Below are 115,343 nucleotides of genomic sequence, written 5' to 3' on the forward strand. Positions count from 1 at the left end.
GTCCGCAGCGAAGGCACCAGGCGTCTCTATGCCGTCGAGCCCGCGCCATTGCAAGAAGTGGACCAATGGCTCGACGGATTCCGGCAGTTCTGGAGCGGTCCTCTCGACGCATTGGCCACAGAACTCGCACGCGGGAAACGACGCGGCTCGAAGCGGAGCAGATCTTCACAACCGAATTCTTCCGACGAAGGAGACTCACAATGACCGAGATCGCGAACCAGGACACCAGCCTCACCGCGGTAGAGCGGAGCATGGGCAACCGCGAGATCGCCGAAGGTTCGGCTCGAACAGCCGTACTCAAGCGCCGCTACAACGCGTCGGTCGACGACGTCTGGGACGCCATCACGACCCCTGACCGCATCAACCGTTTCTTCCTTCCGGTGAGCGGAGACTTCCAGGTGGGCGGCTCGTACGCCTTCGAAGGCCAGGCAAGTGGCGAGATCCTGGCCTGCGACGCCCCACACCTGCTGCGACTGCAGTGGACACCGCCCGGCGATCGCGGATACAGCGATCAGGTCGAGATCCGGCTGACTGCAGACGGTCCCGACGCCACCTGGCTCGAGTTGGAGCACGCCTCCGTCGCCGATGTCTTCCGCAACGACCCTGACACCGGCTGCTACGGCGTCGGAACCGGCTGGGAAGGCCCACTTCACTACCTGGGCGAATACTTGCGCGGCACTCTCCCTGATGCGCCGAGCACCGAGTGGTACACCTTCGACGAAGCAGAGGAGCTTCGTCTGGCCAACTTCCGAGGGTGGGAGTGGGCAAAGATCGAGGCAGAGCACGGCGACCGATAACGCCCAATTCTTCGAAAACGGTCACAGGATGGCCGTTTGCTTTGTATCGTGACCGAGCTGGACGTATGTCCAGCAGTTTTGGTGGCTTCCTTTCGTGCCACACCTGCTTCGGTCCACGAGAAGAGAGCTCCACATGGCGCCACAACCCGTAGTCGACAACGCGGCCACGACGCGACGCACGCACATCATCCGGACAGTTCTCGCTGTCCTCGTCATCGCACCGCTGTCGATTGCGGCGTTCTACATGTGGGCACTGTGGGATCCGGGCGACACGGTCAACCGCTTGCCCGTCGCCATCGTCAACGCCGATGCGGGCACAGAACTCGACGGAACACGTCTGCAAGCCGGCGATGAAGTTGTTGCCGCACTCGTCGAGAGCGGAGACGTTGCATGGAAGGTCGTCTCGGAACAGGAAGCCGCCGACGGCGTCAACGACGGCACCTATTACTTCTCTGTCGTCATTCCGAAGACTTTCAGCGCGGATGTGGCCAGTGCCGCATCGGGTTCGGGCCGCAAGGCCGAACTCGACGTCTTGTACAACGATTACAACAGTCTGGTCGCCGGCCCGGTCGGTGAAAGCATCATCGCTCAGGTGCGCTCGGCGGTCTCCGAGTCGATCGGCGAGCAGTCCATCGACCAGGTGCTGGTCGGGTTGGGTGAACTCGGAACAGGATTCGGTGAAGCAGCAGCAGGAGCGCAACAGCTGTCCGACGGATCCTCCGAAGCGCTTGCCGGAACCAACGAGCTCTACGCTGGAAGCAAGGAACTCGCCACCGGCATGGGCGAAGCAAATCAGGGCGGCAAGGAGCTGGCCGCCGGAGCCGGCGAGCTGGCTGCCGGAGCTGGCGAAGCTGCTGCAGGCTCGGGCGAGCTGAGCAGCGGACTCAACCAGTTGGTCGGGGGCACCGACGAACTCGGCGCAGGCGCCCGACAGATCAGCGAAGTGGTCGACATGGTCACCACCCCGGTACTCGACCTCGCGGGGTCCTCGGACGCCGTCGTCGGTCAGATCGACGCCCTCACGTCGATGCTTCGAAACTCGGCCGATCCGGTCTCCGCCGGACTCGTCGAAGCCCTGGCTGGACTGCGGGCTTCCCTGACTGCACAACCGTCGGACGACGACGTGATCGGTCAGCTCGGCCAGCTTCGCGACGGCGCGCGGGAGATCTCGCGCCAACTCACCGATCCGAGCAGCGACTACCGTGGTGGGCTCCTTGCCGCCGCGGTCGGTGCAGGTGAACTCAACACCGGCCTGGGCCAACTGTCCGACGGTGCAGGCCAACTCGCTACCGGTGCACAGGAACTCTCCACCGGGCTGGGGCAGTTGGACACTGGAAGTATTGCGCTCCGTGACGGTCTCGGGCAGCTATCGGCCGGCGTCGGCGAGCTCGACGCGGGTAGCGCGGAACTCGCCACCGGTTTGTCCGACGGTGCCGCCCAGGTACCGCAGTTCACGGACGACGAGCGCGCCACCACGGCCAATCTCCTCTCTTCCCCGGTTGCCGTCGACGCGCGGAACAACTATCCCGCAGCCGGTTTCGGGCCGGGAGCCGTACCTGCCGTGATCTCGGTGGCACTGTTCCTGTGCGGAATTCTCACGTGGTTCGTCGTCCGCCCACGACGCGGACGTTCACTGAACTCGCACACCAGCGTGGTACGTGAGGGGCTGCGCCGCTACCGCATTCCCGCCCTGGTCACCTTGGTCGCGGCGCTCGTGTTGTCGGTGGTGTCACTGACCGTGGCAAACGTCGAACCACCTAGTGTTCTGGCGATGATCGCAGTGATGATCCTGGTGGGTGCCGCCGCGGTCAGCTCGGGCAGGCTCTTCACCGTTGTGTTCGGTGCCGTCAACGGAACCTTCATCGCTTTGGGCGCCTTGATGATTCAGATCTTCGCCTTCGGCGCGGTATACCCCATCGAACAGATGCCGACGGTTCTGCAGTGGCTGCACGCTCTGATGCCACTCACGTGGGCGCGCAACGCCATGCGCATGGTCCTTGTCGGATACTACGGCCCGAAATTCTGGGTGGCGGTAATCGCTCTGGCTGCCTTGGTGATCGGAGCCGTCCTGTTCACCATCTGGTGGCGCCGCCGACAAGAACCGCCGACCGACGCCGATGACGACGCGCCGATCACCGAGGAGATCGTGTACCTCCAGCAAACGCAAGCGTGAGCCGGATCAGCGAACGAGCGTCGTACGCATCAACATGACGTTGTAGTCGGCCCACGTGGTGGCAAGGAAGTACATATCCGAACCACTGGACCACGGGTGGATGTATGCGGCGTAGATACCGGGAACCTCGACCAGATTGACCAGTGTCTCCGGTGCCGTCCACGGACCGACCGGACTGGGAGCGGTTCGCATCACGATCGAACTGAACGCGTCGGCGTACATCGCCACGAACTTGCCGAGGAACTCGTTGTATTGAACGGAGACCTCACCGATGCGGCCGTCCATGACGGGTACGGCCGCAGCGGGATCGGCAAGGATCCAGCCGTTTCCGTTCCAGTACTCGTAGGCGGAAAGATCGAGGATCGCCCCCTCGGGCACGCGAGAAAGTCGAACCTCGCCGGATCGTCCCGCGGGGGTTCCGTAGTTGTAGACGAACCCGCCGTCCTTCACCATCGAGCTCATCTGGAAGTTCTCGCTACCGGCGACGGGGGCGACACCCGCGGGAAGAACCCCACCGATGTTGGGGCGCAGAGTTTCCGGACGAGTGGTCCACGTTTCGCCGTTGTCCGAGGAGGTGGCAATCTGCGAGTAGTTCGTGCTCCACTGCCCGGCCTCGCCCCAGTTACGCACCGACATGTAGCTCAGATACTGCACACCGTTCACTGCGATGCCGCTCGTGGGGATGCTGGAGGCCTCGACACCCGGAATCTTCAGACCGGAAATGATCTCACGCGCCTGAGCTGTGCCGTCCATCGGCGCACTGTCGATGCGCATACCGTCGGCCAGTACCCGATCCGAGCTGCGGAAGAGTACATTGCTTCGCCACTCGCCCACCAAACCGTCGCAGCCGGGGTTACGACTGAGCCCGGTGGTATCGCCGAAAGCGGTCAGAATCTGCCCCGCACCGTTGTCCCACATGATGCCCAGGTCGGTACCCAGGACATTGAAGCGATCAACGGTCTTGTTTGGACTGTATGTCCCGGTGACCTTTTCGATCGCGGCAGTACGACCGGACAGACCTGGCAACCCTCCGGTGTTGCCGTTGAGCCACGGCGCCGCATTGGCCGGACCACCGCTACTACCGACGCCACTGACTCCGACGCAGCCCGGCGCAGCCATCGCCGGCGAAGCCACCGCCGTGACGGCAGCAGCTGCCAGAGCAGCAACTACCCCGAACACCCCCAACGATCTCCCCGCGCGAAACATGACTCCCCCATGGCCGGGATTGTTGGTGTTGTCGTCGTCGTTCCCCCCGAACCTCGGACAATCTAGCAACTGCAGTCACAGATAACCCAATCCGACAAAGACGCGAAAAGGCCTGAAAGTCATAGTAGTTCAGACTTTCAGGCCTTTTCGGACAGAGAAGATCAGTCAGTAGGTCAGCGCGCTCCGCTCGCACCGCCGTCGAGTGGAATCACCGCGCCGGTCAGATAAGCCCCGGCACGTGAAGCCAGGAAGATGGCAAGACCTGCAGCATCCTGGGGAGTTCCGACCCTGCCCAACGGGACCGAGTCCGCCACAGCCTTTGCACTCTGCTCGTCCGCGAGGAGGAATGCCATCATCTTCGACGGGAACGGGCCCGGCGCAATGGCATTGACCGTGATCTGTTCCCCCGCAAGCGTTGCCGCGAGCTTGCGCGTCAACATGTGTACCGCAGCCTTACTGGCTCCGTACGAGAAGTTCTCCGAACCCGACACCACGAGTCCGTCGATCGATCCGATATTGATCACGCGCGCGGGATCTTCCGCCGTGGCTGCAGACCGCAACTGCGGCAACAGCTTCTGCGTCAGGAGGAAGATTGCCTTGACATTGATGTCGAAAATCTTGTCGAAGCCTGCGGCCGGAAAATCGTCGACGGGAGCTCCCCACGTGGCACCGGCGTTGTTGACCAGTACGTCGAGCGTCGGCGAAATCTCGGCGACCTTCGCAGCGAGGCTCTCGATCCCCTCGTCCGTGGACAGATCGGCCGGATGCGAGATGCAGGTGCCGAACTCCGAAAGCTCTCGCGCGGCTTCGTCACAGGCTTCGGCTTTTCGGGCCGAAATGACGACCGTCGCTCCGCCTTCGACAAACCCGCGAGCGATCATGTATCCGATGCCGCGTGATCCACCGGTGACCACAACGGTCTTGCCACTGACGTCGAACAGTCCCTCGATCAAGCTCATGCGACCTCGAAAAGCCCGGCAGCGCCCATACCGCCGCCGATGCACATGGTCACCACCACGAGCTTGGCTCCGCGCCGTTTTCCTTCAAGAAGAGCATGGCCGACCAGACGAGCGCCCGTCATTCCGTACGGATGGCCGACGGAGATACCGCCGCCGTCGACGTTGTACTTCTCGGGATCGATCCCGAGCTTGTCGCGGCAGTACAGGGCCTGAGAGGCGAAGGCCTCGTTGAGTTCCCAGAGATCGATGTCGTCGACCTTCAGGCCGTGAAGATCCAGCAGACGCGGAATCGCGAACACCGGTCCGATGCCCATCTCGTCGGGAGCGCAACCCGCGACAGCCATGCCACGGTAGATACCGAGAGGAGCCAACCCGCGGCGTTGCGCCTCGCCTGCCTCCATCAGCACCGACGCCGAAGCGCCGTCGGAGAGCTGAGACGAGTTGCCCGCAGTGATGGACGAATGAGCACTGACAGTCCCGTCGGCCAGAACCGGTCGCAGACTCGACAGCCCTTCCAACGTGGTGGAAGCGCGGTTGCCTTCGTCGCGGGTCAGCGTCACGGACTCGCTGCGGATCTCACCCGTCTCCTTGTCCTGCACCTGCTTGATCGAGGGCAGCGGGACGATCTCGAGATCGAACCGACCTGCGTCCTGGGCCGTTGCGGTCCGCTGCTGGGAAACGAGCGCGAACTCGTCCTGCTGCTCGCGGGTGACTCCGTAGCGCTCGGCGACGATCTCGGCCGTATGCAGCATCGGCATGTAGATCGACGGCTTGTTTTCCTTCAGCCACGGATCAGCCGCGCGGAAGTTGTTCATGTGATCGTTCTGGACCAACGAGATCGATTCGACTCCGCCGCCGACCGCGATCTGCATTCCGTCGTCCACGATCTGCTTGGCTGCGGTTGCGATGGCCATGAGACCGGACGAGCACTGACGGTCGATCGTCATTCCGGAAACCGAATCCGGAAGCCCGGCCCGCAGCACCGCTTGCCGTGCGACGTTGCCGCCGGAAGAGCCCTGCTGCAGCGCGGCGCCGAGGATGACGTCCTCGACCTCGCCGCCCTCGAGGCCCGCGCGCTGAACTGCATTCCAAATGGCATGTGCAGCAAGCTCTTGAGCCTGAGTGTTGTTGAACGCGCCGCGGTACGCCTTACCGATCGGGGTACGGGCGGTGGAAACGATGACAGCTTGCCTCATCGGGGAATCCTTTCGTCGAACACGAAGTGCTGTGCGCCTTTATTAACCGCCGGGGGTTAATAAAGGCGCACAGCAAGAATCAGGGCTGGAACACGACGCGACCGACCGTGGTGCCGTCGCCGAGGCGACCGATACCGTCGGCAACGTCCGTCAACGACAACCGCTCACTGATCAGTGGTTTGACCAAGCCGGCATCGGCGAGCCTGGTGAGCTCGACGTGGCAGTCGTCGATGGCCTGCTGGTTGTAGGCCTTGTACAGCCCCCAGTGCAGTCCGATGATCGAATAGTTCTTGATGAGAGCGTGATTGAGTGCCGGCTGCGGGATCGTGCCACCGGCGAAGCCGATGATGACGATCCGTCCCTCGAAGGCGATGCACTTGGTGGACTTCGCGTATGCGTCGCCGCCGACCGGATCGAAGACCACGTCGGCGCCCTTGCCGCCGGTGAACTCCTTGACCGCTGCCACGAAGTCCTCACTGTGACGGTCTACGACGAGGTCTGCGCCGAGCTTGCGCGCGTACTCGGCCTTGTCCGGGCCGCCGACGACACCGATCACCTTGGCGCCTGCCGCCTTGCCGAGTTGCACTGCCGCACTACCGACACCACCCGCAGCAGCGTGGACCAACAACGTCTCACCCTCAAGCAGTTGGGTGCGGCGATGCAGAGCGAACCACGCTGTCTGATAGCCGATGCTCAGAGCGGATGCTTCCGCGTCGTCGAGAGCCGACGGCGCCGGGAACGTGTTGTTCTGATCCAGTACCGAGTACTCGGCGAATCCGCCGGACGGCAGACTCGGATTACCGATCACCCGGTCCCCCACTGCGAATTTGGTCACCGATTCACCGACCGAGACCACTTCACCACACAGTTCGACACCGGGTGTGAAGGGCAGCGGCGGCTTGATCTGGTACTCACCCCGGCACATGAGGACGTCGGGGAAGTTGGCCGGAGCCGCCAGCACCTTGACCAACATCTCCGTCGCATTCGGGGTGGGATCCGCGGTCTCCTCCAACGCGAGCACATCGCGGGGTTGACCGAGTTCGTTGACGCGCCAAGCCTTCACAGCAATTCTCCAGACAGATAGTGGGTGAGTTTCAGGACGAGATCGGGAGGTCGACCAACTCGGCGAGGCGTGCCCGATGCTGATACGCGGTTCCCAGCGACAGCTGATCGCTCTTCGCCCGTTTGAGGTACAAGTGCGCCGGATACTCCCACGTCATTCCGATACCACCATGAAGTTGGACGCACTCCTCGGCAGCATGAACCGCGACGCCGCTGCAGAATGCCTGGGCCACCGTCGCTGCGATCGCCGCATCGGCGTCGCCGCGTGCATAGGTGTCCGCCGCATATCGTGCTGCCGCTCCCGAAGAGCTGACTTCGAGCCAGAGATCGGCGAGGCGGTGCTTGATCGCCTGGTACGAACCGATCGCCCGGCCGAACTGCTTGCGCTCCTTCACATACGCGAGAGTCGTTTCGAGGCACCACTGAGCTACAGCGAACTGTTCGGACGCCAGAAGTGCGCTTCCACAGAGCAACGCTTCCTCAACCGCTTGCGCCGCATTGCCGCTGTCGACACGGACCGACGACGACCCCGAGAACTCGACGTCCGCCAATCGGCGCGTCATGTCCAGGGACAGAACCGGCGTGACGGTAGCGTCGGCGATCCGAACGGTATGCAGCTCCAGACCGCTTTCACCCGCAACCGGAACAACAAGAACATCGGACTCGGCGACGCCGGCAACCGTCGTGACGCTGCCGACGAGTCCACTCGCCGTTGCCTTGACAGTAGGTGTGAAAGTTCCTGGTGCAGTGGACAACGGGACGACCAGAGCAGCCGTCGAATCCCCCGCTGCCAATTGACCGAGCACCTCGGTCTCGCCGGCCTTCAGCAACGCCGTCGTCGCCAGCACCGCGCTGGTGAAGAACGGAACGGGAGCGACCGCACGTCCGATCTCCTCCATCACGACCGCCGCCTCACGCGTCGACGCACCTGCCCCGCCCAGTTCCTCGGGTACCAGCAGTCCCGCCAAACCGAGTTCCGACGCCAGCGACTTCCACAGCCCGGTGAAGTCGGCGGACACGTCGTCGTACGCCGTGACCACGGTGTCGGCGCCGGCGCGCTCGCTCAGCAGTCGTCTGACGCTGGCTCGCAGATCTTGTTCGGTCTCGGAGTACAACAGATCGGCGCTCATCGGGGTAAGTCCTTCCAGGCGATGTCCTTGTCGACGCGATGCTCGGGCGGCAACCCGAGTACACGTTCTGCGATGACGTTGCGCAGGATCTCCGACGTTCCACCCTCGATCGAATTGCCCTTGGCTCGCAGGTACCGGTATCCGGGTTCACGCCCGGTGAAGTCGACGGAATCCGGTCGACGCAGCGTCCAGTCGTCGTAGCGCAGACCGGCTTCGCCGTGCAGCTCGAGGTCGAAACCCGAAATCTGCTGAGCCAAACCGGCAAACGCGAGCTTCATTCCCGAGCCTTCGGGGCCGGGCTGGCCGGCGGCGAGCTGCTGGCGCAGTCGCTCACCGGTCAGACGCGCAACTTCGGATTCGGTCCAGAGCCGCATCAACTCGTCGTGCATCGCCGGATTACGCAGCTCGGGCTCCTCACGCCAGGCCTGAGCGACCTTTCCGATCATGCCTCCCTCACGCGGTGCGCCCGAACCGATGGCAACACGCTCGTTGTTCAGGGTGGTGGTCGCAACCTTCCACCCCTGGCCTTCGGCTCCGAGGCGATTGGCGTCCGGAATCCTGACGTCCGTGAGGAATACCTCGTTGAATTCGGCCTCGCCGGTGATCTGACGCAGCGGCCGGACATCGACGCCCGGATCGGTCATGTCGCAGATGAAGTAGCTCAGACCCGCATGCTTGGAACGTGACGGATCGGTCCTGGCCACGAGAATCGCCAGCTGCGCATTCTGCGCGCCCGACGTCCATACCTTCTGCCCGTTGACTATCCAGTCGTCGCCGTCGCGGACGGCGCGGGTAGCGACGGCCGCGAGGTCCGAACCTGCGCCCGGTTCACTGAACAGCTGGCAGTAGACCGTCTCCGCAGTCCACAACGGGCGCAGGAACTTCTGCTTCTGCTCCTCGGTGCCGAAGGCAGCGATGGTCGGTGCCGCCATGCCCAGTCCGATCCCGTTCTTGCCGGTGGCCGGGCCCGGTGCACCGGCGGCCTCCAGCTGAGCGTTCACCTGACGCTGAAAGCTCTGCGGTACACCGAGCCCCCCATGACCTTCGGGGAAATGAACCCACGCCAGTCCGGCGTCGAATCGTGCGCCGAGGAAGTCCGATACCGACACGCTGTTCGGATCGTTCTCCGCGAGAAGCGTGTTCACCTTCTCGGTGAGATCACGCGATACTGCCTCTTCGTCGAAAGCCATGCCCATTCCTTCGGTTCGAGCGGTGAGCGGACGGTCAGTCCTTCGGTCCACCGGCGACGTAGACGACCTGACCGGAAACGAAGCCTGCGCCTTCGCTGACGAAGAACGACGCGGTGTGCGCGATGTCCTCGGGCTGTCCGACGCGATTGACCGGAATCTGCGAAGCGGCAGCGGTCTTGAAGTCCTCGAAGCCGACGCCCATGCGCTCGGCCGTTGCGGCGGTCATCTCGGTTTCGATGAATCCGGGGGCAATAGCGTTCGCGGTCACGCCGAACTTGCCCAGCTCGAAGGCCAATGTCTTGGTGAAGCCCTGCATTCCGGCCTTCGCCGCGGAGTAGTTGACCTGTCCGCGGTTGCCGAGAGCCGACGTGCTCGAGAGGTTCACGATGCGGCCGAACTTCGCTTCCACCATGTACTTCTGCACCGCACGCGACATGAGGAACGCTCCGCGCAGGTGGACGTTCATCACCGAATCCCACTCGGCAACGCTCATCTTGAACAGAAGGTTGTCGCGAGTGATGCCGGCATTGTTGATCAGCACGGTAGGTGCACCCAGTTCTGCGGCCACACGATCAACTGCTGCAGCGACCGAAGCCTCGTCGGAGACGTCAGCGCCGACGGCCAGTGCCTGTCCGCCTGCGGCCTTGATCGCGTCGACGGTTCCGGCACACGCCGCTTCGTCGAGGTCGAGCACGGCGACGGCAAAACCGTCTTCCGACAGTCGCTTCGCTACTGCCGCACCGATTCCGCGTGCTGCACCCGTGACAATTGCGGTTCTACGTTCCTGGCTCACTGGCCCTCCATACTTTCGTGATTCGACGGACACCGGACGATCTCGTCAGATCCCGGCCTGATCTGCAATTTCCCTGGCTTTGGCGACCAAGGCGTCAATACGTTCCACGGTGGGAGTTCCGCTCTCGGCGGCATTCTGCGGTTCGTCGCGGGCGCGACGCATCACGCCCTCGGCGATCACGGCAATCTTCCACAGTCCCAACGTGTGCCAGAACTTCAGCGCAGCAGGGTCCCGTCCGGTGGCCTCGAGATAGATCCGGGAGATCTCCTCTCGCGAGGGGAATCCCGGGAGTGCCGACGCCGGGAAATCGCCGCCGGTATTCTCACCAGCCGCCGGCCAGTACGCCAACAAGCTTCCGACGTCCGCCAACGGATCACCGAGAGTGCAGAGTTCCCAGTCGAGGGCCGCGACAACTTCGCCGTTCTGAGCGGAGGTGATCACATTGCGCAAGTGAAAGTCGCCGTGCACCAACGTGGTTTCGGTATGAGCCGGCTGAGCTGCAATCAAGCGTCGCGTGAGATCGTCGAGATCGGGGCATTCCCGCGTCTTCGACTGTTCCCACTGCCCACCCCAACGCTTCAGCTGCCGTGCAGCGTAGGGCTTGTGGCTTGCCAGGTCGTCGAGGCCGGCCTGCTCGAGGTCGACGGCGTGTATCTTCGCCAGCGTCTGAGCGAGCGAGATTCCGATTGCCCGGCGACGATCTTCCGACAACGCCTCCGCAAGAGGCATTCGGTCCACCACTTCGCCGTCCACGAATTCCATGAGGAGCAGCGGAACTTCGGTGACGGCAGGATCCTCGGTCAACCCGAATACTCGCGGCGAAGGCACGTCGGTGGATTCGAGAGCGCTCAGGATTCGAGCCTCACGCGCCACGTCGTGAGCCGAGGCCAGCAGATGCCCCAGCGGTGGGCGTCGTAGCACCCAGCGATTGCCGTCCTGATCGCGAACCAGGTACGTGAGATTCGACTGCCCCAAGCCGATTCGATCGAAGGACAACGGCCCGGAAAAGTCGATCCCCAGGCCTGCGATCCACCCGGTGACCGCTTCGGTATCGAGTCCCACTACTCCGACGCTAGCCACCGACGGACGCTCCCTGCCGGAACGGGAGTGCGTCACCCAACAACTGGCCACCGTCGATGGTCATGATCTCGCCGGTGATCCACTGGGCTGCATCCGAAACCAGGAAGGCAATGGCAGCGGCCACGTCCTCGGGTTCACCGATGCGTCCGAGAGCAGTCGACGCGGACACCGCTTCTTCGTGTTCTTTCCACAGAGCTTCGGCGAGTTTGGTTCTCACCACTCCCGGCGCAACGGCGTTGACACGAATCTTCGGTGACAACTCGAGCGCCAACTGCTTGGTGATGTGGATCAGAGCAGCCTTCGACGCGTTGTACGTACCGATTCCCGCCTCGAACGCCATGCCGCCGATCGAAGCGGTGTTGACCACGGAACCACCGTGCTCGCCCATCCAGGCCCGCGCTGCGAGGCCGGTCCACAGGACTGGAGCCCACACGTTGACGTCGAAAGTCTTGGCGAAGCGCGAGTGATCCTGGTTGATGATCGGCCCGAACGACGGGTTGGTGCCCGCGTTGTTCACCAAGATGTCGAGACTGCCGAAACGCTCGATCGTCTGCTCGACGCACTTGCGTGCAGCATCCTCGTCCGTCGCGTGAGCGCCGACGCCGATCGCGTTGCCGTTCACCTGCGCGGCAGCCGCATCTGCGGATTCCTGTGAGCGCGAAGTCAGTACGACGTTTCCGCCCGCCGCCGCAATCGCCTGCGCGGTCGCGAGGCCGATGCCCCGCGATGCGCCTGTGACGATTGCCGTCTTACCAGTGAGATCCAGTCCTGCCATGTCAGTTCGCCTTGACTTCGCGGTACTTGCGCAGTTCCTGCTTGGCGATGGCGCGCTTGTGCACCTCGTCCGGGCCGTCGGCCAGGCGAAGGGTGCGCATGTGGGCGTAAGCCATCGCGAGCGGGAAGTCGTCGGTGACGCCGCCACCGCCGTGAACCTGGATGGCGCGGTCGATGATCTTGAGCGCGATGTTCGGTGCCGCAACCTTGATGGCTGCGATCTCGGTGCGCGCTTCCTTGTTGCCCACCGTGTCCATCATGTGTGCGGCCTTGAGTGTGAGGAGTCGAACCATCTCGATGTCGATACGAGCCTCGGCGATCCAGTCCTGGATATTCGCGTTGTCACTGACGGGCTTTCCGAAGGTGATGCGGGTGGATGCGCGCTTGCACATCAGTTCCAGTGCGCGCTCGGCCATTCCGATTGCACGCATGCAGTGGTGGATGCGGCCGGGGCCGAGGCGGGCCTGGCTGATCGCGAATCCTTCACCCTCACCGGCGAGAATGTCCTTGGCCGGGACGCGCACGTCCTCGAAAGTGATCTCGCCGTGTCCTTCGCGGTCCTGGTAGCCGAAAACCGGCAGGTTGCGCAGGATCGTGACGCCGGGAGCATCGATCGGCACGACCATCATCGACTGCTGACGGTGGGTGGCGGCATTGAAGTCGGTCTTACCCATGACGATCAGAACCTTGCAGTTCTGGTGCAAGGCGTTGGAAGCGAACCACTTACGGCCGTTCAGCACGTACTCGTCGCCGTCACGGTCCATACGGAGCTGGATGTTGGTGGCGTCGGAGCTGGCAACCTCGGGCTCGGTCATCGCGAAAGCGGAACGAATTTCGCCTTCGAGAAGCGGCTTGAGGTACTTCTCCTTGTGCTCGTCGGTGCCGAAGAGCGTGAGCACCTCCATGTTTCCCGTGTCCGGAGCGGCGCAGTTGGTGGCCTCGGAGGCCAGGTGGCTGCGGCCCATGATCTCCGCGAGCGGTGCGTATTCCAGGTTGGTCAGGCCGGGGCCCCATTCGGGATGGGGATGGAAGAGGTTCCACAGCCCGCGGGCCTTGGCTTCCTTCTTCAAGTCGTCGATGATCGGCGGCTGAAAGTGCGGGTTACCGGACTCACGCATCTGCTCTTCGTAGACCGCTTCGGCCGGGTAAACGTGCTTGTCCATGAAATCGAGCAGTTCGGCCTGGTACTTCTTGGTGCGATCCGAGAACTCAAACACTGACATGTGAACTCCTGACAGAGAGGGAAGGAAAATTGGGGGCTCGATGTTCGAGATGGCTGTTGACACCCTCGACGACATCCGGGCCGTGAAATGCGTTCAGCATCAGCGATTCCGCACGCCTGGCGGAATCGGTGAAGGTCGAGTGCGCGTCGGCACTCATCTGAGATTTGATGACGGAGAGGGACGTCGGCGAGCAGTTCGCCGCGATGTCCTCGGCGTAAGCAATCGCCGCATCCAGAACGTCACCGCCGCTGACCAGGTGGTCGATCAAACCGATACGGTACGCCTCGTCGGCATCCACCATCCGGCTGGAAAGCAGAAGATCGACTGCTCGACTGTGCCCGACCAAGCGGGGCAACATCCAGGAGATGCCGTACTCCGCAATCAGGCCGCGACGCGCGAACGCGGTAGTGAATCGTGTTGCGCTCGAACCGAAACGAACGTCGCAGTACAGAGCCTCGACCATTCCGAGCCCGGCAGCGACGCCGTTGACGGCGGCGATCAGCGGCTTGCGGATGGTGGTCGGGAAATGACGGTCTCGCGGCCGGACAAGATCACTTTCGGAGACTTCGCCGACGTTCTTCAAATTGCCGAGGTCAGCCCCCGAGCAGAATCCTCGGCCGGAGCCGGTGACAACAATTGCTCGGACACTGGGATCTTCGTCTGCCATGGCCAGAAAGTCGTAGTACTGATCTTCGAGCTCGTTGGTCCACGCGTTGAGAACGCGGGGCCGATTGAATGTCAGAACCAGCACCGCTCCTCTCTGCTCGGAGAGGACGAGTTCCTCGGTCATCGTGTTCCCGCGAGGAGCGACGCCTGGTACCGGCGCATCCCGCGCAGCCAACGGTCGTAGTCGGCGCCCTTCTGCCGGTACATGTCCAGCACGTTCTTGTGCGGAAGGATGAGAAATTCTTCGGCATCCACTGCCGCAAGAACGATTTCGGCGCATTCGGCAGGCTCGAGAACATTGCCTGCCGCAAGCACGGCTCCGGTTGCGGCCTTGCCGACCGGATCGCCGGAGTTCTCACCTTCGTAGAGAAGCTTGGTGTTGACGCCCATCGGGCACAGGCAACTGACGCGAACACCCTGATCTCCGTAGGTGATCGAGAGCCACTCGGCAAACGCGACCGCGGCATGTTTGGTCACCGAGTACGCGGCGGACCCGACCTGACTGAGCAAGCCGGCCGCAGAGGCCGTGCTGATGAAGTAGCCCTCCCCGCGCTCCGTCCAGCCGGGGACGAGGAGCCTGGCAGCGCGAATGTGGGCGCGAACGTTGACGTCGATCGTCGTGTCCCAGACGTCTTCACTGATGTCGAGGCCCATGCCACCGGTGACGCCGGCATTGGCGAAGTAGAGGTCGACCGGGCCGAATTCCTTTTCCGCCTGCGCGATCAGGCCCGCAATGACCGTCTCGTCGGAGACGTCGCCACCGGCAGACACGGCCGCTCCGGGACGCTCCGCGTTGATCGCCTCTGCTACTGCCGAAGCTGCTGCCCCGTCCAGGTCAGCCACTACGACGCGAGCACCCTCGGCAGCCAGTCGCTCGGCCAGTGCACCGCCGATTCCCCCGCCGCCACCGGTGACAATTGCTACCTTCTGGGCAACCTTCATGAGCGATTCCTCTCGCTTGCGTCATACCTACGCGCTGACAGTGATCCACGTCTCCCCTCATGTATAGTTGAATCCGGCGTCAGTTTCAACCGTCGAATCGCGACGGTCACCCGAACGGCCCGTTCCGTCCTCCTGAACTGCGAGTAAAGGGATAACGATGACTGAAAACCAATTGCCCGTCCGCCCGTCCACCTTCGCCGAGCTCGAGAAGCTCATCGGCCAGGAACTTGGCCCGACGGAGTGGTACGACATCACCCAGGAGCGCATCAACGCGTTCGCCGAAGCCACAAACGATCATCAGTGGATTCATGTCGACCCGGAACGAGCCGCATCGAGCCCGCTCGGCAGCACGATCGCGCACGGACTCTTCAGCCTCTCGCTGGGACCCCAGTTCTCCTACCAACTCATCCACTTCGACGGCTTCGCCCACAGCCTCAATTACGGCTACGACAAGGTTCGCTTCCCCGCTCCCGTTCCCGTGGGATCCCGGGTCCGGATGCGCGCAACCGTCGTGTCCGCGGAGCAGTTGCCCGGCGGAATCCAAGTGAAGATGAGCCAGGTGGTCGAGCGCGAGGGTTCCGACAAGCCCGTCGTGGTCGCCGAATCCGTCGCTCGCGTCGTCGAAAAGAGCTGAACCGAAAAGAGCTGAACCGAGACTGGGACGCCCGGCCGCTCGAACATCGATGCAGCCGGGGCGGCCCACCTCGTCAGAGACGGTCGGGGAACTTCAGAGCGTTCGCCCACAGATCGGTCACAGTGGCGACAATCTGATCGAACTCCGGTGAACGCCCGTCCACCTCACCCTCACGAAGGGTGAACAGACTGTAGGCGAGTCGACTCACCATGCCGGACAGAGCAATCGACGCCGTCATCGGATCCAGCGCCGTGTCCGCGATGCCGCGGGACTGCAGATCTGCGATCCCGCGGGCATTACGGCGTATGAACGCATTGGCACGCTCGCTGCGGAACTTCCGGAACTCCGGGTCGATGTGAGCAACCTGCTCCATGAGCCCCATCAACTTCGCATTGCGTTGATACGCGGCCAGATACGCTCGATTACTTGCCTCGAGCACGGCGTACGGATCGTCCGCGCTCGCAACGCGTCCCATGCCCGGGTGCATCATGTCGTCTCGCGCGACCTCGAGGACGGCGGCGAACACCTCTTCCTTGTTCGCGAAGTACGTGTAGAACGATCCCGTCGCGCAACCGGCTTCTTTTGCGATGTCGATCAAACGTGCATCGAGATAGCCACTGCGCTCGAAAACCTTACGGGCAGCAGCAACCAATGCCGCACGCGTGCGTGTCCCCCGCTCGGTGGTCGGTCGATCCCGGAGCAGCGCGGGCGGAGCCACCGGTAAGGCGGCAATTCGCGATTCGTCGTCGAGCACGGTGCGCTCCTCATCCTTCCGATCAACATCATTTTCGGGACAATCCCAGCAGACTCGATGTTGACGCCGGATTCAAGTGTACGCTCTGGTGAGACCCAGGACACACAATCGGTCGATTCCTCCCGAAAGGCAGAACCATGGTTAGCGTTCTCGACCCGGTGACCCGTCACGCGGAAGCCACTCCGGAAAATATTGCAATTCGCGGCACGGATAGTCATTGGACATACCGACAGCTTCACGACGCGTCTCTGGCGTTCGCCGGCCGCATTCGCGACGAAGGGTTGAGCATCGGCGACCGGGTTCTGCTCGCGGCGCCGTCGGTGCCTGAATTCATCGTGGCATACATGGGGATTCAGGCTGCAGGTTGTGTCGTGGTGCCCATCAACACGATGTCGGCGCAACCCGAAGTCGAGTACGTACTGGACGACGCCGAGATTTCGCTGGCGATCGCCTGGCACCAGCTCGGTCCCGCAGTTCAGGATGCAGGGAGTGCGCGCGGCGTCCCGGTGTGGACGCTCACCGAAGAATCGGCGAAGGCCGACCATCCACCGGCAACGGTGGTCGACCGCGACACAGCGGACACCACGGCGATTCTCTACACCTCCGGTACCACCGGACGTCCGAAGGGAGCTCAGCTGACAGTCGGGAATCTGTTGTCTGCCGGTGAGATCGGCGCCGAGAGCAGCCGCGGAAATCCCTCGGACCGCACCGGTACCGGACTGCCGCTCTTTCACATCTTCGGCCAGGGTTCGGTCATGATGGCAACCTTCACCGGCGGCGGATCACTGTCCCTGCTCGCCCGGTTCGACCCGGCCGCCATGCTCGACCTGGTGCGTCGGGACAAGCTCACCATCATGGCGGGCGTCCCCACCATGTGGAATGCCATGCTGCACGCCGCAGCCGACGTGGACAGCTCCGACTTCGAACAACTGCGGATCGCAATCTCCGGTGGCGCATCACTTCCCGGTGAAGTCGCTCGCGCCTTCGAAGCACGGTTCAACTGCACAATCCTCGAGGGCTACGGCCTGACCGAGACGAGCGCATTCGGAACTTTCAACAGCATCGACCGCGTCGCAAAGATCGGATACACCGGCCGCGCCGTACCGCGCACCGAGGTCGAGGTCCGTGATCACGACGGAAATGTCTGCCAGGCAGGCACAGTGGGCGAGGTATTCATCAAAGGACCGACGGTCATGAAGGGCTACTGGAAGCGCCCGGCCGACACGGCCGCCGTCCTGTCCGACGACGGATGGTTCCGCACCGGAGACCTCGGCGAGACCGACGCCGACGGTGACCTTCGCATCGTCGACCGCGTCAAGGACCTCATCATCCGCGGTGGATACAACGTCTATCCAGGCGAGGTCGAAGAGGTGCTCTACCAGCACCCCGACATCATCGAGGCCGCGGTGATCGGTATACCCGACGACTACTACGGCGAGGAGGTTGCGGCGGTGGTGGCCGTGCGCCCAGGCTCCGACCTCGAAGCAGATGACGTCACCTCGTGGGCTCGGGAACGTCTGTCCGCCTACAAGATTCCGCGGGTCGTCCAGTTCATCGACGCGCTCCCGAAGGGTTCGACGGGAAAGATCCTCAAGCGATCGATCGACCGCACCGAACTCCTCGCCCAGAAGCAGAACTGAAAACACAGGTGAACCCCGGCGAGATTTCGCCGGGGTTCACCTGTCCATGCGCTCAGAGTGCCCTGTCCATGCGCTCAGAGTGCGTCGAAGTACTCGATCTGCGGGGCGCCTGCGAGGAAGGGCGCCATCGCCTTTCCCGCGGCCTGGAAATGCTCGGACGATCCATGGGCCTTGATCGCAGCACTGTCTTGATACAGCTCCATGAACTTGTACGAATTCGTATCCGTCTTCGAGCGGATCAGTTGATACAGAACCGTTCCGGGCTCTTCCGTGCGCACCTTCTCGGCAAGTTCGGCGACTACGGCTTCGAACTGTTCGCCGCTTCCGTCTTTGACGGTGATATCCGCGATGACAGCAATCATTCATTCCTCCAAAAGTGTTCCAGCAGTATTCGAGTGTTACCGAGAACCTACAGTTTCACTGCATGGGCAGTAGTCCGAACGTCGATTCCAACTGACTGCGAGTGCTTTCCGCATCGGTGTGGAGAATGCCGGCGATCCCCAATCGTGCCGCGCCGTCGAGGTTCTGTTGCAGGTCGTCGATCATCACGGCGCCTTCGGGCGCAACACCCAGCCGCTCGCACGCGATGGTGTAGATCTGACGAGAGGGCTTACGAATCCCGACTTCCGAGGAGATCACCACTTCGTCGGCGAGGTCCTCGAGCACAAAACCCGCGTAGCAATCACGCCCGAAAGCATTGGACACGAGCGCAACAGGGTGACCCGCCGCTCGGACGTCCGCAATCAGTCGCACCATCTCTTCGTCTCGGACAAGCCCGGCCTGCATACGGTCGACCAATCCTTCGCTGTCCACGACGGCGCCGTGCGCTCGTAGCCGTTCCCCGAATCCTGCTTCGAAGGCCTCCTGGTCGATCTTTCCGGATTCGTGATCGGAGAGCAGTCGCTTCGAGACGTCGTCGCGGGAGAGCAGGGTCAACGGAAGTCGTGGGTCGCCCCCAAGCGAGGCTCCGAAATCTTCGAAGGCTCGCAGCACACTGGAGGTGAGAACTCCACCGAAATCGACGAGCACTGCCGTACGCGTGGGTGTCATTGCTCCATCAGACACCAAACATGAACCCGGCGTCAACATCAATTTCGGCGTAGCGAGAATTGCAAAGTGTTGATCCACAACCGGTTGACGGTATCGAGCAGACCGTCGAAGGTCACTCCGGCGGCGCCGTCCTCGCCGCCGCGGGATACGAAGTACCCGAACGCAAGTCGACTGATCATCCCGGAGAGTGCCCGAGACGTCAGTAGCGGATCCAGATTCGCGTCCGCCAGTCCGGCCTTCTGCAGCTTCTCGATACTGCGCGCGTTGCGTCGAACAAACGCGTCAGCACGCTCGAGGCGGAGAACCCGGAACTCCGGATCGATGCTTGCTACCTGCTCGAGCAGTCCCATCAGCTTCGCGTTCCGTCGGTACGCCTCGAGGTACGCGCGGTTACTCGCCGCGATGACCTCAGCAGGATCCGCGCCTTTCGGAGTGTGCGGCATACCCGGATGCATCATGTCTTCGCGTGCCAACTCCATCACTGCCGCGAAGATCTCTTCTTTGCTCGCGAAGTAGGTGTAGAAGGTACCGGCCGAGCACTGCGCCTCCACAGTGATGTCGATCAGCCGCGAGTCCAGATAGCCGGACCGTTCGAAAACGGTGCGGGCCGCATCGATCAACGCTCGCCGCGTACGCAAACCACGCTGAGTGGAGGGGAGTTCCCGTGACACTGTCGACGAAGCATCTTCGGAGCCTGTGCGTGCTGCAGCCATGCTCCAGTTATACGTCAGACGCCCGCTACCGGTGACCGATAGCGGGCGTCTGCTCGAAACCGAAAGAGTTACTTGGCGTACAGGTGCGCGCCCGGAATTGCGTTCGGATCGTCCCGAACTTCCTTCGGGTTGGTCTCTTTCAGCACCCAGGCACTGAAGAAGGTCACCAAGCCCATGAGTGCCACGAACACGGCAACCCATGTCGTGGTTCCGGTCTTCGCGATAAGTGCTGTCATGATGAACGGAGTGCCACCGCTGACCGTGATCGCAGCCAACTGGTAGGCCAACGATGCTGCCGAGTAGCGCACGTTGGGTGCGAACAGCTCACCCATGTATGCCGCGATCGGCCCGTAGGTCATCGACTGGAACACGCTGCCAACCGTCACCGCGATGAAGAACAGCGGCAGGGACTTGGTGTTGATCAACCAGAAGTACGGGAATGCCCAGACCACGATCGCCGCGGCGCCGATCAGGATCATCGGACGACGACCGATCTTGTCGGACATCTTCCCGGACCACAGCACCACGCCGACTGTCAGCAACGCGCTCAGGAGCGAGATGATGAGCAGTGAGTTCCGCTTCAACCCCAGTTCGGTTGTGCCGTAGCTGAGCACGCCGGCGATGCTGATGTAGAACAGTGCATTGGTGGCGGCCAGAAGTCCGCAACCGAGCAGAATCTTGCGCCAGTGATCCTTGAGCGCCTGCGCCAGTGGAGCCTGAACGACGACGTCCTTTTGGTTCTTCTTGGCGTCTTCCTGCAACTCGAGGAATTCCGGTGTGTCCTCGACCTTCGTCTGGATGTACAGAACCACAGGGAAGAGCAGCGCGCTGGCGAAGAACGGAACTCGCCAACCCCAGCTCAGGAATGCATCATTGGAAATGGTCGCGGTCGCGACGAGGAAGACCAGGTTGCCCAGCACTACACCGAACGAGACACCCATCTGACCGAAAGTGCCTGAGAATCCGCGCTTCTTGGGACTCGCGGATTCGGTGAGGAGAAGGACGATTCCGCCCCACTGGCCACCGCAGGCGAGACCTTGGATGAATCGCAGTGTCACCAGAAGAATCGGAGCGACGACGCCGATTGCCGAAGCACTCGGGATCGCGCCGATCAGGAACGTCGCGACAGCCATCAGCAACAGGCAGGTGACGACGGCGGGCTTACGCCCATACTTGTCGCCGAAGTGTCCGGCGACCAAACCGCCGATGGGGCGGGCAACGAAGCCGGCCCAGAACGTACTGAACGAGAGCAATGTGCCCATCAGTGCGGATGAATCGGGGAAGAACACATGCGGAAAGACCAGTGCCGCAGCCGTTCCGTACAAGAAGAAGTCGTACCACTCGATGGAACTGCCGAGCAGTCCCGCGCCTAGAAGTTTGCGGTGCGCCTTCTTCTTCTTCCGTTCCTGATCGGACAGGCCCCCTGCCTGCGTGCTCGAATCCACTGCCGATCTCGTCATGGGTTACTCCTCGATGGGTCGGACGCTCGTCGCGCCGGGAGTTGAGAAGCGGAACCGGGCCAGAAGTAGAAACTGACACCAACTTCAACTCTGTGGCGTTGCGATCAGTCTGCGATACAAAAAGAGTGATGTCAATCACTGAAATGCATTGCCGCATAGGGGACTAAATCCCCTACCGATGCTCGTCAGCCACCACGACGAATGGCCGGCTCACCTTGTCGGCGGCCGGCAATTCGTTTGTCAGGCAGATCTAGTTCGGTACCCGCAGTTCACGACGAAGAATCTTGCCGCTCACTGTTTTCGGGAGGTCATTCATGACCTCGACGATGCGTGGATACTTGTATGCTGCAAGCCTTTCCTTGCAGAACTCGACCAGATCCTCGGTGGTCGCCTCGGCACCGTCCTTGAAGGACACGAAGGCCTTCACGGTTTCGCCGCGATACGGATCCATGACACCGACGACAGCAGCCTCTCGTACGGCGGGGTGTTCGTAGAGAACATCTTCCACTTCGCGTGGCCACACTTTGAAGCCCGACGCATTTATCTGATCCTTCATCCGGTCGACGATGTAAAACCAACCGTCGCCGTCCATGAATCCGATGTCGCCGGTGTGAAAACGCCCGTCCGGCATGGCATGTGCGGTCTCGTCCGGCTTGTTCCAGTATCCGAGTGCAACCTGGGGACCGGAGACCACGATCTCGCCGTACTCCCCGACCTGTACCGGCTTGTCGTTCTCGTCCACCACCTCGGCGTACGTATTCGATACCGGTACGCCGACAGCAACGGCCCCCGACGCCGGATCTACCGGCGCTTCACGCGAATTCGGCACCACGATTGCCGGGCTGTTCGTCTCGGTCAGCCCGTAGCCGTTGTGAATGTAGTGACCGAACTTCGCCCGGAACGCTTCCAACGCCGCGTGCGGGATCGGCGCGCCACCTGAATACACCGACTCGAGAGAGCTCAAAGATTCCTTCGAGACTGCGGCGCTGTCCGTCCACGCGATGAATACCGTGATCGCTCCGATGATCGCGGTAGCCCGATGCTCCGAAATTGACTCCGCTGCAACGATGGGATGGAATCGGCAGGTCAGAATCGTGGGCGCGCCGGCTAGGAGTGGAGCCGCGACGTGCCCGATCAACCCGGTGATATGGAACAGTGGCGCCACCGCGAACATCGCGCCGCCGGTTCGCAACCCCAGCCAGTCCCGATAGATCTGCGCTGCGAACACGACATTTGAGTGCGTGTTCATCGACCCCTTCGGCGGGCCGGTTGTCCCTGACGTATAGGGAAGGTAGGCAAGGTCTTCCGGGGACAGATCGACCTTCTCGGGCTTCTGCCCTCGATGAGCCTCGATCAATTCCAGTAGATCCGGAAATCCATCGTGCCGAATCCTGGACGCCGAACCGAAGATCCGTTCATCGTCGCGCGACTGAAAATCCAGTTCCGACGTGGTTATCACCCGTCGCACTGCGGTGCCCTCGGACGCAGTCGCCACGGTCTCGGCCGAGGACTCGAGACAGATGACTGCCGCCGCTCCGCTGTCGGCCAGTACGGTGGACAGCTCACGGTCGCGGTACATCGGATTGACCGGAACGACGACGGCACCGAGCTTCCAGACCGCGACTGTCGCGATCACGAACTGCGGAACATTCTGCAGGACAAAGGAAACTCTGTCTGCGAACCCGATTCCATCCTTGGCGAGGGCTACGGCAAGCGCATCCGACATCTCGTCGAGCTCGGCAAAGCTGACGGTCCTGTCGAAGTACCTGATGATCGGGGCAGTGCGATCGCGCTCCAGCGAAGCACGGAACATCGCGAGGGCGTCGACGTGCTCGATGTCTACGTTCGGCGGAGTGTCGGCGTCGTAATTGGCGAGCCAGGGCTTGCTCTCGTACACGTTGGTCATATCTCAGCTCTCGAAGTACCGACGTGGGTTGTCCACCAGCATCGCCTTGACCTGGTCTTCGGTGACACCACGTTCGAGCAGCGCCGGAATGACATCATCGCTGATGTGGGTGTAGTTCCAGTTCGGAAGTGCCGCTTCTCTTGCAGCACTGGGGAAGTAGTCGATGAAACACGACGCGTCATGCGCCAGAACCATCTTCTCCGCGTAACCGCGACGGGCCATCTCCACCACGGTGTTGACACGATCCTCGAACGACAGGAACGGTTCGAGACCGAAACGGTCCATCCCCAGTAGCGAACCGGCATCGGCCAGCGCACACAAGTAGTCGAGATCGGTGGTGTCGCCGGAGTGACCGATGACCACCTTGGTCAGATCCGCACCCTCTTCGGCCAGAACCTTCTGCGCGACCAGCCCGGATTCAGTGTGCGGATTGGTGTGCACGGTGATCGGCACTCCCGTTTCCACCTGCGACTGTCCGACCGCGCGCATGACCCGCTCGACGCCGGGGGTAAGGCCCGGCTCCTCGATGGCGCACTTCAGGAAGGAGGCTCGGACACCGGTTCCGGCGATTCCTTCCCTGATGTCCTTGACGAACAGTTCGACCATCGGCTCGGGGCCGTCGAACAGCAATCCCGGTCCGGTGTAATGGAATTGGAAGGGAATGTCGTTGTAGGTGTAAATGCCGGTAGCAACGATGATGTTGAGATCGACCTGCTCGTTGATCCGGACGATGCGCGGAATGTACCGGCCGAGGCCGATCACCGTGGGATCGACGATCGTGCTGATTCCGCGGGACTTCACCTCGGTCAGCTTTGCCACCGCGTCCGCTACCCGTACTTCCTCGTCCCAGGGTTCGGGGTAGTCGGGGTAGTTCTGGCGCAACTCCTCACCCAGAACGAAGACATGCTCGTGCATCAACACCTTTCCCAGATCGGCTGTATCCACCGGCCCACGAACGGTTTGTACTGAACTCATCGATCGAACCCCTGACTGTGATCGCCATCACTAACATGAGACAATGAGCTAGTGTGTCTCACGTGGCCAGGTTCGTCAATAGGCTCGATCCCCCGAGGCTCACCATTTTTCAACGGCCGAAATTGTGCAGTACCGGACAACCGGAGAGAATGTCCCGATGCCTACCGACCTCGAACGCCGACGCGCGATCGACACCGCCGCGAGCATGTACCTCGCGGAGGAACCACTCGACATGTCACTGCTCGCCGAACGTCTCGGCGTAGGCCGCGCGACGCTGTACCGCTGGGTCGGCAACCGCGACGAACTGCTCGGAACAGTGCTGGCCGAGGCCACCGAACGGACATACCGAAAGGCGATGTCACAGGCGTCGGGGCAAGGTCCGGAGTACATTCTCGACGTCTTCGGCCGCGTTATGCGATCGGTGGAATCGTCGACAGAACTGCGCGCGCTGACCAAACGCGAACCGATGGTGTTCATCAAACTCGCGATGATGCCCGGCTCCATCGAATCGATCTCCGCCTCCATCACCGCCGAAATCTTGCAGTCCCAGGTCGACGCCGGCCAACTGACGATCACGCTCTCGCCGCAAGTGCTGGGCGAAGCCCTCGTTCGCATCTGCGACGTACACCTCTACGCCCCCCTGCTCGGCCGAGAAAAGGCCGAGATCGAGACGGCCCTCGACCTGATCGCACTGCTCCTCGGCGTCACCCGCAACTGACACGCTTCGACCGCGTGAACACTACGGCGACACACCGGCCACCCGAGTCCTCAGACGTCTGATGAGTTGTTACTCTTTCGGTACCCACCCGAGAGGCGAGCCGTGTCCGACGACCACACAGGATTCACACTTCGCAGTGGTCCGCTGGTACCGCAACTCGAACAGTTGCTGCGCGGGCGAATCATGCATGGAACGTGGGCGCCGTCCGAGCGCATACCGAGCGAGGCGGCCCTCGCCGTCGAACTCGGCGTCGGGCGTTCCTCGATTCGCGAGGCAATCCGCCTCCTCGCTCGCGACGGACTACTCGAAGTCCGACACGGCGTCGGAACCTTCGTGGCTGCCGCGTCCGAACTCGAACACGTCGACGAATTCACCAAACTTCTTCGACGCTCGAGGATCCTCGAGGTCTTCGAAGTCCGTCGCGCACTCGAGATCGAGGCCGCCAGACTGGCCGCGGAGCGGGTACAACCCGAGGACCTCGACGGCCTGCTGCGTCGACTGACCATGCGACACAGTCATTTCGAGGGTGATGTCGAGAAGTTCGTCGACGTCGACCTCGACTTCCACACCGAAGTCGTTCGACTGTCAGGAAACGCAGTTCTGCTCTCGCTTTTCACGTCGGTGCGTCCACTCCTTCGTGAATCCCTCGTCGAGATGATGGCCCACGAGGCCGGCGTCCCCGACACCTCACATGCCCATGATCAGTTGGTCGAGGCCCTTCAAGACGCCGACCCAGAAGCCGCGGTAGCGGCAACTCGAGCAAACATCGACACCGTCCTACGACGACTGCGTGTGCTCGACGCCTAAGAGAGGTTAGTTCTCGTGCAACACCCCACCGGCACAGTTCTGTCGACCGAACACGTGGATCTCGTCCGCGACGGCCGATACTTGTTGAAAGACATCAACATTTCGATCGAACCCGGACAACACTGGGTCCTCCTCGGCGCGAACGGCGCGGGCAAGAGCACGCTTCTGAGCCTGCTCGGAGCAACCGCCCACCCGACTCGCGGTTCCGTTTACGTCCTCGGCCACAAGTTGGGCCGCGTCGACATGAGGGAACTGCGGATGGACATCGGGCACGTGAACCCTCGTCACACGATCGGAATTCCGATCACCGTCCGCAACGTCGTGATCACCGGCCTCACCAACACCACCGAGGTGATGCCGCGCTGGTCACCGACGCCGGAGCAAGAGGCTCACGCCGACGCACTGATCGATCTACTCGGAATGAGTCCGCGTTCAGACGCGCTGTGGCCCAACTTGTCCCAAGGCGAACGGGGACGAGCCCTGATCGCCCGCGCACTCATGGTCGAACCGCGCCTGCTTCTGCTCGACGAACCGGCGACCGGGCTCGATCTTGCTGCACGCGAACAACTCTTGACGGCACTGGACGACCTCCGCAATCAGAACCCGTCACTTGCCAGCATCCTCGTGACGCACCACATCGAGGAGATCCCCAGCACCACCACACATGCTCTTCTGATCAAGGACGGCGTCGTGACCGCCAGCGGCCTCGCCGAGGATGTGATCACCACCCAGAACATCAGCGAGTGCTTCTCGCATCCCATCGAGATCGAGCGTCGTGGTGGTCGGTGGAATGCTCAGTCGCGGCCACGCGAAAGAGTGTGACCGACAGTAGTTTCAGAGACGTCTGGCGCCGGGTCCCTCCCGGCCCAGTTCGTCTCCAGGGTTGAGCAGGTTGCATGTTTTCAGTGACAGACACCCGCAGCCGATACAGCCCGTCAGTTCGTCCTGCATCCGGTTGATGGCCTGCTTGCGATCCTCGAGGCGTTGATTCCACTCCGTGGAAATCTTGCGCCAGTCCTTCTTCGTCGGAGTTCGCCCCTGCGGCAACGATCCGAATACTTCGGCAACTTCGGCCAGGGGTATCCCGAATCTGACTGCCAACTGGATCAGCGACACCCGCCGGATCGAATGCCGCGGGAACTTCCTCATATTTCCTGCCGTCCGCTCCGCAGGAACCAGACCGAGTGTTTCGTAGTAGCGCACAGCCGACACGGCGACGCCAGTGCGCTCCGATACCTCGCCGATCGAGAGAAGTTCGTCACTCTTACGGATCATTCTGCCTCCCAATGGCTGCGCGACATTGACCTGAAGCGCACTCGAGATTCTACCTTCGACAACATGCACTCCCCCACCGATGCTCCCACCGGAACCTGGCGGCAGCTCCTGAGCGGTCGATACCTCGGCACCGCTACCGTCCTCGCAGGCGGCGTTGCGCTGTACGCGACCAACGTCTACCTGACGACCAGCCTGCTTCCGACTGCCATCGACGACATCGGCGGTCAGCAGTACTACGCCTGGACCGCGACGGTCTTCCTCATTGCTTCCGTCATCTCTTCGATGTTGGTCACCAACGTCCTCGCTGCCAGGGGACCGCGCGGGGCCTACCTGATCGGCCTCGCGATCTTCGCGCTCGGCACCGTTGTCTGTGCGGTCAGCCCGACGATGGAATTGCTGTTGGTCGGCCGCACGATCCAGGGTTCGGGCGGTGGCCTGCTGGCCGGTCTCGGTTACGCCGTCATCAATGCCGCGCTCCCCAGACATCTGTGGACTCGCGGGGCCGCGCTGGTTTCGGCGATGTGGGGAGTCGGCACCTTCGCCGGCCCTGCAATCGGCGGTGTCTTTGCTCAGTTCGGAGCCTGGCGATGGGCTTTCGGCGTCCTGGTCATCGCGACGATCGCAGTCGCCGCTCTCGTCCCCAGCGCGCTACCGGCACATGAACCGGGCAGCACCACCAGTAGCCCGGTGCCGGTCCTCTCGCTGGCATTGCTGACTGCGGCAGCTTTGCTGGTCAGCGTTGCCGGAATTCTGTCCAACCTCGCCGTGACCGCCGCAATGGTTCTCGCCGCTGTGCTGCTACTGATCGCCTTTGTCGCCGCTGACCGTCGCTCGCGCCACGGCGTACTACCGCCGTCGACGTTCAACGCGTCGTCCCTCAAATGGGTGTACCTGACCATCGTCGTCCTCGCTGTCGCGTCGACCGTCGAGACGTTCATTCCACTCTTCGGGCAACGACTTGCCGGCCTGGCGCCTCTCGCGGCCGGATTCCTCGGGGCCGCACTCGCTCTCGGCTGGACTCTCGGCGAAATCCCGAGCGCCTCGGCCACGACCCCTCGTATCGTGCGACGAATCGTTGTCAGCGGTCCGATCCTCGTCGCGATCGGGTTGGGCATCATGGCAGCATTTCTCACCGAACACGCCGGCGCCGGTGCGATGGTCGCGTGGGTGATCGGACTGCTGTTCGCCGGCGTCGGAATCGGCATCGCCTGGCCTCATCTTGCAGTCGGGGCGATGACCTCGGTCACCGATCCCGGAGAAGGTGCGCGTGCCTCGGCTGCCATCAACACCGTTCAGCTGATCGCCAATGCCTTCGGTGCAGCCCTGGCCGGAGTGCTGGTCAACATCGGCGAACCGTCGACGCTTCGTTCTGCGCAATTGCTTCTCTTCACCTTCGCCGCTGTCTCGATCATCGGCATTGCCGTGGCAGCTCGCGCACTTCCGCGAACGCCCGACAAAATCGGCAGCCCCGAAATCGTTCACGACGCTCGCTAAACTGTGAGAAACCCACACGGAGGAGTTGGCCAGTGACAGAACCGGATCCGGGCACAGTGGAAACCGACTTCCCGAAGACGGGAGCTCCCGCACAGCGCGCGCTGATCGCAGCGGGTTACACCCATCTCGCGCAGCTGACGTCCGTGTCCGAGAAGGAACTCGGCGCTTTGCACGGGATGGGACCGAAGGCCTTGAGGATTCTGCGCGAAGCACTCGCCGAACGTGGTCTGAGCTTCGCCGACTGAGCTCTCACATCAGACCAAGCTCGCCCGCACCTGGTTGCCACCTTCGCGCTTCGCTTCGTACATCACCGAGTCCGCGACGCGGAAGAGTTCGGCAAAAGCAGCGTCGACGGACTCACCCGGATTCCGGGGCGCGGTGCGGACCGCCATTCCGATGCTCGCGCTCGTCGGAGGGTCATCGTTCGCTCCGTCCATCGCGGAGCGGATCTGTCCTTCCAGCCTGGAGATCACGCTGACCGGTACCCGTTCGACCACGACGAACTCGTCACCGCCCATACGAGCAGTCAAGGCGGACTGGGTTGTCCACAAACGGATGCGCAGTGCAGTTCGCATGATCGTGCTGTCTCCTACGTCATGGCCGTGAACGTCGTTGATCGTCTTGAAGCGATCGAGGTCGATCACCACTACGAGCAGTGCATCCGCTTCGGTGACCGGAGCGCCCATCAAGTCATTCACCCGACGCGCCAATCCGCGACGGTTGAGCAGTCCGGTCAACGGGTCGATGTCGGAGGTAGTGGCATCCGAACCCAGGACCGCCAGAACAATCTGTGACACAACAGGAATCACGATGATCGTAGCCAGCACAACCGAGATCTTCGCCAGTCCCAAGCCGACGTCCGCTGCTGGCCCGAACAACAAAGTCCACCCCGAAAGCACCGTGACGGTCGAGGCGAAGACCAAGTGACCGACTTGGAGTTTCGGATTGTGGAAGAACGCGATGTAGCCGCCGATCGACGCGAAAACGACGCACGCGATGAGTCGTCCCAGCGGTTCCGAGTCGGTTGCGGCTGCCGCCGCAATCGCGACGTCGGAACCCACGACAAAGGTGTACGACCACAGCGGCGTAGGCGGAAACAGCCACCAGATCAGGGCCGCGCCGAGGCACAGCGCGATGACCGCCAGATTGACCGCTCGCCAGAACGTACCTTGCGGACCGACGTCACTGAATCGCGCCGACAGCAACACCAGCCCCATCCAGAATGCTGTTCCGCCGACCAGCGCCCGGCAGGAAGTCAAGAACCCGCGGTCCTCGAGGTACCTGCTGAAACTGTGGAACTGGTCCGGCAACTGCCACCAGCGCATGACGACGTCGACCAAACCGTTCATCGCCGATCAGCCGATGCAGCTCCGCAACTTTTGGGCGTACTTCGACGAAACGGACTCGCTGATTTCCCCCCGGAACACACTGGCATATCCGGCAGCATAGTCAGCGGCGACAGACAAAACCGTTCTGCCGGATTTGAATCGGTCGATCAACTCAAAGCGTCGTAGGCCGCCGATACGTACTGCGCCGATCTCTCGGAACCGAGCAGACCCGGCCCCATCTTGTTCATCACGTACGAGAACGTCATGCGCTTCTCGGTGTCGATGATGATCTGCGAGCCACCCCAACCTCCCCAGAAGCAGATTCGCCCCTCCGGAATGAACGGGACGGACTCGGGCGTCGGCAATCCGAATCCGACGCCGAAGCGGACCGGCACGCCGAGGACGAGGTCGACCCCGTACGACTGCTCCTCGAAGATCTTGTCGATCGTTTCCTCCGACAGCAAGCGAACGTCACCGACCTTGCCACCGCACGCGATCACCGATTGGATCCTTGCGAGTGCCCTCGCATTCGAATGACCGTTGGCCGCACCGATCTCGGCGGCGCGCCACCCGTCGGTCCACGAACCTGTAGCGTCAGCCGGCGGCGCGGTGAATGTCTTCACCATGATGTTGTCCATCCCGAGTGCCGCGATGTCGATCGGCAAAGGCGGTGGCGCAATCACATTCGAGACTCGCCCGTATTCCGACTTCGGCAAGCCCAGGCGGAAATCAGCATCGAGCGGGCCGGCGATTTCCTCGTCGATGAAGCTACCGAGGGTTCGTCCGTCGATGCGCCTGACGACCTCGCCGATCAGGTGGCCGTAGTTGAGGGCGTGGTATCCGGATGCCGTACCCGGTTCCCACCACGGAGCCTGCGTCGCCAACCGGGCGGTGGCATATTCGTCGTCGCAAATGTTCTCGAGGGTGAACGGTTGATCCCACCCCGACACACCCGAGGTGTGCGACAACAGTTGCCGGACCTGAATTCGGTCCTTGCCCGCTGCTGCGAATTCCGGCCAGTACTGCGCGACCGGGGCGTCGAGATCAAGCAACCCGCGGTCGACGAGCATGAGCGCGGCCAGTGCGGTCACAGTCTTGCTGCAGGACCAGACATTGGTAACGGTGTCGCGAGACCAAGGAGCAGTGTGCTCGACGTCGACCCAACCGCCCCACATGTCGACGACGGATTCGCCGTCGATCGTCAGTGCGATCGCTGCCCCGACGTCCTCGCCACAATCGAGATTGCGTGCCAGCGCCTCCTTCAAGCCAGAGAATCGCTGGTCACATACGCCTTCGATGTTCGCCACTGACAGCCTCCACAGGAATGATGAAACTTGACGTCAACTTCAACTACGTTGAGTATGTGTCCGATTCACCTGTGGTGTCAATCACTTCAAGTGCCAGAGTCGGCTCAGACCAACGGGATTCCCTTGGCGATGCGCCGACGCAGATCCCAGAGATAGAAGTTGTAGGGAAACATCCGCAGAATCTTCGGACTGAACCGATTGACCAGCGCGGCGACGCGCATGGATCGATCGAAGTTACGCTGCTGACGCACTGACCACGGGAGCCGCATTTCGTCACGAAAGGCTTGGGGCAGGAACCCGGTGGTGACAAATCGATTGAGCGGACCGACCACGGGATGCAACAACTTCGGCGTGAAGGTCGCCGACGCGATCCCGTAGAGATGCTCACGAATCGTCTCGTCGATCGCCACCTTGTCGAGGTTCTCGTTCCAGTAGACCTCGAACGCATCCCGGTCCGCCGGCCACATGTCGCGTCGCATCTGAAGGGTTGTACCGAACGTGGCGCTGCGCTGATAAAACGCATCCCGGGTTACCGGATCGAGATCCCCGTACAAGATTTTGTAGACGTCCTCGAAGCCTCGGTACAGACAGGCGGCCACCCACAACTGCAGTTCCGGATCGAACGCGTTGTACTCGACTGCACTGTTCTCATCGGAACGAACATGCTTGTGCGAGCCGTTGACTGCGCGTCGGTACAGCTTCTTTTCTTCGTCCGTCGCCAGGCTTGCGACGGCGAGATACGTCAGCGTCGTCCGGGTTCGCTTCACCGGATGCCGATCCAACCGACCCGTCTCGACCTTGCTCTCATACACGCCGTACCCCACCGCCGGGCGCGCCAACTGCATGATGACGTTGGCGCCTGCGGCCAACAGTCCGAGCCCGGACATCGCCTTTTCAACCTCGGCGTCGATGTCGACCGCCTGGACGCCGACCGCTCCGATGCCGCCTGCCACCGCTTCCTCGCGCCCGCCCGTCGAATCCCTACTCACCGTCATGGCAGAACCCCTTCGAAGTCATATCTGCGAACGCATGTTCTCAGATGAGTGAAACGCTGAAATGCCGAGATGTCAAGCAATCTCGGGATGCAAAGATGGTCTTCATGAATGACCAACCGCGTTCGTACGGTGGCGTCGACGGCGCGCTCCGCGTAGCCCAACGACGGGAGGCACTGATCGAGGCCGGTCTGGAACTCATGGGCTCCGCCGAGCCCGAACTGACGGTCCGCGGAGTGTGCAAGAAGGCCGGTGTCGCGGCGCGGTACTTCTACGAGAGCTTCACCGATCGTGATGCTCTGATGTCGGCCGTCTACGACACCGTCATCACGGACATCGCCGTTTCAACCCAGGCTGCAGTGGACGCCGCCGAGACCGAACGCGGCAAGGCGCTCGCTGGAATCGCGAACATCGTCCGCACTATCGCGAACGATCCCCGTCGCGGACGTCTACTGTTCTCCAGCGCCCTGACGAGCCCTGTCCTGGCCGAGAAACGCCAAGCGTCGACGACGATATTCATCGGTCTCCTGGCCGCCAACGCGAAGACCTTCTACCGATTGAACGACAGCGGTCATCTGACCCTGACGGCCACGTTCCTGGTCGGCGGCCTGGCGCAGACCCTCAGTGCATGGCTCGACGGGTACATCGACGTGACGGAAGAAGAACTGGTCGCCGAATGTGCGGCGATCCTGCTCGCACCCGCCCTGCCGCCGTCTTGAGCTCCTGCATTCAGTCCCAGATCCCGATGTTGTCGAGGTGAGCGAGAAGTCGAGCAGCGCCGTCGGAGAACTGCAGACTCATCTGCGCGTCCACCTGTTCTCGATCGTGCTTCTCGAACGCCGCGATCAAAGCATCGTGGCTCGATACCGCAAGCTCACCCCAGCCTGGATCCGTCGCGTAGAGACGAGCAGGGGTGTACCGAATCGCGCCGAACAGGAACCATGCCAACTTCGCACCACCCGCAGCGCGATTGATCAGGCGATGGAACTCGAATTCGCACTGCTCGATCGCAGCTGCATCCGAAGCGCCGACCGCCGCTCGCAAATCGGCATTGAGTTCCGTGAGTTCCGCGAGTTGATCAGCGGTGATGCTGTCCATCGCCCGCAACGCCAGCTTGACCGCGATCTGCCCCTGCAACCAGAAGATGTCTTCGATGTCCTGGCGACTGAGGGGCGAGACGAGATAGCCGCGATGCGGAACCAACTCGACCATCCCCTCGCCGCGTAATGCGACGAGGGCTTCTCGCACCGGCGTGACGCTGACCCCGAGGTCGGCCGCGGTTTCGTCCAGCCTGACGAACTCGCCCGGACGGACCGAGCCGGACATGATCAGGTTGCGAACGTGGTTGGCCACGTCCTCCGACAACTGTGGCCGTCTCCTCAGCTCAGATGTCGCTCTCCGAGTGCGTGCAGACGTTGCCACAACCGATCCTCACAGTCCGTACGTTTTGCCGATGATGTCTCGCTGAATCTCGTTGGTACCACCATAAATGGAGGACACAAGAGTCTTTCGCACATGGTGCTCCATGTCGAACTCAGTCGCGTAACCGTACCCACCCATCATCTGCATCCCCTCGAGCGCGACCTTCTTGGCGGTCTCGGTCAGCTTGAGCTTGGCCATCGACGCTTCCCGCGGGAACATCTTGGTCGGGTTGGCGTCGACCATTCGGGCCACGCTGTAGACCAGCAGACGGCCGCATTCGATCTCCGTGGCGAGATCCGCGATCCGGTGGCGAAGCGCCTGAAACGATCCGACCGGACGGCCGAACTGCTTACGCGTGGTGACGAATTCGAGGGTGTCGTCGAAAGCGCGCTGCGCGGTCCCGAGCATCATCGCCGCGAGGATGAGGCGTTCGATGTTGAGTCCGGCCATGAGTTGACGCCAGCCGTTGCCGACTTCCCCAACCACCGCGTCCTCGGGCAGGAATGTGTCGGTGAAGTAGAGATCGTTGACCTCCTTGCCGCCCATGGTGTCGATTCCACTGATCTTCAATCCGGAGATGTCGGCCGGGACATGGAACATCGTCAGGCCCTCATGCTTGCCTTCACCTCGGGATGTGCGAGCCACCAGAAGGATGTTCTCGGCGAAGTGCGCGTTGGAACACCACGTCTTCTGGCCGTTGATCAGCCACCCACCGTCGACCTTCTCGGCGCGGCAACTCAGATTTCCCACGTCGGAGCCCGCTTCGGGTTCGGACATCGAGATCGACTGAGACGCGCCACGGACGATCCCGCCGAGCACTGCCTCCTTCTGGGCCGGACTGCCGAACTTCTCGTATGCAGCCCCGGTGATGACGGTCGGGCCGAGTCCACCGATCGGCGCCATGCCCTTGGCGGCTTCCTCCAGAAAGATGCACAGGTCGACCGTGCTTCCGGCGGATCCGCCGTATTCCTCCGGGACAGTCAGCCCGAGCCATCCCAATTCCGCCATCTTCTCGTAGAACGCCTGGTTGTGGTTATGGGCGCCATGATCGGTCAGCAGGTCTCGCTGCTCACGGGTACCACTTTCCTTCTTGCAGAACGACGCTACCGACTTGGCGAAATCAGACTGCTCCTGCGTGAAATCCATGTACATCGAAAACTCCCGAGTGAGATGAGGCTGGAGGCTTGTCGGAGCTCGGTCCGACGCATACTGTGACTACCAGCACAGTAAATCACATCACATATATGTGATGCACCGACATGTGGAGGATCTGAAGAACATGACAGAACAGCTCGGCCGCCAGAGCACGTCCACGTCGACAGATCCGAGATCGGACGATCACACTTTCGCGAGCCTCGACCCTCGCAACGATTCCGTGGTCGCGCAGCACCCCATTGCTGACCAGCGAGAGATCGAGAAAGCGGTCGCCGCAGCACGCACGGCGTCGAAGTGGTGGGATCAACTCGGATTCCAAGGCCGCCGGAAGGTGCTCGGCAATTTCCGCGCCGCGATCGCCACTCACGCCGAATCGATGGCGGCGATCATTTCCGCCGAGACCGGAAAACCCAGCGACGACGCACTACTCGAAGTCATGCTGGCCGTCGAACATCTCGACTGGGCGGCACGCAACGCACAGAAAGTGTTGCGCCGCAGACGCGTCGGTGCAGGACTGATCAGCGCCAACCAGTCTGCATCCGTCGGCTACCGGCCGATGGGCGTCGTCGGCGTGATCGGCCCCTGGAACTATCCGCTGTACACACCGATGGGGTCGATCGGCTACGCACTGGCCGCCGGTAACGCCGTCGTGTTCAAACCGAGCGAACTCTCACCAGGCGTCGGCGTCGAATTGGCCCGGCTGTGGGACATCGCGGCACCCGGACACCCTGTCCTGCAGACCATTACCGGCGACGGCAAAACCGGAGCACTTCTGTGTTCGTCCGGCGTCGACAAGATCGCATTCACCGGTTCGACCGCTACCGCAAAGCGCGTAATGGCCGCCTGCGCGGACACCCTCACTCCCCTGGTCGCCGAATGCGGTGGCAAGGACGCCATGCTGGTGGACTCCGATGCCAACCTCGATGCGGCCGTGAGCTTCGCGGCATTCGGGGCAGTGGGCAACGGCGGACAAACCTGTGCCGGCGTCGAACGAATCTACGTCGCAGCGCCCGTGTACGACGCCTTCTTGTCCAAGCTCACCGCCGCGCTTCGGGACGCCCACGCCGGCGCCACCGACAGCTCGACCTACGGGCCGATGACGCTGGGAAAGCAGACTGCGATAGTCCGGGGCCAGATCGAAGACGCTCTCAGTCGCGGCGCGAAAGCTGTACTCGGCGGACTTGATTCGTTCAACGGTCCGTTCATCGATCCGATCATCCTGACGGATGTTCCGGAGGATTCCACGGCGATCACCGAGGAGACGTTCGGCCCGAGCGTCGTGGTGAACAAGGTCGCCGACATGAACGAGGGGATCGAACGCGCCAATGCGTCGAAGTACGGCTTGGGCGCCTCGGTGTTCACCAAGAGTTCGTCGAAGGGCCGAGCAATTGCCGAGAAGCTCGACTGCGGTGTCGTCACGGTCAATTCGGTTCTCGGTTTCGCCGGAATCGCCGCCCTGCCGTTCGGCGGGGTCGGCGATTCCGGATTCGGCCGTATCCACGGAGCCGATGGGCTGCGTGAGTTCAGCAGTGTGAAATCACTGGCCGTTCAGAAGTTCAGCGCTCCACTGGACCTGCTGACCATCGAGCGAAAAGCCAGGGACATGAAGATCTCACGTTGGATGCTGGCAAAACGCCACGCGAAGTCCTGAGAGATCAGGCGATCAGCCGGCGGTGACGAGCACCTGCTCGTCGCTGTCGGCTGCTTCGAGTTCACGAACCAGCGGAAGCACCTTGGCCCCGAAGTATTCGATCTCCTCCTGGAAATGCAGGAATCCGCCGAGAATCAGATCGACACCGCGACGGCGATATTCGACGATCCGATGCGCGATTTGTTCCGGCGTGCCGATCAGTTGTGAGCGGAAACCGTCGTTGTACTGAACCAAGTCCTCGAACGTCGAATCCGCCCACATCCCGTCCTTGGACGCGGTCGATGCGCCGGCCTGTTGGACTGCATTCTTGAATCCCTCGACCGCAGGGCGGTTGGCCTTGGCGATGATCTCGCGCAGTGTGTCCTTTGCTTCCGCCTCGGTGTCGCGGGCGATGATGAATCCGTTGAGCCCGAACTTGACCTCCCGATCGTTCTCACGAGCAACACGGCGAACGTCGACCAACTGTTCGGTGACGCCGTCGTAGTCCTTGCCGTTACTGAAGTACCAATCCGAATACCGGCCTGCGTTCTCACGGGCTGCCGCCGAGTTACCACCTTGGAACAGTTCGGGATTGGGGCGCTCCGGAGTGTTGAGAGGCTTCGGCTTCAACGTGAAGTCGTGGATGCGGTAGAAGTCGCCGCGGAAATCGACGTCGTCCTCCGTCCAGATCTTCCGAAGAACCTGAAGGAACTCGGCGCTACGCCGATAACGCTCGTCGTGCTCGAGCCACGGCTCGCCTAGATGTGTGAACTCGTCCTTGAACCAACCACTGACGACGTTGACGGCAAAACGACCGTTCGACAAGTGATCGGCGGTAGCGCCCAGTTTCGCCAACACGGCCGGCTGCCAGAGTCCCGGATGCACCGCGGCGATCACCTTGAGCTTCTCGGTGGCCAGGAGAAGCGCAAGGCTGAAGCTCGTGGATTCGTGCTGGAATTCGGCCCCGTAGCTCGCCTCGTAACGTACCTGGCTCAGGGCGTACTCGAAGCCGTTGTTCTCGGCGGTCTGTGCCAGCTTCTTGTTGTACTCGTAGTCCCAGCTGGTCCGCTGCTCGATGTCGGAGGTGACCAGACCACCACTGACATTGGGCACCCAGTAGGCGAACTTGATCTCGTCGGCGATACGTTCAGTAGACATGAAACCCAGCAAACATGCAGTTCCCAGTGGTTTCCAGGGTAGCGATCACACAGGTTGTAAGTGTTGGGTGGGTGCTGCGACTGTGAAACGGTGGCAGCATGACTGCTGTGGACATTCAGGAGATCGCGCACCGCATCACCAGCGAGGACGAGGCGCTCTCGGTGGCGTCACAGCTGTCCGACGAGTTCGCGGCAGGTGCCGGAGTCCGCGATGCGCAGCGCCTCCTTCCCCACGACGAGGTTCGCACCCTGGCGCGGTCCGGCTTGCTCGGACTCTCGGTGCCGAAGGAGTTCGGTGGCATCGACGCAAGCACCGAGACGTTGGCCGAGGTCTTCCGCCTACTCGCCGAGGGCGATCCCAGCATCGCGCAGATTCCGCACAGCCACTTCACTTTCCTGGAAGCGCTCCGGTACCAGGGGTCTAACGAGCAGAAGCAGTTCTTCTACGCCGAAGCATTGTCGGGTAAGCAGTTCGCCAACGCCCAGAGCGAGCGCGGCAACAAGACCATCGACATCGACGGCACCACTCTCACCCCCGACGGGAAAGACTTTGTGCTCGAAGGTCGAAAATTCTATTGCACCGGAGCGCTTTTCGCAGATTGGATCGTGGTGCGTGCCGCCAATGCGGATCAATTCACCGAGACCGGCGCACAGGTGAAATCCGCGGTCTACCTACCCCGGAATACCCCCGGACTGTCGATCGTCGACGACTGGGACGGCATGGGACAGAAGACAACTGCAAGCGGAACTGTGACCCTGGAATCCGTTTCGGTGCCGCGGTTCAATGTCGTACCATTCACGTCGCTCTTCACTCACCCGACCACCTACGGAGCACAGGCCCAGATCCTGCACGCCGCGATCGACACCGGCATCGCGTCGGCTGCACTGCGTGAATCCGTGAAACTCGCGGCAAAGGCGCGTCCCTTCTTCGAGGCGAAAGTCGATACAGCGGTGGAGGATCCACTGCTCGTTCAACTCGCCGGCGAAGCGGCAATCGAGGTTCGCGCTGCCAGATCCCTCTTGGCGGAAGCAGCGCGATCGATCGACGTGGCGCGTCGTGATCCCACCGAGGACTCCACGGCCCGAGCATCCATCGACGCTGCAACCGCCAAAGTGGTCGGCGCCAGGGCGTCATTGGCGGCCACGAGCACTTTGTTCGAGATCGGTGGCACCAGAAGCGCGGGCGAATCGGCGAACCTCTCCCGATTCTGGCGTGACGCGCGCACGCACACCCTGCACGATCCGACGAGGTGGAAGGTCCAGCACATCGGCCGGTGGACACTGTCCGGGACAATCCCACCGCGGCACGGACTGCTGTGAACACACTCAGTCGGAGTTCATATATCCGCTGATCAAGACTTCCAGTCCTTCCAAGTAGCTCTCAGTCGTCGTCCCTCCCGGCCAGTCCTCGAGCACCTCACTGAGCACCGGCAGTTTCTCGGGCCCGATTTCTCGGATCTTGACCGCGAGAGGTGACACGCTGCCTTCCGGTCGCGTAGTGGTGTCGTAGATGTTGAGCAATGCGCCGAGTGTGTAGTTCCACAGCGCTCGATAGATCAACAGTGCGCGACGAGGTGACATACCGAGTTCGACACACGCGGCCATCGCCCGATCGACCAAGACCACAGCGCCGCTCCCACCACGGCCACCGCGCTGAAGCAACTCGATGATCCAGCGCTCCGACGCCAGCTTTTCGAAGATCGCGGTGAAGATCGTGCGAAGCCGTTCGACCTGATCCTGCGGCAGGACCAGCGCGCCGAGATCTTGTGAGTACACATCGAGCACCGCGCTGATCAGCTGTTCCTTGTCGCCCACGTGCCGGTACAGCGCCATCGGCGTGGTGCCGAGCGACTTCGCCAACGCGCGCATGCTCAACGCGTCGGCGCCGCCGGTCTGAAGCTGCCGTTTCGCCTCGTCGACTATCTGCTCCGACGTGATCGTCGGGGGACGTCCGAGCCGCGGTGATCTCGGTTCCATCTTTTCGGCCATCCGTCGATTGTGCGCGCCCCTGCTACGACGCTCTCGCCCGGGGAACCCCTTGCATCTCAGTCGCCAGCAAGGTAAACCTAACTACTTATGAGAACGCGTATACAAATTAGGTACCTGCAATGACAACAACAACTCGAGCGGTAGCCGCACCGGCTCTGGTCCTCACAGCCGCCGCGGCAGCGCAGTTCCTGGTGGCCTTCGACATGTCGGTCATCAACGTCGCGCTGCCAGACATCCAGGAATCGCTGAACTTTTCCGACGCCGGGTTGTCCTGGGTCGTCAACGCGTACGCCCTCGCCTTCGGCGGACTGCTGCTTCTCGGCGGTCGTCTGTGCGACGTGATGGGCACTCGTCGAGTTCTGGTTTCCGGGCTTCTGCTGTTCGCCCTCGTCAGCATCGTCGGCACCTTCTCCGTGTCCGCCGAAATGCTTGTCGGAGCTCGGGCGCTTCAAGGCGTCGGCGCTGCACTGATCGCGCCGGCCGGGCTCGCCGCACTCAGTCAGGCCTTTCCCACCGGACGCGCCAGGGCAAAGGCATTCGGCATCGGCGCAATGTCGTCAGCACTCGGCGGCGCACTCGGTGTCGTCCTGAGCGGCATTTTGACCGAAGGGCTCAGTTGGCGATGGGTGATGTTCGCCGGCGCACCAGTGGCCCTGATCGCCGCAGTTGCCGGTGCCCGTGGCCTGCCGGCCGGCCAAGCCGCCAGAGGCGGCTCCCTCGATCTCCCCGGAGCCATCTTGGCGACGGCCGGAATCACCGCCCTTGTCGGCACAGTGATCGCCACGGAATCACATTCCTGGACTTCGGGTTACGTGCTGGGTGGATTCGCGCTCACGATCGCGCTGCTCACTGCTTTCGTTGTGGCCGAAAGCCGCTGCGCCACACCACTGGTACGACTGTCCACCCTGCTTCGACCCCGAATCGGACTGGCCAACGCCATCATGTGCCTGGTGTGCGCGGCACAGTTCAGCGCGTTCTTCTTCGTCTCACTCTTCCTGCAACGCGGGCTGGGCTATTCACCGACCACCACCGGTCTGGCTTTCCTGCCCTTCTGCTTCGGCCTGGTGGTCGGCATCCTCGCGTCCACCAAACTCCTTCCGCGCTACGGAGTTCGACCGCTGCTCGTAGTCGGAACAGCAGTCGCCGCAATCGGAACTTTCATGTTTTCGACCATGAACCTCGACAGTCCCTTCTGGGCCGTCATCCTGGTGCCTTCGCTTCTGGCGAGCATCGGCATCGGTCTGTCGTTCATGCCGCTCAGTAACGTCGCCACCGCCGACGCTCCCCCCGAAGAAGTCGGCATGGCATCCGGGCTACTGAGTACATCGCGTCAGATCGGCGGTTCACTCGGACTAGCCGTTCTCGTGAGCGTCGCCGCTTCCTCGACGGCACGTTCGGACAGCGCGCCGACCGAAGCACTGGTTTCCGGATACTCCCAAGCCCTCTTCGTCTGCTCCGGCCTACTGCTGGCCGGTACCCTCCTGTCCTTCTTCTTCCCACGAATGGATCGTTGACCTCAGATGTTCACCACCCGAACCGCATTCGGCATCGTCTCGGCGCTTCTCCTGACCGTCGCCGGCGCAAGCGCGTGAAGCAGCTCCGCCGAGTCCGACACCGCCTCTGCAACTCGCTCCGTCACCCACGAACTCGGCACCGTCGAAGTTCCGGCCTCACCGCAGCGCATTCTCGCGCTCGACGAGTACGCGGGGTTGAGTGCACTCGCACTCGGCGTGAAGCCCACCGTCGTCTACAGCACCCTGCGATCGGACGTCGCCAAGTCGATTCTGCGCGAGCAGGGCGTCGAAGTTCTCGACAAGCCGACTTTCTTCGCCAACCCCGCCGTCGAGGAGATCGCGTCCGTCGAACCCGACGAGATCTTGATGAGCAATGCCGGTCCACTACCGAGCCTGTTCGCGCAGATCAATTCCGTGGCGCCAACCTTGGTCCTCCCGTACTCGGCGCCGTGGCGTGATGTGCTCGAACAAGCTGGGGCACAGCTCGATCGAGGCAGCGAAGCTATCGCCATGATCGGAAAGCTGGAATCCGGCCTCGAAGGCGTCAAGTCCGCGGCTGCCGGCCAGAGCCTTGCGATCCTTCTCGGCTACAGCGGAAACCTGTTCACCGTGCCACCGACCACTCCCATCTCCACACTGGTCACCGAGGCCGGATTCACCAGGCCGGCATCGGAAGTCAACGCGACCAACAATCAAGACACCGGCACGATTTCCCCCGTCTCGCCGGAACTCCTACCCGAGCATGCGGCGCAGACCGTCGCCGTACTTTCCGGGCAGCAGTACGACGCATCCATCGTGCGAAACACTCCACTGTTCGACAACCTGACACCCGATCCGGCGCACGCTCTGGACGTCAGCGGTGATCTCTGGTTCGGCAGCCATCCTTTTGCCATCTACTGGATCATCCAGGATCTGGACGGCATCGCACATGGCAAGGGGCAGAACAGTATCGGAACCCTCGACAGCGCCGACGCGCGATGGGCGGCATTCAGCGCGCTCTGACGTCCTGACGGAAGGTCAGCGGAGAAACACCCACCCGGGTGGCGAAGAACTTCGTGAAGTTCGCAGAATCGTCGAACCCCAACTTCGACGCCACCTGGGTGACCGTGTCCGTGCCGAAAGACAGCAGACGTTTCGCTTCGAGAACCACACGCTGATCGATGTACTGCTTTGCCGTCATCCCGGCAGCGGCTCGGGTGGCCCGCAGCACAGTCTTCTCGGAGTACCCGATCTTGTTGGCGTACTCCGAAACCGAACGGACCGTGGCGAAGTCACGTTCGACAACGGCATGAAACCTTTCGAACACGTCATTGTGCGCCAGCACGGAACTCTGTTCCTGTCCACCGAGATGGGTCAGTTTCAACAGAATTGCTGTCAGCGTGTGCCGCAGAATGGCCGCGCGAACGACCGGCGCGGAAGTATCCGGGCAGCCGTAGTTCAGGTTCAGGTGTTTCATACCCGTGCTGATGGTCTCGAGGTTCTCGCCGGACAACTGCCACGCTGCCTGCCGACTGCGAGCGTTCCCGTCCAACAACTGCTGACTGACGGCATCGAGCGACGAGGGCGTGAACAGAACAACCGTCGCCTCGAAATCCTGGATTCGCCCCCACTGTTGCACCTGCCCCGGTCTGACCCAGAACACGGTCCCCGGGCTCACCGCGTAGTTCACGAAGTCGATGGTGTGTAGCGCCGAGCCCTCGGTCACCAGAGCGAGCAAGTGAAATTGCGGACGTTGGGGGCCGACGAACTCTGCGCTTCCCCCGTTGATGCGAATGGTGTCCAGGCTGAGTACTTCGATCTCGGTCGCATCTGCCACCGACGATGCGTACCCGACGTCCCGGACGGGTACTTGTCTGTTTTTCACTAGTTCGGGACTCATCTTCACCGTGACCGAATACCCGAATGCGACATACCGTCAGGGTATCAATCAGTTCACGCTCGGATAGGAATCTTCCAGTGCAGACATCACGCTCGGAAACAGCAGGCAAGACGCAACTCACCTACGTCTTCGACGCCTATTGCGGGTGGTGTTTCGGCTTCGGCCCTGCGTTGACGGAGTTCGTCCGTCAAAATGCCGATTCCGTCGACTTGTCCGTGGTCAGCGGCGGACTGTTCACCGGTGAGCGCGTCGCGCCCATGTCTTCGGCTCCGTACCTGAAATCAGCCAACGCCACCATCGCCGCCCAGACCGGCGCTGTCTTCGGTGACGGATATTCACAACTGGTGACTGATGGGCGGTTCGTCATGGATTCGACGGATGCAGCGATCGGACTCGCCGCACTGCGCGCGCAAGATCCGACACGCGCCCTCGACATCGCGGAGGCCATGCAGATCGCGTTCTACCGAGACGGTCGCAGCCTTTCCGATCCCGAGACGTACCGATCCATCGCGGAATCCCTCCAACTCGACCCATCTGCCGCGGTGTCTTCCCTGTTCACCGCCGCCTCGAAGGATGCCGCCCGCGCTGATTTCGTCCGAGCACGCAGGCTCGGCGCCACTTCGTTTCCGACGCTGTTGTTCCACGGGAGCGACGGGTCCGTCGTGAAATTCGGTTCTCCGACCAGTACCGCGGCCGATCTCACCCGCGACCTGAACACGTGTGTGCGGGCGTATGCGGTGGCTTGACCCACCCACCTTGCGAGCGAAAGGTACGCCCGGCGCCTTCAGTACGCCGAACGTAACCTTTCGCTCAGCGTGACTTGACCCAAATCACTTCGGCCCCCCTTCTGGTTTGATGAACACCGAACGAATCGCACCAAAGGGGAAACGACAGTGGTTTCAGATCCGATCACGGGCCTGGAGATGGAACTTGCCGACATGTGGCAACGAGGACGCGCCCAGGCGCGCACCTATGCGCGCGCAATTCATCCCAAACTCGATCCGGCGCTCTACCCGGTTCTGGTCATCCTGAACCGTTCGGATGCGGTGCGGATGTCCGACCTGATCTGCACCCTCGATATCGAGAAGTCCACCTTGACCAGGCAAATCGACGCCGCAGCTCGACTCGGCCTGGTGGAACGAATCCCCGATCCCGACGACGCTCGCGCCAAGTTGGTAGCTCTGACCCCTGAGGCGCGAACGAAGCTCACGACCATCCGCAATCACCAGATAGATCGCTGGCGCGCCCGACTCGCGAAATGGGATACGGACGACATCACCACGCTGACAGCGCTGCTTCACCGACTGGGCAGTTCCGAGGACTGACGACAAAGTAATCGTGATGGGCAGCCCACTCGAACAGCCGGACGATTTACGCCGTCACGACAATTCTGCAGCAGCACGCAGAATCAACTGGGTGACCTCGTGCGGGTGGGACGCCAAGGATGCATGGCCTGCGTCGAGTTCCTCGATCTCGCGGGCACCGATACGCTCTGCCATCCATCGCTCGGTTTCCGGCGGAATCATTCGGTCCTGCCCTGAAACCTGATACCAACTGGGCTTCCCACGCCATGCCGGCGGCCCTGACGGGTCCGAGAAGCACTGACCCGCAATGGGTTTCTGCGTCAGCGCCATGACCAATGCTTCGGTGTCGTCGAGATCCTGACTGAAACTCTCCTGAAACTTGTCCGGGGCGATCCACAAGAAGCCCTCGGCGTCCGGCGCGATGTTCGCCGCGCCCGCCGGCTGATCCGTGCGGGCGAAGATACTTCCCAGGCTGTCACCCTCGTCCGGCGCAAAGGCAGCGATATATACCAGTCCCACAACGTTTTCCGCATGACCCGCGCCTGTGATCACCGCGCCGCCGTACGAGTGTCCGACCAGCAAGGTCGGGCCGTCCATCGATTCGGCCAACTTCCTGGTCCGGTCCACGTCGTCGGCGAGCGAAGTAAGTGGATTCTGGACCGCAACCACTCGATGCCCGGCGTTGTGCAGGGTGGGTATGACGTGACGCCAATGAGAACCGTCTCCCCAGGCTCCATGCACCAGAACGATGTTTACCTTCTCTGCCATGACCAACTCCTCCAGATACGCAGTGCGACGAATAATCCGACGATCGGCAAGCCTTCGAAACCCAGACCTTGCCTGTTACCCACGTTAAGGGGATCCTGGATCAATAACCATGACCAGATTGCCAAGTTTTTGTGCAGAAACGCCGAATGCTCGAGACCATCGGAGTGATCGATCCATGAGGACAACATCATCACAGCGGTACGTACCCACCACCGACGAGACTCGAACCCGGGACACCCTCTCGCACGTTCTCGAAGTCGTCCACCTTCGCGGTGATCAGATTCATCGCTGCGTCCACGGCGAGAACTTCACCGTGGAGGTACCCACTGGGGTGCGAGCACTTCACATTGCCGAGCACGGTGACATCGTGATCAGAACGCAGGGCAAAGCCCCGATCGAACTCGGCCCCGGGGAACTCGTACTGTTACCCCATGGGCATGCTCATACGATCGAGAATGCGATGCCGATGCACCCGAAAAACGAAACATGTTGGCTTTTCGGCACTTTCACACTCGACGACGTCGCAGCGCAGCGACTGCTGTCCGTTCTGCCGGACTTCGTCGAACTGCGCGCGACACAAGGAACCCCGGTCGAGTGGCTCGAGGTGAGCAGCCGACTGTTGGGCGCCGAGGTGGACGATCCGAAACCTGGTTCCTCCGTGATGGTTTCCCGGATTCTCGACCTTCTCTTCGTCCAGATCCTCAGAGCGTGGGCTCGAGCGGACGGATCGAACGGCGGATGGTTGACCGCAGCAATGGATCCACGAATCGGGCAGGCCCTCGAGGCCGTCCACAACGACCCGTCACGCAACTGGACCATCGACGAACTGGCGACGCTGTCCACCCTGTCGAGATCGTCTTTTGCGGAGCGCTTCTCGCGACTGGTCGGCCAGACGCCCGGCGCTTACATCACCGAGCGCCGACTCGACCGTGCCGCCGAACTACTCGTGCAAACCACCGAGCCGGTCGGAACCATTGCGATAACTGTCGGCTACGAATCCGATGCCGCGTTCAGCCGCGCCTTCCGTCGACGATTCGACGCCTCGCCGTTGAACTGGCGAAAGTCCAACTCCCACAATCACTGACGTCAGGTTGCAGCGATTACGCCTGCGACCGGGATCCGGCCGAGAACTGCAACGCGGAAGTCCACCATCGCGCGCTCCACGTGATTGGCGCTCGAGACCACAACCACGCCGGTCGCGCCTCGATCGGCGAGAATCCGCGCAGAGTTGATCGCATTCTCGACTGTCGACCACGAAGTTCCCTCTTCGGTGATCCGGCCCGGGTTGACGCCGTTGGCAACGAGCCATTCGCGCATCGCCCTGGCTTCCGTTACTCCGGCCTTCGGAGCCCCACCGCTTGTGATGATCGGAGACTGCGGGTACTGACGGGCCAGCTGGAGCGCCGCCTGAAGCCGGTCGACCAACATCGGACGCATCGTGCCGTCGTCGAAGAGGCCGGCACCCAAGACGACGATGTTCGTGCCCACGGGGTTGAGGTCGAGCAGCACGGGCGACTGGCGTGTCAGCGTCTCAGCACTCGTGCACGCGAGAATGAGAGACCGCACCGGTGTTTGGCAGCCGCCCACCGTCGACAGGATGCCGTTGACGACCGTCGTCGGAGTGATGTCGGCACTCGCTGTCGCCGGCGACAATCCCACTCCGGCTGCAGCGATTACCGAAGCAGCAATCAATCCCTTCGTCAGAGACCTACGAACATTTGCCATGTAGCCGAACCCCCAGATTGTCGATTGTCCAGCCCACGGTAACGAACATTTCGTCGCGATTGCATCATTTGACTCAAATTTACTGTTCACTGACCGTCACACAGATTAAACATAAATATTGGGCAACAATTCGGGTTCGAAACCGTCATCTACCAGCATCTCGAATCGACGCGCCTGCCGCGTTACCGATCTGAGCTGCAGCATCCCCGAGCAGGTCGGCGACACTGAACGGCAACAATTCGTTGTTGCAGATCACGATGTTGCATCCGGGTGTTCCTGCTCGCCCCGTCCCGACCATCGTGTCGAAGATCAATTCGGGGTTCGCGAAGCCGACGAGCTGTGACGGATCGTCGATGAGCGGACCACCCGACCCATGCACGGGAGGCCCGACGTACGGCGGCGGTGGAACGTCCACGATCGAAGCGACGACAAGCCGCAAGAACTCCTGGAGATAGAGATCCCGAGGCGCGTTCTGCCACACCGGATGCGAAACATACTTGCTCACCGGCGCATTCACGGAGTAGAAGTCCTCGCCCGCGTTCACCCAGGTCAAGAAGCCGTACCCCCATTGGACGGAGAGGGCGCGGACAACTCGTCGAGGTAGGCGGAGTCGATCAACGTCTGATCACGCCACGCGCCTCGTTGCACCATCAGCTGACCCAGTCTGGCCATGTCTCCCGGCCGGATTGCCAATCCGAGAATCAGACACGTTCACAGAGAACCACAGACGCATCACGTTTGGGAAGAGTCCGCCTCCATGCCGAGCGCGCGACGCGCTCCCAGCGCCATGGTGACCTGTACAAGATCTTTCGGTGACGACAGGTCAAGTCCCGTCAGGGAACTCGCTTTACGCAGGCGGTACACGACCGTGTTCGGGTGTACGTGCAACTGCCGAGCGGTGGTAGCTCGATCGAATCCGGAGTCGATGAAAGATTCGAGCGTCTCGAGCACGGCAGGATCGGACTCCAACGGCGACAACACATCTGCGAGGATCGGCAGCGCAGCGCTCGGGCGGGTCAGTTGATACTCGACTGCAAGATCCTCGAGACGCACGACCCCACTTGTACGGCCGTACTTTCGGGCAACGTTCAGCACCTCGCGCGCCTGCGACACCGCTGCGGGAATTGCCGGCGGTGCCGCGACATGTACGGCGGCAACCGTCGATGCACCGATGACCTTCTCGAGATCACCCAATCGTCGACACAATGAAAGATACTGCGGACTCGACGCCCAGTTCCCCTCAGCGGGTTCCGATTCCACAATAGGAATCAGTACGGCTCCGCCACTGCTCCCGAGCACCCCGAGCGCTTTGTCACGCCCCACCTGATCAAGCTCTCGTTGCAGGTGGCGCACCTTTCTCCGCTCGGCGACGGCAGTGTCCACCTCGGTCGAGGACTCGTCGTCATTCCGTTCGACGTGCAGCGCCACCACCCAGTACAGGCGCGCCAACCTGATGCCCACATCGTCGGAGACCCGATCAACATCGACACCCGTCGAAAGTGCTACGAACAATGACCTTCGCGCAGAATCCTCGTCCGTCTGGGTGGCGTGGTCGGAACCGTAGCCGGCAAGAACCGCCGACGCGGAGGCCGCGGTGTATGCATTCAAGAGTCGTCCGGTGCGGGCAAGTGCGACACCGTCTTCCGGGACCGCCCATTCGCTGATGGTCTCCCACCACAGCCCGGCAGCCAGGTGATATGCCCGCAGCACCTCACCGAGCGGAACCAATTCCTGAGCCCGTTGGCGAGCCGATTCGCTGATGTCGGCGAGCAACTCGGGCGCCAGATCGGCGCCGGTCCGCAGCATCGAAATGAACAGTTCCAGATTGCGCCTCACGATGGTGGTGACGTCGTTACGTAATGCCTCGTCAGGGAGCAACCGGTAGAAGGTGACGTCGCGGTGGACCAGATCGACTGTCTCAATGACCAGTGGATGGGTGCGTTGCGCCAGTCGGTCGGCCAGAGATCTGCCACCAACCAGGATCGGCTCGAACGGCAGATCTTTGTTTCCTGACACAAAACCCTCCACAGAATTGAATTGCCACCACAAGGCCGACCTGCCTTTTTCCTATCACTATGTAACCCACGCCACTCACGAATTCACAATCAGCGGCGTAACTGGAAGTCCCACCTTCGACCAAGAGGAGCCTCGAGTGACGTGGAAAACGCGCAGCGCAGCCATTCTGGCAGGCGTCGTGGCTGCCGGTTCGATCGCGGCTCTCGGGACCGGTGTGTCGAGTGCCGAGACACCGGTCAGCACTATCCAGTACGTCGCACTCGGCGATTCCGCGGCGGCCGGCCCACTGGTCACCGCGCAGGACTCGTCGTCACCGGGCTGTCTACGATCACTCGACAACTACCCGTCCGTGGTGGCGCGAGAACTCGGCGCTGAACTCACGGATATGACCTGCTCGTCGGCGCGATCCGCCAACGTCACGGACACCGCACAATCGACGTTCTCCGGTCAAGTATCACCGCAGGCAACAGCATTGGGGCCTGATACCGACCTCGTCACCATCACCATCGGTGCCAACGACATCTCGTTGTTCCCGACAGTTCTGAGCTGCGTCAATCCACTCCCCGAACCCGCCGGAACGTCCTGCCGTGACAAGTTCACCTCCGGTGGCGTCGATCAACAGCGACAGATGATCGAAAATGCGTCCACAGGTTGGAGTTCCATGATCGAAGTCGCGCAGGATCGAGCACGGTCGGCGCGCATCGTCGTGGTCGGATACGGCACATACATCCGTGGTGGCGGCTGCCCCGACACTCAGCCGTTCTGGCCGCGCGACGCCGACTATCTCCAGAGTGTGATCGACTACGGCAACACGGTCATGGCAGCAACTGCGGCCCGTCACGGCGTCGAGTACATCGACATCACCGAAACCACTGCCGGGCATGACATCTGCACGGACCCTGCCACTGCTTACTACACGGGAATCGTCCCTACCCAGCCGGCGGTTCCACTGCATCCCACTGCGGCCGGGATGCAGGCGATCGGGAAAACGGTCGCCGACGCTCTGTCCTGAGCTTCTCCCCCAGCACAATTCATTCAGCACTCGCGAAAAGGGTGGAACAATCATGTCAATTCAACGAGACGCTCCGCCGCTGCCGTCCGTCGACGGCGCCCCTGTCGGAACACGCGACAAACTTCTCGGCGGCACACTCGTCGCACTGTTTCTCGCAAACATGCTCAACTTCTTCGACCGGGCGATCCCCTCGGTCGTTGCCGAGCCGATCAAGAACGAGTTTTCGCTCAGTGACTTGCAATTGGGATTGATCACCTCTGCATTCACCCTCGTCTACGCAGTCGCAGGACTGCCTCTGGGCCGGTTGGCCGACACGAAGAACCGTCCCAAGATCATCGGGATCGGACTCCTGGTGTGGAGCGGACTGACGGCAGCAACCGGTGCCGCCGGCAGCTACGTGCTGTTCATTCTCGCGCGTCTCGGCGTCGGTGTGGGCGAAGCGACCTTCACACCCGCAGCAAACTCGATGATCGGCGATATCTACCCGGCGGAACGACGCTCACGCGCACTTGGTGTCTTCATGCTCGGTTTGCCGATTGGCCTCATGCTCGCCTACTTCACCGTCGGCAAGATCGCCGAGGCATTCGACAGCTGGCGTGCACCGTTCTTCCTCGCGGCGATTCCCGGTGTCCTGCTTGCAGTCGTGCTCTACCGCATGGCAGATCCGGTTCGTGGTGGTTCCGAAAGTCCGGAGGCCCGCGCAGCCGCTGTTTCACAGGCACCGATCACCCGCCCGATCCGTCGCCTGCTCGCAATTCCCACGCTTCGTTGGCTCATCCTTGCCGGGCTGACGTTCAACTTCGCCGCCTACGCAGTGAATTCGTTTGTCGTCCCACTGCTCATGCGCCAGTACCACCTGAAGCTGACTGCGGCGGCATCGGTCACGGGCATCATCGTCGGAATCACGGGCCTGATCGGATTGCTTCTCGGCGCTCGCTACGCGGACAAGGCCAGCGCACGCTCACCGCGCGCACGGTTGATGATCGGTGTCGGAACCTCGGCATTGGCGGCACCTTTGACGGCGCTGGCACTGTTGCAACACGGCGGAAACGTCGTGATGTTCACGCTCTTGTTCTCGGCCGGGTGGCTTCTGGCCTACGGCTTCTACATCAGCGTCTACCCTGCCATTCACGACGTCGTGGTTCCCAGGCTCCGCGGCACTGCGACGGCGCTGTTCTTCGCTGCCATGTACCTTCTCGGCGGATTCTCCGGACCGGTTGCCGTTGGAGCGATCTCGGACTGGTTCGCCAAGCGTGCGCTTGCAGATGCCGGTACCGGGAAGTTGGCTCAGTACGCCGGCGACGGGTTGAACTCGGCCATGTATCTCGTGCCGATCATGTTGGCACTCACCGCGGTATTCATCTACCTGGCTACCCGCACTGTAGGCAAGGACTCCGCGCGCATGCAAGCGGAGCTGAGCCAGGCCTGACCGACAAGTTCACGGGCGGTGGCGGGACCCTGAGGCCCCGCCACCGCCGAGTTCAGTTGACCGTAATCGCCAGAGTCGACAACATGGACCGCAACATGTCCGGCAAGCGAGCGATCATTCGCTGCTCGGTTATCCGAACGGAGACGGGCGCGGCCAGCGTCGCTCGCCACAGTTCCGGTTGATTCTTCATCAGGTTGTTGTAGACCGGGAGCAACTGATCGTTGATGTAGGTCCAACGACCATCCCGGTCCGCCCAGTTGAAGTCCGGAAGCGGCGTTTGCACAACAGCATTGCCCACCGCGAACGCGAGCGGGTTCGACTCGCGTGGCGGCACGACGCCAGGCATCGACGGTGATGCGGCGAAGGTGGTCAGGTAGGTCAACGAGCGACCAACGCTGCCGCGGTAGGCCTTCGCCTCGTCCCACTGATCACCCACCGACTGGTACTGCTCCCTTCGCAGCAGACGCACATTGCCGTCGAAGACCGATTCCGGTGTCCCCGAAGCAATGTTGTTCCACGCGATACGGGCGTTCTCGTCGAGCAGCCCTGCGCGATCGAGTTCGGCGATGCCGTCGACACCGTCGTGAACCCACGCCATGTGCATGGGAATCAGGTCCGAGAAGATGTGTTTGCTCATCGCAATCACTTTCCCCTGGAACCACATCACGTCCTCGGGGCGAATCTCGTGGCCGACCTCGAGAAGTGCCGCAATGTCCTCGGGTGCTCCCATCGACGATGCAACCGGCGACCCGATGCGGTCGATCTCTCGCCAGACCAGTGCCATCGCCTCGCTGATCGCTTGGACTTCCAGCACAACCCGCCCGTAGTCCAAGTCGAGGAGTCCACCGGCGAAAGCGGGCCCGACCATTCCTCCCATACCTGCCCACTGCAGCTCTCGATGCTCGAGCTGGAGTCGCTCGTAGAACTGGAAAGTGTTGGTGAGGTTTCCGAGATTCGCGTGCACACCGTCGAACGGAGTCCACGAAGCGAGATCGATACCTGCCGACTCCGTCCCGACCGCGAGCCAGTACTGCTTGAGCAGTGTCTGATAGCGATGCGGATCCACTCCCGAGGCTCGGGCGGTATCCACCAAAGACCGCAGCGTCGCGGAATCCGATGGCAGAGAAGGATGCAGGCCGCCCGTGGCTTCGGCGTTTGCGTTCACTGCTTCCAGGTCGAGGTACCTGTCGAGCTCACCAGTACCCGCGGACGCCCTGCCTCCCAGTACGACGGCACCGCCGATACCTGCCGAAGCAACGAGAACCGTGCGCGCAAAATCCCTGCGCGTCAGAGACTTCCGCAAGCTCATCGTCCCTCGGCTTCGTCGAACGTCTTTGCCAGCCAGGCGATGTCCTGCATACCCAGCTGATCGGTCACCGTCTTGTACAGGTTGGTCACGTAATCGAGCGGCCCGCACTGCGACGGGAGCAGGTCCACGTTGCCGCCGTCTGCTCGATATGTCTGCGCCAATTGCTCTGCCTCACTGAAGGGAACGAGAAAGTCGTCCTCACAGGAAGAAATCAGAAGCTTGGAAGCCGGCGCCTGCTTTCCCAACGTGTTGTCCGCATACGCCGCGGCCAGCGCAGGGATCGTTCGGGGCGAAGGGTTGGCGAGTAGGACGTCGAACGGAACGAATGGGAGTCCGAGGTAGAGCGCCTGGCAGGACGCGCGGAAGGCTGCGGCGACGTTGTGACCGATCGGAGTCAGATGGTCGTCGAGCCGAACGTCGGGGTAGCCCGCGTCGAATCCGAGAATGCTCGAGAAGACGAATCCGGAACCGATCCCACCGGCCGCTGTTTCCTCGAACGTTGCGGGGTCGATCATCATCGCCTGAATGGCACTGGCCTGGACGTTCAGTTCCGGCGCATAATCATGGGCTTGTTCCGCGGCAAAGCCCGCTGCGACACCGCCTCCGGCGACACCGTAGATGCCGACAGGGGTGTCTGATTCGAGGCCGCCTTCCGGAAGCGCGAGTGCTGCCCGAACGCCGTCGAGCGTTGCCTTCCCTGAGAACTGTCCGATCGAGAACGGATGGGGAGCAGTGTCGCCGTCGTTGCCGACGTCGCTCATCATCACTGCCCAGCCGTGGCCGAACATCTGAGCCACCGGGCCGAGCGCCGAGAACATCGCCGGGTCGCTCTGATTGCCGCCGGTCCACTGGTGACTTGGTGCGCAGTTCGCGCCGAGGCTGTCGTTCGCCTCGGCGTATCCGATGATCTTGCGATCACCTGGCGCAGTTCCGTCCTCGGGAATCATCAGAATTCCGGTGCTGATCACCTGCCGACCGAAGTGATCAGTGGTGGTGTACATGAGTTGGTGAGCCGAGACCACGTCGGGACGGACCTGGTAGACCTGCACGCTGACCGGACGCGCTTTGAGAAGTGTGCCGGGGGCGGTACCCGGCTCGATTTCAGGTTCGTCGAACCACGGATCATCGGACGAGAGCCCGAGTGGAGTCAATTCGGTGGAAATGTCAGCGCCTTGGAGTGCCTTCACGACCAACGGGTTGAACACGTCGGCCAGGTCGACGGTCTCCTGCGCACCAGCCGGCGACCCCACCGCAAACAAGGCCACTGCCAGGGCCGATGCCGTTCCGGCGCGCCATGACCACCGTCGCCACGTCGAGTCAAACATCGTTCACGAGTTCCTTACTTTCGGGTAATGAGCACCCCTACACTCCCATTCACCTGCATTAACAGACAAGTCGGGCACCCATCCGTTGGCCGAAAACCTCGATCGGGCTTAGGCTGACGGCACCTGTCCGGCAAGTCTGGCGTGGGAGGTTTGTCTGTGAGTGCTCCGACCCGTGTATCGCGAGCTACCGGCGATTCACTCCAAGCTCGACCGCGGCCGTCCAACATCACGTGCAAGATTCTGATGGCCGTGACAGGACTGATCTTCGCCGCTTTCGTTCTCGTCCACATGATCGGAAACCTGAAGGTCTACACCGGTGCCGATCACTTCGACGACTACGCACACTGGCTACGAACGGTGTTCGAACCCTTCCTGCCCTACGAGGGACTTCTGTGGATTCTTCGCATCGTCTTGCTCGCGTCATTGGTCGCACACGTCTGGTGTGCCTGGCTGCTCACCGTCCGCGGACGCCGAGCTCGAGGAAAATTTCGACGTAAAGGTCTGGGAATCAAGTCCTTTACAGCGCGCACGATGCCCGTCACCGGAGCTGTGCTGCTGCTGTTCGTCATTTTCCACATACTCGACCTCACGACCGGAACCCGACCCATCGGCAGCAGCGAGTACGAAGCGGCCACGCGCACACAGAGTTACGCATACGACAATCTGATTGCCAGCTTCGAGCGTCCGCTGGTGGCAGCGTTCTACATCGTCGCGATGGCTCTGCTGGCAATGCACCTCGCGCACGGACTCTGGAGCGCGGTCAACGATCTCGGCGTGACCGGCCAACGACTGCGCCAGATTGGCGTTGCACTCTCCGGAATCTTTGCGCTCGTCGTGATGGTCGGAAACATGTCGATCCCCATCGCGGTCATGACCGGCGCCATCTCGAAGACAGGAGCGTCATAAGTGAACAGCTTCGAACTCGACGATCTGCGCAGCATCGGGACACCGGTGGACGGTAAGGTCCCGGCCGGCGATCCGGCGACGGCCTGGCCCACTCGCAAACTCGACTACAAGCTCGTCAGCCCACTCAACCGGCGCAAGTTCACGGTCATCGTCGTCGGTACCGGCCTCGCCGGCGCGGCCTGCGCCGCCTCCCTCGGTGAACTGGGCTACCACGTCGAGTCCTTCACCTTCCACGATGCACCCCGCCGTGCACACAGTGTCGCCGCGCAAGGAGGCATCAACGCTGCTCGCGCTCGAAAAGTGGACAACGACAGTCTCGCCCGCTTCGTGAAGGACACCGTCAAGGGCGGTGATTTCCGGGGCCGTGAGGCCGACTGTTTCCGTCTCGCCGAAGAATCCGTACGCGTCATCGATCACATGAATGCCATCGGGGCACCGTTTGCTCGCGAGTACGGCGGCACTCTGGCCACCCGATCCTTCGGCGGCGTTCAGGTGTCGCGCACGTACTATACGCGCGGGCAGACAGGCCAGCAGTTGCAGATAGCGTCGTCGCAGGCACTGCAACGTCAGATCGCAGCCGGAACGGTCAACCTACACACCCGAACCGAGATGCTCGATCTCATCGTTTCGGACGGGCGAGCACAAGGGATAGTCACACGCGATCTCGTGACCGGTGAGATCGGCGCCACCACAGGCCATGCCGTCGTACTGGCATCCGGCGGCTACGGAACCGTATTCCACAAGTCCACACTTGCGAAGAATTCCAACGCCACGGCCGCGTGGCGAGCGCACCGACGCGGTGCGTTGATGGCTTCACCCTCGTTCATCCAATTCCATCCGACGGCACTTCCCGTCAACTCCGAGTGGCAGTCGAAAACCATTCTGATGAGCGAATCCCTGCGCAACGACGGCCGGATCTGGGTACCGGCCAAGCCCGGAGACGATCGTGAGCCCGGCGACATTCCCGAAAACGAACGCGACTACTACCTCGAGCGCAAATATCCGGCGTTCGGGAACCTCTCTCCCCGCGACGTCTCTTCACGGGCCGCCCGCGAGCAAATCGACTCCGGTCACGGCGTCGGTCCTCTGAAAAACAGTGTGTACCTGGATTTCCGCGATGCGTTGGCACGGCTCGGCCGCAAGACCATCGAGGAGCGATACGGAAATCTGTTCTCGATGTATCGCGACGCCACCAGCGAAGACCCCTATACGGTGCCGATGCGCATCGCCCCCGGAGCCCACTTCACCATGGGAGGACTGTGGAACGACTACGACCAGATGACCTCCATCCCCGGCTTGTTCGTCGGTGGTGAGGCAGGCTGGGGATACCACGGAGCCAACCGCCTCGGCGCCAATTCGTTGCTCTCGGCATGCGTCGACGGCTGGTTCACCCTCCCGTACGCGATTCCGAATTATCTTGCGCCGCTACTCGGATCCACTCCACTCGAACTGTCCGATCCCGCTGTGACGTCGACGCTCACTGACGTGAGGGGTCGGGTGGACCTGCTGCTCTCGGTCGGCGGAACACACGGCCCCGACAGGTTCCATCGACAACTGGGCGAGATCCTCTATGCGGGTTGCGGTGTCACCCGAACGGCCGAGGGCTTGACCAAGGCGATCGCCGAAATCCGCGCACTGCGAACCGATTTCTGGTCGAACCTGCGAGTTGCCGGCAGCGGAAACCAGTTCAACCAGGAGTTGGAAAGGGCCGGCAGGGTAGCCGATTTCCTCGAGCTCGCCGAACTGATGTGCGTCGATGCTCTCGATCGTGACGAGTCCTGTGGAGCGCACTTTCGTGCCGAACATCAGACTCCCGAAGGCGAAGCGCAGCGAAACGATCAGGACTGGTGCTTCGTCTCCGCGTGGGAAACCGCCCAGGACGGCAGACACGTTCGACACGACGAGCCGTTGTCCTTCACCGCTGTTCCACTGCAGACGAGGAACTACGTATGAAAATCACCGTGGACGTGTGGCGCCAATCCGGACCTGAGTCGTCCGGCGCATTCGACACCTACCAAATAGACGACGCGACGGTGGAGATGTCGCTGCTGGAGCTCCTCGACCGACTCAACGACCAACTCGTGGAGAGCGGCAACGAACCCATCGCCTTCGATTCCGACTGCCGAGAAGGGATCTGCGGGTCCTGCGGCATCACGGTCGACAATGTTCCCCATGGACCGGTTGCGAACACTCCCACGTGCCGTCAGCACCTGCGCAGCTTCTCCGACGGGGACCGAATCAAACTGGAGCCGTTCCGCTCCGCAGCCTTTCCCGTGGTCCGAGACCTCGTCGTCGATCGCTCTGCGCTCGACCGGGTGCTCGAAGCCGGTGGATACGTTTCGGTCAATGCAGGAACCGCGCCGGACGCAGACAGTCAGCCGCTCTCGCATCAAAGTGCCGAAGCTGCACTGGACTTCGCCGCGTGCATCGGCTGCGGCGCTTGCGTGGCAGCCTGCCCGAACGGTGCCGCGCACCTCTTCACCGGGTCCAAACTGACCCACCTGTCTCTCGTCACGCAGGGCCGCAACGAACGTGGCAAGCGGGCCCGAGCGATGTCGCACCAGATGGAGGCCGATTTCGGGCCGTGCTCGACCTACGGTGAATGTGCGCAGGTGTGTCCCGCGGAGATACCGCTGACCGCGATTGCCGCTGTCAACAAGGAATCGATGCGATTCGGATTGCGGCGCAAGGACAACTGATCGTCACCAGGCGCCGATCAGCTTCATCCACGCGCCGCCGATGATCGTCCAGATCAGGATGATCACGACGCTCATCACGAAACCGATTCGGAACCATTCCGAGGTCTTGATGTATCCGGAACCGTAGATCACTCCGGCCGGACCGGACGCGTAGTGCGAGATACCGCCGAACAGGCTGCCGATGAAGCCGAACACCAGGGCCGAGAACAGCGACGGTGCACCGGTTGCCACCGCCGCGCCGAGAAACACCGCGTACATCGCGACGATCTGCGCGGTGTTCGACGCAAACAGATAGTGCGCGTAGAAGTACACCAAGGTCAGGATCGCAAAAGCCCAGATCCACGGCAAACCGTCGACGCTCGAGGAGACCTGGGTTCCGATCCACGAGATCACGCCGAGTTCTTCGAGATGGCTTGCCATACCGACCAGAACGGCAAAGAACACGAGCGTCTGCCACGCCCCGGTGTCGTGGACCAGGTTGTTCCACGTCAGCACCTTGGTCACCAACAGGATGCCGATTCCGACGAATGCTGTTGTAGTGGCATTGACGTTGAGCTGCGAGCCCAGGCACCAGAGCACCAGCAGCAGAACGAAGGTGGCGGCCATGATCTTCTCGTTGCGGCTGATCGGACCTGCCTTGCGCAGTTCCTCCCTGGCTTGCTCGGGTGCTTTCGGAGTCTTCAACATCGTGGGCGGGAAGATCTTCGACATCACCCACGGGATCGCGATGAGACTCGCAATTCCCGGAACCGATGCTGCCAGCGCCCATTTGCCCCACGAGATGTCGATGCCGATCTTGGCAGCCGCATCGACGGCCACAGGGTTACCCGCCATGGCGGTGATGAACATCGCGGAGGTCACGACGTTGACTTGCAGCGACGTGAGCAGCAGATATGCTCCGAGCTTCTTGCGAGAGTCCTCGGGCTCGGGATTGGAGTCCTCCAACTTGCTCAGCGAGACGATGATCGGATAGACGACGCCACCAGCGCGGGCGGTGTTCGACGGCGTCGCCGGAGCAAGTATCAAGTCCGTCAACGCCATTCCGTAGGACAAACCGAGGCTCGACTTGCCGAGCTTGGTCACGAACATGAGTGCAACCCGTTTGCCGAGTCCGGTGACCAGGAAGCCCTCGGCAATGAAGAACGATGCGACGATCAGCCAGATCGTGGTGTTACTGAAGCCGGACAACGCTTCCGTCGGCGTCTCGGTCTGGGTGATCATGGCGATCGACAGGCCTACCAGCGCCACAGAACCCGTCGGCAGAGGCTGCAAGATCAACGCCACGATGGTGCCGACGAAGATTCCGAGCATGTGCATGCCCTTGGGATCCACACCGTCCGGAACAGGCATGAAATAGATGATCAGGCCGAGGATGACGGGCACCGCAGCCGGGTAGTACCGCCTGAGCACCGATTGTTTCGACGGCTCCGCCGGCGGTGTCGTCTCAGAAAAAGACTCAGTGCTTTCGGATTTGGCCTCGGACATTTGCATCTCCTCGACTTGTCGCCCCAGGTGATCGCCCCAGATGATTGTCCCCCAAACATCAGGTTTTCGTGCGGTCAATCCAAGTTCGAGAGAAAATGCCCGGAAGTACAGTCGTCCTTACGAGGCGCTGTCTCGCACCGACGCTTCAGTGGGAGGATGCCCATCTCTCGCAAAAGATTGTGCCAATCGATCAACAAGGCTCCGGCGTGCTGCACGCTTGAATCTCGGAGAGTTGTTCAACCTGCTTCTGCGAAAGGTATTCGTCGGCACGATGTTTGGGTCAGGACTGCGCGGATTGCCGACCTCGACCGGATCTTCGCGCGTGATGTGATCCAATTCCGAAGCATGTCAGCCGACAGACAGACCCACGAACCGAGAAGATTCGTATCGGGCCGACGACTGGTTGCGCCATCTATTGTCGGGAGTGTGACGGAATCCGACGCCCACGAGGACTCGACCGCCTCCACTGAATCGGCAGTGGCCGATCACCCGAGAAAACGTCCACTGTGGCGTGAGATTCTGATCCTCGTTGTCGTCGCACTTGTCCTGAGTGTTGTCATTCAGAACTTCGTCGGACGCATCTTTCTGATCCCGTCGGAGTCCATGGAACCGACACTTCACGGATGCACCGGCTGCACGGGAGACAAGATCCTCGTCGACAGAATCAGCTATCGATTCGGGGATCCGCAACCTGGGGATGTGGTCGTGTTCAAGGGACCCGAGTCCTGGAACGACGAGTACAAATCCATTCGATCCGACAATTCGATTGTTCGCGCATTTCAGGGACTCGGGTCCATCGTCGGCTTGGTCCCGCCGGACGAAAACGACCTCGTGAAGCGGGTAGTCGCGGTCGGTGGCCAAACCGTACAGTGCCTGTCCGAGGAAGAGGGGCTTCGAGTGAACGGCAAGCCGCTGACCGAGCCGTACATCGACAAGCGCATTCCGGGCAACGGTACCTCTTGCCAAGGAAGGTATTTCGGGCCGGTCACGGTTCCCGACGGGAACCTGTGGGTGATGGGCGACAACCGCGCCCATTCGAAGGATTCACGTTTCCATCTCGATGACGAACACAGTGGAACGGTGCCGATCGACAATGTCATCGGCAAGGTTCAATTGATCGTCCTTCCCTTCTCACGGTGGGGAACTGTGAGCTCGTTCGATCCGCAGTGACAGATCGAATCAACCAGGCGGCCTGCATCTTCGGACGGCACAGTCGACATGGATCCGCTTTCGGACGATCATCGAGCGCATCTGTTGCCGAAGGTAGGAGAACCACATGCGCGCTCGACGCATCACCGCCAATCTCAAAGTCGCCGATATCGGAACCGCCAAGAGCTTCTACTCCGACTTTCTCGGCCTGAGCACCGAAGAGTTCAACATGGGGTGGGTCGCTCGCTACACCTCTCCCGACACCGGCGCGAACGTACAGCTCGTCACGCACGACGCCACTGCGGCCGAGGACTCCGTCATCTCAGTCCACACGGACGACATCGACGGCGCCTACGAAGAGGCCCGCAGGCTCGGCTACGAAATCGTGCACCCCATAACGACCGAAGAGTGGGGTGTTCGCCGATTCCTCGTCCGGGCACCCGATGGCAACGTCGTCAACATCGTGCGACACCGGGACTGAGCAGCGGAAAGAACCCCATTCGACGTTTTAGGTCATTTGACCTAGAGTTACGTGCATGACCGATTCATTGCAGTATTCAGCCGACGGCCCGATCCTCGTGGCCGGCGGATACGGAACCGTGGGCAGCGCCCTGACAGCGTTGCTCGCCCCCGACTTCCCACTACTCCTCACCGGACGCACCCCCGAGCGAGGCAACGAACTGGCCGGCCGTCACGGCGCTTCCGTCCGCCGCTGGGACCTCCTCGACCCGACACCCTTCGACGCGTCCGTACGCGCGGTCGTGTCGACGGTCAACGATCCCCACGATCGTGTCCTGTCCGCCGCCGTCGAGGCCGGCATTCCGTACGTGGACATCACCCGCTGGACAACCCGCGTCGCTCGCGCCGCCACTCTGGCGGGTCAGAAGTCGCCGAGCGCACCGGTGTACCTGTCGTCCGGATGGATGGGCGGAGTCACCAATATCGTCGCCGCAGCGCTGGCCGAGGAACTGGGTGGCGCGAGCACGATCGACGTCTCGATTCGCTACGACGTCAACGACATTGCCGGGCTGGACTCCGTCGACTTCATCGATCGGCTCGGGCAGGATTTCGAGGTGATGCAGCAAGGAAACCCGATCACCGTCAGCCCGTTGACGGATACACGCTGGGTCGACTTCCCCGGATCGCGCACCAAGGTCGGAAGAATCGACACTCCGGAACAATTCACGTTCCCCATGACCTTGGGCGCCGAAACTGCCAGCACTCGAATAGGTTTCAGTTCGAATGCATCCACAACTGCGCTGCTCGCCGCCAAGAAGGTGGGTCTGTTCCGTTGGGGTCGCGGCGACCGCTTCACACCGCTACGACGCGGACTCCTGTACTCGCCGGGCAAGGGCGGGAGCGCGCAAGTACGCATCGATGTCACCGGCCCGAGCGGCACGACAAGCGCGACAATCGTCGACCGGCAGGGCCAGGCTCACCTCACCGCGGTGGGCGGCGCGCTGGCCGTCAGACGAGCCTTGGCCGACGATGCCCGGCCTGGAGTCACTTTCCCCGAATCGCTTCCGAACCCTCGCCGCACCGTCTCCGAGTTGGAGAGCTTCGGGGTGGCAGTATTGCGACCATGACCCTCTCCAAGGGCGCCGCCCGTGCGGCAGCACTTCTCGACGCAGCAGAACAGGTCCTCACTACTCAGGGCAATGCCAACTCGGCAATGCGCGATTTCGCAGCCGCGGCCGGAGTGCGGGTAGGACATCTGCAGCACTACTACCCCACCCGTGCAGATCTGATACGCGCAGTGATGTCACGTGCATTGACCCGCTCACTGGATCGCCTTGCCGTCGTCCCCGATACGGATCAGAGCCTCTCCCGCGAGGAATCCGAACACTTCATCGGAGTCCTGCTCGGAGAACAGGACGACCAGGCCACGGTGCGTCTGTACGTCGAAGTATGGGCCATTGCAGCGGCGGACCAAGAAGTCGCGGTCGTGCTTCGAGACTTCTACGCCCAGTACATCGCACACGTAGAGCGCGCAGTCGCGTGTGCACAACCGGAGCTGGATGCGGCGGAACTTGGCGCGACAGCGCAGACCATCGTGAGCCTGCTCGAGGGTTCCGCAATTCTCCGATCGGGAATCACCGGCCGAAAGTCCGAGGCTTCGGACCGAAAGCTCGTGGACACACTGCAGTACATGATTCACGGGTCCTGACTCGGACGTATCGTAAAGCCCATGAGCGTTGCAAACGAATGGAGCCGAATCGAAGCGTGGTGCCGTACAAACGCACCGGTGACGGCTGCAGCGTTTCAACCAGGACTCGGTGACGCCGTTATCGAGGAATTCGAAGCCTCGACCGGCGTCACGTGGCCACAGGAACTTCGCGACCTGTATCGGGTCCACAACGGCAGCCTGACCCACGACGACCGGACCGGCCTCTTTCTCGGCAGCGTGCTCCCGGACAAATTCTTCTACCCCATCGACGTCGCAACAGAAGTTCGTCTCACGCTGCTCGAAACGTGGGACGAGACGATCTACGAGAATCCAGACCTCTACGCCGAGGACGAGATGGATCGACACGATCAACGCGACGCAGGCACTGCCGCAACCATGTTCATCCCCTCGTTCGTTCCCTTCGCCGGACTGGACGAGTACCACTACTTCGTGGACACCCGCAGCGGCGCACTCCACCATTGTGTGACCGAGTATGCCTCGGACGCCACTGACAACGGCGGTCCGATCTGGGCGTCCATCTCGGTAATGCTGGCCGCCCATGCCGTAACGCTGGAAACAGGATCAACGATCGGAGTGTGGAAACCCGTTGTCAGCAAGGGTGTTCTGGAATGGGAAGTCGACGCATGACACCCAAGCAGGATCCGACCCGTCGCACCCTCGCCGACGGGCGTCAGATCTTCTACTTCGACGATGCCGGCAGTGCCCGCGCCCACTCTGCGCGAGATTCCCGCGAATTGCCGGCTCTCGACCACTCGTCTCGGATGAGATTCGACGTTCTCACCGGGGAGTGGATCACCATGGCTTCGCATCGCATGACACGGACACATCTCCCCTCCGCCGCCGAATGTCCATTGTGCCCGACCGACGAAACACGCACGCCCACAGAGATACCCGACGGAGACTACGACGTCGCGGTGTTCGAGAATCGGTTTCCGAGCTTTGCCGCGGCGCCTGAGGAAGCCATTGACAGTCCCGGAGACGGTGCGGGCGATCGCCCAGCGGCCGGTCACTGCGAAGTGATGTGCTTCTCGAGCGATCACACGGCGTCCGTCGCCGAGCTTCCACTCGAACGCATGCGCACGATTGTGGGCGCCTGGATTTCTCGGACCGAAGAGTTGTCGGCGGATCCGCTTGTGGAACAAGTGTTCTGCTTCGAGAACCGCGGCGAAGAAATCGGGGTGACACTCACCCATCCACACGGACAGATCTACGCATACCCGTATGTCACGCCACGCACCCGATCGATGCTGACGCAGGCGCACAAACACTTCGAGCGCACCGGTCGCTCACTACTCGCCGATGTTCTGGCGTTCGAGCGCGAGGACAAGGCCCGGTTGATCTACGACGGCGATCACTGGAGCGCCTACGTCCCGACCGCCGCACGATGGCCCATCGAGATTCACCTGGCACCGCACCGAGACGTCCCGGACCTTCCCTCGCTGAACGACCAAGAGCGCGACGAGCTTGCGGTCGTCTACCAAGATCTCCTACGCCGTATCGATCGCTTCTATACGGGCGTCGACCGGGCACCGTACATCGCGGCTTGGCACCAAGCTCCCGTCCGCATCAACCGACCTCTGGGCCGACTGCATCTTCAGCTGTTCTCGATCTTGCGCGCACCGGGCAAACTCAAATACCTCGCCGGGTCCGAGTCCGCCATGGGCGCCTGGGTGAACGACACCGTTCCCGAGGCAGTCGCGGCCCGTCTACGGGAGTTGAAATAGTGGATACGGTCTCGAACAATTCTGTGCTCCAACAGTTTCACGCCACCTACGGCTATCCGGCAACCGGAGTGTGGGCGGCACCCGGTCGAGTCAACCTGATCGGTGAACACACGGACTACAACGGTGGATTGTGCCTACCGGTCGCTCTCGAGCAGCGAACACTGGTTGCCGTCGCACTGCGCAGCGACGGGGTCGTCCGCGTGCACAGTCGGCAATCCGCCGAGACGTACACCGGGCCCGTCGGCGACATCGCCACAGGGTGGGCCGCCTACCCCACAGCCGTTCTGTGGTCTCTTGCGCGCAGAGGCCTCCCGATCGAAGGAATCGATCTTGCCGTCGACTCGTCGGTACCGGTCGGGGCCGGACTGTCGAGTTCCGCTGCCCTCACCTGTTCGGTTGCGTTGGCCGTCAACGAACTTCATGATTCACCTTTCGCCCGCGATGAGCTGGTACAGGTGTGCATCCAGGCCGAGAACGACGGCGTCGGCGCACCGACCGGAGGGATGGATCAAACCATTGCCCTCTTTGCTCAGCCCTCGACCGCGCTCCTGCTGGACTGCCAGGACGGATCCACCGAACCCATACCTTTCGAACTCCACGGTGCAGGTTACGAACTGATCGTCATCGACACCCGGGTCAAACACTCACTCGCAGACGGACAGTACGGAATGCGGCGCTCTCAATGCGTCGCTGCAGCAGCAGCTCTCGGCGTCGGCAGCTTGCGAGAGGCTACAGCAGCCCAGGCCGAGACAGTGCGAGACCCGATCCTCCGGGCGCGGGTACGGCACGTCGTGACCGAGATCGAGAGGACGCGGAAGACCGCAGAACTTCTGCGCAGCAACAGATTCAGTGACGTCGGCGAGCTGTTCGACAACTCGCACGCCTCGTTGCGCGACGACTTCGAGGTCTCGTGTGAAGAACTCGACGTCGCCGTTGCCGCAGCACGACGCGGCGGCGCGATCGGTGCGCGGATGACCGGCGGCGGATTCGGAGGCTCGGCCATCGCGCTGGTTCCGGAAGGAAGCGGAGCGGAGGTCATCGCATCGGTGAGCCGCGACTTTGCGGCGCGAGGTTGGCGAGCACCACACTTTCTCGGCGTCGTTGCCGGGGGTTCGGCCGCCCGTCTCTGAGCGAACGGCACGTTCAGCGCACTGGAGGCGCCGAACGTACCGTTCGCCCTGGTTGGGGTACCTCGAGATCCCCCTCACATAAATAGTCATCTCATATGCGAATTATGTAGGTTCAGATCATGCAACTGACGCAGTTCACCGATCTGGGATTGCGCGTCGTCATGCGGTTGGCCGTACTCGACGCGGATGCCTCCCCCAGCACTCGGGATGTTGCGCAGCAGCTCAACGTGTCGTATTCCCATGCCACCAAGGTGGTTACACGGCTCGGTGAGCTCGGCATCGTGACAACCAGGCGCGGCCGCGGCGGTGGGCTTTCCATCACCGAACTCGGCCGCACCGCCACCATCGGCTGGCTGGCCAGACGCCTCGAAGGCCCGGGTGAAGTCGTCGACTGCGAAGGCGACAAACCGTGCCCACTGCGCGGAGGTTGCCTCCTTCGGAGCGCTTTGCGCGAAGCACAGGAAGCGTTCTTCGTTTCACTCGACGCGGTCACGATCGAAGACGTCATCCGTCAGCCGTCCAAAACTGTTCTGCTTCGCCTCACCACTCGGAGCGACGAAGCAGGCTGATCAATCGAATTTCGACCGAACGGAGCAGCTCATGCTTTCCCCACAGTCAACCGAGGTCATTCGCGCCACCCTTCCCGTGGTCGGCGCTGCCATCGGCGATATCACAACCCTGTTCTACCGCAGGATGTTCGACGCGCATCCTGAACTCGAACGCGATTTGTTCAATCGCGGCAATCAGAAGCAGGGCGAACAGCAGAAAGCTCTCGCCGGCGCCATCGCGGCATTCGCGACGCTTCAGCTCGAGCCGGACAGCGCCAAGGTCGATCTCATACTTTCACGTATCGCCCACAAGCATGCGTCGCTGGGAATCACTCCCGACCAGTACGCAATCGTGCACGAATACCTCTTTGCCGCGATCGTCGAAATACTCGGCGATGCAGTCACTCCCGACGTCGCGGCAGCCTGGGACGAGGTCTACTGGCTGATGGCGGAAACCCTCATCACGATGGAGCGTGGCCTCTACCAACTCGCCGGCGTCGACGCCGGTGACGTCTGGCGCACAGTCAGGATCAGTGAACGAGTTCTTCAGTCCGCCGACACCGTCTCACTGACACTCACGTCGCTCGACGGTAGCGCACTCCCCACCTTCGCTCCCGGACAGTACCTTTCGGTCGGGGTTACACTGCCCGACGGCGCCCGCCAGATCCGCCAATACAGCCTGTGTTCGATACCGAGCAGCGCAGACTGGCGGATCAGCGTCAAGCGAATCTCCGGAACTCCCGATGGCGAAGTGTCGAACTTCCTCTACAACAACGTATTCGAAGGTCAAGAACTCTCCGTCACCACACCTTTCGGCGATCTCACCATGCCGGACGACAACTCACCGCTCCTGCTCGCGTCGGCCGGAATCGGTTGCACACCGATGATCGGGATGCTCAATCATCTCGTGGACACCGGCGCTGACCGTTCGGTATCTGTCATCCATGCGGATCGATCCATTGCGGATCACGCGCACCGCGCAGAACTCAGCACACTCGTCGACCAGATTCCCGCCGCAACCCTGCACCGTTGGTACGAGGATCTCGGCACGCACGTTGCGTTCGGATCGGTTCACGAAGGACGGGCGGATTTGCAAGGTATTGCAGTGGAGCCCGATACCCAAGCCTTCCTTTGCGGGCCGATGCCGTTCATGTTGGCGATGCGCGCATCGTTGCTCGAAAGGGACGTCCCGGCACAGAATATCCACTACGAGGTCTTCGGGCCCGACAGCTGGGCCAACACCTGAGCGGACCACTGCCTGCGAACTGGACCTTGGCGCGCGACTGCAAACCCTTGTGTACTCGACGAAACATACGCATCGAGTAGTGGGAGACCGACATGATCACGTCAGCGTCGATGACGGGAGTCGCGCTGATCGCCCTGGCGATGGTTCTGACACCGGGCCCCAACATGATCTATCTGGTGTCCCGCAGCATCAGCCAGGGCCGCCGGGCGGGTTTGATCTCGCTCGGCGGAGTCGCAACCGGTTTCCTGGTCTACCTCACCGCCACGTGTGCAGGGCTGACAGCGGTTCTCTTCGCCGTACCAACGGTGTTCACCGCGGTGAAAATCGGTGGTGCCCTGTACCTGGCCTATCTCGCCTGGTCGACACTCCGACCAGGTGGGAAGTCCGCCTTCGAGGTGGGCGAGGTCGACCGCCACGGTAGCGGCCGTCTGTTCGGGATGGGGTTGACCACCAATCTGCTCAATCCCAAGATTGCGCTGATGTACGCGGCCCTGATCCCCCAGTTCGTCGATCCCACTGCGGGTCCGGTCTGGCAACAGGCACTCGTACTCGGCGGCGTGCAGATCCTGGTCGCAGTCACCGTCAACGCGTTGATCGTGTGCTGTGCGGCAGCCGTGTCGACCTTCCTCATGGCGCGTCCGGTGTGGATGCGGGCTCAGAAATGGCTAGCTGGTGGCATTCTCGGAATCTTCGCCACCCGCATGGCCCTGGAGTAGTTTCAGTCCTTCGGACGTTGGTCGATCAGACGACGCGCTTTGCCGATCGAGCGTTCGAGTCCGCCGGGTTCGAGAACGCTCACCTCGACCGTGACACCGATCTTGTTCTTCACCAGCTTCTGCAACGCCGAAGACGCTGCCGCATGATCGGAAATTGCCGCGTCAGGGCGAGCCTCGACGCGCACTGTCAGAGTATCCATCCGGTCCGGACGCTCCAGCACACACTGGAATTGGGGTGCCAGGGCGGGGACGGTCAAGATCAGCTCTTCGATCTGTGTGGGGAACAGATTGACCCCACGCAGGATGATCATGTCGTCGGTCCGGCCGGTGACCTTCTGCATCCGACGCATCGAGCGCGCCGTACCCGGCAACAGTCGGGTCAGGTCCCTGGTTCGGTAGCGAATGATGGGCAGCGCTTCCTTGGTGAGAGAGGTGAAAACCAGCTCACCTTCTTCACCGTCCGGCAGCACTTCGCCCGTGACCGGATCGATGATCTCCGGGTAGAAGTGGTCTTCCCAGATATGCAGCCCGTCTTTGGTTTCCACACATTCCATTGCCACACCCGGGCCCATGATCTCGGAGAGTCCGTAGATGTCGACCGCATGCATGTCGAGTTGCTGTTCCAGCTCGGTACGCATCTGTTCGGTCCACGGCTCCGCTCCGAAAACTCCCACCCTCAGTGAGGTCTTCGCGGGATCGATGCCTTTCTTGATCATCGCATCCACGATGGTCAACATGTACGACGGAGTCACCATGATGGCGTCGGGCTCGAAGTCCTCGATCAGTTGAATCTGCCGCTCGGTCATGCCACCGGACATGGGAATGACCGTGCAGCCCAAGCGCTCCGCACCGTAGTGTGCTCCCAATCCACCGGTGAACAGACCGTACCCGTAAGCCACGTGAACCTTGTCCGAAGACCGCACGCCGCCGGCCGAGAGACTGCGCGCGATGAGATCGGCCCAGTTGTTCAGGTCGTTGCTCGTGTACCCCACCACCGTCGGGCGACCGGTGGTCCCCGAAGACGCGTGAATTCGCGAGACCCGGTCCTGGGGCACTGCAAACATCTTGAACGGATAGTTCTCACGTAGATCCGCTTTGGTGGTGAAGGGGAACTTCGCGAGATCGCTCAGATCCTTCAAGTCGCTCGGGTGGACGCCGGCGTCGTCGAAAGCTTTGCGGTAGTGCGGAACATTGGTGTACGCGTGCATCAGGGACCATTGCATCCGCTCGAGTTGGAGCGTCGAAATGCGTTCCCGACTGGCAAATTCGATGTCTTGCGATGTAGCAGTGGCGAGTTCGGTCATGATTGTCTCCGGTGGGCTCAGTGAGGGCGCTGTGCGGGCGGTCAGGCGTCGAAATCGACTGTTATCTGTTCAGCGACAGGGAAGGTCTGGCAGGTCAGTACGAAACCCGCGTCGACTTCGTAGTCTTCGAGTGCGTAGTTCCTGCGCATCTCGACGTCACCGCAGGTGACCTTGGCGCGACACGTTCCACAGACCCCGCCCTTGCACGCGAAGGGCAGATCCGATCGGTACTGTTCCGCTGCATCGAGAATCGACTGGTCTCGCGGAAGTGTCGCGGTGGTCGATCGACCGTCGAGAGTAATAGTCACCTCGCTGCTCGGTCCGACAATTCCGCGCTCACGATGCACTGCAACCGGCGGCGCGACGTCGTCGACGTAGAACAGCTCGTGATGGATGCGATCCTTGGCAATTCCCAAGCCGGCCAGTACTTCCTGGGCGTCGTTGACCATCCCGAACGGACCACACAACCAGAAGCCGTCGACCTGGTCGCACGGAACGAGAGAGGTGAAGATCTCGCGCAACCGGTCGGCGTCGAGACGGCCCGAGAACAACTCGACCTCGCGCGGCTCGCGAGAGAGAACATGAATAACGTCCAGGCGCGCACCGTACCGGTCCTTCAGGTCGGCGATTTCTTCGGCGAACATGACCGAACGGGCGCGCCTGTTCCCGTACAGCAGGGTGACATCGGCCTCGGGGTTCACCAGCAGTGTTGCAGCGATGGACAACATGGGCGTGATTCCGGAGCCCGCCGCGATCAGAACGTGCCGTCCACCCAATGCCGGATCGGCGACAAAATTGCCAGATGGGCCCTGGACGTCGATTCGATCCCCGGCCTTGACGTCTCGCACCAACCAGGAGGAGAAGAGTCCGTCTGCCACTTCGCGAACCCCCACCCGTGGAGACGCCCCTACCGGTGCACAGATCGAGTAGGAGCGACGGTGTTCGACGCCGTCGATCATCCGCCGCAGTGTCAGTGACTGCCCGGCGCCGAAGTCGAATTGATCGGCGATATCGGCAGGCACGTCGAAGGTGACGGCAACTGCGTCGTCGCACAGTGATTCGACACCGGCGACCGTCAACGGGTGAAATGGTTTGTTCCGGTTCGTCGTTGCGGTACTCATCTGTTCAGATCTCCTTCACGTGATCGAACGGCTCGAGGCAGTCGAGGCAGCGATAGAGCGCTTTGCACAGGGTCGCACCGAATTCCGAACTCAGTCTGGTGTTTGCCGAACCGCACTGGGGGCACAGGATGTCGCGCGGCTTGGCCGTCAAGGTCAAGGCGATCGGGCCGGAGGTGCGACGCGGCGCGGCCCCCGGCACCGAGTACCCGGCCGTCCGAAGTTTCGCGAGCCCCTCTTCGCTGATCCAATCCGAACTCCAAGGCGGCGACAGTTGAGTCTTGATCTGGACGCTGCCGTACCCCGCGTCGGTCAGCTTGTGCTCGATGTCGTCTCGCATCGTCGCCATCGCCGGACACCCGGAATAGGTGGGAGTGATTGTCACACAGACCAAGTTCGCTTCGACGTCGACCGATCGGATGACGCCGAGATCGGCCAAGGTCAACAGTGGCATCTCCGGATCCATCACCGAGGCGACGATCTCCTGCGCCGAAGAGACAGTAGCGGAAGAGACGGTAGCGGCAGTCACGGTCACCACGCCCCTTCCGGATGCTCCCGAGCGACGCTCTGCATTTCGGCGAGAAGTAGCCCCAGTGCCCCGGTGTGCAGTCCGGCACGCCCGCCGCGGCCGCCGACGAAACCGGAGAAACGCGAAGGGGGCTCTTCCATTTCGGCTGCATGGAGGACCTGGGCAAGAACAGCGTCGAACTCCGGCCGAACAGTACGCGGATCCACTCCGACGCCAACTTCTGCCAAAACGAGTTCGTCCTGGGTGGGAACAAAGAGTTCGTCCACGAACGGGAAGATCTCGAGCAGGGCCGCGGCAGTCCGACGCTTGGATTCTGCCGTGCCGGCGCCCAACGTGACGACCCATCTTGCCGCGTAGTCGCGGTGGTAGGTCAGTTCTTTGACGCCCTTGTTCGCCACGGCCGCGAGGACCGGGTCCCGCGATGTGCGGAGCCGATCGAACAGCGCCAGCCGCCAGGTCGAGAACACGAGTAGCCGAACGACCGTGTGCGCGAAGTCGCCGTTGGCGAGCTCCACCAGTCTCACGTTGCGGAAACCGAACTGATCACGAAAGAAGGCAAGCGCATCTTCAGCCGGCACCGGCGACGTGTCCGAGATGAACGGAACGACAGTGGAATCGGCTGCTGCCGCGCGAGCCAGCAGCAGCCTGGCCTGTCCGATCAGATCCAGACCGACATTCGCGAGAGCTACCTCTTCTTCGAGTTCCGGTGCCCGCGTAGACCATTCGGCGAGGCGCTGCGAACTGACGAGCGCGTCGTCGCCGAGCATGAGGCAGTAGTGCGCCAGCGCACCGAGATCGACGTCATCCGGCACCGTGGTGTCGACTCCGGCGAGGGGGTCGTCGAAGCTGGTTCCGAACGCCCACTGACCGTGGCCGTCGCCGTCGACCAGGCCGTCGTAGGCACTGTCGTGATCGTTCATCTGTTGGTCCTCGAAGTCGAAGTGATTCTCACATGTGCGGAACGGAGTCCGGGATGTCGTAGAAAGTCGGGTGCCGGTAGACCTTGTCGCCGCTCGGCGCGAAGAACGGATCCTTTTCTGCCGGACTCGAAGCCACGATGTTCGCTGACGGCACGACCCAGATGCTCACGCCTTCGTTACGTCTGGTGTAGACGTCGCGCGCGTGGCGTAGGGCCATCTGATCGTCTGCCGCGCGCAGGGATCCGACGTGCACGTGGTTCAGTCCGCGCTTTCCCCTCAGAAACACCTCGTACAAAGGCCATTCGCCCCGCACCTGATCGCGCTGTACCTGATCGTTCTCGCTCATGATGTTTCCCCAGTCGTGCGATCGTGCGCGAGTCTCTCGCGCTGTGCAAAGGCGTACGCGGCGTCGCGAACCCAGGCCCCGTTGTCGTGTGCGGCTTTCCGATTGGTGATCCGCTCGACGCTCGCCGCTCCGTTGCCGCGGACCACGTCCATGAATTCGCTCCAGTCCGGCTCGCCGAAATCGTGTGCGCCACGCTCGGGGTTCCAGCGCAGGTCGGGATCTGGGAAGGTCACACCGAGTATCTCGGCCTGCGGTATCGACATGTCCACGAATCGTTGCCGCAGTTCGTCGTTCGTGTGCCGCTTGATGCGCCACTTCATCGACTGCTCGGTGTTCGGCGATTCGTCGTCCGGCGGTCCGAACATCATCAGAGCGGGCCACCACCATCGGTCGACGGCTTCCTGCACCATTGCCCGTTGAGCTTCCGTGCCGCACATCATCGTCGCCAACAGTTCGAAGCCTTGCCGCTGATGGAACGATTCCTCTTTGCACACACGGATCATCGCGCGCGCATACGGCCCGAAGGAGCTGCGGCACAGCGGAACCTGATTGCAGATAGCAGCTCCGTCGACCAGCCAGCCGATCACACCCACGTCGGCGTATGTCAGCGTCGGATAGTTGAAGATCGAGGAGTACTTCTGCTTTCCCTCGATCAGTTTGGTGGTCAGATCGCCACGATCGGCACCGAGCGTCTCGGCCGCGGAGTAGAGATACAGACCGTGCCCGGCTTCGTCCTGGACCTTCGCCATCAAGATCGCCTTGCGTCGCAACGAAGGCGCACGGGTGAGCCAGTTTCCCTCGGGCTGCATTCCGATGATTTCGGAGTGCGCATGCTGGGCAACCTGACGGATCAGAGTCTTGCGGTAGCCGTCCGGCATCCAGTCGCGAGGCTCGATGCGCTGGTCTGCCGCGATCGTCTCGTCGAACAGGTTCTGCAGGTCTTGTGGAGCTTCCACGTTGGTCATCGTACCTACCTTTTATTACCGAATGATCGGTTGGTAACTAGTATGCACCGAGGTGTCCCAGCACACAAGAGAATCTTTCGCCGCACCAGAAATCAGCGGCCCTCGAAAACCGGCTTCTGCTTCGACAGGAAAGCCGTGACTGCGCCTCGATGATCTGCCGTGGAACCCAGCTCCACCTGTGCGTTCGCCTCGGCCGCCAGCGTCTGGGAAAGCCCAGGAGCAACGGCACGGATCAGCGATTTCACGTGGGCGAAGGCCGCGGTGGGTCCGTCGGCAAGCCGACGCGCGAGTACCCGAGCCTCAGCTGCGACGTCCTCGTCGGCCACCACGCGATGAACCAAGCCCCACTCCAGCGCGCTCTGCGCGTCGAACTTGTCGCCGAGCAACATCAGGCCACCGGCGCGGCTAGGTCCGAGCGCGTGCACGAGCGCATGACTGAGCCCGGAGTCACTGGCCAGACCGATGCCGGTGAATGCCGTCGCAAAGCTCGCGCGAGCCCCCACGACACGGATGTCTCCGGCCAACGCGATTCCCAACCCGGCCCCGACGCAGGCTCCGCCGATACCCACCACCACCGGGACAGAGAGCGTCGACAGCGCCGTGACGATGGGGTTGTAGTGCGCCTCGACGGTATCCATCGCGTGCGCAGGATCAGCATCCAACGCTGCGGCGTGCTCGCCCAGATCCTGACCGACGCAGAAGTTCTTGCCTTCGGCGAGAATCAACACCGCTCGAACCTCTGCATCCGCGTGGACCTGCAGCAGCGCTTCGAGCAGCTGAGACTTCATTTCGCCGTTGACGGCATTGGCGGCCTCAGGTCGGTCGAGAGTGATTGTCACCAAACCTCGCTCGATCTCCAAGCGAATCACGTCAGTCATCGGTGTTCCTTTCGCAGGCAGTTCGGTTCAGCTCCATGTGTGAAAACCCTGTCCCGTCTTGCGCCCCAACTCGCCGCGAGCCACCTTCTCTCGCAGCAGTGCTGGAGGTGCAAATCGATCACCGAGCGTGCTCGCGAGGTGTTCGGCGATCGCCAGGCGCACATCCAACCCGACCAGATCTGTCGAACGCAGCGGGCCCATCGGATGCCGATACCCCAATTCCATTGCTCGGTCGATCGATTCCGCGTCCGCCACACCCTCTTCGAGCATGCGGATGGCTTCGAGCCCGAGACCGACACCAAGCCGGCTGGTTGCAAAACCAGGTGAGTCGTTGACGAGCACCTCGGCTTTGCCGAGCATCGACACCCATGCTCGTACCGAGTCGACAACCTCGGGGCGGGTCTGAGGCGCCCGGACGATCTCGACCAACAGCGACGCCGGGACTGGATTGAAGAAGTGCATACCGATGAACCGGCCCGGATCCGTCAGCGCTGCGCCGAGTTCGGCGATCGACATGGAACTGGTGTTGCTGGCGATCACGGTGCTTTCTCCGGCAACGGTTTCCGCAGCGGCGAGCACCTCGACCTTGAGGGCCGCAATTTCCGGGACCGCCTCGACGATCAGGTCGAGCGACGGTGGCAACGAGGTCACTGCGTCCACGGTGCTCACGCGCGCCAGCACCGTCGCGGGGTCCTGGTCGTCGAGTTTCCCTCGCTCGTGAGCTCTGTCGAGGCCGGCGGAAACACGCTGCAACGCGGCCGCGGTGTCGCCACTCTCCGCGATGGTGACCGCCCCGCCGAGACTGGCGAACACCTGGGCGATACCCGCACCCATGCGTCCACCGCCGATGACTCCGACGGTCTTCGGTGCAACTGCTTCAGTCATGATTTCTTCTCCAGGAAGGCCGTCATGCGATCGCGCTTGTCCGAACTCTCGAACAGGACGGCCTGGGCGATGTCGTCGGCAAACGGATGCGATCCCGGCGCATCGACGATGATCTTGGTCAATCGCAGTGCCAGCGGGGACAGTCGGAAAATGCGGTCGAGCAGCCGATGCGCTGCGTCGACGTGGCAGTTCGGTTCGGTTACCTCGACAACCAGGCCCGCTCGTAGCGCCTGCTCGGCGTCGAGGTTCCTGGCACCGAGGAGCACCTGCTTCGCGATCGAGACGCCGACGAGCTTCGGCAATCGATAGCTGGCGCCGGCGGCTGCCATTATGCCGAGATTGGGCTCCGGATTCCCGAAGACCGCCGTCGTTGTCGCGATGCGAATGTCGCAGGCGTAGGTCAACTCTGCCCCACCGCCGAGCGCGTAGCCGCTCACGGCGGCCACGGTGGGAAGCGGGAGCTTTCCGATTCGGTCGAACAGCGTGCGGTTGATACCCGCGAACGCTTCCTCTCGTCCGCGCTCTCGGAGCTCCGCGATGTCAGCGCCGCCTGCGAAGTGGTCGCCGCGCCCCGCAAGCAGGAGCAGCTTCGGATCCCGTTCGAGGCGTCCACAAACCTGATGCAGTTCGTCGATCATTTCCGCGTTGATCGCATTGCGTTGCGCGGGCCTGTCGAGGGTGACCACGACGCGATCCTCGCGCTCGTCCACGTGCAGGGTGTTCACATTCGCTCCTTCTCGCTCTTCTCCATTAGTAACCGAACATTCGGTCGTTTGGCAAGGGTGAGAACGAGGATGGTGCACAGCTTTGCCCGAACTGAGAAGATGGGGACATGACTACGGCACGCCCCACTCGACGCACCGGCCTCCCCGGACGTCCCGGCTACGACCTCGATTCGCTCCTGGCCGTGGCCGTGAAGGTGTTCAACGACAAGGGCTACGACGGCGCCAGCATGGAGGTGCTCGCCAAGAAACTCGGCATCACGAAGTCCTCGATCTACCACCATGTGTCCGGAAAGTCAGAACTTCTCGAACTCGCCCTTTCGCGTGCACTCAACGCCCTGTTTGCGGTCACGACCGAAGAGGGCGCCACCACCGGTCCGTACATCGACCGGCTCGAATACCTGGTCCGGCGCAGCGTAGAGGTGCTGGTCGCAGAGCTTCCATACGTCACCCTGCTCCTGCGCGTCCGCGGCAACACGACGGTCGAGCGCGCCGCGCTGGCTCGTCGACGCGAATTCGACAACTTCGTCGGAGGTCTCGTCGCGTCCGCCGCAGCGGAGGGAGACTTGCGCCCGGACATCGAACCAGCCCTCGCCAGCAAGCTGATGTTCGGCACCGTCAACTCACTGATCGAGTGGTACAAACCCCGAGCGGGTGAGTCCGTCTCCGACATCGCCGACGCGGTCGTCGCCGTCACTTTCGACGGACTTCGCAAGGCCTGACTCCAGGCAGTTCTGCCGAATCCTTGACAACGCGGCGTTACCGGGCGATCGTAATTACCGACCGAACGTACGGTGAGATGGAGTTGTCGTGAGCAGACTGTTGGAAAGCTATGTGGCCGGTCAGTGGTACGCCGCACCGGACGCAGGTACCCCGTTGCCGAGCGCAGTGGACGGATCGGAGGTGGCCCGGATCTCCGCAACCGGCATCGACCTCGCCGAGATGGTTACGTACGCCCGCGAGGTCGGCGGGCCTGCACTGTCCGCGATGACCTTCCACGAACGTGCCGGCGCGCTCAAGGCTCTCGCCCTCACGTTGATGGCAGGAAAAGCCGAGTTCTACACACTCTCCACTGCCACCGGTGCGACGATGCGAGATTCCGGGGTGGACATCGACGGCGGATTCGGGACCCTGCTGAGCTACGCGAGCAAGGCTCGGCGCGAATTGCCTGACAGCACAGTCTTTCTGGACGGAAACGTCGAGCCTCTCGGCAAGGGCGGAACCTTCCTCGGGCAACACATCTATACATCACGTCGCGGCGTCGCCGTGCAGATCAACGCCTTCAATTTCCCGGTGTGGGGGTTCCTGGAGAAGCTGGCACCGGCATTCATCGCGGGGGTGCCGTCCATCGTCAAACCTGCCAGTTCCACGGCATATCTCACCGAACTCGTCTTCCGGCGCATCATCGAGTCAGGCTTGCTCCCAGAGGGTTCCGTCCAACTGCTCTCCGGTAGTGCACGCGGCCTCCTCGATCACCTCGGCGGGCAGGACTCAGTGGCATTCACCGGATCCGCCGACACCGCGGCAACGCTGCGTGCTCACCCGAACGTCGTCGGCAAGGGCGTCCATTTCAATGCCGAAGCCGATTCACTCAACGCGTCGATCCTCGGCGAGGACGCCGTACCAGGAACGCCCGAATTCGATTTGTACGTCAAACAACTCGTCACCGAGATGACGGTCAAGGCGGGCCAGAAGTGCACGGCGATCCGGCGCGCCCTGGTCCCGCTCTCGCTGGTCGACGCCGTTGTCGATGCCGCATCCGAGCGACTGAACAAAGTGGTCGTGGGACACCCCGATGCTGATGGCGTCACTATGGGAGCTCTCGCCAGCATCGAACAGCGTGACGAGGTCTTGAAATCCATTCGCGGTCTGACGAAGTCGGCAACTATCGTATTCGGAGACCCGGACAACGTCGACGTGGTCGGTGCCGACGGCCAGTCAGGAGCCTTCCTTTCCCCAGTCCTTCTCCGGGCGGAAGAGAATGCGCACGAGGTACACGAACTGGAGGCCTTCGGACCCGTCAGCACCGTCATCGGATACGACGGCATCGATCATGCGATCGAACTCGCGGCCCGTGGCGAGGGAAGCCTCGTCGCCTCGGTGGTCACTGCCGACAGCGACATCGCACGTCGACTGGTGCTGGGTCTCGCAGCTTTTCACGGCAGAGTGCTCGTGCTGAACCGCGACGACGCCAAGGAATCCACCGGCCACGGCTCTCCCCTTCCAGTCCTCGTACACGGCGGTCCCGGCCGTGCCGGCGGCGGTGAGGAGCTGGGTGGCATCCGCGGAGTTCTGCACCACATGCAGCGGACCGCCGTACAGGGCACACCCGACGTCCTCACCGCAGTCGGCGAGCGCTGGTTCACCGGATCGCAGCGCACGACCGGATCCGAACATCCATTCCGAAAGAGTCTCGCCGAGTTGAAGATCGGTGACACTGTTGTCGGCGGTCCGCGCCAGGTCACACTCGCAGACATCGATCATTTTGCAGAGTTCACCGGTGACACCTTCTACGCTCACACCGATCCGGTGGCCGCTGCGGCGAATCCACTCTTCGGCGGCATCGTCGCGCACGGCTATCTTGTTGTCTCACTCGCTGCGGGCCTGTTCGTCGACCCGGCTCCCGGCCCGGTTCTCGCGAACTTCGGCGTGGACAGCCTCAGGTTCCTGACTCCGGTCAAAGCCGAAGACAGCCTGACGGTCACCCTCACAGCCAAGACCATCACACCTCGCAGCAGCGCCGACTACGGTGAGGTTCGTTGGGACGCCGTGGTGACGAACCAGGACAACGATCCGGTCGCGACATACGACGTCCTGACTCTGGTAGCCAAGACTCGCCCCGAAGGGAATTGAAAGCACATGACCTATCGAGTAGCAGTGTGTTACGGACGCCCCACCGATCCGGAGGCTTTCGACAAGTACTACAACGAGATCCACGTCCCGCTCGCCAGCGCAGTGCCAGGGCTCTCGGACTTCACGTTCAGCAAGTGCTCGACGCTGGACGGCTCCGATCCAGTCTTCTATGCCGTCGCCAACCTCGAGTTTCCCGATCTCGAGACTATGCAGAGCGGCCTGAAGTCCCCGGAGATGGGCGCCGCTGGAAAAGATGTCGCAAACTTTGCCACCGGCACGGTCGACATGTATGTCCAGGAAGTTGTCTCGGTCCTCTAGACCCCTGCAATTTCCCGATCACACAGGAGTTGTCTCGTGAGTACAGGAAGCATCACCGCCAGAGAGATGTTCGACGCGGACCAGGCATCGCAGGCACTCGGTATCGAGATTTCCGAGCTGGCGCCCGGTAGCGCAACCGTGACCGTCACCGTGGGCGAAACCATGGTGAACGGTCACGGAATCACACACGGCGGTTATGTTTTCCTGCTCGCGGACACCGCGTTTGCGCTCGCCTGCAACGGCTACGAGGATTCAGCCGTTGCAGCGCGCGCGGACATCAGATTTCTGCGTCCGACCCGTCTGGGCGACACCTTGACCGCGATCGCCACCGAGAAGGCTCGAGGCGGCCGAAGTGGGATCTACGACGTGACCGTTCGCAATGGCGACGCCGTCGTGGCCGAGTTCCGCGGCGACAGTCGAACCATCACCCGCTGAAATTCAGCCCACGGTGTATCAGCCCACGGTGTATCAGCCCACGACGGGAAGTTCGAGGGGGCCGGACCCGTCGGCGAAGATCGTCACCGGCATGCCCTGCAATCCCCCACGGAAACTGATGTCGCCACCGGTGATCGCGAGACGCACGGAATGCCCTGGCTCGAATCGGTGCACTATCGCCGGCATCGTCACCGGCACCGGCTGCGACGGATCACTGATGCGTATGGGCGCGATGAGTCCGTTGATCAGCGAGGAAGTTCCGTCCGGAGCCACGTCGTAGAGTTTCGCGAACACCACCGGCTGTCCGGGCGCCGCAACACGCAGCGTCACAGTGGGGGCTCCCACCACGTCCATCGCCTCGGTCATCGGCGCAGCGGTCCAGAGCGCCTCGGTTCCCGGAATCTGTGCATTCGGAATGTTTCCGGCCGGATTGATATTGAGTGGCTCTACGCCCGTCGGCAGCCCAGCCGGTGCGGTGACGATCGTCTTCGAACCCGGTATCACCGGCGTGCCGTCCGGTAGCAGTCCCCCGTCGGCGGACAGATGGAAGGCGCGAGCGGTCCCGACATCGACGGTGTCGGACGTCGCGTAGGCCGGTGCCGCGTTTCCCTCGTAGTCGATCCAGTTGCGGAAATACGCGAATTCCGGGCCGGTCTCCGTGTTCTCGTCCTTGAGGTAGTGATCGAACCAGTCCATGAAGCGACCGGTCTCGTACTGGGTATCCTCGTCGGGTGCGGAGAAGCTGAACTCGCCCGGCGCAGCGGCCAAGTGGCTGTGCCCCCACGAATGCCAAATCATCTTGGCATCGACGCCACGATCCTTCAGCGCGTCGTAAGTCGCGGTTGCCTCGTTCAGATCGAACAGGGTGTCCTGTTGCCCCTGAGCAAGCAGTACCGGAATGTTGATCCGGTCGACGAACGACGAGACCGACGACGCTCGGAGCTCACTCACTACTTGCGGTCCGATGTCGCCGGTCACCACCGCCTCGGCGATCGCGTTGCACATGTAAGGGACGTAGTTCGGGCAGCCGGGTAGCCGTGCGGGATCTGCGATGTAACCGTCCACACCGGGATTCGCGATGCCCGCGCCGAAGAGCAGCGATGCAAAGAGCACCTTCGCGGCTCCCGGCTCCGCAGTCGACACTCCGGAGATGATCCCGGTGCTGTTGGGCGCCAGAGAATACGAGAGATCGTTCCAGGTGATCATGGGGATGATCGTGTCGATACGGGGATCGACACTCGCGGCGGCGAATTGAATCCCGCCGCCGTAAGAGCCACCCGTCATTCCGACCCGCGGGTCGTTCGTCGACGGTGCACCGGTGTGATCGACGGAGTCCTGAACCACCGCGGTGAGCGCCGGATAGGGCTGCGTCAGAGCCTGATCCGTGAAGGCAATCCCTTCTTGGCCGCCGAGGAAGCTGACCAACTGGGAAGCGGCGACACCGTCGTATGCGGGAGAGTCGAGGGTGATCTTGCAACTCGTGCCGCCGAAACCCAATCCCGAATACGTCAGTCCGACATACCCGTTCTCGGCGAAGTTCTGCAGGGCAGGAATCTGGTCCTTGTACGAACCGCCGAACCCGTTGGTGGTCAGGATCGCGGGAGCTGGGTTGTCAGCGTCGACACCATCGGGAACAAAGAGTTCACCGACGACGGTGCACGGCGTCGAGAGTTCAGGCCCGACATCGACCGAGAAGTACAGCAGCTGTGACGAATACGAGCCGTTCGGTGAATCCGCGAGCGCCGGCGGCGAAAAGCCGAGGGCGCAAACCACGAGCGTGACGACACTGATCGCAATTCTCCGGCGCACCTGAAAACCGTACACCCGGATCTGTTCTCCACCAGCTCAATCCGGCGCGTGCCGCCAACGTTTTCTCGCGAAAGTCACGCCAGACCGAGCCGACCTCTACTTGACCGTCAAGGTGCCGCGCATGCTCGGATGATAGGTGCAGTGGAACGTGTACGTTCCCGGCTCGTTCGGCACCGTGATGGTTTCCGTCTCGCCGGCCTCGATGTCCTCACTGAACAGTCCTGCCGTATCGGACGTGACCGAGTGTTCGACGGTGTCGTTGTTCTGAATGGTCAGTACCTGACCAGGCATCACCGACTCCGGTGTCGAATACTCGAAGCCGCTGATCACGATTCCCATCGACGACGCTCCCGGCGTCGACATACCCAGAGGCATGCTCGGCATCGACATACTGGTCGGCATGCTGGTCATCGGCATACTGGTCATCGCCATGCCGTCGTGATCGGCCGAATCGTTGTCCGACGAATCGTTGTTGTCACTGCACGCGGTCAGTGCGAACACCGCCAGGATCAGCGCTGCGAGCACTGCGAGAATCCGCTTCATTGCTTCGCCTCCTGCTCGTTCCCCCGCAGTCTGCTGATTACCCGCCGCCTAGGGGGCCAAACAGCTCCGATGTGGTGCCTGCGGCGCTGATAGTGCACGATTTCTGCACCAGCTCCACTCGCGGACCGACACTGAAGGAAACAGCACAGATGGCCAAGAGCAAAACGTCGAAGGCAGCCAAGACGAAGGCGCCGGTAGCGTCAAAAGCACCCGCGGCGAAGGCGCCCGCAGTCCTCTGGAAGGACCTGCCGGACGAGCACGACTACCCGGCAGCCCGCGATTACCTCCAGTTGGGCGCGACGCCGGTTCAGGTCCAAGCTCTCGTGTACGCCCTCAAGACGGCGACGCTGGTCTCGAAGAAGGCCAAGGACATCCTGCGGGCTGCTGGGCTCCCTCTGCTTCCGGTCGACAACCCACACGTGGCTGCCGACCTGTTGAAGATCCGCAAGGGGATCGCGCTGTCGCCGATCCTGCTGGTGCAGGGAGACTTCCGCGCCGGAGTACCGGCGCAGATCGCCGACGGCTACCACCGTGTGTGTGCGAGCTACCACGTGGACGAGAACACCGGCATCCCTGCAAAGATCGCTCCCTCGACAGTGACGTCGTAGGTCGTCGATGACCTTCGGCATCCTTGCCCTCGTCGCGCTGGCCGGCATTCTCGGCCCGCTGCTCGGCGCTCGCGTCAGCTGGCATGTCCCCGTGGTGGTCGGCGAACTTGCCGCGGGCGTCGTCTTCGGTGTCACCGGTTTCGGGCTGCTCGACTCTTCGGACCAGACTTTCACGTTCCTGGCCGATATCGGATTCGCGCTCACGATGATGGTGGCCGGCTCACACGTCCCGGTTCGCGATCCGGCAGTCCGTGCGGCAATCGGCAAGGGTGCCGTTCGCTCGGTTGTCGTCGGACTTCTGTCGGTTGTTGCCGGCTACGGTGCGGCGACGGCATTCGGCACCGGTCACGCCGCGCTGTACGCGGTCCTGATCGCGTCGTCGTCCGCGGCGTTGATTCTCCCCATCGTCGATTCGCTGGGGCTCGGTGGAACCTCGGTTCTGCAGATGACTGCCCAGGTCGCGATCGCGGACACCGTCTGCATTGTTGCGCTGCCTTTGGTGATCGATCCGGACAATGCCCCTCGTGCCGGTGTCGGCGCACTGGCTGTGGCGGCGTGTGCGGTTGCCTTGTTCTTCGTACTGCGAGCCTTCCACCGGTCCGGCCATTGGCGAAGGCTCCACAAATTCTCGGAGAAACGAAAGTTTGCACTCGAACTCCGGATCAATCTGGTGATCCTCTTTTCTCTGGCAGCGCTGGCGTCGAGCACTCACGTGTCGATCATGCTCGCGGGCTTCGCCTTCGGGCTCGTTCTTGCCGCGATCGGTGAACCCCGCCGCCTCGCCAAACAGCTCTTCGCCATCACCGACGGCTTCTTCGCTCCCCTCTTCTTCGTCTGGTTGGGAGCGGCGATCAATCTGCGCGACCTCGTCACCCATCCGTCCGCCATCTGGCTCGGATTGGTCTTGGGCGGAGCAACTCTCGTGGTTCACGCCGCGATACGCGCCCTCGGTCTCCCGCTCCCTCTCGGCGTGCTGTCCGCCGCACAACTGGGAGTACCGGTTGCCGCAGTTACGGTGGGCACTCAATTGGGGGTGATGGGCGACGGTGAACCCGCAGCCATCCTCCTCGCCGCCATGATCACGATCGGTGCAGCAACGCTGGCGGGTGCTGCCGCGTCGAAAGCTGGTCTCACGAAGCCTGCTTGACCGCGGCCCTCTCCACCGTCAGCAAGCTCTCCTCCGAATGTTCGGCGTGATACGCCGCGCCGCCGCCGCGGACACCGAAGAGTCGCTTGCTCCAGATCAGCCACACGACGGCAGCGATGTTCACCAGCAGCAACCCGGCCCTCAACCACGTGATCTTCTCGGTCAATTCGTAGATTTCGAGGGGCAGGAACAAGCTGGTCGCCACCACCGCGAAGTACTCGCCCCAGCGTTCGACCATCCACAGGCCGACTGCCTCGATCACTTGAAGGCCGGCGTAGACCAACAGCCCGACTGCGATCCAGGTGAGCGTCGTAGCGGACAACGAAAACGCCTGCTCGATGTGATGGACCAGTTTGGAATCGTCGATGTTCCAGCCCAATTGACGGGCAAGTGGCCTGATCAACGGCAATTCGTTCTCGAAGGCGTCCTCAGCGCGACCCTTCGACGATCTCAGTTCGAACACACCGATCGCCAGAAGAACCAAACCCAGAGCGCGGAACATTCTCTCGGTGGCGAGAAGTCGCATGATCAACCGGTCGCGAAGCAGCCTCCCCCGCGGAACCTCGGGGGCGGCGTCCGCCGGTCCCGATGCTCGGGGCGCTCCCGGGACGAAGTTGCCGCAACGTAGGCACCGCCATGCCTGACCCACCGCAGTATCCACATGTAGTCGATCCCGCAGTTCCGGTTCGTCCGGAGCGTAGGTCTCGTGACCGTGCCAACTGCACGAGCGCAATGCGAAGTCCACGGGTGAACTCTATGCCGCATATGCCCGGTAGCGTGGATACCCGCTGACCGTGCACTTCGAACGATGAGGATTCCGATGACAACCACCAAGATCGAAACCCGGCATGGCGTCATGGCAGTCGACGACAGTGCCACCGACGGTTTTCCGGTTGTCTTCATCCACGGGAACTCGGCCAGCCGCTCCATCTTCCGTCATCAGGTCGACGCCGACTGGGCCGGCGACTACCGCATGATCACTCTGGACCTACTCGGCCACGGCGACTCCGAGGACGCGAGCGATCCCGAAGCCGCATACACGCAGAACGGTTACGCCGACGCCATCGTCGATGTTCTGACCGAACTCGGCGTCGAAAGAGCCGTTGTCGTCGGCTGGTCGCTCGGCGGACACATCGCTCTCGAGTTGATCGCGAAATTCCCCGGGCTCACCGGAATCGTCATCACCGGTACGCCGCCGGCAAATCCCGAGACGCTCGGCGACGCCTTCAATGCCGGCGACGGATTGTCCATCGGCGGCACCGAGGTCATCACCGCGCAAGAAGCCGAACTCTACGCACGAATGACCGCCGTTCCCTTCGAGCAGGCTGCCCTCGACGCCGCGATACGCACGGACGGACGCGCTCGCAAGATCATGTTCGACGCATTCGGCGCCGGCCGCGAATCGGATCAGAAGGCTCTGGTTGCAACGGCGTCTGTGCCTCTCGCGGTGATCGACGGCGCCGAGGACCCGTTCGTGAACACGTCGTATGTCGCGTCGTTGACCTTCGCGAATCTCTGGGAGGGCACGTATCACGTGATTCCCGGTGTGGGGCATGCAGCGTTCTGGGAAGCCCCTGAGGTGTACAACCGACTGTTGCAACGATTCCTCGGCAGTTTCGCACAGTAACCTGCTGGACAACCTGCTGGACGCGGCGTCCTATGAGATAGAAGCCACTCGACAATCCGGCCATGTCCGGATCATTCATCGCCGTCCTACAGTTCGGAAAACGACTGGAGGCACTGCGATGACCATTCTCGAGCACGGCACGGAAACGTGCATCGGTGGACCGACCCTTCCCCAGATACGACGCCTCGTCACCGAAGTGCCCGGCCCCAACTCGCGCGCTTTGGCAAAGCGCCGGAGCGCCGCACTGCCGGCCGGGCTGACCAGCGGATCCAGCATTTACGTTGCCGCAGCGGGCGGAGGAGTTGTCGTCGACGTCGACGACAACTCGTTCATCGACTTCGGCAGCGGCATCGCCGTGACCACCGTCGGAAACAGTGCGCCGCGCGTGGTCGAACGCACCACGCGCCAGCTCGGTCAGTTCACCCATACGTGTTTCCTCGCAAACCCCTACGAGGGGTACCTCGAGGTCTGCGAAGCGCTCAACCGCCTGACCCCGGGAGATCACGAGAAGCGAACAGCGCTGTTCAACACCGGCAGCGAAGCGCTCGAGAACGCCGTGAAATACGCACGTGCCGCCACCGGTCGCCCGGCAGTTGTCGTCTTCGACCACGCATTCCACGGTCGCACGTTGATGACCATGACGATGACAGCCAAGAACCAGCCGTACAAGGCCACATTCGGCCCGTTCGCACCAGAGGTCTACCGGGTTCCGATGGCATACCCCTACCGTTGGCCGAGCGGCCCCGAAAACGCGGCCGACGAAGCATTCGCCCAGTTCCGTCTTGCGATCGACACTCAGATCGGCGCCGAATCGGTAGCCGCTGTGGTCGTGGAACCGATTCAGGGTGAGGGCGGTTTCATCGTTCCCGCTCCGGGATTCCTGAAGCGAATCTCGGAATTCTGCTGTGAGCGCGGCATTCTCGTCGTCGCGGACGAGGTCCAGACCGGTATCGCACGAACCGGATCCTGGTTCGCCAGCGAGAGTGAGGACTTCGTCCCCGACATCATCACAACCGCAAAAGGTCTCGCCGGCGGAATGCCACTCGCCGCCGTGACCGGCCGTGCCGACGTCATGGACGCCGCGCATCCCGGTGGTATCGGCGGTACGTACAGCGGCAATCCCGTTGCCTGCGAGGCCGCCCTGGCAGTTTTCGAGACGATCGAGATGGAAGGGCTCCTCGACCGCGCCAAGGACATCGGCGACATCCTGACCACAGGTTTGTCCGAAATCGCTTCGGACACAGACATAATCGGCGACATTCGCGGACGCGGCGCCATGATTGCAATCGAACTCGTCCACGACGAGGACAAGGCTCCGAATCGCGAGGCCGTCGCCCAGATCGTCAGCTACGCCCACACACACGGTCTCCTTCTGCTCACCGCCGGCGCCTATGGAAACGTCGTCCGTTTCCTCCCGCCGCTGAGCATCTCCGACGAGTTGCTGACCGAAGGACTCGGTATTCTTCGCGACGCTGTGGCCGCAGTCCGATGAGCGTCGCAGTGCGCAGCTTGATCGGCGGAGCTTGGGTCACGGGCAGCGACGGCACACTGACGGACACCAACCCGGCCCGTCCCGACGAGGTTGTCGCCACCGGAGGCCGCGCCGGTGCCTCCGAAATGGCGACCGGTGTTCGCGTCGCCCGCATCGCCGCGAACGACTGGGCCCGCCTGCCGATGTCCGCACGCGGCGCATACCTCACTCGCGCAGCGGAAATCATCGAATCCAACGCTGAGGCCTGGGGCGAAGAACTCACCCGCGAAGAAGGGAAAACGCTGGCCGAGGGTATCGGAGAGGTGCGCCGCGCAGCGCAGATTCTGCGTTACTACGGCAACGCCGCCGACCGCGAGACCGGAACGATGTATTCCTCCCCACGTAGCAGCGAGCAGATTCTCGTCACTCGCAAACCTCTCGGAGTGGTAGGCGTCGTCACGCCGTTCAACTTCCCGATCGCGATCCCGGCATGGAAGATTGCGCCTGCCTTGGTGTACGGAAACACCGTCGTCTGGAAACCGGCTGCCGCGGTGCCCCTTCTGGCCTTCCGTCTCGCGCAGGCACTGACCGAAGCGGGCCTACCCGACGGAGTCCTGAACATGATCCTCGCCGACAGCGCGGCCGGTGAAGCGCTGGTCGATCACCCGGACCTCGACGCCGTCACCTTCACCGGTTCCACCGGCGTCGGCCGAAAGATCGCGGGATCTGCTGCGGCGCGCGGAGTTCCGGTACAGGCGGAAATGGGTGGAAAGAACGCAGCCGTCGTACTTGCCGACGCAGATCTCAAGCTTGCGGTCGAGCAGGTCATGCTGGGTGCATTCCGGTCAACCGGCCAGAAATGCACGGCCACTTCACGTCTGGTACTCCATGAATCCATCGCCGAGGAATTCCTGGCCAGGCTGACCGTTGAAGTCAAGCAACTGAGAGTCGGAGATCCACTCGATCCCGACGTCACGACAGGTCCCGTGGTCAGCGCATACGCGCAGCAGTCGATCATCGGGGGGATCAATCGAGCCGTCGGCGGCGGCGCCAGGGTTGTGGCCACCGCCGAAGCGCCGCAGTCGGGCTACTACGTCCAACCGACAGTGCTGGAACTACCGTCGAGCACCGAACTGTGGTTCGAGGAACTCTTCGGCCCGGTACTGGCGGTGCAGCGGGTAGCAACAACCGCAGACGCATTCCGCTTGGCGAACGAGGGCGAATTCGGTTTGTCCGCAGCATTGTTCACGCAAGACCTGACCAGTGCACTGGCCGGTATCGACGATCTGGACGTGGGGATCCTGCACGTGAATTCGGAATCGGCGGGCGCTGATCCCCACGTACCTTTCGGCGGCGCGAAGAGGAGTGGATACGGCCCCAAGGAACAAGGCGACGCGGCGCGAGAGTTCTTCACTCACACCACCACCGTCTATCTCAGGGGCGGCCGAGCGTGATCTGAATTCGATTCCGCCTGCAGCAGTTCACGAGCTTTGAGTGCGATCCACAACTCGGACCGGGTGTGGGCGGAATCGAGATCTCTCCCGATCAACTCGGCAGCCTTGTCCATGCGATTACGCAGCGTGTGCCGGTGAACACCCAATTGCGCTGCAGCGGATTCCCATTGACCATTGTGGTGCAGGAACGCTTCGATCGAGTCCACCAGACGGGAACCGTTCTCGGCGTCGTAGCCTTCCAGCACACCGAGACCGCCGGCCGCGATCGACTGCAGAACATCGCTCGACTGCACACTCAACAAGAGACTGAAAGTCCCGAGTTCCGAGAACGGAACGAGCGTGTGCCCTTCGACCTGCCCCACTTTGGCAGCAGAGACGGCCTCGCGCAGACTGGCTGCTACACCGCTCATCGGCCGGACGCCACCGATTCCACCGTTGATACTCCGGCGTGAATTCTCCCGCACTCTCGCATACACACTGCGCGTGACCTTCTCCGCAACTTCACTTTTCACGACGAACCACACACCGGTTCCGTCATTCAGCGGGGCCAACAGGTACGGCACCGACTCTTCTTCCAGGGCCGCTGAAGTGATGTCGGTGGCCGCAAGCAAAGGTCCGACATCGGTCAAGGCAGTTGCCACCACCGTGGTTTCGGATTCGAATCCGAAGTACCGCAACAGACTTTCGTCGACGTCACCGCCGGCCTGGCGCACCATCGTCGTAACGGCCAACCTCAGCCGCTGTTCGGCATCGACAACCCGCAACGGCTTGGCAAGCTCGATGGTCAACAGCGACACCGTGTGGCCCACCAACAATCGCTCGGACTGATCCAAGGCGGCGTCGGACGCCACGGCCAGCGTGCCGCTCACAGCAAGGCGGTGAATGGCCAGGTGACCGTCGTCGTCCACCACGATCCGGCTGCGCTCCTTACCTGATCGCTCCCTGATACGTTCGGGCAGAGACGAACTCGCACCTTCCGTCAGAGCCAGCACCGCGCCGTCCCGATCGAGAACACAGACTGCTGCGTGAACGGCTCGACCCAGGGCAGTGATCAGAGCCGGCACCCCGTCGAGCAGAGCACGCGCCAACTTCTCCTGCGCGTCGACCACCGCCTGCACCGTTCGTATCTGGTCGGCGGTCAGTTCGTCGATCACGGCCCGCGAAATGGCGATGAACGGCGTCTCCTTGGCGACGGAAAGCACGGCAAAACCCAGTTCGTCGCCGGCCCTGATGATCGCGTCCGGCACCCTTTCGTGCACGGTGCCGGTGTCGAACGCCAGTGCCACCGCACCGGTCTGCGCGATGCGCTCGACGTACTCGTATTGCTTTGTCGCCGAACGTGGTAGGTGCAGCCCCGTCGTCATGACAAGCTCTCCACCGGCGAGCCAACGAGTCGGATCCTGCAATTCGATTGCGTGCGCCCAGCTGATCGACAGATCCACGTCGTCGTGACCGGCAACGATCGCGAGGCCGAGCGAAGTGGTGGCCGCCAGGCGCCGGACAGTCATCGGCATTACCGGAACCTCCGAAGGCAGTGAATGGAAAGGCAGTGGATAAATGGGCAGTGGACAGAACTGACAGTTTCCAGTTCAGATTTGTACATCAAGTCCATGTTCTGGATCACACGATGAGCTTAGCGTCTCTCCGAAAGAACTGATCGCGTCATGCAATAGGAGCTGAGCCCAGATGCCCGACAGCAGCACCGAAACAGCCGAAGCCGCCAGCGTTCATTCGACACTCAAAACAGGCTTGAAGAAGCGTCACCTGACCATGCTTTCCATGGGCGGCGTCATCGGCGCCGGTTTCTTCGTCGGGCTGAGCGGAATCATCAACCAGGCGGGCCCCGGCGCAGTCATCACGTGCGCGATCTGCGGCATCATCGTGTTCCTGGTGATGCGCATGCTCGGCGAAATGGCCGTGGCCAAGCCGTGTACGGGATCGTTCACCGAATACGCCCGCATGGCGTTGGGCGACTGGGCGGGTTTCACCACTGGCTGGCTCTACTGGTATTTCTGGGTGATCGTCGTCGGCATCGAATCCGTCGTCGGAGCAACCTTGCTCTCCCGGTGGATCCATGGTGTCCCGCTCTGGCTCATGTCAGCGGTACTCCTGTTGGTGATGACCGGGGTCAATCTTCTCTCCGTCAGCAACTTCGGCGAGGCTGAATACTGGTTTGCGGGTATCAAGGTCGCCGTCATCATCGGCTTCATCGTGCTCGGCAGTCTGTTCGTCTTCGGCATCTGGCCCGGCAGTGAAGTCGATTTCAGCAATCTGACCGGCCACGGAGGATTTCTGCCGAACGGCTTCACCCCCGTACTGGTGGGCGTTGTCGCCGTGATCTTCTCCATGACCGGAGCCGAGCTTGTCACGATCGCCGCAGCGGAATCCGCCGAACCTGCCGGAGCGATCAGGCGGGCCACGAACACGGTCGTCTTCCGCATTCTCGCCTTCTTCGTTGTCGCCACCTTCCTCCTCGTGACGATGCTGCCGTGGGATTCGTTCGTCGTCGGCGATTCTCCGTTCATCTCCGCACTCGACCTGCTCGGAATTCCCGGCGCCGCCGACATTCTCAATCTCGTGGTTCTGGTCGCGGTGCTGTCCTGCCTCAATTCCGGCCTGTACACGGCGTCGCGGATGCTCTTCGCACTCTCCGTCTACAACGACGCGCCGGCCTGGATGACACGGACCAACAGCCGCGGCGTGCCGGTGAAGGGCGTACTCGCCTGCACCGTGGCCGGGTACTTCTGTATCGCGGCCGGCTACATCTGGCCGGATACGATTTTCTTGTTCCTCGTGAATTCGTCGGGCGCGATCTGCTTGTTCGTTTACATCCTGATCTGTGTATCCGAACTACGCCTCCGACGCCGATGGGAACGCGAAAGCCCCGAGATTCTGAAATTCCGTGTCTGGTTGTATCCCGGCCTGCCGATAGTGGTCACTGGTCTGATTCTCGTGATCCTGGTGGGAATGGGGCTCAACGAACCCACGCGCGCGGAATTCGTCCAAAGCCTGGTCGCGCTGGGGGTCATCCTCGCCGCTTACGGCGTGAGAAAGTCTCGTACGCGAAAAGTCGTATCGTTCGCGACCGGCTCGAACAACGCACACAGCAGTTCGAAGAAGGCTTGAAACAAGCATCGAGTAAGCACTCGACTCGATAATTGAACCTCTTCCCCGAAAAGAGCCGATCCGATGGAAGCGGTCGAACATAGATTTTCTCTTTACCTAAATTCAAGGCAAAATGGACAGCATGCCGAGCCCTGTCATCGCCTCCGAGGGGCACAGTTCTTGGCGAACACTTCACGAATGGTTCAACGAACCACACGACTACGAGTGGATAAAGCACCAGAGGTCCGGCCGGGCAATCATTCCGATCTTCCGAACCTTGCTCGGAATGATGACGATCATCTTCGGACTGTCCGCTTTCTACAAATTGATCGGTCCGGATACGCCGCCGACCACCCCCGGCAAAGCTCTTTCGATTTTCATGATCTGTACGTGTGTGGGAATCGCCGCATGCTGGTTCACACAACCGTTTCCCGGACGCCGGGGGTTGCTTGCATTCGGAATATTCGCAGATCTCGGGATCGCGGCTGCCGTCCTCCTGGTGCCGGATCGCTCGTCCGGGACGTTCGGTTGCATCGTCTTCGCGGTCACCGGAACCTTTGCGACGCTTTTTGTCAGCGCAAAGTGGCTTGTCGCTCATGTCGTTTGGTCGACGACCGTCACGACTACCGTTTTCGTTCTTGCATATATGGAAGGCGACGTCGATATCACGACGCTTCTGGCCCGCGGCACCGTTCTTTTCGGAGCTGTCACACTCGTTCCCATTTTTGCGCACCTGACTTGGCGCACTCTCTACCGCGATGCCCAGTATTCGGACCGGGATCCCCTCACCGGACTGTTCAACCGTCGGGGGCTGGAAGGGGCAGTCGGCGATCTCTTCGAGAGCGCCCGAGACGATTCTTCATCTCTCGCCTTCATCGTCGTCGATATCGACAAATTCAAAACGGTGAATGATCTTCACGGTCATGCCGAAGGCGATCATGTCATCAGGAGAACCGCGAACCGATTGAGCACACATCTCGGCGAACGCGGAGTCATCGCTCGAACCGGCGGGGAAGAATACCTGGCCGTCATCGCCGGCGATCCCGAATCGACAACCCTGTTGATCGAAGGGATAAACGCGGCGCTGTCGGATTGTTCCGACGCGATCCCCACAACGGTGAGCGTCGGAGCGGTGATGATGACCGCCGAATCGAAGGCGTGGAGCGGCGGTGCTTCCGCAATCCTGGCGGCGACAAATGTCGCGGATTCGATGATGTATCAAGCGAAGGCGGCGGGCGGTAATACGATCCGCTCGGCTCAGATCTGATTCACAGCCACGTAAGTGGGTGGACGCTGCGCCCAGTTTCCGTGTCCGTCGCGGCAAGATACACATCGACGCGCTCAGCGGTCAGAGCCTTGCTGATGTGGTAACCCTGGACCAGGTCACACCCGACCCACTGGACGCGGCGGAACTGCTCGATGGTCTCCACGCCCTCGGCCAACGATTTCATACCGAGGGCCGCGGCCAATTCGACAATGGACTTCACCACGGACATCTTCGGATCGTCCGAGTCGGTGACCAGCATGCGATCGATCTTGAGAACGTCGATTGGAAGTCTCTGGAGCGTGGCGAAGGACGAATAGCCGGTGCCGAAATCGTCGAGTGCGACGGTGACCCCGAGCTCACGCAGCTTGTAGAGATCCCGGATCGCGCGATCGTCCACAACACCTGTCTCGGTGATTTCGAGCTGCAGCAGTTGCGGAGGCAAGCCCGAATCCGTCAGCGCTTTCTTCACCATCGCACCGAACTCTCGCGACACCAACTGCACTGGTGAAACGTTGACCGAGACGCCAATTCCGGTCGGCCACCCCGCAGCAGCGGCGGTCGCCATCGCCATTGCCTGCGCGCCGAGGGGAATGATCATTCCGGTTTCCTCCGCCACCGAGATGAACTGGCTGGGCCCGATGAGGCCGCGGCTGGGATGGTTCCACCGAAGAAGAGCCTCGAAGGCCACCACTTCACCGGTCTGAGTGTCGACCTGAGGCTGGTAATGGAGATCGAACTGCCCTTCCTCGATCCCTCTGTCCAGCTCGTGCAACGCCGTCGCCCGCGCCGATGCCCTCGCCCGCAGCAGCGGTGAGAACTTACCCACTCGATTGCGTCCCGTCGACTTCGCCTCGTACAGAGCGAGATCCGCCAGCATCACCAATCCGTCGGCGTCCGTCGAATCCTCGGGCGCGCTCGAGTAACCGATCGTGGCCCGCACTTCGATCCGATTGCCTTCGACAAAGAATGGTTCGTGCAGCACTTCCAGGTACCGATCGAAGATCACACCGGGATCGTCGCGCGAAGAGGTGCAGACGATCAGCCCGAATTCGTCACCGCCCATCCGCGAGCACATGTCCGAACCGATCACGTCGCGAAGGCGTTTCGTGACTTCGAGAAGTAATTGGTCCCCGATCGGATGGCCAAGGGTGTCGTTCACCGATTTGAAGTTGTCGAGGTCGAGAATCCCGACGAGAACCTGCTTCTCCGGCGCGCGGGAATCGATCGCTTCCTCGAGCGCCACTCCGAACGCACGACGGTTCGGTAACCCGGTCAACGAGTCGGTGGCCGCAAGGCGAAGGATCTCCTGCTCGTGGACATACCTCTCCGTGATGTCGGAACCGACACCGCGCCAACCCAGAATCACGCCGGATTCGAGGACCCGTGGATTGCCGGAAAGAGACCACCAGCGTCGCCTACCGTCGACATGCACCGGCACGACAGTGTCCCGGAAGGGAGCACTCGATTCGAGTTTGTCGATCATCTGGGCCGCGGCCGCACGCCCCTCCGGACTCGATGCGATCTGGAGTCTGGTGAGGAGTTGTCCGAAGGTGAGTTGCTGCAACTCGTCCACCGTCATACCTGCGACCTCGGCGAGACGTGCCGAGGTGTGGGAGAACCGGCCGTTGGTGTCGCACTCCCACAGCCAGTCGCGGGAACCGCCCTCGAAACCGTCGAGCAACAACGCCACAGTCTGACGCTCGGATTCCGCCTGAAACTCTGCGAGACAACGTCTCTGGAAAGAGGCCGACAGATAGACCGCCCCTACGGTGAGCGCAAACATGTAGATGCACAACTGAATCGCAAGTATGCGAAAGTGGGGTTCGGCGTGGACGACGAGAACAGTGAAGACGCCGAGGCCGTGAATGTAGATCCAGGTCAGGCTCACCGATCTCAGACTCGAGAACGTCACGGTCCCGGCGCCCATGATCCCGGCCATCGTCGCGATCAGAACCAAGTCGCGGAAGACGTCCATGTCGTGAAAGAGCAGAGCGAAAAGTGTGACGTCGAGGGTCGCGACCACGATCACTTCGACGAGCAGACCCACGTAGTCGTAGCGCGGGGTGTGCTTCGACGGCCGCCAGCGAAGGGGAATCCATACTCGGATCGAATTCGCGAGGACGAGAAAGATGAGGGCGCCACCCAACCACCTGAGCGTCTGACGTCCGGGCGGGACGGTGTAGGTCAGAATCACGACCAAACTCGCCATGTACGCAAGATTGGCGAACGGCGCGACGGCTGCAGCTTCGTCTATCTGACGGCGAAACAGGCTGTTGCAGTCGGCCTCCGAAGCAGGATCTTGCCTGCCCAATCGACTCGGACGGCTCATCAGCGAGGCATCCCGACATCTGCGCAGGCGCCATCAGCGGGCGTCGAATCCGCTCGCCTGGCCATCCGAACCTCCCCTGGCTCCCCACCGAACCCTTATCCGGTGAAACGTCAGTGTTTCAGACTCGCTGCTTGTTTCCTTCACAACGGTAGCCATCTGACGAATCGATTGTGCGCAGATCACTATATCCAGAGGTCGTTCCGTCGATCCTCCAGGTCGATCCGCGATTGCTGATTCTTAGCTCGAACCACGTTTGTCGCCGACCGCGACGCGGGGGATTCGAGCGGTCGGGAACAACGCGGCGATTGCGAGCAGCGCTGCCACGGCAAAAGCGACACGCAACGCGTCCAGCCTGGCTTCTTCGTTCACGTCCACGATCGCATCCGCCGTGGACTCGGCGACGCCGGCGTCATCGAGAGCGGATCGGAGTTGCGTCGTCGACAGGAACGGCACGCCCGAGGCCATGTCGGTGCTCGCTTGCTGCTGCACCGATGTCGGAACCGCCGGATTGTCTTCGATTCCGGCGATCGCCGACGTCGTGAGAGTGGCAATGAGAACCGATCCGATCAGGGCAGTTCCCAAGGAAGCGCCGAGGTTGGTGGCGGTGTTCTGCAACCCGCCGACCTCGGTGCTGCGCTCGTCCGGGACCGAGGACACCGTGACGGCTCCGAGCTGCGAAGACAGGCACCCCAAGCCGAAACCCATGAACAGCATGGGAATCATCACGATCGCCGCATTGGCGCCGGGGTCCATGCCTGCAACGAGCATCAGAATGCCGACGACCATGACCAACAATCCGACTCGGACCACGCGTCGCGGGTTCGCGGTAGGCCGCAGCTTAGGAATACCGATGGCAGCCAACACGAGCGCCGCCGACAACGGCAGGATGCGAACTCCCGTCTCCAGGGCACTGAGCTCCAGAACTACGGACAAGAACAACGGGACCGCGAAGAACACGCCCGCCTGGACCAGAAACTGCGCGAAGAACATCGACAGCCCGCCACTGAGCTCGCGGTTTCGCAGCATCGCCGGATCAAGCAACGGCTCCTTCCCCGCAGCGGCCAGGCGTCCCTCCCAGCGCAGGAATCCGTACACGACCAGGAGCCCGGCGATCAGCAGCCACACCACCGGGGAAAGCCCGACCAACTGCGGTCCGTCGGGTTTGGCCTGCACCCAACCCCACTCGCTCGAGCGCAGTACACCGAAGACGATCATGCCCAGTCCCACCACGGACAAGATCGATCCGACGTAGTCGAGGCGCGACTTCGACGGTGGGACGTCGACCACCTTGCTGAGCACCAGCAAGATCAGGACAACGATCACGACTTCGCCGACGAACACGTAACGCCATGACGCAAATGTCGTCGCGGCGCCGCCGATCAGCGGCCCGACCGCCACGGCCATCGCGCCGGCGGCAGCGACCAGACCGTAGGCAGCCGGGCGCTTCTGAGCCGGAAAGTTGGTGGCGACGAGCGCGACGATCGCGGGCATGATGAGTGCCGCACCGACGCCTTCGAGGAACGACCATCCGATCAGCAGGACCGCAAGATTGGGAGCGAGCGCCGTTGTCAGAGAACCTGCGCCGTAGATGATCAAGCCGAGCGCGAAGGCCCGGCGACGACCCATCATCGACCCCAGCTTGCTGCCCGTGATCATCAGCGTCGCCATGACCAGGGTGTACAGCGTGATCGCGGTTTGAATGCCGGTGATGCTCGTGCCGACGTCCTCGGCGACGGTTGCCATCGAAACGTTCATGACCGAACTGTCCAACGTCATCAGGAATTGGCTGGATGCCAACACCGTGAGAACCAGTCCTGAACCCGCCTGCGTCGTCGAACCAGCAACCTGTCCGTCACCCATCGTGCGGGTGTACCCGGTGTTCAGGTTCTCGAAGCAGACCGGTCAGTGCTGTTCGAGGCTGAGCTGATCCGCCCAAGCCGACACGTCCCCGCGTTCCAGAGCCACCGCCAGCAGTTCCGGAAACTTGTCCGGCGTGCACGCAAACGCGGGAATCCCGAGGGCACTCAGCGACGCTGCATTGTCGTGATCGAACGACGGTGCCCCGTCGTCCGAGAGTGCCAGTAGAACCACGACTTGAACGCCGGAGTTCTTGATGGCGGCCATCCGGCGCAACATCTCGTTGCGAATACCGCCCTCGTAGAGGTCCGAGATCAGAACGAACATCGACTCGGCAGGACGCGAGATCAGTGACTGGCTGTACGCGATTGCGCGGTTGATGTCCGTGCCCCCACCAAGTTGGGTCCCGAAAAGGACGTCGACTGGGTCGGACAGTTTGTCCGTCAGGTCGACGACGGCAGTGTCGAAAACCACGAGCGAAGTCTTCAGCGCCTGCATCGACGCCAACACCGCGCCGAACACGGATGCGTAGACGACGCTGGACGCCATCGAACCCGATTGGTCGATCGCCAGGACTACGTCGCGCTGCACGGATTTCGACTTACGGCCGTATCCGACGAGCCGCTCGGGGACGACGGTTCGATACTCCGGAAGGTAGTGCGACAGATTTGCTCGGATGGTTCGGTCCCAGTCGATGTCACGCAACTTCGGATTCGACGTTCTGGCCGAACGATTGAGTGCCCCGGTCACTGCGGCCTTCGTTTTCTGCGCGATTCGCTCTTCGACTTCCCGAACCACCTTGCCGACGACCATTCGAGCAGTGGCCTTGCTGGCCTCCGGCATGACCTGGTTGAGGCTCAGCAGCGTCCCGACCAGATGCACATCGGGCTCGACGGCATCGAGCAGTTCCGGTTCGAGCAGCAACTGCGCCAAACCCAGTCGGTCGATCGCGTCCTTCTGCATCACCTGCACCACCGTGCTGGGAAAGTACGTCCGGATATCGCCGAGCCATCTGGCGACGGACGGAGCCGACGCCCCCAATCCGGCTGAGCGGCGTCGCCCCTTGGTCGGGCCGGACGAATCGTAGAGTGCGGCAAGAGCTGCATCCATTCGACGCTCGCCCGGTTGGCCCAGCCCACCCGTCGATTCTTCGGCGGATTCCCCGAGCATCAGTCTCCAGCGTCGAAGGCGCTGATCGTCGTCGCTCATGCGCCCACCCCCAAGATGTCCGCAACGACCGCCATTGCCGCTCTGCCGCGTCGAGCATCGGTCTCCACTGTCGTTTCGACGCGTCGTCCACCTCTGACCGCCTGACCGATCGCTCGACGCTCCCCCGCCTCGAACGCTCCGAACGTACGTCGAAGCAGTGGAAGCGTGTCGATGAAGTCCTGCTCACGAAGTTGGCGAACCCACGTGTCGATCAGCGTGAGCAACGCTCGATCGTGAACGAGCACAAGCCCTCCTCCACCGAGAAACCCGTCGACCCACCCGGCTTTGGCTGTCGGCGTGCTTCCCACGGACAGGGCCCGAGACAAGCGCTGGGCTGCAGCGGTTTCCGTGATCGAACCGCTGTCGCGCAGTAGCCGCACCATCCGGCCGACGAGTAATCCGTTGACGTCGTCACGGTCGATCACGCCGGCCATGGCCTGCAGCCACCGCGCGCTCGCATCGCGATCGTCACGAACCATGACTGCCGAGTGAACCTTGTCGAGGTGTTCGCGAAACTCCTCGGCACTGGGATCGTCCAGGCCCGTGACGGCGACTGCGAGGCCGGTGCAAATGCGGATCAACAGGCTGTCGGCGACGTCGACCAATGCCGACACGTCGGTTCCGCGCACATCGCCGTACCGCAGCGTTCGCGTCAGCGTGGGCAGCGCCGCCATCAGGTGCGACACGTCATGATCCAGTGCCGCAACCGTTTTCACACTTTCCAGCACAGCGGACAACGCTGCCGGCAGGTTCGCCAGGAGCGAGTTCTCCAGTAGTCCGATCAGTGACGCGAGAGAGATGTCCGGCTCGTTGATCTTCGAGACGACACGTGATGTTGCCGCTGCAGCCACCGTCGTGCCCCACAGCGACGCCTCGATCACCGAGACCGAGAATTCGGGCTTCCATTGCAGCGCCCAAGTTTCCCGGAACGTTCCGGTGGAACGGACCTCACTGTCGGCCGGGGTCCCCCAATCGATCTCGAGGATCCCCAGTCGGTGCAGGAACTGGGAACGCTCGACGTCGATATCGCGTCGCAGGTCCAGATCGAGAGTCTTTGCTCCCGCTTGTTGTCTGAGCCGCAAGGTCTTCGAGCGTGCGCGCAGGTCTGCTTCGAGTGGGACTGTCGGCGTTTCCTCGGGCACCGCGCCCAGCGCTTCGCCCACAACCAATCTTCGCGTGATCAGATCCAGAAGAACGTCGTTCCCGTCGCACATCACCGACCTCGTTGCCTCGGTGACCTCCGACAATCCCGCCAAGGGTCGAGAACGCAGTGCCGCCAACGTATCTGCCAAACGGACAGCTTCGATGACGTGAGCACTCGAGATCGGAAGGTCCTCGTCCCTGAGCACCCGCGCAACTTTGGTGAGCCACCGCGTGATCGTCTTGTCGTTCGCGGTGAACAGGTGGTGATACCAACCCGGCGAGGTGATTCCGGCGCCGTAACCCGATGCCGACGCCAGGCGTGAGTGAGTCCAGGGAACCCACGTCAGCGAGGTCTTGACCTTGGACATTCCTTTGAGGATGCGAGCATCGGGTGCCGCCGGCCCCAAGGCTCCGACCAACGCCGGCGCGTGCCAGGCTCCGCAGACGACCGCTACCCGCTCAGCGCCATCTTTCAACGTCTTTCGCAGCACCTGACGCATATACGCTTCGCGATGCGCTGTCTCCTCGTCGATCGGCACTGTCTCACGCAGCGCCTCCATCGCCTCGGTGATCGCATCGAAAGAATCTGCGCCCGAGCTAGATTCGATCACCGAATCCCACCAGCGTTCGGTATCGTCGAAACCCGCGGCCGCGGCCAGTTCCGACAGAGGATCGCCCTCGCGGACAGTACGAATCCCCTGATCCGCCAACACGTTGAAGGCGGGCAGATCGCAGAACCGTGCCTGCACACCGTTCTTCGCAGCCCACTGCAGCGCTTGCCATTCGGGTGAGAACACCGCAAACGGCCAGAATGCCGCCTTCGACGGTTCGCCAGTGGCGTACGCGAGCAACGCAATCGGTGGTTCCATCGATTCCGACGCCGCCAGCATCACCAACGGGTCTGCGTCCGAAGGCCCTTCTATCAGGACGACGTCAGGCGAGAACTCTTCCAGGCCCTGCCGAACCGAACGAGCAGATCCCGGGCCGTGGTGACGGATACCGAAGACCCGGACACGCAGGTCCGGAATCACGATGGTCACCCGGTGACCTCGCGGCACGCCCGGTAGAAGTCGGACCACTCGCCGCGTTCACGCACTACTGCCTCGAGGTACTCGTTCCACACCACCTTGTCTGCGACCGGATCCTTGATCACCGAGCCCAGGATTCCGGCAGCGACGTCGGATGCCCGCAGTACGCCGTCCCCGAAATGCGCAGACAACGCCAAACCGTTGGTGACCACCGAGATCGCCTCCGCCGTCGACAGAGTTCCGGACGGGGACTTCAACTTGGTGCGGCCGTCGGTGGTCGTGCCTGATCGCAGTTCCCGGAACACGGTGACGACCCGGCGAATTTCCTCGGCTGCTGCGGGGGTTGTCGGCAATTCCAGTGCTGCGCCCAGCTGTTCGACTCGACGTGCCACGATGGCCACCTCGTCTTCCTCGCTGGCCGGCAAAGGGAGGACTACGGTATTGAACCGTCGACGCAGTGCGGACGACAGGTCGTTGACACCGCGATCGCGATCGTTGGCGGTAGCGATCAGGTTGAAGCCCTTGGCTGCCTGCACCTCGATGCCCAGCTCCGGCACCGGCAACGTCTTCTCGGAGAGAATGGTGATGAGGGCGTCCTGCACGTCGGCCGGAATACGCGTCAACTCTTCGACGCGGGCGATCTTCCCGGTTTCCATCGCCGTCATCACGGGAGAAGGCACCAGCGCACCGGCGGTCGGCCCCTCGGAGAGAAGACGTGCGTAGTTCCAGCCGTAGCGGATAGCTTCCTCGGGCGTACCCGACGTGCCTTGAACCAGGAGCGTCGACGCACCCGAGATTGCGGCCGAAAGGTGTTCGGAGACCCAGGTCTTGGCCGTACCGGGAACCCCCAACAGCAGTAGCGCCCGGTCGGTGGCAAGAGTTGCGACGGCCACTTCCATCAACCGCCGTGGACCGACGTACTTCGGTGAAATGACTGTTCCGTCGTCGAGAGTGCCACCCAACAGATACGTCACCACGGCCCAGGGCGACAAGTTCCACGACGGTGGACGCGGACGGGTGTCCTGCGCGGCCAGTGCTTCGAGTTCGAGCGCGTACTCCTGCTCTGCGTGGGGCCGCATCAGCTTTGCCGGTTGCGCGAGCTTTTCCGGTTCCGTGGTGGGCACGGTTACGCTGTCAGTCACTTGAGCTCCTCGAGCAGAGTCTTGCGGTGGGTGATGGCACTGGCAGTTCTGGCGAAGGTCTGCCGCCAGTCCGGGTCACGTGCACGTTCCGCAGCACGCTCCAGCAAAGTTACTGCGCTGTAAGGAAATCGAGTCTCGGCCAGGCGCAGCGATGCGACGTACTTGTAGCGTGAGAATTCGCCGGCCTTGGCGCCTCCGTCGGCACGTCTGGCCGCAACTCGTTCCCACTGGGCCACCACTGCCCGGGTGATGTCCTCGGGCCATGGACCTCGCAGAGCGTCGTAGATCGCTGCCCGGCCCGGGTGCAGAACATTGGCGTCGCCGTTTCCGGACCTCAACAGATCAGCCAGCGCCTTGGCCGGCACCAACGGGAGCACGCGTCGATCGGTGGCGGTGCCGCGCATACGAAAGAGTTCCAGCGCCCATTCCGTATTGTTCTGCGCGACTGCGGCAGTGGACCACGCGTCGTGAAGGATCGGCTCCCAGCCTTCGTCAACGCTCATCCCCAAGGCCTTGCCTGGTCCACCGATCATGTTGTTCCACAGAGACAACGGCGCAGAACTGATCGCCTGACGCACATACTCGGCACGATAGTCGGTGTGTGGATTCGGCCGGTCTTCGATGCCGTCTCGCCTCGCCGCTGAATCGACTTCCTCAGGCGGGACGATGACGAGCGTGGACCGAACGAGTTTCCGTTCCACCCGCACCCATTTCCGAACCCGAGCAGCCATTCTCTCCCCGAACTCCGATTCGGGGAGTTGTCCGAGTACTTCCACTGCCGCGCGTCGCACGTCCTTGCGACGGTCGTCGAGGGCTTCCTCCAACAATGGTTGATCATCCGCGCTCAGTCCGTTTGCCAGCGCCGCGACGAAGGCAGCCTTCTGTTCGCCCCGCTCGGTGGCCCAGGACTTTCGCAGTTCGGCCAGCGCCAGCGCGGGATCTGTTCGACGAGTGTCTATCAGCCACTGTGTGCGCTGCGACGAACTTCCGTGACGCCACACGTCCGGGTTGGCATCCCTGGTTCGGACGAGTTTGCTCCACTCGGGGTTTTGCGCGGCAAGCCATCGACCACGCTCGCCGACAATCTGCAGGATGCTCTCCCGGTGAGCTTCACTTGCACGTGCAAAAGAAAGCAACTCGGCGACCAGATGATCAGGCGCACGGTAATTGTGCTCCAACGCGACTGCGAACCATTCGTCGAGCAAGGTCGCCTTGGCCGCGAGCATCGACAGCAGATGCGCCGATGAGGATTTCGGCAGCGTGAATCGAACATCGTCTGGCGCAGGTGCCGGCACCGCCGCCGTGGTGGAGCCCGCACCGCCACGGCGGTACGCCCTCTCCAACGCTGCTCCTGCGAGAAGCATCTCGGCAGGATCGCCGTCGAGTTCGCGAGCGTAGCCACGCACTTCAGCCGGCAGCTCCTCGAATGTTGTTGCTGTTCTGGCTGTCCCAAGGAGCGCCGCTGAGATCAATGTACTCACAGCACGATCACCTGCCCTCCCGTGAAAACCGAGATCGGAGTAAGAGCCAGCGCGTTCCACGTTCCGCAGACTGTGACCGGGTAACCGCCGGAAATGCCGAGCAACTTCCACAGAAGATCCGAATCACCCTCTGCCCGAAGCGCTGTGCCCGATTCGTCGACGACAAACCATGATCCGTCGACGAACGACGGGACCACCGAACTGATCACTGCCGGCCACGAGCGCAACCATGGATCCGCGGCGAGGGCATCGGTAAACTGCTGCAACGCAGTGTCGATGCTTCCGAACGGCATGGTTGTGAAGGGCTCCGGTTCTCCGTGCGTGACCCCTATCCGCGCCCGCAATGCCGCGGCACCAGGATAGAAATGAACATCGGCGTTGAGCAGAAACCCGACTGGCGGCGTTTCGGTGGCAAAATTGGCCGACCCGTGGGAGAAGTCGAGCAGCATGGCCCACCGCTTCGAATTCCTGCCGAGCATCCACACCGTTCGGGTGAACAGTCGCTTCTCCTCGGTGATCCCGGAACCGAGAATCATCCAGTTCTCTTTCACCGGAATCGATTCCATCACACTCTCGGTTGAGACCGGATAGCCGACGTGTGCTTTCACCGAATAGGCAAGATCTTCCGGCAACTCGGACAGCTTCTGATGCGCAGCAACCAGCAGGTGCAACCGAGCCAACTCGTCGAGGACTGTCTCGGGCCAGTTCTCGGTAGACGCAACGGTGCCCGCCAAGGCTCGAAGTGTGCCTGCGACACCAGGCGCCTGAGCATCCACCATTCGAGCAGCTACTGCGTCGAAGCCCGCCCAGGATGTGTCCATCGCTGCCAGACCACTGCGAATCTGATCGGTGATCCACAGGTCCAATTCGACGAGACCGCTCGCAACGCGGTCGGCGCGCTTCTGCGCTGTCGCCGGGTCGGGAGCCCTCTTGGGAGCCTCGTCGCCGGTCTCAGCCCTTTCGCCGCGGGTCTCGGCCTTCTCCTCGCGGCGCAACAACCACTCTGCCGCGAAGTCGGCGGGCTCGTCCGCCGACGGCACACGCCCTTCCGACCATTCCACCAGCAGCCCCAGAGCATGTTTGCACGGAAACTTTCGACTGGGGCACGAGCACTTGTATGCAGGGCCCCTCAGGTCGACCACTGCTTGATACGGCTTCGAGCCGCTGCCCTGACACAGCCCCCAGAGCGCGAGACCCCTGTTGCCGGCATGGCTCCACGAACCAGCCAACTTGCGCGCAGCGGCCAGCGATGCCGCGTCGGGAGCTACCGACGCCACCTGCCCAGCTGTCCACGGCGAAGTCACTCGACCACAGTATGACAACCCGCTGACATCACAGAGTCAGGCCGATTCGTTGGTGAATGACCCCTTGACTCGAACACATATTCGAATATGATTTGGGGAGGGGATCGGGGGATTCAATGAGTGTCTTGTTGTCGGATGTGGTGTCTGGTTCTGCGGTGGGGTTGCGCGGACGGTTGTGGCGGTTGACTGCTTCGGAGTTACGCGCTGCTGCTGTCGAAGCGAGTGCCGAGATTCTTCGTCTCGAAGCTGTGCGTGTGGCGGTGGTGGACGAGTTGTCGACGCGCCCGGATGATCAGGTGATTGCCAGCCGCGGAGTGGGGTCCTGGTTGGCGGCCAACACGATGCTGCAGGTTCGGGACGGGAAGAAGATCGCCGCCCTGGGTCCAGCTTTGCGGCCGTTTCCGGCGGTGGCGGCAGGCTTCGATGGCGGGGACTGCTCCTTCGAGCATGCCGTGTTGATCGTGGCGTTCTGCGAGTCACCGCCGAAAGGCATGCCGGAGGAAGCACTACCGAAGTGCATCGACCTGTTGCTCGCAGCTGCGTCGGGTGTGGAAGCGACGACGACGAAAGTGCGGAACGTGATCGCGACCTTGGAGAGGTTGTTCGAATCCGATGAAATTCCGCCCGCCGAAGATGTCGACCGGAACGAGTTGCGGATCGCCTCGACATTGAACGGTCGGGTGGTGGTGCGCGGCGATTTCGACGCCCTCACCGGCGAAATGCTGCTCTCCGCGTTGTCGAATCTGACAATGCCGACCCCAGCACCGGATGGGACGCCGGATGCCCGGTCGGCGGCGAAACGCACCGCGGACGGGTTCACCGAACTGATCCGCCGGTATCTGGACTGCGCGAAAACCGGTACCGATGGTGGTCAGCGTCCGCATGTGAACGTGCACATCAATGCTCGGGATCTGGCGGAGCATCGGGACTGCGCCGCAACACCCTCCAAGACTGATGACGGAATGGCCGTATCGGATCTTGATGTCGGGCACATGCCCTGGCTCGGACCACTGTCCGTGTCGCAGACCAGACTCCTCGGCTGTGATTGTTTCCTGTCCACCGTCCTGCTCGACGATCACGGCGCGCCGTTGGATGCGAAACCCGGAAAACGATTGGTCACCCCCGAACAGCGAGTGGCGTTGATCGCCCGAGACAGGGGCTGCGCGTTCCCGGGGTGTTCATGTGTGCCTGCCTGGACGGATGCGCACCATATCCCGCACTGGGCGAACGGCGGCCCGACGGTGATGAACAACCTGGTCCTGCTGTGCCGTTCACACCACCGGTTGATGCACCGAAAATCCGGGTTCGTCGGGAAATGGGAAATCCGAATCGGCGCCGACAACAAACCCTGGTTCATTCCGCCGCCCTCGATCGACCCCGGGCAGCAACCCAGGCCGGCGAACACCACCTTCAAAACCTGAGGGGTCAAACCTCTTTGGCGACAACAGAACACGGCCAGGCTCCGCATCGGACGTCAAAACCCGATACGGAGCCCACAGGCCGTGGCGCGTCCACAACTTTCCACAACTCACGACGTTCGCGCGGGGCGCAAGACCGATCTGCCCAACAACTCACAAACCTGCAGGGCCAGAGCAAGATCCAACTTGTCTCGGCCGGCAGCAACTGGATCGCCGAGCGCCTTGTTGATGCGATACTTCACCGTATTCCGGTGCAGATTCATGTGATTGGCAGTGTGCAGATGACTTTCACCATGTGCAAAGTACACACTCAACGTCGTCCGCAAGGATGCAGCAGAGGGCGTATCTTCCGCCAACGGGCCAAGCACCTCCCAGACCCATGACTTCGTCGAATCGATGTTCTCGGACAGAAGTGAGACCACAGCGACGCCGCGGTCTCCGAAGCTCACCACAGGTCGCTGCGGTGTATCCGGGACGGCAGCAACCGAATAGGCGGCGGTTGCCTGTTCGTGGGACCGTTTGAAACCGTCGACCCCTGACCCCGGCAGTCCGATTGCCACCCGCGCCCCGCCGTCCAACGGCACTGCCGCCGCGAGAAACTCCGGATCCGGCGCAGGCACCCGGCGACCGAACGGCAGCCACGCCCACACCGTGCGTCGATCGATGGCGGTGATGATCGGCGGCTTGTCCGCTCCCGCCGCTGCGCCGAGATCACGTACGAGTCGGTCCAGCGTATTGATGCCCATGACGTCGGCATCCCACGTCGACCAGACCACCAGGGCGACGTGGTTCTGACCGAGGCGGTACCCGGTCTCCGCTTCGAAAGCAGCGGTATCTGCGTTGGTGCCGGACAGGAGGGCGTGGATTGCGGCCGAATGGAGGTTTCCCTGCGCTGCCATCCATCGACTGCGTTCCCGCTCGTACGCGTCGAAGACGTAGAGCGTGATCCAGTCGATGTAGCTGTAGACCACGTCCGAAGTGTGTTTCAGGACAGCCAAAGTGAGTCGCGCCGGAATATCCAGTGTGCTGATCTCGTCGTGGCAGATCCGCATCAGATCGCCTTGGCCCATGTGATAGGCCCGGACAAGGGAGTTGGACGGGACATCCCGCTGCGCCAGACGCAGCGCGTATTCCACTGCAGCAGTGGTGGGTTGGAGATGATCGATCGGAATGTCGTTGGCCAATACGTGGATGATCGTCGTGATGTTTCCCTGCACGCTGGCCTCGAGCATTTCGAGCAATTTGGCGTCTGCATCCAATTGGTCGATTTCGTGAGCCATCATGAAGGCCATCTCACGCGCGATGTCGGCGCTGCGCTCGTCGAGTCGTCGTGCCAACTCGGCAACCACCGCAAGCACTTCCGGCTCCGCGGCTGCAGGCACTCGGGCGAGGCGCCGCATCGCACCGGCGCCTCGCTCCTTGTGCGATGGACTACTCACAGAACTTCCGCACCCTTTCGTCGCAGGTACTTCAGAGCCGATTCGGCTGCGTTGTACCCGCACATTCCATGTGCTCCGGCACCCGGCGGGGTCGAGGCCGAGCACAGGTAAGTGCCCGCGATCCCCGTGCTGTACGGATCGACTGCGACGCGCGGACGCAAGACAACCTGCAGTTCGGTGTTGGCACCTCCGATGATGTCGCCGCCTACCTGATTCGGATTGTCCTCTGCCAGGTCAGCTGTACCACTGCTCGACGTCGCGACAATCTGCTCCCGGAATCCTGGCGCAAACCTCTCGATCTGACGGATGATCGCCTCCGTAGCGTCGCCGGCGTAACCGTGAGGCACGTGCGCATAGGCATACAGCGGATGAACGTTCCCGGCAGATCGGGTGGGATCAGCCAGGTATTGCTGACCTAGCAGCACGAACGGCCGGTCCGGCATGCGGCCTGAATTCGTCTCACGCTCAGCGGCCACGATTTCGTCGAAACCACCTGCCAGATGGACAGTTCCGGCCCGAACACAGTCCGGATTGGTCCACGGCACATGACCTTCGATCGCAAAATCGACCTTGAATGCTCCAGGAGCCTGCTTGAACTTTCGATAGGCCCTCGCCACTCGGCCAGGGAGTCGATCGCCCAGAATTTCGAGCGCACCCCCCGGATTGACATCCAGCAGAACAACATCGGCGTCCGGAATCTCGGAGGCCGTACGAACCCGAACGCCGGTGTCGATCTTGCCGCCGTGATCGAGGAGCATCGCAGCCATCGCGTCGGTGATCGACCGCGAACCTCCCTCTGCAACCGGCCAACCGTAGCGATGACCAGCAGCAGTGATCATCAATCCCACCGCCGAGGTGGCCGGACGATTGAGTGGATAGAAGGCGTGCGCGGCAACCCCGCCGAACAGCGCCTTCCCCTTGTCGGTCTTCCACAACTTCGCGGTCACCGTTGCCGGAAGCAGCGCTCGCGGACCGAAAGCTGCGAGCCGCAGCGGATGCCGCGGGACATTGACGATCGGGCGCATCAGATCGGACGCCAATGCATCGAATCCCGTCGACAAGTCACCGAACATGCGTTGCCATCGAGGTCCGTCCGCGCCGAGTCCCGCAGCCGTCTGCTCCAGCGAGCGGTACAGAACCCCGGCGTCCCCGTTGTCGAGCGGATGCGCGCAGTCCACCTCTGCCCATCTCCAGATCAGCCCGTATCGCTCGAGGTCCAGCTTGGACAGGTACGGCGAGCCGATACCCATCGGGTGAAACGCCGAGCAGTGATCATGGATCAACCCCGGCACGTCGATCGGACCGGAGCGGGTGCCTCCGCCGATCTGGTCGGCAGCCTCGAGCACCTGCACGTCCACACCGCTACGTGCGAGGTGTACCGCGGCAGCGAGCCCATTGGGCCCGCTGCCGACGACTACGGCCTTTGTCACTTACTCACCTCTTGCTCGCTACCGCTGACCCTCGTACGCATCTTCGGTTCGGAGACAACCTGCGGATCCGTTGCCGCGCGGTCGGCCCGTACGTCCAGTGTCCACTGAACGTCGAACGGAATGGGCCCGTTCGGCAACCACGGCTGTTCGGCCACTGCGTCGGCGACCTTGAAAGTACCTCGTTCGATGACACCGAGAGCGGCATCGATCACCTGGTACTCCTGCGTTCCCTTGTGGATGGGCTGCGATTCGATCCAGGTCACCAGGAACTCACCGGGTGCGAAATTGCAGCGACGCTGAATGGCTGCGATCAACTTCGCGTCGTGCAGGTGCCCGTCACCGAAGTTGAAGGCGACGATGGAGTTGCACATGAACTCTGCTTCCCGCAGTGAGTACGTGTTGATGTCGTCGCCGAGGTGCCTGATCATCAGAGAGAACAGCGCACGCCCCTGGCTGTGCATGGAACGCCAGCCCAACAGCTGATGCAGAACGACATCGGACACATCTTCGGGGTACATCGTCATCAACTGATTGCGCGTATCCGGCGACGGACGCTTGATGAACTGGTCGATCTTGGCTTCAGCGCCCGGCGCGAATGCCCACGTCGCGGATGCCCAGTTGCCGGCGTACTGACGCATCGACGGCAGGAAGGACACCAGATCGGGTCGAAGGTTTCCGAGAATGGGGAAGAAGGCAAGGGCTGCAACAATTCCCGCGGTAATCCACGGTGAGGACATGGCGCCGAGTCCGTAGCCGTCCCATGCCGGGAATCCCAGGAACAGGAAGACCGAGGCGTAGGCGAACAGAAGATTCCATTCGAGTGGGACGGCAAGCGGGAAGGTCGACGCGATGAACAGATGGAATCCGACCATGAGGATCACGGCGAGGATCGTGAGGGTCTTGTTCGTCGAGAACAGCAGTATCAACGGGGTGACGATTTCGACCATCGTTCCGGCCACGTGTGCGACGCCGCCGCCCAGGTGTGAAGGCCGCAGATCCTCCGGGAAATTCCGGTAGTGGGCGCGCTTGATCTTCTTCGACGGGATCCACGGGGTATTGCTGAGCATCGGAGGAACCACCAGCGAGAAATGGCGACCGAACTTCGAGACACCGGCACCGATCCACACCATGACGATCAGCAGTTTGAGCGCCAGGATCATGTCGACGAACGGCAGGAATGTGAAGAAGAAGATCGCCGGCAGGTACTGCTCACTACGGGCAGCGATGAAGGGCACCTTGTCCCGCAACCCGAGAATCACCATGAGTACCAGGAAGGAGTACAAGACCGTCGGACGCACCAGTCCGGCATTGTCAGCGATTGCCGAATCGATTCCTGTGGTGTGAACACCGGGGAGAACAGCGGCAACAAGGAGATTGGCGACTGCGGCGGCATAGATGAAGACGTCGAACACCGTGCGGGTGTCACCCGAGGTGAGCGGCACTTTGCCCGGCCACGGTGGCAGACGAATGGTGCCGGGGCGGAGCCAGTAGAGAACTCCACCGGTCATCGGCTTGAAGTGGCCGGCGAGCGGCCCCCAGGATCCTGCCAAGCCCAGCATCTCGAGCATCATCGTCCAGATGATGAGTTTCTGGTAGACGATCGGCTGGTTCCACCACGATCCGATGTCGAACCACGAGAGGCCGGAAGTCAAAGTGGCAACGGCTGTTCCAGCTGCCAGGTAAAGGAACAACAGTTTCATGATGTAGACGGTGTGGACCATCTTCGGCGTACCGAAGCCGTAATCCACCCAGTGCGTGGACATGTCACGCAGACGCTCGAGAAACGGCTTGTCCATGAACGTTGCCGGATCGACGGGAGGGAAGTTTCCTTCTTTGAATCCCATGATGTGCTCCTGAAATACGGAATGTGGGCATGACGGATCGACTCGACGGACGTCGTCGAGTTGTGCTGGTACTACGGGGAAGTGACTAGTGAGCGGGAGTTGCGCTCAGAGCTCGTCTCATTCCAGGTTTGTCGATCTTGCCCACCGGGTTTCGGGGAAGCGCATCGACGACGTAGATCGCCACTGGCACCTTTACTCGGGTGAGCAAGGCCGTGACATGTTCGAGCAGTTCGTCTTCGGTGACGGGCGCATCGGGGTAGGCGACAACATAGGCAACTGGCACCTCTCCGTAGACCTGGTGCGGAGCGCCGATGACGGCTGCCTCGAGCACGGAAGGGTGTGTAGCGAGCGAGTTTTCGATCTCCTTGGGGTAGATGTTCTCTCCCCCACGGATGATCATGTCCTTGATGCGATCGACCAGGGTCAGGTAGCCGTCCTCGTCGAGGACTCCGACGTCACCGGTATGCAACCAACCATCCTTGACGGTCTTCGCAGTCTCCTCCGGCTTACCCAGATAGCCACGCATCACGTTGCCACCCTTGATGACCACCTCTCCGGCAGTCCCGGCGGGCGCAAAGGTTCCGTCCTCGGCAAGAATGGAAATCTGCTGGCCGGGCAACGCCGGGCCGACCGTACCGAGTTTGCGCACGCCGTCCACAGGATTGCAGGCCGACGCACAGGTCCCCTCGGTGAGTCCGTAACCTTCCACGATCACGAAACCGAAACGCTGCTCAGCGCGTTCGAGGAGTTCCTTGCTGATCGGCGCCGCACCGCACACGGCAAACCTCAAGGACGACGTGTCGATCGAAGGGTCTTCCGGCTGTGAGGTCAGCATCGCGTAGATTGCCGGCACCGCCGAGAAATACGTGGGGCGAAGCCGCGCGACGTCGTCGAAGAATCTCGAAACCGAGAACTTCCCGGTGACACTCACCTGTCCGCCGACAAGTAAGGGCGTCAAGACGCTGACGCAGATCGCGTTGACATGGAACAGCGGCAGAATCAGCAGGCAGTGATCCGCGCCGGTAACACCGATGTTCTTGCCCATCGACGAAGCCATGAACTGCAGGTTGGCATGAGTCAGCATCACTCCCTTGGGCCGTCCGGTGGAGCCGCTGGTGTAGATGAGCAACGCCAGATCGTCTGCTGCAACATCGATTCCGGGTCGGGGATCGGTCGGCGGCACTGTCGCCAGATCCTCGACGCCCAACACTGCGCGGCCGCCCGAGGGTGCGTCGGCAGTGGCGGTGATGACCAACTCGGCCCCGGAGTCCGCGATCTGGTAGTCCGCTTCGTTCGCGGTGAACATCGGATTGATGGGTGTAGCGGCAGCACCGATGCGCCAGGCAGCCATGATCGCGATCAGCAACTCGACGCGATTGGGCAGCATGATCGCCACCACGTCACCGAGGCCGATTCCGAGTCCAGCCAATTGCGCGGCAACAGCTTCCGTGCGATCTGCGAACTCTTCATACGTGAGTTCGACGTGGTCGTCCCGCAAGCACGGCTTCTGCCCGTACTTCTCTGCAAGATCCCAAGCCAGATATCCGATGTTCGCCACGAGAGTCAGCACCTTTCATTCGTGTGTGACTCAAAACACTATCGGCGTCCTGCGGCCGAAGAAACGGTCCCAGGGGATCAACTTGTCCAGGTTCTTTGTTCCCTGAGCACAACACCACACGTACGGTATGCATCAGTTCGACGGCTGATGCAACACCTCGTGGGCGCGTCTGGTCACCACCTCGGAGATCCGGCGCAAGACAGGTGACGACAGTTTCCACTGCTGCCAGTACAGCGGAACGTCGTCCACGAAGTCCGGATCGAATCCGATCAGCACGCCGGAGCGATCGTCGTCGCCGCGCTGCAGGTCCGGTATCAATCCCCAGCCGTATCCCCGCCTGACGGCGTCCGCGAAGTCTGCCGATGAAGGAACAAGATGACGGGGCGGATCGGCGGGGTGGCCGACCTTTTGATCGAGGTAGCGATCCTGCAGTAGATCCTTGCGATTGAACACAACCAGCGGCGCCTCCGAAAGGGATTCGGCCGTGACACCGTCTGCGAACCAACGACGGCAGAACTCCGCACTCGCCATCGGCCGATACCGCATGATGCCCAAACGGCTGGAGGTACACCCTTGAATCGGTGACGCAACAGAGGTGACGGCAGCCATGACCGAACCGTCGCGCAGTAGTTCAGTGGTGTGGTCTTGATCGTCGAGATGAAAATCGAAACTGACTTCTTGCGTGAACTCCGCGAGGGCCCCGAGAACCCAGGTGGACAGCGAATCGGCATTGACCGCGATCGAGACGCGTGCAAACATCCCTGAACCATTTTCAAGGCCGAGTTCTCGCACGGTGTCACGCGACAGTGCGTCTATCTGACGGGCAAGACGCAGGACTTCTCTCCCCGAATCGGTGACCCGGATGGGTTTGGTGCGCTGCACCAGGATCCGGCCAACCGAGGTCTCGAGACCTTTGATTCGTTGGCTGACCGCCGAAGGCGTGATGTGTAACTTCCGCGCCGCCGCCTCGAAGGTTCCCTCGTCGACCGCGGCGTGCAATGCCCTCAGTTGCTCGAAATCCAACATAATCTGAAGCTACTCTGATGCATCCTAAGAATCATTAGCTGGACTGACTGAAATCCGAGCGGCAGGCTCGACGACATGCTCAGCACCAACGACCCTGCGTCGGCCCTCGTCGGTTTCGGGGTCGGACTGTCTTTGATCGTCGCAATCGGCGCCCAGAATGCGTTTGTTCTTCGTCAAGGCCTGACGCGATCACACGTACTCCCGATCGTCGCAGTGTGCGCGTTGTCAGACGCAATTCTCATCCTCGCGGGCGTCAGCGGAATCGGGACCCTCCTCGAACACGCACCGTCGATGATCACGTTCGTTCGTATCGCCGGCGCCGTTTTCCTCCTCAGCTATGCGCTCTTCGCCGCCAAGCGGGCACTTCACCCCCAGACGTTGGCGCCGGATCGACATGGCAACGGGTCGAGGCTTGCCGCCGTCACGATGGCATTGGCTCTCACCTGGCTCAATCCACACGTGTACCTCGACACCGTCGTGCTCATGGGTTCCATCGCCAACGGTCGCGGCGAGATCGGACGTTGGTGGTTTGCCGCCGGTGCCATCACGGCAAGTGTGGTCTGGTTCGGCGCCCTCGGTTACGGCGCACGTCTGCTGACGCCGCTTTTTGCGAAACCCAACGCCTGGCGGGTTCTCGATGCTCTGATCGCCGTGATGATGGCGGTTCTCGGAATCAGCCTGCTTGTCGAATTGTGACCAGGCTGCACAACCTCGATCCGACCCTGCGGGTAGCGCGATGGGTTACCGTCCAAGGTGAGGAAGCTCAATTCACCTGTCGCGAGTTGTGACCATCAGGTAGGGCTGATCACGATGACCGAGGACGATGGCGGCACCGAACCGCGTGACTCCAACCGCGGACTGGGTTTGCTGTGTCTACTCGCTGCGGTCGCCGGCGTCGGGGTCGGATTTGTCGGCGGCGCGTTCCGTTGGTGTCTGATCAGGGCCGACGAACTTCGTCAGGCGATCGTGAACTGGGCGCATCACGTTCCGTACGTCGGGTGGCTCGTGCCGGTCCTCCTGGTGGCCCTGTGTACCGTACTTGCCGTACTGATCGTCAGACGAGTGCCCCTCGCAAAGGGAAGCGGCATCCAGCACGTCGAGGCGGTGTCCCGCGGTGAAGCGAAACCGCCGGGAATCAATCTCGTGCCCGCCAGATTCATCGGCGGCCTCTTGGCGATCGGCTCCGGTCTGGTTCTCGGTCGTGAAGGCCCCACCGTACACATGGGTGCGGCGATCGGAGCAGAAGCGGGACGGCGAGCCCGCCTCACCGAACCCGACGTCGCCATGCTGCAAACATCCACGGCCGGAGCAGGTCTCGCTGTCGCATTCAACGCGCCGATCGCGGGAGCACTGTTCGTCTGCGAGGAGGTGACGCACTCGTTCCGGCTGCGCACCGTGCTGCCAACCCTTTTCGGTGTTTCAGTGGCGGTGGGCTGTGCACGGATCGTCATCGGTGATCAACCCGATTTCGAAGTCGGCACCGTCCCGACACCTCAACTCGCATTCTTGCCACTGTTCGTCGTCTTCGGAATCCTCACGGGGCTACTGGGTATTGCGTACAACCGCCTGATTCTAGGACTACTCGACATCGTGGCACGGCTCGACAAGATCCCACCGACTGTCATCGGCGCAACGATCGGCGCCGTCATCGGCCTGACGCTGTTCCTCGACCCGTTGGCCAGTGGGGGCGGCGACGTTCTTGCACAGATGATCGTCGGCGGAAGGACCTTCGTACTGCCGATCCTGCTGCTGTACTTGGTGGTTCGGTTCTTCACCGGCCCGCTCTCGTATGCCGCTGGAACTCCCGGCGGACTGTTCGCTCCCTTACTCGCTCTCGGCGCGCTCTGGGGGTCGATCTTCACCGGACTGTCGAGCTTCGTGCCCGGAGTGGACGCCGGGCTCACGGTCACCATGGCCACCGTCGGTATGGCGGCCTTCTTCGGCGCCGTAGTACGCGCACCGTTCACCGGCATCGTGATCGTGGTCGAAATGACCGCGGTGACGTCGACGCTGGTCCCGATGCTCGCTGCCACTGCGGCAGCGGTATTCGTCACCACGTCGGCAGGGTCGGCACCTATCTACGACAGTCTGCGCGAACGGATGTTGGAGCCGCAACGCCCGCATACGGATTGATCCCCGCACACGGGTCATTGCAGCACGGGTGCGCTACGTGAATTTCAGAATTTGCAGATGACTTCCTCGGAGAACCTGCGTACCGCATCTTTCTTCGCTTCCAGGTCGCAGTCGAACCCGAGGCCGTACATGGCCCAAGGAATGACGATCGATTCCGTCACTCCGCTATCGGCCAGTTCCAGGGAGCCGTCGAGACCGAAGCGATCGGCGCAGACGGCCTGAATTTCGAACGGGGACTCGGCGCGCCCGTACTCGACCCGCAGGACGCCGATCCTCGCGATGAGAGCTTGCAGATCAGCGAAAGAGACTGTAGCCGAGGTCCAACCGTCACCCACTCGCGCTGCACGGCGCAATGCGGCCGCGGAATGTCCTCCGATGTAGATGGGGACGGGATCGACCGGCGCCGGGCTCATCTGCAGCCTGTCGAAGTCGAAGAACTTGCCGTGATGTTCGACCATACCGCCGCCTAGAACCAGTCGCAGTACCTCGAGCATCTCGTCGACTCGCGGGCCTCGATCCTTGGGGGAAGCGCCGCACCACTCGAATTCCTCTGGCGCCCAGCCCACACCGACCCCGAGACCGAAGCGGCCTCCTGTCAGATTCGCGACCGACCCCACCTGGCTTGCCAGCAGCAGAGGATTGCGTGAGCTGAGCTCGAGCACCTGCGGATAAAAGCGAATCTTCGACGTTCCGGGCCCCATGAAGGCCGCGGCAATCATGGGGTCTACAAATGGTGTCTTCGCGTCCCACATCCGCACACCGTCAGCGGTATACGGATACCCGGTAGCGCCCCGCTCGGGAAAGAACAGTGAGTCGGGCATCGTGATCGAAGAAAAGCCGCATTCTTCGGCCACTTTCGCAAGTGCAACGAGTTGAGAGAGGGGAATCATCGCCACGGCGAGGCTGAACTTCATCGGAAGATCCCTCTGTTCAGTTGACCGGAGCGACTGAAGTGCCTCGATGAGCTCGAAGTCGGTTCGCACCGATCGGCTTGGGAGACAGTGGATCCTGAACAGTCACTTCTTGCAA

Annotated in this window: 110 protein-coding genes (1 of these 110 only partly in view); 47 read left to right on the forward strand and 63 right to left on the reverse strand. The window is 62.1% G+C overall.

Annotated elements, in window-relative coordinates:
* The 3 genes from G9U53_RS04935 to G9U53_RS04945 form a co-directional block, all read left to right on the forward strand.
* A protein-coding gene (locus G9U53_RS04935; protein ID WP_050655974.1) for a metalloregulator ArsR/SmtB family transcription factor crosses the window boundary here: on the forward strand, window positions 1-204 show its 3' portion. It extends 174 nt beyond the left edge of the window; only the last 204 of its 378 coding nucleotides appear in the window; its start codon lies off the left edge, out of view; it ends in the stop codon at window positions 202-204.
* Window positions 201-797 carry an SRPBCC family protein gene (locus G9U53_RS04940; RefSeq protein WP_054800568.1) on the forward strand — a complete coding sequence of 199 codons (597 nt, stop codon included), beginning with the start codon at window positions 201-203 and terminating at the stop codon, window positions 795-797. Before G9U53_RS04935 ends, G9U53_RS04940 begins: the two co-directional genes overlap by 4 nt.
* A 133-nt stretch (window positions 798-930) precedes the next feature.
* Entirely contained in the window at window positions 931-2,970 is a 2,040-nt protein-coding gene (locus tag G9U53_RS04945) for a YhgE/Pip domain-containing protein (protein WP_058038317.1), read from the forward strand.
* 6 nt (window positions 2,971-2,976) lie between these two features.
* Here the strand turns inward: G9U53_RS04945 and G9U53_RS04950 are convergent, their stop codons facing one another.
* The 12 genes from G9U53_RS04950 to G9U53_RS05005 form a co-directional block, all read right to left on the reverse strand.
* Window positions 2,977-4,176 (reverse strand): DUF4185 domain-containing protein, encoded by a 1,200-nt coding sequence (locus G9U53_RS04950; RefSeq protein ID WP_165638392.1) that lies wholly within the window; start codon window positions 4,174-4,176, stop codon window positions 2,977-2,979.
* Window positions 4,177-4,349: 173 nt separating this feature from the next.
* The gene (locus G9U53_RS04955) at window positions 4,350-5,135 is read right to left on the reverse strand and encodes a RhlG family 3-oxoacyl-ACP reductase (RefSeq protein WP_161120568.1); all 786 of its coding nucleotides are present in this window, start codon (window positions 5,133-5,135) and stop codon (window positions 4,350-4,352) included.
* Complete coding sequence (locus tag G9U53_RS04960; protein ID WP_165638393.1) at window positions 5,132-6,331, reverse strand: acetyl-CoA C-acyltransferase; 1,200 nt, start codon at window positions 6,329-6,331, stop codon at window positions 5,132-5,134. The genes G9U53_RS04955 and G9U53_RS04960 overlap by 4 nt, the downstream gene beginning before the upstream one ends.
* 79 nt (window positions 6,332-6,410) lie before the next feature.
* The gene (locus G9U53_RS04965; RefSeq protein WP_003943088.1) at window positions 6,411-7,394 is read right to left on the reverse strand and encodes an NADPH:quinone oxidoreductase family protein; all 984 of its coding nucleotides are present in this window, start codon (window positions 7,392-7,394) and stop codon (window positions 6,411-6,413) included.
* Between the two features lie 31 nt (window positions 7,395-7,425).
* Window positions 7,426-8,523 (reverse strand): acyl-CoA dehydrogenase family protein, encoded by a 1,098-nt coding sequence (locus G9U53_RS04970; RefSeq protein WP_064074991.1) that lies wholly within the window; start codon window positions 8,521-8,523, stop codon window positions 7,426-7,428.
* Entirely contained in the window at window positions 8,520-9,713 is a 1,194-nt protein-coding gene (locus tag G9U53_RS04975) for an acyl-CoA dehydrogenase family protein (protein ID WP_165638394.1), read from the reverse strand. Before G9U53_RS04975 ends, G9U53_RS04970 begins: the two co-directional genes overlap by 4 nt.
* Before the next feature lie 34 nt (window positions 9,714-9,747).
* The gene (fabG, locus tag G9U53_RS04980) at window positions 9,748-10,506 is read right to left on the reverse strand and encodes a 3-oxoacyl-ACP reductase FabG (RefSeq protein WP_020909429.1); all 759 of its coding nucleotides are present in this window, start codon (window positions 10,504-10,506) and stop codon (window positions 9,748-9,750) included.
* Between the two features lie 45 nt (window positions 10,507-10,551).
* On the reverse strand, window positions 10,552-11,586 hold the full coding sequence (locus G9U53_RS04985; protein WP_165638395.1) for a phosphotransferase family protein: 1,035 nt from the start codon (window positions 11,584-11,586) through the stop codon (window positions 10,552-10,554).
* On the reverse strand, window positions 11,579-12,361 hold the full coding sequence (locus tag G9U53_RS04990) for an SDR family oxidoreductase (RefSeq protein ID WP_007730827.1): 783 nt from the start codon (window positions 12,359-12,361) through the stop codon (window positions 11,579-11,581). The genes G9U53_RS04985 and G9U53_RS04990 overlap by 8 nt, the downstream gene beginning before the upstream one ends.
* Before the next feature lies 1 nt (window position 12,362).
* Complete coding sequence (locus tag G9U53_RS04995; protein WP_019745701.1) at window positions 12,363-13,583, reverse strand: acyl-CoA dehydrogenase family protein; 1,221 nt, start codon at window positions 13,581-13,583, stop codon at window positions 12,363-12,365.
* Window positions 13,570-14,373: an enoyl-CoA hydratase-related protein gene (locus G9U53_RS05000; protein ID WP_047269420.1), complete on the reverse strand. Its 804-nt coding sequence runs from the start codon at window positions 14,371-14,373 to the stop codon at window positions 13,570-13,572. Before G9U53_RS05000 ends, G9U53_RS04995 begins: the two co-directional genes overlap by 14 nt.
* Window positions 14,370-15,191: an SDR family oxidoreductase gene (locus G9U53_RS05005; protein ID WP_003942864.1), complete on the reverse strand. Its 822-nt coding sequence runs from the start codon at window positions 15,189-15,191 to the stop codon at window positions 14,370-14,372. The genes G9U53_RS05000 and G9U53_RS05005 overlap by 4 nt, the downstream gene beginning before the upstream one ends.
* Window positions 15,192-15,348: 157 nt before the next feature.
* On the opposite strand from G9U53_RS05005, the gene G9U53_RS05010 reads away from it, so the two are divergent.
* Window positions 15,349-15,825 (forward strand): MaoC family dehydratase, encoded by a 477-nt coding sequence (locus G9U53_RS05010; RefSeq protein ID WP_003942878.1) that lies wholly within the window; start codon window positions 15,349-15,351, stop codon window positions 15,823-15,825.
* Window positions 15,826-15,898: 73 nt separating this feature from the next.
* Here the strand turns inward: G9U53_RS05010 and G9U53_RS05015 are convergent, their stop codons facing one another.
* Complete coding sequence (locus G9U53_RS05015) at window positions 15,899-16,579, reverse strand: TetR/AcrR family transcriptional regulator (RefSeq protein WP_054187502.1); 681 nt, start codon at window positions 16,577-16,579, stop codon at window positions 15,899-15,901.
* A gap of 137 nt (window positions 16,580-16,716) precedes the next feature.
* Between G9U53_RS05015 and G9U53_RS05020 the strand changes: the two genes are divergently transcribed.
* On the forward strand, window positions 16,717-18,219 hold the full coding sequence (locus G9U53_RS05020; protein WP_063315559.1) for an AMP-binding protein: 1,503 nt from the start codon (window positions 16,717-16,719) through the stop codon (window positions 18,217-18,219).
* A gap of 74 nt (window positions 18,220-18,293) precedes the next feature.
* On the opposite strand, the gene G9U53_RS05025 is transcribed toward G9U53_RS05020, so the two are convergent.
* The 6 genes from G9U53_RS05025 to G9U53_RS05050 all read right to left on the reverse strand — a co-directional run bounded on the left by G9U53_RS05025 (window position 18,294) and on the right by G9U53_RS05050 (window position 24,323).
* Window positions 18,294-18,581, reverse strand: coding sequence for a putative quinol monooxygenase (locus tag G9U53_RS05025; RefSeq protein WP_007730819.1), 288 nt, complete (start codon window positions 18,579-18,581; stop codon window positions 18,294-18,296).
* A gap of 55 nt (window positions 18,582-18,636) precedes the next feature.
* Window positions 18,637-19,269, reverse strand: a complete 633-nt coding sequence (locus G9U53_RS05030; RefSeq protein WP_007730818.1) for an HAD family phosphatase — start codon at window positions 19,267-19,269, stop codon at window positions 18,637-18,639.
* A 38-nt stretch (window positions 19,270-19,307) separates the two neighbouring features.
* Window positions 19,308-19,982: a TetR/AcrR family transcriptional regulator gene (locus G9U53_RS05035; RefSeq protein ID WP_007730817.1), complete on the reverse strand. Its 675-nt coding sequence runs from the start codon at window positions 19,980-19,982 to the stop codon at window positions 19,308-19,310.
* 68 nt (window positions 19,983-20,050) lie between these two features.
* Window positions 20,051-21,442: an MFS transporter gene (locus tag G9U53_RS05040; RefSeq protein WP_030536042.1), complete on the reverse strand. Its 1,392-nt coding sequence runs from the start codon at window positions 21,440-21,442 to the stop codon at window positions 20,051-20,053.
* Window positions 21,443-21,692: 250 nt separating this feature from the next.
* Complete coding sequence (locus tag G9U53_RS05045) at window positions 21,693-23,348, reverse strand: AMP-binding protein (protein WP_165638396.1); 1,656 nt, start codon at window positions 23,346-23,348, stop codon at window positions 21,693-21,695.
* Window positions 23,349-23,351: 3 nt separating this feature from the next.
* Window positions 23,352-24,323, reverse strand: a complete 972-nt coding sequence (locus G9U53_RS05050) for a phosphotriesterase (RefSeq protein ID WP_030536044.1) — start codon at window positions 24,321-24,323, stop codon at window positions 23,352-23,354.
* A gap of 157 nt (window positions 24,324-24,480) precedes the next feature.
* On the opposite strand from G9U53_RS05050, the gene G9U53_RS05055 reads away from it, so the two are divergent.
* The 3 genes from G9U53_RS05055 (at window position 24,481) to G9U53_RS05065 (ending at window position 26,670) form a co-directional block, all read left to right on the forward strand.
* Window positions 24,481-25,041 (forward strand): QsdR family transcriptional regulator, encoded by a 561-nt coding sequence (locus G9U53_RS05055; protein WP_003943195.1) that lies wholly within the window; start codon window positions 24,481-24,483, stop codon window positions 25,039-25,041.
* 102 nt (window positions 25,042-25,143) lie between these two features.
* Window positions 25,144-25,848, forward strand: a complete 705-nt coding sequence (locus G9U53_RS05060) for a FadR/GntR family transcriptional regulator (protein ID WP_064074994.1) — start codon at window positions 25,144-25,146, stop codon at window positions 25,846-25,848.
* 15 nt (window positions 25,849-25,863) lie between these two features.
* Window positions 25,864-26,670: an ATP-binding cassette domain-containing protein gene (locus G9U53_RS05065; protein ID WP_003943111.1), complete on the forward strand. Its 807-nt coding sequence runs from the start codon at window positions 25,864-25,866 to the stop codon at window positions 26,668-26,670.
* Between the two features lie 12 nt (window positions 26,671-26,682).
* Here G9U53_RS05065 and soxR read toward each other — a convergent pair whose 3' ends face one another.
* Window positions 26,683-27,123, reverse strand: coding sequence for a redox-sensitive transcriptional activator SoxR (soxR, locus tag G9U53_RS05070; RefSeq protein ID WP_003943238.1), 441 nt, complete (start codon window positions 27,121-27,123; stop codon window positions 26,683-26,685).
* A 63-nt stretch (window positions 27,124-27,186) separates the two neighbouring features.
* Between soxR and G9U53_RS05075 the strand changes: the two genes are divergently transcribed.
* Together G9U53_RS05075 and G9U53_RS05080 are read left to right on the forward strand one after the other, a co-directional pair.
* Window positions 27,187-28,617 (forward strand): MFS transporter, encoded by a 1,431-nt coding sequence (locus tag G9U53_RS05075; protein ID WP_047269414.1) that lies wholly within the window; start codon window positions 27,187-27,189, stop codon window positions 28,615-28,617.
* Window positions 28,618-28,649: 32 nt separating this feature from the next.
* The gene (locus tag G9U53_RS05080; RefSeq protein WP_007730800.1) at window positions 28,650-28,862 is read left to right on the forward strand and encodes a hypothetical protein; all 213 of its coding nucleotides are present in this window, start codon (window positions 28,650-28,652) and stop codon (window positions 28,860-28,862) included.
* Between the two features lie 9 nt (window positions 28,863-28,871).
* Here G9U53_RS05080 and G9U53_RS05085 read toward each other — a convergent pair whose 3' ends face one another.
* The 3 genes from G9U53_RS05085 to G9U53_RS05095 form a co-directional block, all read right to left on the reverse strand.
* A complete protein-coding gene (locus G9U53_RS05085) occupies window positions 28,872-29,966 on the reverse strand; it encodes a GGDEF domain-containing protein (RefSeq protein ID WP_116057760.1) in 1,095 nt (364 codons plus the stop codon).
* Window positions 29,967-30,112: 146 nt separating this feature from the next.
* Window positions 30,113-31,252 (reverse strand): serine hydrolase domain-containing protein, encoded by a 1,140-nt coding sequence (locus G9U53_RS05090; protein ID WP_054781110.1) that lies wholly within the window; start codon window positions 31,250-31,252, stop codon window positions 30,113-30,115.
* Window positions 31,253-31,356: 104 nt separating this feature from the next.
* A complete protein-coding gene (locus G9U53_RS05095; protein ID WP_223304557.1) occupies window positions 31,357-32,247 on the reverse strand; it encodes an oxygenase MpaB family protein in 891 nt (296 codons plus the stop codon).
* Window positions 32,248-32,291: 44 nt separating this feature from the next.
* On the opposite strand from G9U53_RS05095, the gene G9U53_RS05100 reads away from it, so the two are divergent.
* On the forward strand, window positions 32,292-32,963 hold the full coding sequence (locus G9U53_RS05100; RefSeq protein WP_082893255.1) for a TetR family transcriptional regulator: 672 nt from the start codon (window positions 32,292-32,294) through the stop codon (window positions 32,961-32,963).
* Between the two features lie 10 nt (window positions 32,964-32,973).
* Here G9U53_RS05100 and G9U53_RS05105 read toward each other — a convergent pair whose 3' ends face one another.
* A complete protein-coding gene (locus tag G9U53_RS05105; protein WP_050656773.1) occupies window positions 32,974-33,666 on the reverse strand; it encodes a GntR family transcriptional regulator in 693 nt (230 codons plus the stop codon).
* Window positions 33,667-33,675: 9 nt separating this feature from the next.
* Window positions 33,676-34,818: an acyl-CoA dehydrogenase family protein gene (locus G9U53_RS05110; protein ID WP_007730792.1), complete on the reverse strand. Its 1,143-nt coding sequence runs from the start codon at window positions 34,816-34,818 to the stop codon at window positions 33,676-33,678.
* A 127-nt stretch (window positions 34,819-34,945) separates the two neighbouring features.
* Here G9U53_RS05110 and G9U53_RS05115 point away from each other — a divergent pair, with 127 nt between their 5' ends.
* Window positions 34,946-36,472, forward strand: coding sequence for an aldehyde dehydrogenase family protein (locus tag G9U53_RS05115; RefSeq protein WP_064075096.1), 1,527 nt, complete (start codon window positions 34,946-34,948; stop codon window positions 36,470-36,472).
* Window positions 36,473-36,484: 12 nt separating this feature from the next.
* Here G9U53_RS05115 and sfnG read toward each other — a convergent pair whose 3' ends face one another.
* The gene (sfnG, locus tag G9U53_RS05120; protein WP_007730790.1) at window positions 36,485-37,609 is read right to left on the reverse strand and encodes a dimethylsulfone monooxygenase SfnG; all 1,125 of its coding nucleotides are present in this window, start codon (window positions 37,607-37,609) and stop codon (window positions 36,485-36,487) included.
* Window positions 37,610-37,707: 98 nt separating this feature from the next.
* Here sfnG and G9U53_RS05125 point away from each other — a divergent pair, with 98 nt between their 5' ends.
* Complete coding sequence (locus G9U53_RS05125; protein ID WP_081558542.1) at window positions 37,708-38,928, forward strand: SfnB family sulfur acquisition oxidoreductase; 1,221 nt, start codon at window positions 37,708-37,710, stop codon at window positions 38,926-38,928.
* Window positions 38,929-38,934: 6 nt separating this feature from the next.
* On the opposite strand, the gene G9U53_RS05130 is transcribed toward G9U53_RS05125, so the two are convergent.
* Complete coding sequence (locus G9U53_RS05130; RefSeq protein WP_007730788.1) at window positions 38,935-39,597, reverse strand: TetR/AcrR family transcriptional regulator; 663 nt, start codon at window positions 39,595-39,597, stop codon at window positions 38,935-38,937.
* Between the two features lie 119 nt (window positions 39,598-39,716).
* Between G9U53_RS05130 and G9U53_RS05135 the strand changes: the two genes are divergently transcribed.
* Window positions 39,717-41,111, forward strand: a complete 1,395-nt coding sequence (locus G9U53_RS05135) for an MFS transporter (RefSeq protein WP_165638397.1) — start codon at window positions 39,717-39,719, stop codon at window positions 41,109-41,111.
* 2 nt (window positions 41,112-41,113) lie between these two features.
* Here the strand turns inward: G9U53_RS05135 and G9U53_RS33865 are convergent, their stop codons facing one another.
* Window positions 41,114-41,236 (reverse strand): hypothetical protein, encoded by a 123-nt coding sequence (locus G9U53_RS33865; RefSeq protein WP_278251714.1) that lies wholly within the window; start codon window positions 41,234-41,236, stop codon window positions 41,114-41,116.
* A 70-nt stretch (window positions 41,237-41,306) separates the two neighbouring features.
* Here G9U53_RS33865 and G9U53_RS05140 point away from each other — a divergent pair, with 70 nt between their 5' ends.
* A complete protein-coding gene (locus G9U53_RS05140) occupies window positions 41,307-42,113 on the forward strand; it encodes an ABC transporter substrate-binding protein (protein WP_242692428.1) in 807 nt (268 codons plus the stop codon).
* Here the strand turns inward: G9U53_RS05140 and G9U53_RS05145 are convergent.
* Window positions 42,100-42,927, reverse strand: a complete 828-nt coding sequence (locus G9U53_RS05145) for an AraC family transcriptional regulator (protein ID WP_030536057.1) — start codon at window positions 42,925-42,927, stop codon at window positions 42,100-42,102. The two genes, G9U53_RS05140 and G9U53_RS05145, sit on opposite strands and share 14 nt — an antisense overlap.
* Window positions 42,928-43,067: 140 nt before the next feature.
* Here G9U53_RS05145 and G9U53_RS05150 point away from each other — a divergent pair, with 140 nt between their 5' ends.
* Window positions 43,068-43,736 carry a DsbA family protein gene (locus G9U53_RS05150; RefSeq protein ID WP_165638398.1) on the forward strand — a complete coding sequence of 223 codons (669 nt, stop codon included), beginning with the start codon at window positions 43,068-43,070 and terminating at the stop codon, window positions 43,734-43,736.
* A gap of 147 nt (window positions 43,737-43,883) precedes the next feature.
* Window positions 43,884-44,315 (forward strand): MarR family transcriptional regulator, encoded by a 432-nt coding sequence (locus G9U53_RS05155; protein ID WP_003942924.1) that lies wholly within the window; start codon window positions 43,884-43,886, stop codon window positions 44,313-44,315.
* Between the two features lie 54 nt (window positions 44,316-44,369).
* Here G9U53_RS05155 and G9U53_RS05160 read toward each other — a convergent pair whose 3' ends face one another.
* The gene (locus G9U53_RS05160) at window positions 44,370-45,062 is read right to left on the reverse strand and encodes an alpha/beta hydrolase (RefSeq protein WP_047269408.1); all 693 of its coding nucleotides are present in this window, start codon (window positions 45,060-45,062) and stop codon (window positions 44,370-44,372) included.
* 190 nt (window positions 45,063-45,252) lie between these two features.
* Window positions 45,253-45,420: a hypothetical protein gene (locus tag G9U53_RS34145; RefSeq protein ID WP_225320434.1), complete on the reverse strand. Its 168-nt coding sequence runs from the start codon at window positions 45,418-45,420 to the stop codon at window positions 45,253-45,255.
* On the opposite strand from G9U53_RS34145, the gene G9U53_RS05165 reads away from it, so the two are divergent.
* Window positions 45,343-46,146 (forward strand): AraC family transcriptional regulator, encoded by an 804-nt coding sequence (locus G9U53_RS05165; RefSeq protein WP_231917452.1) that lies wholly within the window; start codon window positions 45,343-45,345, stop codon window positions 46,144-46,146. The genes G9U53_RS34145 and G9U53_RS05165 overlap by 78 nt on opposite strands.
* Window positions 46,147-46,148: 2 nt before the next feature.
* Here the strand turns inward: G9U53_RS05165 and G9U53_RS05170 are convergent, their stop codons facing one another.
* From G9U53_RS05170 to G9U53_RS05180, 3 genes are all read right to left on the reverse strand, one after another.
* Entirely contained in the window at window positions 46,149-46,877 is a 729-nt protein-coding gene (locus tag G9U53_RS05170; RefSeq protein ID WP_030536059.1) for a YdcF family protein, read from the reverse strand.
* A gap of 55 nt (window positions 46,878-46,932) precedes the next feature.
* The gene (locus G9U53_RS05175) at window positions 46,933-47,340 is read right to left on the reverse strand and encodes a hypothetical protein (protein ID WP_144245833.1); all 408 of its coding nucleotides are present in this window, start codon (window positions 47,338-47,340) and stop codon (window positions 46,933-46,935) included.
* A 179-nt stretch (window positions 47,341-47,519) separates the two neighbouring features.
* Window positions 47,520-48,803, reverse strand: a complete 1,284-nt coding sequence (locus G9U53_RS05180) for a PucR family transcriptional regulator (RefSeq protein ID WP_054826048.1) — start codon at window positions 48,801-48,803, stop codon at window positions 47,520-47,522.
* Between the two features lie 136 nt (window positions 48,804-48,939).
* On the opposite strand from G9U53_RS05180, the gene G9U53_RS05185 reads away from it, so the two are divergent.
* Both G9U53_RS05185 and G9U53_RS05190 read left to right on the forward strand, forming a co-directional pair.
* Entirely contained in the window at window positions 48,940-49,815 is an 876-nt protein-coding gene (locus tag G9U53_RS05185) for an SGNH/GDSL hydrolase family protein (protein WP_058038332.1), read from the forward strand.
* Window positions 49,816-49,867: 52 nt separating this feature from the next.
* Window positions 49,868-51,244 carry an MFS transporter gene (locus G9U53_RS05190; RefSeq protein ID WP_003942962.1) on the forward strand — a complete coding sequence of 459 codons (1,377 nt, stop codon included), beginning with the start codon at window positions 49,868-49,870 and terminating at the stop codon, window positions 51,242-51,244.
* A 52-nt stretch (window positions 51,245-51,296) separates the two neighbouring features.
* Here the strand turns inward: G9U53_RS05190 and G9U53_RS05195 are convergent, their stop codons facing one another.
* Together G9U53_RS05195 and G9U53_RS05200 are read right to left on the reverse strand one after the other, a co-directional pair.
* Window positions 51,297-52,553 (reverse strand): Tat pathway signal protein, encoded by a 1,257-nt coding sequence (locus G9U53_RS05195; protein ID WP_165638399.1) that lies wholly within the window; start codon window positions 52,551-52,553, stop codon window positions 51,297-51,299.
* A complete protein-coding gene (locus G9U53_RS05200; protein WP_058038333.1) occupies window positions 52,550-53,878 on the reverse strand; it encodes a lipase family protein in 1,329 nt (442 codons plus the stop codon). Before G9U53_RS05200 ends, G9U53_RS05195 begins: the two co-directional genes overlap by 4 nt.
* A 156-nt stretch (window positions 53,879-54,034) precedes the next feature.
* Here G9U53_RS05200 and G9U53_RS05205 point away from each other — a divergent pair, with 156 nt between their 5' ends.
* The 3 genes from G9U53_RS05205 to G9U53_RS05215 are packed head-to-tail and all read left to right on the forward strand — an operon-like array spanning window position 54,035 to window position 57,483.
* Entirely contained in the window at window positions 54,035-54,784 is a 750-nt protein-coding gene (locus G9U53_RS05205; RefSeq protein WP_047269404.1) for a succinate dehydrogenase cytochrome b subunit, read from the forward strand.
* Entirely contained in the window at window positions 54,785-56,737 is a 1,953-nt protein-coding gene (locus G9U53_RS05210; protein ID WP_054781015.1) for a fumarate reductase/succinate dehydrogenase flavoprotein subunit, read from the forward strand.
* A complete protein-coding gene (locus tag G9U53_RS05215; RefSeq protein WP_003943253.1) occupies window positions 56,734-57,483 on the forward strand; it encodes a succinate dehydrogenase/fumarate reductase iron-sulfur subunit in 750 nt (249 codons plus the stop codon). The genes G9U53_RS05210 and G9U53_RS05215 overlap by 4 nt, the downstream gene beginning before the upstream one ends.
* A 3-nt stretch (window positions 57,484-57,486) precedes the next feature.
* On the opposite strand, the gene G9U53_RS05220 is transcribed toward G9U53_RS05215, so the two are convergent.
* On the reverse strand, window positions 57,487-58,968 hold the full coding sequence (locus G9U53_RS05220) for an anion permease (protein ID WP_165638400.1): 1,482 nt from the start codon (window positions 58,966-58,968) through the stop codon (window positions 57,487-57,489).
* A gap of 426 nt (window positions 58,969-59,394) precedes the next feature.
* Here G9U53_RS05220 and lepB point away from each other — a divergent pair, with 426 nt between their 5' ends.
* From lepB to G9U53_RS05270, 10 genes are all read left to right on the forward strand, one after another.
* Entirely contained in the window at window positions 59,395-60,138 is a 744-nt protein-coding gene (gene lepB, locus G9U53_RS05225) for a signal peptidase I (RefSeq protein ID WP_058038335.1), read from the forward strand.
* A 106-nt stretch (window positions 60,139-60,244) separates the two neighbouring features.
* Window positions 60,245-60,598, forward strand: coding sequence for a glyoxalase superfamily protein (locus G9U53_RS05230; RefSeq protein ID WP_030536066.1), 354 nt, complete (start codon window positions 60,245-60,247; stop codon window positions 60,596-60,598).
* Window positions 60,599-60,653: 55 nt separating this feature from the next.
* On the forward strand, window positions 60,654-61,703 hold the full coding sequence (locus G9U53_RS05235) for a hypothetical protein (RefSeq protein WP_058038337.1): 1,050 nt from the start codon (window positions 60,654-60,656) through the stop codon (window positions 61,701-61,703).
* Window positions 61,700-62,284 carry a TetR/AcrR family transcriptional regulator gene (locus tag G9U53_RS05240; protein ID WP_165638401.1) on the forward strand — a complete coding sequence of 195 codons (585 nt, stop codon included), beginning with the start codon at window positions 61,700-61,702 and terminating at the stop codon, window positions 62,282-62,284. The genes G9U53_RS05235 and G9U53_RS05240 overlap by 4 nt, the downstream gene beginning before the upstream one ends.
* 21 nt (window positions 62,285-62,305) lie before the next feature.
* Window positions 62,306-62,932 carry an SMI1/KNR4 family protein gene (locus G9U53_RS05245; RefSeq protein ID WP_165638402.1) on the forward strand — a complete coding sequence of 209 codons (627 nt, stop codon included), beginning with the start codon at window positions 62,306-62,308 and terminating at the stop codon, window positions 62,930-62,932.
* Window positions 62,929-64,029 (forward strand): galactose-1-phosphate uridylyltransferase, encoded by a 1,101-nt coding sequence (gene galT / locus G9U53_RS05250; protein WP_165638403.1) that lies wholly within the window; start codon window positions 62,929-62,931, stop codon window positions 64,027-64,029. Before G9U53_RS05245 ends, galT begins: the two co-directional genes overlap by 4 nt.
* Window positions 64,029-65,159 (forward strand): galactokinase, encoded by a 1,131-nt coding sequence (gene galK, locus G9U53_RS05255; protein ID WP_165638404.1) that lies wholly within the window; start codon window positions 64,029-64,031, stop codon window positions 65,157-65,159. The genes galT and galK overlap by 1 nt, the downstream gene beginning before the upstream one ends.
* Before the next feature lie 119 nt (window positions 65,160-65,278).
* Window positions 65,279-65,728, forward strand: coding sequence for an Rrf2 family transcriptional regulator (locus G9U53_RS05260; RefSeq protein WP_003943059.1), 450 nt, complete (start codon window positions 65,279-65,281; stop codon window positions 65,726-65,728).
* Window positions 65,729-65,759: 31 nt separating this feature from the next.
* Complete coding sequence (locus G9U53_RS05265) at window positions 65,760-66,953, forward strand: globin domain-containing protein (protein WP_165638405.1); 1,194 nt, start codon at window positions 65,760-65,762, stop codon at window positions 66,951-66,953.
* Between the two features lie 92 nt (window positions 66,954-67,045).
* Window positions 67,046-67,669 carry a LysE family translocator gene (locus G9U53_RS05270; RefSeq protein ID WP_007730629.1) on the forward strand — a complete coding sequence of 208 codons (624 nt, stop codon included), beginning with the start codon at window positions 67,046-67,048 and terminating at the stop codon, window positions 67,667-67,669.
* A 2-nt stretch (window positions 67,670-67,671) separates the two neighbouring features.
* Here G9U53_RS05270 and paaK read toward each other — a convergent pair whose 3' ends face one another.
* The 9 genes from paaK to G9U53_RS05315 form a co-directional block, all read right to left on the reverse strand.
* A complete protein-coding gene (gene paaK, locus G9U53_RS05275; RefSeq protein ID WP_165638406.1) occupies window positions 67,672-68,973 on the reverse strand; it encodes a phenylacetate--CoA ligase PaaK in 1,302 nt (433 codons plus the stop codon).
* Window positions 68,974-69,014: 41 nt separating this feature from the next.
* Window positions 69,015-70,094 carry a 1,2-phenylacetyl-CoA epoxidase subunit PaaE gene (paaE, locus tag G9U53_RS05280; protein ID WP_165638407.1) on the reverse strand — a complete coding sequence of 360 codons (1,080 nt, stop codon included), beginning with the start codon at window positions 70,092-70,094 and terminating at the stop codon, window positions 69,015-69,017.
* A 4-nt stretch (window positions 70,095-70,098) separates the two neighbouring features.
* A complete protein-coding gene (gene paaD, locus G9U53_RS05285; RefSeq protein WP_047269445.1) occupies window positions 70,099-70,557 on the reverse strand; it encodes a 1,2-phenylacetyl-CoA epoxidase subunit PaaD in 459 nt (152 codons plus the stop codon).
* A gap of 65 nt (window positions 70,558-70,622) precedes the next feature.
* Window positions 70,623-71,540 (reverse strand): 1,2-phenylacetyl-CoA epoxidase subunit PaaC, encoded by a 918-nt coding sequence (paaC, locus tag G9U53_RS05290; protein WP_165638408.1) that lies wholly within the window; start codon window positions 71,538-71,540, stop codon window positions 70,623-70,625.
* Between the two features lie 28 nt (window positions 71,541-71,568).
* A complete protein-coding gene (paaB, locus tag G9U53_RS05295) occupies window positions 71,569-71,886 on the reverse strand; it encodes a 1,2-phenylacetyl-CoA epoxidase subunit PaaB (RefSeq protein ID WP_007730622.1) in 318 nt (105 codons plus the stop codon).
* The gene (paaA, locus tag G9U53_RS05300) at window positions 71,883-72,851 is read right to left on the reverse strand and encodes a 1,2-phenylacetyl-CoA epoxidase subunit PaaA (RefSeq protein WP_165638409.1); all 969 of its coding nucleotides are present in this window, start codon (window positions 72,849-72,851) and stop codon (window positions 71,883-71,885) included. The genes paaB and paaA overlap by 4 nt, the downstream gene beginning before the upstream one ends.
* A 92-nt stretch (window positions 72,852-72,943) precedes the next feature.
* A complete protein-coding gene (locus G9U53_RS05305) occupies window positions 72,944-73,729 on the reverse strand; it encodes an enoyl-CoA hydratase-related protein (RefSeq protein ID WP_165638410.1) in 786 nt (261 codons plus the stop codon).
* Between the two features lie 27 nt (window positions 73,730-73,756).
* The gene (locus G9U53_RS05310; RefSeq protein ID WP_007730617.1) at window positions 73,757-74,614 is read right to left on the reverse strand and encodes a 3-hydroxyacyl-CoA dehydrogenase family protein; all 858 of its coding nucleotides are present in this window, start codon (window positions 74,612-74,614) and stop codon (window positions 73,757-73,759) included.
* Window positions 74,611-75,339, reverse strand: a complete 729-nt coding sequence (locus tag G9U53_RS05315; RefSeq protein WP_165638411.1) for an enoyl-CoA hydratase/isomerase family protein — start codon at window positions 75,337-75,339, stop codon at window positions 74,611-74,613. Before G9U53_RS05315 ends, G9U53_RS05310 begins: the two co-directional genes overlap by 4 nt.
* A 107-nt stretch (window positions 75,340-75,446) precedes the next feature.
* Here G9U53_RS05315 and G9U53_RS05320 point away from each other — a divergent pair, with 107 nt between their 5' ends.
* From G9U53_RS05320 to paaI, 4 genes are all read left to right on the forward strand, one after another.
* Complete coding sequence (locus tag G9U53_RS05320; protein ID WP_007730612.1) at window positions 75,447-76,058, forward strand: TetR/AcrR family transcriptional regulator; 612 nt, start codon at window positions 75,447-75,449, stop codon at window positions 76,056-76,058.
* An 88-nt stretch (window positions 76,059-76,146) separates the two neighbouring features.
* Complete coding sequence (gene paaZ / locus G9U53_RS05325) at window positions 76,147-78,189, forward strand: phenylacetic acid degradation bifunctional protein PaaZ (RefSeq protein ID WP_165638412.1); 2,043 nt, start codon at window positions 76,147-76,149, stop codon at window positions 78,187-78,189.
* Window positions 78,190-78,195: 6 nt separating this feature from the next.
* Window positions 78,196-78,507 (forward strand): EthD family reductase, encoded by a 312-nt coding sequence (locus tag G9U53_RS05330; protein ID WP_007730606.1) that lies wholly within the window; start codon window positions 78,196-78,198, stop codon window positions 78,505-78,507.
* 66 nt (window positions 78,508-78,573) lie between these two features.
* Window positions 78,574-78,942: a hydroxyphenylacetyl-CoA thioesterase PaaI gene (gene paaI / locus G9U53_RS05335; protein ID WP_165638554.1), complete on the forward strand. Its 369-nt coding sequence runs from the start codon at window positions 78,574-78,576 to the stop codon at window positions 78,940-78,942.
* A gap of 33 nt (window positions 78,943-78,975) precedes the next feature.
* Here the strand turns inward: paaI and G9U53_RS05340 are convergent, their stop codons facing one another.
* Both G9U53_RS05340 and G9U53_RS05345 read right to left on the reverse strand, forming a co-directional pair.
* Window positions 78,976-80,751: a CocE/NonD family hydrolase gene (locus G9U53_RS05340; RefSeq protein WP_333822365.1), complete on the reverse strand. Its 1,776-nt coding sequence runs from the start codon at window positions 80,749-80,751 to the stop codon at window positions 78,976-78,978.
* A gap of 96 nt (window positions 80,752-80,847) precedes the next feature.
* Window positions 80,848-81,294, reverse strand: coding sequence for a cupredoxin domain-containing protein (locus G9U53_RS05345; RefSeq protein ID WP_054187525.1), 447 nt, complete (start codon window positions 81,292-81,294; stop codon window positions 80,848-80,850).
* Window positions 81,295-81,443: 149 nt separating this feature from the next.
* On the opposite strand from G9U53_RS05345, the gene G9U53_RS05350 reads away from it, so the two are divergent.
* Together G9U53_RS05350 and G9U53_RS05355 are read left to right on the forward strand one after the other, a co-directional pair.
* Entirely contained in the window at window positions 81,444-81,902 is a 459-nt protein-coding gene (locus tag G9U53_RS05350) for a hypothetical protein (protein ID WP_223304555.1), read from the forward strand.
* A gap of 7 nt (window positions 81,903-81,909) precedes the next feature.
* A complete protein-coding gene (locus tag G9U53_RS05355) occupies window positions 81,910-83,049 on the forward strand; it encodes a cation:proton antiporter (protein ID WP_030536077.1) in 1,140 nt (379 codons plus the stop codon).
* Here G9U53_RS05355 and G9U53_RS05360 read toward each other — a convergent pair.
* Entirely contained in the window at window positions 83,033-83,794 is a 762-nt protein-coding gene (locus G9U53_RS05360; RefSeq protein ID WP_003943067.1) for a DUF2127 domain-containing protein, read from the reverse strand. The genes G9U53_RS05355 and G9U53_RS05360 overlap by 17 nt on opposite strands.
* Window positions 83,795-83,869: 75 nt before the next feature.
* Here G9U53_RS05360 and G9U53_RS05365 point away from each other — a divergent pair, with 75 nt between their 5' ends.
* The 3 genes from G9U53_RS05365 (at window position 83,870) to G9U53_RS05375 (ending at window position 87,601) form a co-directional block, all read left to right on the forward strand.
* A complete protein-coding gene (locus tag G9U53_RS05365) occupies window positions 83,870-84,676 on the forward strand; it encodes an alpha/beta hydrolase (RefSeq protein ID WP_165638414.1) in 807 nt (268 codons plus the stop codon).
* 118 nt (window positions 84,677-84,794) lie between these two features.
* On the forward strand, window positions 84,795-86,168 hold the full coding sequence (gene gabT, locus G9U53_RS05370; protein WP_165638415.1) for a 4-aminobutyrate--2-oxoglutarate transaminase: 1,374 nt from the start codon (window positions 84,795-84,797) through the stop codon (window positions 86,166-86,168).
* Complete coding sequence (locus G9U53_RS05375) at window positions 86,165-87,601, forward strand: aldehyde dehydrogenase family protein (RefSeq protein WP_165638416.1); 1,437 nt, start codon at window positions 86,165-86,167, stop codon at window positions 87,599-87,601. Before gabT ends, G9U53_RS05375 begins: the two co-directional genes overlap by 4 nt.
* Here the strand turns inward: G9U53_RS05375 and G9U53_RS05380 are convergent.
* Window positions 87,577-89,109 (reverse strand): PucR family transcriptional regulator, encoded by a 1,533-nt coding sequence (locus G9U53_RS05380; protein WP_230359179.1) that lies wholly within the window; start codon window positions 89,107-89,109, stop codon window positions 87,577-87,579. The genes G9U53_RS05375 and G9U53_RS05380 overlap by 25 nt on opposite strands.
* Window positions 89,110-89,287: 178 nt before the next feature.
* On the opposite strand from G9U53_RS05380, the gene G9U53_RS05385 reads away from it, so the two are divergent.
* Both G9U53_RS05385 and G9U53_RS05390 read left to right on the forward strand, forming a co-directional pair.
* Complete coding sequence (locus tag G9U53_RS05385; RefSeq protein ID WP_054187531.1) at window positions 89,288-90,727, forward strand: amino acid permease; 1,440 nt, start codon at window positions 89,288-89,290, stop codon at window positions 90,725-90,727.
* A 121-nt stretch (window positions 90,728-90,848) separates the two neighbouring features.
* Entirely contained in the window at window positions 90,849-91,973 is a 1,125-nt protein-coding gene (locus tag G9U53_RS05390; protein WP_063836244.1) for a GGDEF domain-containing protein, read from the forward strand.
* Window position 91,974: 1 nt separating this feature from the next.
* Here G9U53_RS05390 and G9U53_RS05395 read toward each other — a convergent pair whose 3' ends face one another.
* From G9U53_RS05395 to G9U53_RS05430, 7 genes are all read right to left on the reverse strand, one after another.
* The gene (locus G9U53_RS05395) at window positions 91,975-94,302 is read right to left on the reverse strand and encodes an EAL domain-containing protein (RefSeq protein WP_042446441.1); all 2,328 of its coding nucleotides are present in this window, start codon (window positions 94,300-94,302) and stop codon (window positions 91,975-91,977) included.
* A 237-nt stretch (window positions 94,303-94,539) separates the two neighbouring features.
* Window positions 94,540-96,162: an MFS transporter gene (locus G9U53_RS05400; protein ID WP_007730570.1), complete on the reverse strand. Its 1,623-nt coding sequence runs from the start codon at window positions 96,160-96,162 to the stop codon at window positions 94,540-94,542.
* Between the two features lie 42 nt (window positions 96,163-96,204).
* A complete protein-coding gene (locus G9U53_RS05405) occupies window positions 96,205-97,368 on the reverse strand; it encodes a VWA domain-containing protein (RefSeq protein WP_165638418.1) in 1,164 nt (387 codons plus the stop codon).
* Entirely contained in the window at window positions 97,365-99,551 is a 2,187-nt protein-coding gene (locus G9U53_RS05410; RefSeq protein WP_234552306.1) for a DUF5682 family protein, read from the reverse strand. The genes G9U53_RS05405 and G9U53_RS05410 overlap by 4 nt, the downstream gene beginning before the upstream one ends.
* Window positions 99,548-100,618: an AAA family ATPase gene (locus G9U53_RS05420; protein WP_031330719.1), complete on the reverse strand. Its 1,071-nt coding sequence runs from the start codon at window positions 100,616-100,618 to the stop codon at window positions 99,548-99,550. The genes G9U53_RS05410 and G9U53_RS05420 overlap by 4 nt, the downstream gene beginning before the upstream one ends.
* 59 nt (window positions 100,619-100,677) lie before the next feature.
* Window positions 100,678-102,162 (reverse strand): DUF5691 domain-containing protein, encoded by a 1,485-nt coding sequence (locus G9U53_RS05425; RefSeq protein ID WP_165638420.1) that lies wholly within the window; start codon window positions 102,160-102,162, stop codon window positions 100,678-100,680.
* Window positions 102,159-103,466, reverse strand: a complete 1,308-nt coding sequence (locus G9U53_RS05430; RefSeq protein ID WP_039973158.1) for an SWIM zinc finger family protein — start codon at window positions 103,464-103,466, stop codon at window positions 102,159-102,161. The genes G9U53_RS05425 and G9U53_RS05430 overlap by 4 nt, the downstream gene beginning before the upstream one ends.
* A 116-nt stretch (window positions 103,467-103,582) precedes the next feature.
* Here G9U53_RS05430 and G9U53_RS05435 point away from each other — a divergent pair, with 116 nt between their 5' ends.
* Window positions 103,583-104,887: an HNH endonuclease signature motif containing protein gene (locus G9U53_RS05435; protein ID WP_165638421.1), complete on the forward strand. Its 1,305-nt coding sequence runs from the start codon at window positions 103,583-103,585 to the stop codon at window positions 104,885-104,887.
* Window positions 104,888-104,994: 107 nt separating this feature from the next.
* Here the strand turns inward: G9U53_RS05435 and G9U53_RS05440 are convergent, their stop codons facing one another.
* From G9U53_RS05440 to G9U53_RS05460, 5 genes are all read right to left on the reverse strand, one after another.
* Window positions 104,995-106,284 carry a helix-turn-helix domain-containing protein gene (locus G9U53_RS05440; protein ID WP_064075023.1) on the reverse strand — a complete coding sequence of 430 codons (1,290 nt, stop codon included), beginning with the start codon at window positions 106,282-106,284 and terminating at the stop codon, window positions 104,995-104,997.
* Window positions 106,285-106,319: 35 nt separating this feature from the next.
* Window positions 106,320-107,753, reverse strand: coding sequence for an NAD(P)/FAD-dependent oxidoreductase (locus tag G9U53_RS05445; RefSeq protein WP_165638422.1), 1,434 nt, complete (start codon window positions 107,751-107,753; stop codon window positions 106,320-106,322).
* Entirely contained in the window at window positions 107,750-109,597 is a 1,848-nt protein-coding gene (locus tag G9U53_RS05450; protein WP_064075024.1) for a DUF3556 domain-containing protein, read from the reverse strand. The genes G9U53_RS05445 and G9U53_RS05450 overlap by 4 nt, the downstream gene beginning before the upstream one ends.
* A gap of 85 nt (window positions 109,598-109,682) precedes the next feature.
* Window positions 109,683-111,155, reverse strand: coding sequence for an AMP-binding protein (locus G9U53_RS05455; protein ID WP_165638423.1), 1,473 nt, complete (start codon window positions 111,153-111,155; stop codon window positions 109,683-109,685).
* 132 nt (window positions 111,156-111,287) lie between these two features.
* The gene (locus G9U53_RS05460) at window positions 111,288-112,181 is read right to left on the reverse strand and encodes a LysR family transcriptional regulator ArgP (RefSeq protein WP_030536105.1); all 894 of its coding nucleotides are present in this window, start codon (window positions 112,179-112,181) and stop codon (window positions 111,288-111,290) included.
* Window positions 112,182-112,256: 75 nt separating this feature from the next.
* Between G9U53_RS05460 and G9U53_RS05465 the strand changes: the two genes are divergently transcribed.
* On the forward strand, window positions 112,257-112,877 hold the full coding sequence (locus tag G9U53_RS05465) for a LysE/ArgO family amino acid transporter (RefSeq protein WP_042451547.1): 621 nt from the start codon (window positions 112,257-112,259) through the stop codon (window positions 112,875-112,877).
* Window positions 112,878-112,991: 114 nt separating this feature from the next.
* Complete coding sequence (locus G9U53_RS05470; RefSeq protein WP_042451676.1) at window positions 112,992-114,314, forward strand: ClC family H(+)/Cl(-) exchange transporter; 1,323 nt, start codon at window positions 112,992-112,994, stop codon at window positions 114,312-114,314.
* Between the two features lie 44 nt (window positions 114,315-114,358).
* Here the strand turns inward: G9U53_RS05470 and G9U53_RS05475 are convergent, their stop codons facing one another.
* Window positions 114,359-115,228, reverse strand: coding sequence for a TIGR03619 family F420-dependent LLM class oxidoreductase (locus G9U53_RS05475; RefSeq protein ID WP_042451679.1), 870 nt, complete (start codon window positions 115,226-115,228; stop codon window positions 114,359-114,361).
* Between the last annotated feature and the right edge of the window lie 115 nt (window positions 115,229-115,343).

Source organism: Rhodococcus sp. D-46 (assembly GCF_011290655.1).
GTDB lineage: Bacteria > Actinomycetota > Actinomycetes > Mycobacteriales > Mycobacteriaceae > Rhodococcus_F > Rhodococcus_F qingshengii.

Excerpts from the sequence above, each read along its gene's own strand:
- G9U53_RS05460 (WP_030536105.1), bottom strand. The coding sequence starts at position 112,181 with ATGTTGGATTTCGAGCAACTGAGGGCATTGCACGCCGCGGTCGACGAG.
- G9U53_RS05465 (WP_042451547.1), top strand. The coding sequence starts at position 112,257 with ATGCTCAGCACCAACGACCCTGCGTCGGCCCTCGTCGGTTTCGGGGTC.
- G9U53_RS04990 (WP_007730827.1), bottom strand. The coding sequence starts at position 12,361 with ATGGCAGGACTGGATCTCACTGGTAAGACGGCAATCGTCACAGGCGCA.
- G9U53_RS05215 (WP_003943253.1), top strand. The coding sequence starts at position 56,734 with ATGAAAATCACCGTGGACGTGTGGCGCCAATCCGGACCTGAGTCGTCC.
- G9U53_RS05260 (WP_003943059.1), top strand. The coding sequence starts at position 65,279 with ATGCAACTGACGCAGTTCACCGATCTGGGATTGCGCGTCGTCATGCGG.
- G9U53_RS05000 (WP_047269420.1), bottom strand. The coding sequence starts at position 14,373 with ATGACCGAGGAACTCGTCCTCTCCGAGCAGAGAGGAGCGGTGCTGGTT.
- G9U53_RS04940 (WP_054800568.1), top strand. The coding sequence starts at position 201 with ATGACCGAGATCGCGAACCAGGACACCAGCCTCACCGCGGTAGAGCGG.
- G9U53_RS05055 (WP_003943195.1), top strand. The coding sequence starts at position 24,481 with ATGCCTACCGACCTCGAACGCCGACGCGCGATCGACACCGCCGCGAGC.
- G9U53_RS05245 (WP_165638402.1), top strand. The coding sequence starts at position 62,306 with ATGAGCGTTGCAAACGAATGGAGCCGAATCGAAGCGTGGTGCCGTACA.
- G9U53_RS05160 (WP_047269408.1), bottom strand. The coding sequence starts at position 45,062 with ATGGCAGAGAAGGTAAACATCGTTCTGGTGCATGGAGCCTGGGGAGAC.
- G9U53_RS05330 (WP_007730606.1), top strand. The coding sequence starts at position 78,196 with ATGACCTATCGAGTAGCAGTGTGTTACGGACGCCCCACCGATCCGGAG.
- galT (WP_165638403.1), top strand. The coding sequence starts at position 62,929 with ATGACACCCAAGCAGGATCCGACCCGTCGCACCCTCGCCGACGGGCGT.
- G9U53_RS05025 (WP_007730819.1), bottom strand. The coding sequence starts at position 18,581 with ATGATTGCTGTCATCGCGGATATCACCGTCAAAGACGGAAGCGGCGAA.
- gabT (WP_165638415.1), top strand. The coding sequence starts at position 84,795 with ATGACCATTCTCGAGCACGGCACGGAAACGTGCATCGGTGGACCGACC.
- G9U53_RS05365 (WP_165638414.1), top strand. The coding sequence starts at position 83,870 with ATGACAACCACCAAGATCGAAACCCGGCATGGCGTCATGGCAGTCGAC.
- G9U53_RS05220 (WP_165638400.1), bottom strand. The coding sequence starts at position 58,968 with ATGTCCGAGGCCAAATCCGAAAGCACTGAGTCTTTTTCTGAGACGACA.
- paaC (WP_165638408.1), bottom strand. The coding sequence starts at position 71,540 with ATGAACGATCACGACAGTGCCTACGACGGCCTGGTCGACGGCGACGGC.
- G9U53_RS05045 (WP_165638396.1), bottom strand. The coding sequence starts at position 23,348 with ATGACCAACGTGTACGAGAGCAAGCCCTGGCTCGCCAATTACGACGCC.
- G9U53_RS05110 (WP_007730792.1), bottom strand. The coding sequence starts at position 34,818 with ATGTACATGGATTTCACGCAGGAGCAGTCTGATTTCGCCAAGTCGGTA.
- paaA (WP_165638409.1), bottom strand. The coding sequence starts at position 72,851 with ATGACCAACGTGGAAGCTCCACAAGACCTGCAGAACCTGTTCGACGAG.
- G9U53_RS05395 (WP_042446441.1), bottom strand. The coding sequence starts at position 94,302 with ATGAGCCGTCCGAGTCGATTGGGCAGGCAAGATCCTGCTTCGGAGGCC.
- G9U53_RS04955 (WP_161120568.1), bottom strand. The coding sequence starts at position 5,135 with ATGAGCTTGATCGAGGGACTGTTCGACGTCAGTGGCAAGACCGTTGTG.
- G9U53_RS05355 (WP_030536077.1), top strand. The coding sequence starts at position 81,910 with ATGACCTTCGGCATCCTTGCCCTCGTCGCGCTGGCCGGCATTCTCGGC.
- G9U53_RS05470 (WP_042451676.1), top strand. The coding sequence starts at position 112,992 with ATGACCGAGGACGATGGCGGCACCGAACCGCGTGACTCCAACCGCGGA.
- G9U53_RS05005 (WP_003942864.1), bottom strand. The coding sequence starts at position 15,191 with ATGAAGGTTGCCCAGAAGGTAGCAATTGTCACCGGTGGCGGCGGGGGA.
- paaK (WP_165638406.1), bottom strand. The coding sequence starts at position 68,973 with ATGACCGAACTCGCCACTGCTACATCGCAAGACATCGAATTTGCCAGT.
- paaI (WP_165638554.1), top strand. The coding sequence starts at position 78,574 with ATGTTCGACGCGGACCAGGCATCGCAGGCACTCGGTATCGAGATTTCC.
- G9U53_RS05435 (WP_165638421.1), top strand. The coding sequence starts at position 103,583 with ATGAGTGTCTTGTTGTCGGATGTGGTGTCTGGTTCTGCGGTGGGGTTG.
- G9U53_RS05190 (WP_003942962.1), top strand. The coding sequence starts at position 49,868 with ATGTCAATTCAACGAGACGCTCCGCCGCTGCCGTCCGTCGACGGCGCC.
- G9U53_RS04970 (WP_064074991.1), bottom strand. The coding sequence starts at position 8,523 with ATGAGCGCCGATCTGTTGTACTCCGAGACCGAACAAGATCTGCGAGCC.
- G9U53_RS05400 (WP_007730570.1), bottom strand. The coding sequence starts at position 96,162 with ATGGGTGACGGACAGGTTGCTGGTTCGACGACGCAGGCGGGTTCAGGA.
- G9U53_RS05310 (WP_007730617.1), bottom strand. The coding sequence starts at position 74,614 with ATGACTGAAGCAGTTGCACCGAAGACCGTCGGAGTCATCGGCGGTGGA.
- paaB (WP_007730622.1), bottom strand. The coding sequence starts at position 71,886 with ATGAGCGAGAACGATCAGGTACAGCGCGATCAGGTGCGGGGCGAATGG.
- paaE (WP_165638407.1), bottom strand. The coding sequence starts at position 70,094 with ATGAGTACCGCAACGACGAACCGGAACAAACCATTTCACCCGTTGACG.
- G9U53_RS05130 (WP_007730788.1), bottom strand. The coding sequence starts at position 39,597 with ATGGCCGAAAAGATGGAACCGAGATCACCGCGGCTCGGACGTCCCCCG.
- G9U53_RS05350 (WP_223304555.1), top strand. The coding sequence starts at position 81,444 with ATGGCCAAGAGCAAAACGTCGAAGGCAGCCAAGACGAAGGCGCCGGTA.
- soxR (WP_003943238.1), bottom strand. The coding sequence starts at position 27,123 with ATGATCCGTAAGAGTGACGAACTTCTCTCGATCGGCGAGGTATCGGAG.
- G9U53_RS05450 (WP_064075024.1), bottom strand. The coding sequence starts at position 109,597 with ATGGGATTCAAAGAAGGAAACTTCCCTCCCGTCGATCCGGCAACGTTC.
- G9U53_RS05420 (WP_031330719.1), bottom strand. The coding sequence starts at position 100,618 with ATGCGGCCCCACGCAGAGCAGGAGTACGCGCTCGAACTCGAAGCACTG.
- G9U53_RS05265 (WP_165638405.1), top strand. The coding sequence starts at position 65,760 with ATGCTTTCCCCACAGTCAACCGAGGTCATTCGCGCCACCCTTCCCGTG.
- G9U53_RS05230 (WP_030536066.1), top strand. The coding sequence starts at position 60,245 with ATGCGCGCTCGACGCATCACCGCCAATCTCAAAGTCGCCGATATCGGA.
- G9U53_RS05115 (WP_064075096.1), top strand. The coding sequence starts at position 34,946 with ATGACAGAACAGCTCGGCCGCCAGAGCACGTCCACGTCGACAGATCCG.
- G9U53_RS05235 (WP_058038337.1), top strand. The coding sequence starts at position 60,654 with ATGACCGATTCATTGCAGTATTCAGCCGACGGCCCGATCCTCGTGGCC.
- G9U53_RS04995 (WP_019745701.1), bottom strand. The coding sequence starts at position 13,583 with ATGTCAGTGTTTGAGTTCTCGGATCGCACCAAGAAGTACCAGGCCGAA.
- G9U53_RS05270 (WP_007730629.1), top strand. The coding sequence starts at position 67,046 with ATGATCACGTCAGCGTCGATGACGGGAGTCGCGCTGATCGCCCTGGCG.
- G9U53_RS05240 (WP_165638401.1), top strand. The coding sequence starts at position 61,700 with ATGACCCTCTCCAAGGGCGCCGCCCGTGCGGCAGCACTTCTCGACGCA.
- G9U53_RS05095 (WP_223304557.1), bottom strand. The coding sequence starts at position 32,247 with ATGACGGTGAGTAGGGATTCGACGGGCGGGCGCGAGGAAGCGGTGGCA.
- G9U53_RS05305 (WP_165638410.1), bottom strand. The coding sequence starts at position 73,729 with ATGACTGACGTGATTCGCTTGGAGATCGAGCGAGGTTTGGTGACAATC.
- G9U53_RS05440 (WP_064075023.1), bottom strand. The coding sequence starts at position 106,284 with ATGCGGCGCCTCGCCCGAGTGCCTGCAGCCGCGGAGCCGGAAGTGCTT.
- G9U53_RS05035 (WP_007730817.1), bottom strand. The coding sequence starts at position 19,982 with ATGGCTGCAGCACGCACAGGCTCCGAAGATGCTTCGTCGACAGTGTCA.
- G9U53_RS05375 (WP_165638416.1), top strand. The coding sequence starts at position 86,165 with ATGAGCGTCGCAGTGCGCAGCTTGATCGGCGGAGCTTGGGTCACGGGC.
- G9U53_RS05380 (WP_230359179.1), bottom strand. The coding sequence starts at position 89,109 with ATGACTGTCCGGCGCCTGGCGGCCACCACTTCGCTCGGCCTCGCGATC.
- G9U53_RS05135 (WP_165638397.1), top strand. The coding sequence starts at position 39,717 with ATGACAACAACAACTCGAGCGGTAGCCGCACCGGCTCTGGTCCTCACA.
- G9U53_RS05405 (WP_165638418.1), bottom strand. The coding sequence starts at position 97,368 with ATGAGCGACGACGATCAGCGCCTTCGACGCTGGAGACTGATGCTCGGG.
- G9U53_RS05030 (WP_007730818.1), bottom strand. The coding sequence starts at position 19,269 with ATGACACCCACGCGTACGGCAGTGCTCGTCGATTTCGGTGGAGTTCTC.
- G9U53_RS04945 (WP_058038317.1), top strand. The coding sequence starts at position 931 with ATGGCGCCACAACCCGTAGTCGACAACGCGGCCACGACGCGACGCACG.
- G9U53_RS05040 (WP_030536042.1), bottom strand. The coding sequence starts at position 21,442 with ATGACGAGATCGGCAGTGGATTCGAGCACGCAGGCAGGGGGCCTGTCC.
- G9U53_RS05200 (WP_058038333.1), bottom strand. The coding sequence starts at position 53,878 with ATGTTTGACTCGACGTGGCGACGGTGGTCATGGCGCGCCGGAACGGCA.
- sfnG (WP_007730790.1), bottom strand. The coding sequence starts at position 37,609 with ATGTCTACTGAACGTATCGCCGACGAGATCAAGTTCGCCTACTGGGTG.
- G9U53_RS05020 (WP_063315559.1), top strand. The coding sequence starts at position 16,717 with ATGGTTAGCGTTCTCGACCCGGTGACCCGTCACGCGGAAGCCACTCCG.
- G9U53_RS05475 (WP_042451679.1), bottom strand. The coding sequence starts at position 115,228 with ATGAAGTTCAGCCTCGCCGTGGCGATGATTCCCCTCTCTCAACTCGTT.
- paaD (WP_047269445.1), bottom strand. The coding sequence starts at position 70,557 with ATGGATCCGGAGATGCCACTGTTGACCTTGGCCGATCTCGGCGTCATC.
- G9U53_RS05390 (WP_063836244.1), top strand. The coding sequence starts at position 90,849 with ATGCCGAGCCCTGTCATCGCCTCCGAGGGGCACAGTTCTTGGCGAACA.
- G9U53_RS05010 (WP_003942878.1), top strand. The coding sequence starts at position 15,349 with ATGACTGAAAACCAATTGCCCGTCCGCCCGTCCACCTTCGCCGAGCTC.
- G9U53_RS05125 (WP_081558542.1), top strand. The coding sequence starts at position 37,708 with ATGACTGCTGTGGACATTCAGGAGATCGCGCACCGCATCACCAGCGAG.
- G9U53_RS05345 (WP_054187525.1), bottom strand. The coding sequence starts at position 81,294 with ATGAAGCGGATTCTCGCAGTGCTCGCAGCGCTGATCCTGGCGGTGTTC.
- G9U53_RS05320 (WP_007730612.1), top strand. The coding sequence starts at position 75,447 with ATGACTACGGCACGCCCCACTCGACGCACCGGCCTCCCCGGACGTCCC.
- G9U53_RS05075 (WP_047269414.1), top strand. The coding sequence starts at position 27,187 with ATGCACTCCCCCACCGATGCTCCCACCGGAACCTGGCGGCAGCTCCTG.
- G9U53_RS04975 (WP_165638394.1), bottom strand. The coding sequence starts at position 9,713 with ATGGCTTTCGACGAAGAGGCAGTATCGCGTGATCTCACCGAGAAGGTG.
- G9U53_RS05195 (WP_165638399.1), bottom strand. The coding sequence starts at position 52,553 with ATGAGCTTGCGGAAGTCTCTGACGCGCAGGGATTTTGCGCGCACGGTT.
- G9U53_RS05100 (WP_082893255.1), top strand. The coding sequence starts at position 32,292 with ATGAGTGAAACGCTGAAATGCCGAGATGTCAAGCAATCTCGGGATGCA.
- G9U53_RS05085 (WP_116057760.1), bottom strand. The coding sequence starts at position 29,966 with ATGAACGGTTTGGTCGACGTCGTCATGCGCTGGTGGCAGTTGCCGGAC.
- G9U53_RS04960 (WP_165638393.1), bottom strand. The coding sequence starts at position 6,331 with ATGAGGCAAGCTGTCATCGTTTCCACCGCCCGTACCCCGATCGGTAAG.
- G9U53_RS05385 (WP_054187531.1), top strand. The coding sequence starts at position 89,288 with ATGCCCGACAGCAGCACCGAAACAGCCGAAGCCGCCAGCGTTCATTCG.
- G9U53_RS04950 (WP_165638392.1), bottom strand. The coding sequence starts at position 4,176 with ATGTTTCGCGCGGGGAGATCGTTGGGGGTGTTCGGGGTAGTTGCTGCT.
- G9U53_RS05050 (WP_030536044.1), bottom strand. The coding sequence starts at position 24,323 with ATGAGTTCAGTACAAACCGTTCGTGGGCCGGTGGATACAGCCGATCTG.